Consider the following 115,343-nt stretch of genomic DNA (forward strand, 5'->3'; position numbering starts at 1 on the left):
AAAGGAAAAATAAAGTTACAGTTCCTAATGCTCCAGCGCCAATAGAAGTTAAAGTTACAGTTGCACCAAGTAATATTCCAATAGCAATAGTCAGCATATTTTGAGTTGTGCTTTCGCTATGGAATTTATCTCCAGCGTGTTTCTGAGAATATTTTAAAATTTTGTTTTTGAATATAATAGCGATTGAGGTAAACAATAAAGCCCACCCTAAACTATATTTAATAACACGATTTATGGTTTCAATATCAGTTTTAATACTGTGTAAGATCCATAAAGTTATCAAAGAGGCAGGCACACTGCCAAGAGTAAGCCAACCCGTAATTTTCCAGTTGATGTTTCCTTTTTTATTGTGTACAAATACGCCTCCAGCTTTGGTAAAGGCTGCGTAAAGTAAATCGGTTCCTACTGCGGTTGTTGGAGAAATGCCAAAATACAATAAAATAGGAGTCATTAAAGAACCGCCTCCAACACCTGTTAATCCTACAATAAAACCAACTGCTAACCCCGCAATTACAAGACCAATCTGAAAATCCATAAAAAAAGTTTGGCGCTAAAATAATAACAATTTTATAATTATCCTATAGATTTGGTAGAGATTAAATGTGTATTTTTACAAATCACAAAATTAAAGTACGCTGTTAAACTCTGATGAAGACGCGTATAATTTGTTAAATAAATTATTAATCTTTTATTAAAATTCTTTTATCATGTTTTTAGAGCAATAGCTTTTACAAAAAAGTAAATATATTGTTTTGATATTTCAAAATATATAGTACTTTTGCAAAGTAATCTACTAAGCCGATAGGGTAATGGATTTTTTTAAGAAAAAAACACATTCTTAAATTATGGAAAATGAACTTAAATTAAACAATATAGAGATAAAGTCAAATACTTTATCAAAGGAAAATTTATGGGTTGTGATACCTGTTGTTTTGTTAGTAGGTCTTTTATCTGTATTAATATATAATCATCACGCTGAATTTTCCTGGGACGGATTTGTAGCAGGATTCAATCAGGAATTTTTAGTGTTTTTTGCTATTGGAGTTTTTGCTCAACTAGTTGATGGAACATTAGGAATGGGTTACGGAGCAACTTCAACTTCATTTTTGTTGGCTTATGGAGTGCCGCCAGTTGTGAGTAGTACAGCGGTTCACGTTTCAGAAATGTTTACAACTGGAGCGTCTGCACTTTCGCATCACCGTTTCGGAAATATCAATAAAAAATTGGTCAAACATTTATTGATTCCTGGGGTTTTAGGTTCAATAACAGGAGCTTATTTATTGTCTGATGTAATTAATGGCGATATAATCAAACCCTTTATTGCGGTTTATATGATTATTCTGGCGATAGTTATTATCAAGAAAGCATTGAAAAAAAGCATCGTAAAAAAGAAAACCAAAAAATTAAGTGCTTTAGCAGTTTTTGGCGGATTTATGGATTCTGTTGGAGGTGGAGGCTGGGGACCGATTGTAACTTCAACTTTATTAGGAAGAGGAAGAAATCCGAGATATACAATCGGATCTGTAAATGCAGCTGAGTTTGCGATTTCATTTGCAAGTGGTATAACCTTCATGCTTTTCGGAGGAATCATTGGCTGGCAAGTTATTATAGGATTGATTTTAGGAGGAGTTATTTCAGCGCCATTAGCAGCATATTTGGTAAACAAAATCAAAAGAAAACCAATGATGGTTGCGGTTGGAGTGCTAATTATATTATTGAGTTTAAAAACATTATCTAAATTATTGTAATTCTTTAGATACGGAGAAAGAGATTATGAGTGCGATTATTGTACAAGAATTATTAGAGAAAACTGCAGCTTTTTCGCTTGACGAAACCTTAGTTTATTTAACAAAAGAATTTCCGGGAAAAGTTATTTTTTCAACTTCTTTCGGTCAAGAAGATCAGGTAATTACGGATTTTATTGCGAAGAGCAATACGGATATTACCGTTTTTACTTTAGATACCGGAAGATTATTTCAGGAAACTTACGATGTTTTTCATAAAACATTAAAAAAATACAAAAGACCAATCGAAGTTTTTTTTCCAGAAGCTGCTTCGGTGGAAAATCTTCTGAAAACAAAAGGCCCAAACAGTTTTTACGATTCGGTTGAAAACAGAAAAGAATGTTGTTTTATTCGAAAAGTGGTTCCGTTACGAAAAGCTTTGGCAGGAAACTCAGTTTGGATTACAGGTTTAAGAGCAGAACAATCAGAAAACAGACAGGATTTACATCTGTTTGAATATGATGGAAACTTCGAAATCATAAAATTCAATCCGTTATTAAAATGGACTTTAGAAGAAGTTGAAACGTATCTATCTGAAAACAATGTTCCTCAAAATGCATTGCACAAACAAGGTTTCGTAAGTATTGGATGCGCACCTTGTACAAGAGCCATTTTTCCAGGCGAAGATATCAGAGCCGGAAGATGGTGGTGGGAATCAAGCCATAAAGAGTGCGGGCTTCACAGTGCCAAAAAAGAATAAAGAAGCAAGAGGCAAGAAAATAGAATAAAGAATATAGATTTAAAGTTCCGAAGGAACGATTCATATTGTAGCGCCGTCCCGAGGCTTCGGGATTAATCCGGGGAGATGTGGATAAAAAAAATAGATTTTTATCCGTTGAAGAGAGAATAAAGAGAATAGAATGAAAAGTTGAAATTTTTAGATGAGGTAACAGACCTGAAATCTAAAACTTGAAACTAAAAAATATCAAACAAAAAAACAATGAGTTCAGTATTAAAAACAAACGCTTTAGAGAGTGAAGCGATATACATTTTCAGAGAAGTAATTTCACAGTTTGACAAACCGGTTTTACTTTTCTCAGGAGGAAAAGATTCTATCACATTAGTGCGCTTAGCGCAAAAAGCATTTTTTCCTGCTAAGATTCCGTTTCCTCTATTGCACGTTGATACGGGACACAATTTCCCTGAAACCATTGCTTTCAGAGATAAATTGGTAGAAGAATTAGGTTTAGAGTTGATCGTTCGTAATGTTCAGGATGCTATTGATGAAGGAAAAGTGGTTGAAGAAACTGGTAAATACTCAAGTAGAAACAGCTTGCAAACGACAACACTTTTGGATGCAATTGAAGAATTTAAGTTTGATGCTTGTATTGGAGGCGCACGTCGTGATGAAGAAAAAGCAAGAGCTAAAGAACGTATTTTCTCTGTTCGTGATGATTTCGGACAATGGGACGAAAAAAATCAAAGACCTGAGTTGTTTGATATTTTGAATGGAAAAATTGAAAATGGACAAAACGTTCGTGTTTTCCCAATTTCAAACTGGACAGAATTAGATGTTTGGAGTTATATCGAAAAAGAACACATCGAGATTCCATCAATCTATTTTTCACATAAAAGAAAAGTTTTTTTGAGAGACGGTTTAATCTGGTCACATTCTCCTTTTGTGTACCAAGAAGAAGACGAACAAATCGAAGAACGAATTGTTCGCTTCAGAACCGTTGGAGATATGAGTTGTACAGCAGCAGTTGAATCTTACGCAGCAACAATTGAAGAAGTTGTAGGCGAAATTAGAGAATCAACTATTTCTGAAAGAGGAGCCAGAATCGATGATAAACGTTCTGAAGCTGCAATGGAAAAGAGAAAACAACAAGGATACTTTTAATTCAATTAAAAATTTAGAATTAAAAATTAAAAGTTAGAATCAAGAAAACAAAAACATACAGATTTATAAGTTTCGAGAGAACATGAAACTTGAAACTTTAAACCTGAAACAATATATAAGATGGACGTTTTAAAAATAGCAACAGCAGGAAGTGTAGATGACGGAAAAAGTACTTTGATCGGAAGATTATTGTACGATACAAAATCATTGACGACTGACAAAATAGAAGCAATCGAAAAAAGCAGTAAACAAAAAGGATATGATTATCTTGATTTTTCTCTGGCAACTGATGGTTTAGTAGCAGAAAGAGAACAAGGAATCACGATTGATGTTGCACACATTTATTTTTCGACTGCAAAGAAAAGTTACATTATTGCCGATACTCCGGGTCACGTAGAATATACAAGAAACATGGTTACAGGAGCTTCGACTTCTCAGGTTTCTATTATTTTAATTGATGCCAGAAAAGGCGTAATCGAGCAAACGTACCGTCACTTTTTTATCAATAATTTATTGCGAGTAAAAGAAGTAATTGTTGCGATTAATAAAATGGATTTAGTTGATTATTCTGAAGAAGTTTTCAATAAAATCAAAGCTGATTTTCAGGCATTAAATGCAAAAAGTACTTTCAAGGAACAAAACGTAAGTTATATTCCGTTAAGTGCAATCAACGGCGGAAATGTTGTTGACAAATCTGAAAATATGCCTTGGTATGATGGACAAACGGTTTTAGAACATTTAGAAGGATTACATGCTTCTGATGTTTTTGAAGCAGGAAAAGCACGTTTCCCAGTTCAAACCGTAATTCGTCCAAAAACAGAAGAATACCACGATTTTAGAGGTTATGCTGGAAAATTATACGGAAACTCAATCAAAGTTGGAGATGCTGTAACGGTTCTTCCTTCTTTAACAGAATCAAAAGTATCAAAAATTCACTTTTTCGATAAAACATTTGACGAAGCCGTTGCAGGTTCGTCAATCACAATCGAATTAGAAAATGATATCAATGTAACGAGAGGTGATATGATTGTAAAATCATCAGAACTTCCAAAAATTGAAAAAGAAATCACAACAACAGTTTGTTGGATGGACAGCAAGAAATTGGTTGCAGGAACAAAATACATTGTACAGCACAATACAAATTCAGTTTTAGCAAAAGTAGAAAGTATCAAAAATACCATCTCAACAGACTATTCTGGAACAAAAGAAGCTTCACAATTAGCAATCAACGAAATCGGAGAAGTAAGCATCAAATTAAGCAAGCCTTTATATTTTGACGCTTACAACGAAAACAAATCAAACGGAGCTTTTATCTTAATTGATACAGCAACAAACACAACAGCAGGAGTAGGATTCATCAGATAGTTGATGGTTTTTAGTTGATAGTTGATGGTTTTTTAGAGCCAACAACCAACAACAAGCAACCGACAACCAAAAACTCAAAAGAGAAATGGAAAGTTTTAGAACAGAAATAGAAAATCCGGTAGTTCAGAAGGAGATTATCGAATTAGAAAAAAAGATTCATTTATTCCGTGGAGGAAAAATTGATGATGAGCGTTTTCGTAGTCTTCGTTTAGCGCGTGGAATCTACGGGCAGCGTCAGGAAGGTGTTCAAATGATTCGTATCAAATTGCCTTATGGTAAAGTTACCAGCGAGCAATTAGTGCGTATCACACAAGTTTCTGATGAATATTCTACGGGGCGTTTGCACATTACGACACGTCAGGATATCCAGATTCACTATGTGAGCTTAGACAGAACACCAGAACTTTGGGCAGATTTGGCTAAAGACGATATCACGCTTCGTGAAGCTTGTGGAAACACAGTAAGAAATATAACAGGAAGCGAGTTGGCTGGAGTTGACGTAAACGAACCATTTGATGTTTCGCCTTATGCACACGGACTTTTTCAATATTTGTTAAGAAACCCAATCTGTCAGGAAATGGGACGTAAATTCAAAATTTCGTTCTCGTCTTCAGATGAAGATACGGCGTTAAGTTATTTACACGATTTAGGATTTATTCCGAAAATTAAAGACGGACAAAAAGGTTTCAAAATCATGTTTGGTGGAGGTTTAGGATCTCAACCAGCACATGCGGAATTACTTTCAGAATTCGTTCCGGTAAATGAAATCATTCCAACAGCAGAAGGAATCATCCGTATTTTCGATAGATACGGAGAACGTGCAAAAAGAATGAAAGCACGTATGAAATTCTTAATCAAAGAAATGGGGAAAGATGCTTTCCTTGATTTGGTTGAAAAAGAGAAAAAAGCCATCGCTTTTGAAACATACGAAATTGATACAACTGCTTTTGACGGACCAATTCCAGAACCATTATTAGAAGTTCCGCAAGTTACAATCGAAGATACTGCAGCTTATGAAGCTTGGAAAAAATCGAATGTAATCAAACAGAAACAAGACGGTTATTATGCTATCGGGATCAAAGTTTTATTAGGTGATTTTTATACTGATAAAGCTCGATTATTAGCCGATTTAATTAAAAATTACGGAGCAAATGAATTACGTTTTTCATTGCGTCAAAATATTGTAATACGTCACATAAAAGAAGAGAATTTACCTTTCTTTTATCAAGAATTAGCGAAGTTGGATTTTGTTCAATTAGGATATAATTCAGTTGGAGATATTACGGCATGTCCAGGTACAGATACTTGTAATTTAGGAATTGCAAGCAGTACAGGTATTGCAGAAGAATTAGAAAGAGTTTTAACGGCAGAATATCCTCAGTATTTAAACAACCGCGAAATCGAAATTAAAATTTCAGGTTGTATGAATGCCTGCGGACAGCACAATATGTCTGCAATTGGATTTCAAGGTATGTCTATCAACTCAGGAAAACTAGTTGCTCCAGCATTGCAGGTTTTATTAGGTGGAGGAAGATTAGGAAACGGAGCGGGACGTTTTGCTGATAAAGTAATTAAAATTCCAAGCCGTAGAGGACCAGATGCTTTGCGTACCATCTTAAATGATTTTGATGCGAATGCAAACGGAGAAAAATTCCTAAACTATTACGATCTGAAAGGAGAAAAATATTTCTACGAAATCTTAAAACCTTTCGCAGATGTAACCAATTTAACAGAAGCTGATTTTGTAGATTGGGGTAATGCTGACAATTATGTAAAAGCAGTTGGAGTTGGAGAATGCGCGGGAGTTGTGATTGATTTAGTAGCGACATTATTGTTTGAGGCAAAAGAAAAATTGTTTTTAGCTCAAGAATCTTTCGATGAGAAAAAATGGTCAGATGCTATTTACCATGCTTACGCAGGATTTGTAAATGGAGCAAAAGCATTGTTATTGTCAGAAAACCAAAAAACAAATCACCACGCAGGAATTGTAGATTTGTTTGATACTGTTTTTGTTGAAAATAATAAAATTGAATTAAACTCAACTTTTAAAGACTTGGTTTACCAAATCAATAAAAATGAACCATCAGAAGCTTTCGCTAAAGATTATATTGCTCAGGCAGTAGTTTTCTTTGATAAAATCGAAACTTTCAGAGCTCAGGAATTAGAAAATGCTTAATATAAAACCCAAAATAACTTTAGTCGGTGCAGGTCCGGGCGATCCTGATTTACTTACGCTGAAAGCTGTAAAGGCATTGGCTGAAGCTAATGTGGTTTTGTACGACGCTTTGGCCAATGAAGAAATTCTAGATTATGCGCCTAAAAATGCTATTCGAATTTTTGTTGGAAAGAGAATCGGAAATCATGCTTACACGCAAGATCAAATCAATCAATTGATTGTGGATAATGCTTTAACTTACGGACACGTAGTTCGATTAAAAGGTGGAGATCCGTTTATTTTTGGAAGAGGAAGCGAAGAAGTGGAATTTGCAGAAAGTTTCGGAATTGAAACGATTGTAGTTCCTGGAATTTCATCAGTAGTTGCCGTTCCTGCAAGTCAGGGAATTTCGATTACAAAAAGAGGCGTTTCAGAAAGCTTTTGGGCGATTACTGGAACAACATCCGATAGAAAATTATCTTCAGATATAGCTTTGGCCGCGCAATCTTCTGCAACGGTTGTAATCTTGATGGGAATGCACAAATTGCCTCAAATAATCGATTTGTTTCAAAAGGAGGATAAAGGAAATTTACCCGTTGCCATCATTCAAAATGGAACAACAGCAGAAGAAAAAGTAGGAGTTGGAACAGTAGATTCAATTTTAGAAGTTGTAAAACAAAAAGAATTAGGTTCTCCAGCCATTATTGTTCTTGGAGAAGTTGTAAGAGAAAGCAATAAATTAAAAGGATTTTACGAAGAATTTCTATCGAAAGAAGTTTCAAGATAAAGTTCCAAAGGAACGATTCGTATTGTAGGGTCGGGTTTTAACCCGATGTACGTATAGGAATGACGTTGGATTTAACCGTTCCGAAGGAACGACTCATATTGTAGCGCTGGATTTTAATCCAAAGAATCAAAAGATTGGAAAACATAGCCCAAGGTTTCAACCCTGGGAACGCATAGTATATAAAATCGGATTTTAATCTGATGAATATTGTAACGTCAGAATTCATTAATTTCGACGAAACAAAAAATTAAAATGGAACAGAACGAATTATACCCAATATTTTTAAAACTTCACAATCTGAATGTTTTAATTGTGGGCGGAGGAAATGTTGGATTAGAAAAACTTTCTTTTTTGCTAAAGTCAAGTCCAAATGCAAATGTCGAGGTTGTGGCGCCGGATTTTCATTTGAATATTAAAGTTTTAGCCGAAAAACATCCTTCAGTTAAATTGACGGAAAAGAAGTTTAAAAAGAAAATGCTCAAAAAACGTCACATGGTAATTGCCTGTACAGACGATTTGAAAGTAAATAAAAAAGTATACGATTTAGCAAGAAAGCGTTATCTGATTTGCAATATAGCAGATACACCAGATTTATGTGATTATTATTTAGGCGGAATCGTAACAAAAGGAAATGTAAAAATTGCCATTTCAACCAACGGAAAATCACCAACAACAGCCAAAAGGCTTCGGGAGTTTTTTGAAGAAGTAATTCCTGAGGATATCAACCAAATGGTTGAGAATCTTAACGAATATCGAAAAACCTTAAAAGGCAATTTTGAAGAAAAGGTTAAACGAATGAATGAGATAACCGATTCATTGAAAAATAAAGAGTAAAAAAGTTTCGTAAAAGAAATAAATGACAAAAATCATTGAAAGTACAAGGATTTATTTGTTTCTTTGCGTTATTAAGAATGATTATAAACAACACCATAATGATTAAAACAGATATACTTATAATTGGAGCAGGACCAACAGGTTTATTTGCCGTATTCGAGGCAGGATTATTAAAATTGAAATGCCACATCTTAGATGCTTTACCACAGCCAGGCGGACAGCTTTCAGAATTATATCCAAAAAAGCCAATTTATGATATTCCTGGATTTCCAGAAGTTTTAGCCGGAGACCTTGTAGACGGACTAATGGAGCAAATTAAACAATTTGAGCCAGGTTTTACTTTAGGAGAGCGTGCAGAAACTATCGATAAACAAGAAGACGGAACATTCATTGTAACTTCAAATAAAGGAACTAAATTTCACGCGCCAGTTATTGCAATCGCTGGAGGTTTAGGAAGTTTTGAGCCTCGTAAACCACTTATAGAAGATATCGAGTTTTATGAAGATAAAGGAGTAAAATATTTCATCAAAAATCCTGAGAAATTCAGAGATAAAAGAGTTGTAATTGCAGGAGGAGGAGATTCAGCATTAGACTGGTCAATTTTTTTAGCAAACGTAGCTTCAGAAGTAACTTTAATTCACAGAAGAAACGAATTTAGAGGTGCTTTAGATTCTGTAGAAAAAGTACAGGAATTAAAATCAGCTGGAAAAATCAAATTAGTTACTCCAGCAGAGGTTATAGGAATCAACGGTGCTGAACACGTTGAATCATTAGATATCGAAGAAAACGGAGCACACCGTAAAATCGAATGTGACTATTTCATTCCACTTTTCGGATTAACACCAAAATTAGGTCCAATTGGAGATTGGGGACTAGAAATCGAGAAAAACGCGATTAAAGTAAACAATGCATTAGATTACCAAACTAACATTCCGGGAATCTTTGCTATTGGAGATATCAATACTTACCCAGGAAAATTAAAATTAATCCTTTGCGGTTTCCACGAAGCGACTTTAATGTGCCAAGCTGCATACGGAATCATCAATCCAGGTAAAAAATACGTATTGAAATATACAACAGTTTCAGGAGTAGACGGTTTCGACGGAACTCGTAAAGAAGCGCCAAAAGCGGTTGTGAAAGCGATTGTTTAAGTTGCTAAGATTCTTAGTTTCTAAGACACTAAGATTTTATATATGAAGCTCAAACTTTAAAAAAGTTTGAGCTTTTTTTTATAAAACATATTCAAACATAGCCAGTGGTTTCAACCACTGGAACACAACGTATAGACACAACGCACAATCAATTTACATGATAACAAAACAAAACGGATTATCACAATACGTTTCCCGTGGTTGAAACCACGGGCTATATTAGAAAAACAGGTTTAGCTTTTTTATTATCCCAGAGGGATGACATATTTATAGAAAAGAAATTATTCGTTTGGGCAAGAGCTCCAGCGGAGCGAAATATATTTCGCTCCGCTGGAGCTCTTGTGTTGTGCTTGTCTTTTTTCTATAAATATTATGCTCCTCTGGAGCTAAATCACGTAAAAGATAAAACCTTAGAATCTTAGCATCTTAGTCCCTCAGAACCTTAGAAAAAAAACATTTGCAAATCGAAACCCTATTTCATACCTTTGCACTGTTCTTAAAATTATTGTCAGTTATCACGAAAGGCGGAGGGATAGACCCGATGAAACCTTAGCAACCCTTTATCATAAAGAAGGTGCTAAATTCTACTTTTATACAATATTTTTAGTATTCAAGATAGATAACACAAATACAAACTCGTATTTCTCAAAACTTTTCCAGACAACATACAATATACTGAAACAGATTCTGTATCAGGAGCGAATCATTGGCGCATTTTTGCAGTCAGTAGTTCCCGCTTTTCGTTGCAATCATTTTGCTTTTTAAAGAAAAAAGCAAAATAATTTCCACTTCAATCGGGGCTAATGAGCCAGCAATAGCGCACTTTTGGAATTAATGTGAATAAAAATGCGTATCCTAACAGGTTTTCAAAACCTGTTAGGTATGTTTTAAATAATAGAATAAAAAAGCTTGGCGCCTTAGCGTCTTTGCGGCAAAACGACATGGCAATAACAATTCAAGAAGCAATAAAAAAAAATATCCTAATCCTTGACGGAGCAATGGGAACAATGTTGCAACGCTATAATTTCTCAGAAGAAGATTTCAGAGGAGAGCGTTTCAAAGATTTTCCGCATCCTTTAAAAGGAAACAACGATTTACTATCCTTAACACAACCGCAAGCGATCCGCGATGTTCATGCTGCTTATTACGAAGCTGGTGCAGATATCGTAGAAACCAATACATTCTCAGGAACGACAATCGGTATGGCCGATTATCACATGGAAGATTTGGTTTACGAGTTAAATTATGAATCGGCAAAAATTGCAAGACAAGTAGCCGATGAGTTTACTGCAAAAAATCCAGAAAAACCACGTTTCGTAGCAGGTTCAATCGGACCGACAAACAGAACGGCAAGTATGTCACCAGACGTAAATGATCCAGGTTACAGAGCCGTTACGTTTGACGATTTGCGAATTGCGTACAAACAACAAGCAGAGGCTTTAATGGATGGTGGTTGCGATTTGCTTTTAGTAGAAACAATTTTCGATACACTAAATGCTAAAGCGGCACTTTTTGCAATTGAAGAAGTAAAAGAAGAACGAAATCTAGATATCCCAATCATGGTTTCAGGAACGATTACAGATGCCTCTGGAAGAACACTTTCAGGACAAACTGTAGAAGCATTTTTGATTTCAGTTTCGCATATTCCGTTATTAAGCGTAGGTTTCAATTGCGCCCTTGGTGCCGATTTGTTGAAACCGTATTTAAAAACATTAGCACATAATACAAGTTTTAATGTTTCAGCACATCCAAATGCAGGACTGCCAAATGCTTTCGGACAATATGATGAAACACCAGAACAGACACAAGCATTTATTAAAGAATATTTAGAAGACAATTTGATTAATATCATTGGAGGCTGTTGCGGAACAACTCCAGATCATATTCGATTGATGGCTGAGGTTGCGAAGGATTATAAACCTAGAGTTGCGCCGGTTTTTGAATAATTTAGAAAATTTTGTACAAATAAAAATTATGCTAAAAGCAAGTAAAATTCTTTTGATTTTTATTTTACTTAATTTTTGTTCTTGTGATAAATTAGATACAAGAGAACTTATTGTTAAAAATAGTTCTGATAAAATAATATATAGTATTCTATCCGAAAATGATAGTATGAATGATTCAGGCTTTTATTATGAATATCAAGATGATTTTAATGAAAGTAAAAGAGGAGATTATGATGCTCCATTTGTTTTCGAGGAAATTATGAGCGGAAAAATGATTACTAATAGCGATAGACCGAGATATTGGAATAATTATTTTCAAAGATTAGAAGATAAAAAAGCAAGGCTATTTATAGTAGAAAAGGATAGTGTAGATAAATATGGATGGAAAACAATATTTGCCAACAATATTTACAGTAAAAAATATTTTATCACTCTTGAGAAATTGGATAGTCTTAACTGGCGAATTGAATATAAAGGAGATAATTGAGAAAATCAAAGAGAATGAATTTCTTATGAAACCGAGTTTGCGTGAGGGATAGAAGTGAAAAGCCCACAGCCTGACGAAGGAAGAGCGAGGACTTGTAACGGATAGCCCGGCCGAAGGACACGCCCAAAATAATAAACATAAATACCTACAAGGTTTTAAAAACCTCGGAGGAAAGAAAATAGAATAAAAAAAACTTAGAATCTAAGCATCTTAGAATCTTAGTAACTTAGAAAGAAATGACAGAAAAAAGAAGAGACCTTGTATTATCAGGATTAGAACCGTTGATTATTACGCCCGAAAGTGTTTTCGTGAATGTTGGTGAGCGTACGAATGTAACAGGTTCAAGAAAATTCTTGAGATTAATCAAGGAAGAGAAATATGACGAGGCGCTTGATATTGCAAGACAGCAGGTAGAAGGAGGAGCACAGATCATCGATATTAATATGGATGAAGGAATGCTTGACGGTGTTACTGCAATGACTAAATTTTTGAATTTAATCGCTGCAGAACCAGACATTTCAAGAGTGCCGATCATGATCGACAGTTCGAAATGGGAAATCATCGAAGCGGGTCTGAAAGTAGTACAAGGAAAAAGCGTTGTAAACTCGATTTCGTTAAAAGAAGGCGAAGAAGCATTTATTCATCATGCTCGATTAATCAAACGTTACGGTGCGGCGGCAATTATCATGGCTTTTGACGAAGTTGGTCAGGCGGATAATTACGATCGTAGAGTAGAGATTTGTCAGCGTTCGTATGATATTTTGGTAAACAAAGTTGGGTTTCCTCCACAGGATATTATTTTCGATTTGAATATTTTCCCAGTTGCAACGGGAATGGAAGAGCATAGATTGAACGCTTTGGACTTCTTTAGAGGTACAAAATGGGTTCGTGAAAACCTGCCTCACGCTCATATCAGCGGGGGAGTAAGTAACGTTTCGTTCTCTTTTAGAGGAAACGATACGGTTCGTGAAGCGATGCACTCGGTGTTTTTATATCACGCGATCAAGAACGGAATGACGATGGGAATCGTTAATCCTGAAATGTTGACGATTTACGATGATATTCCGAAAGACTTATTAGAACACGTTGAAGACGTAATTTTAGATAGACGCGACGATGCGACAGAACGACTTTTGGATTTTGCAGAAAATGTAAAAGGCGAAGCAAAAAGCGATGAAAAAGTTGTTCAAGAATGGCGTTTTGGAACCGTTCAGGAGCGTATTACGCATTCATTAGTAAAAGGAATTGATGCTTTTATTGAAGAAGATGTTGAAGAAGCACGTTTGGCTGCAACAAAACCAATCGAAGTTATCGAGATCAATTTGATGACGGGAATGAATGTCGTTGGAGATTTATTCGGAAGCGGAAAAATGTTCCTGCCTCAGGTGGTAAAATCGGCTCGTGTAATGAAAAAAGCGGTTGCATATTTACTGCCTTTTATCGAAGCGAGCAAACAAGCAGGAGACAAACAAGGAAACGGAAAAATCCTAATGGCAACCGTAAAAGGTGACGTTCACGATATAGGTAAAAACATCGTTTCGGTAGTTTTGGCTTGTAATAATTATGAGATTGTAGACTTAGGTGTAATGGTTCCTCCAGAGAAAATCATTGCAGCGGCAATCGAACATGAAGTTGATATTATTGGATTAAGCGGACTGATCACGCCTTCGCTTGACGAAATGGTGTATTTGGCCAAAGAATTAGACAAACAAAATATTAAAATCCCGATTATGATTGGCGGGGCAACAACTTCTCGTGCGCATACTGCCGTGAAAATTGCACCACAATATAGAGAAACTGTAATTCACGTAAACGATGCTTCGAGAGCCGTTACCGTTGCAGGAAATCTGTTAGATCATAACCGAAAAATATATGCGGCAGATATTCGTGCAGAATACGATTCGTTTAGAGAAACATTCTTAAATCGTTCAAGAGATAAAAACTTCCTGACGATTGAAGATGCGCGTAAAAACAAATTACCATTAGATTGGTCGGAATACACACCGACCAAACCAAAAGTAATTGGAGCACAAACCATCGAAATAGAATTGGATGTTTTGGTTCCATATATCGACTGGACGCCATTTTTTCAGACTTGGGAATTGTACGGTAAATATCCTGCGATTTTAACCGATGAGGTTGTGGGAGAACAAGCGACTTCTGTTTTTAACGATGCTCAGGCAATGTTAAAAGTGATTTTAGAAGAGAAAAAATTAAAAGCAAAAGGTATTTACGGAATTTTCCCTGCGAATCAGGTTGATGATGACGATATCGAATTGCGTGATGAAAACGGAAAAGTTTTGGAGAAATTCTTAACGCTTCGTCAGCAGTCACAAAAAACAAAAGGTGCTCCAAACATTGCTTTAGCCGATTTTATTCTGCCAAAAGAAAGCGGAATTGAAGATTATATGGGAGCTTTTTGTGTAACCACAGGTTTTGGTGTAGATGAATGGGCTGCGGAATACGAAAAAAATCTAGACGATTATAATTCGATTATGGTGAAGGCTCTTGCAGATCGTTTCGCTGAGGCTTTCGCCGAATATCTTCACGAGAGAGTTCGTAAAGATTTCTGGGGTTATGATGCAGAAGAATCTCTGACCAATGAAGAATTGATTAAAGAAAATTATAAAGGAATTCGTCCGGCGCCAGGTTATCCGGCTTGTCCTGATCACTTGGAAAAACCAACTATTTGGAAACTTTTAAATGTAGCCGAAGAAATTGGAGTTACCTTGACAGAAAGCATGGCAATGTGGCCAGCTTCTTCAGTTTCAGGATATTATTTTGGAAATCCAAAAAGCCGATATTTTGGACTCGGAAAAATAAAAGAAGATCAGGTAGTAGATTACGCCAAACGACGTAATGTTCCTACTGATTATGCCATGAAATGGTTAAATCCTAATATAGCAGACTAGAATAGTTGATGGTTGATGGTTTTTGGTTGATAGATTACTATAGAAGAACCAACAACTGTCAATCATCAACAAACAACTAATAAAAATGGAATACAGTAAATTGGAAGTTTGGATTGAAGCGCGGAAGTTGGTGAATTTATTGTATGACTCTTCTAAACTGTTTCCAAAGGAAGAATTATTTGGATTGACAAATCAGATGAGAAGAGTAGCAATCTCAATTCCTTCAAATATAGCGGAAGGTTGTGGGCGTCAAACATCAAAAGACACAATACACTTTCTTCATATTTCACGAGGATCATTATATGAATTAGAAACACAATATTATTTAGCATTGGATCAAAAATATATTGATGAGAGTACATTTAATATTGTATTGGCACAAATTCAAACTTGTAAAAAGTTATTAAACGGTTTTATTAACTACTATAAAAAATTAATGTAGTTGAAGTTGTAATTGTTGAGTTCATAAGAACCATCAACCATCAACCAAAAACTATCAACTAAAAAATAATGAAAGTAACAGAACATATAGAAAACGCCAAAGGAAAAACATTATTCTCATTTGAAATTATTCCGCCGCAGAAGGGGAAAAGCATTCAGGAATTATACGATAATATTGATCCGTTAATGGAGTTTAAACCACCGTTTATTGATGTAACTACTTCTCGTGAAGAGTATATTTATATTGATCGCGGTAATGGACTTTTGGATAAAAAACTGACTCGTATGCGTCCAGGAACCCTTGGAATTTGCGCTTCTATTAAACATAAATACAATGTAGATACCGTTCCGCATTTGCTTTGCGGTGGATTTACACAAGAAGAAACCGAATATATGTTGGTTGATTGCCAATATTTAGGAATCAACAATGTAATGGCACTTCGTGGTGATGCAATGAAAGACGAACAATCTTTTGTTCCTAAAGCGGGTGGAAATCATTATGCAATTGATTTGGTTCGCCAAATTAATGATCTAAATTGCGGAAAATATCTTCACGAGGTAATGGATGTTGACAATAAAGCTGACTTCTGTATTGGTGTTGCAGGTTATCCTGAAAAACATTTAGAATCACCATCCTTACAATCGGATTTAAAAAGATTAAAAGAAAAAGTAGACGCAGGAGCAGATTACGTGGTAACACAAATGTTTTTTGACAACTCGAAATATTTTGCCTTTGTAGAAAAAGCAAGAGAAATAGGCATCACAATTCCAATTATCCCTGGAATCAAACCAATTGCGGTTCAAAGACATTTACAGGTTTTACCACAGATTTTTAGAATCGATTTACCTGAAGATTTAATTGATGCGGTTGATAAATGCAAAAACAACGCTGAAATCAAACAAGTCGGAATCGAATGGGCGATTCAACAGTCATTAGAATTAAAAGCAGCGGGAGTTCCTTTTTTGCATTATTATTCAATGGGAAAATCGGAGAATATTCGTCAGATTGCAAGTCAGGTTTTTTAAGGGTTTTATCTTATTTCAGGTAATTTCATATAGTTTTGTCATTCCGAGGAACGAGGAATCTCCGCAAGTAGCTCCATCCAGTGAATCGCCAATCTTTGTCGAGTTTCTTGCGGAGATTCCTCGTTCCTAGGAATGACAAAAATGACATTGAATCCGTTAGTGAGGTTGCTTCGTTCCTCGCAATGACAAACGAGGCTTGGAATTTGGATTTTTTTAATTTGGAATTTAAACATAACCATCATGAAACAAGAAGAACTACAAGCCATAGCCTCTCAATTAAAAAATCCGTCGGGAGAAAAAGGAATCGAAATGGGCAATATGATGAACGAAACGAACATCAATATGACCAAACATTCGATTCAGAATCTAAATATTTCAAACGAAAATAGAATTCTAGAACTAGGCCACGGAAATGCTGGTCATGTTGAATTTTTGTTTGAACAAGTTGAAAAATTAAAATACTACGGACTGGAAATGTCGGAATTGATGTTTCAGGAAGCACGCCAAATTAATCGAAATTTCGTTTCTCAAAAACAAGCTTTCTTTTCACTTTATGATGGAAATACAATTCCGTTTGAAGATGAATTATTCGATAAAATTTTTACCGTAAATACCATTTATTTCTGGCAGAAACCTGAAGAATTACTTTTAGAAATCTACAGAGTTTTAAAACCAAATGGAAATTTCTGTCTAACATTTGCCGAAGAAGATTTCATGAAGAAACTTCCGTTTACGCAATTTGAGTTTGAGCTTTACAGCACAGAAAAAGCGCAGGAATTGATTAAGAAAACGCCTTTTAAAATCGTTTATACAGAAACTCAAACAGAAAAAGTAAAAAGTAAAACTGGCGAATTGGTTGATAGAGCTTTTACAACGATTGTTCTGGAGAAGTAGTTGAAATTTTTAAACACATAAAAACATAGATTTTTCTTAGTTTTAGTTTAGAAGAATTAAAAGAAAAATACATTTTTTACGCATAGCTATGTTTGTTTAAATAAGTGAAATGCCCTTATACACAAAGAGAACTATGTTTCTATGTGTTAAAAAATAAAGGTTGCTGAATTCTAAACCCTTGTATCATTATGGAAGTTAAGAAAATCAATTTTTTGCAGAATTACAGCAGTATACTTTTGCTTCTAGGCGGAATTATAATCGGAAGTATTTTTGGATTAGTTTTCGGAGAAAAAGTTTTAGTCATAAAACCACTTGGTGATATTTTCCTGAATTTACTTTTTACAGCCATTATTCCACTTATCTTTTTTACAATTGGTTCTTCAATTGCTAATTTGGAAAGAACAGAAAAACTAGGAAAGTTGTTTGTCATAATGATATTAGTCTTTCTGGCGACGATTCTTATTTCGGCGATTGTTATGATTTTTGCTGTTTATCTTTTTCCGATTCATCAAGATATAGCCATTACGAAAGTTCCGTTTGAAGAAGTCCAATCAGGATCTACTGGAGATCAAATTGCTAAACTGCTCACGGCAAATGATTTCTTCGAATTGCTTTCGCGAAAAAGCATGCTGGCGTTGATTATTTTTTCTTTTTTAATTGGATTTGCCACATTGCAATCTGGAGAAAAAGGAAATGCTTTCAAGAGTTTTCTAGATTCTGGAAATGAAGTAATGAAACAGCTTTTGAACATCATAATGAAATTTGCGCCAATTGGTTTAGGCGCTTACTTTGCATATCAGGTTGGAATTTTTGGACCGCAATTGTTTGGCGTTTATGCAAAACCTATGGCGGTTTACTATGCTGCTTGTATCTTTTATTTCTTTGTGTTTTTTAGTTTGTATGCACTTGTCGCTGGCGGAAAAAGAGCTTTTAAAGTTTTTTGGAGCAACAATATTACTCCATCGTTGACAGCTATTGGAACTTGCAGCAGCATTGCAACAATTCCGGCAAATTTAGATGCAGCACAAAAAATGGGAATTCCAGCACATGTACGTAATTTGGTTATTCCGCTTGGTGCGCCTTTGCACAAAGATGGTTCGAGTATGTCATCAATCTTAAAAATTACTTTTTTGTTTGCCATGTTTGGGAAAGATTTTACAGATCCAATGACCATTCTTTTAGCGTTGGGAATTACTGTAATAGTTTCGATTGTCGAAGGAGGAATTCCAAACGGAGGTTATATTGGAGAAATCTTAGCCATAACAGTTTACGGTTTTCCTATGGAACAAGCTTTGCCAGTCGCCATGATTTTAGGAACTCTAGTTGATCCGATTGCTACTCTGCTAAATGCAAACGGAGATGTAATTTGTTCGATGATGGTTTCACGATTTTCGGATAAAACTAAATGGTAGTTTAATAAAAGAATTTTAAAATTTCAAATCTGCGTTATCTGCATATTCTTACTGAAACTTAGCGAGTAGTTCATTTAATAAAAATTTTATAAAATCTGTTTTCATCTGAATCGATCAGCATGAAATCTAATATTCTATAGCATGAATTCAATATTACAACACGATCTAAACAATTTCCAAAATATTTTAGATAAAACACAACAGACAGGAATTGATTTTCTGAGTAACTTGGAAGATATTCCAACTTCAAATAAATATTCGATTGATCCTCAAAAAGAACTAAATGAACTTGGATTAGGTTCATTAGGAGCTTTAGAAGAATTCAATCAAAGATTAGCGCCTTTAATGGTTTCTTCACCTGGGCCTAGATACTGGGGATTTGTCACTGGGGGTTCTACTCCGGCATCTATAGTTGGAGATTGGTTGGCTGCGGTTTACGATCAAAATCCACAAGCTTTTAGCAGTCAGGGAGGTGTATCGGCTTTAATTGAGGCAGAAACCATCAATCTTTTATTAGAACTTCTAGAGTTGCCAGATCATTTTTCAGGCGGATTTGTTACGGGGGCAACGATGTCCAATTTTACCAATCTGGGTGTTGCAAGACAGTGGTTTGGAGCGCAGTTTGGAAAAGATTTTGCCAAACACGGAATTTCAGAAAAAATGAATATTCTAACTGCAACACCACATTCTTCTTCTGTAAAATCCCTCTCAATGCTTGGAGTTGGAAGCCAGAATTATACTTTAGTAAAAACTGTTGAAGGAAATAGAGAAGCGATTGATATTACTGATTTAGAAAATAATATTGCCAGTTTAAATGGGAAACCTTTCATTTTAATTTCTAGTGCGGGAACTGTAAATACTGCCGATTTTGATGATTTTGAAGCTATTTCTGAACTTAGAAAAAAATATAAATTTTGGTGGCATATTGACGCCGCATTTGGTGGATTTGCTGCTGTTTCAGAAAAATACAAACATCTTGTTGCGGGTTGGGAAGGAGCAGACAGTATCACAATTGATTGTCATAAATGGTTGAATGTACCTTACGAAAGCGCTTTCTATCTAATTAAAAAAGAGCACATTAATTTACAAATAGAAACATTCCAAAATTCTAATGCACCTTATCTAGGAAATCCACTGGAAAATTTTAATTATTTGAATGTTCTTCCTGAAAATTCACGCCGACTTCGTGCGCTGCCAGCTTGGTTTTCGCTGAAAGCATATGGAAAAGAAGGTTACAGATCTATAATTGAAAATAGTACTTCGCTTGCGTTGCATTTTGCTAATGCTTTAATCGAACAGGAATATTTTGAGTTGCTTGCTCCAATTCGTTTAAACAATGTTTGTTTTACTTTAAAAGGAAATGAAAATCAAGATAAAGTATCTCAATTTTTAACGAAGTTGAACGATAGTGGAAAAGTATTTATGACGCCAACCATCTATCAAAACCGAAAAGGAATCAGAGCTTCTTTTGTCAATTGGCGAACGACAGAAGAAGATGTAAGAATTGTAATTCAGGAAATGATTGAAGTTTTTCAGGAAATATAATGATCTAAAAACAGAAGAGCCTGTTTGAAGGAACAGGCTCTTAACTAACACAAAAAAAAACAAAAAACTAGGTATTTAAAGAACGAATTTTAAATGCGGTATGTAAATGCAATTGTCGCAATACGATTGTCTAGATCATATCTTTTGTCTATTCCCGTTTGCGCAACGACAGATTTAATGTAGAAGTTATTGGTATTAAAAACATCGGTAAAATTCAATTTGATGTTTCCCTTTTTAGCTAAAATTTGTTTTGAAACACCGATACTGAAATCAAAGAAACCGTCTCTTTGGTAAACGCCAAGATTAGATTTAGATTGATATTGAGCATTTCCTTCCGCTTTCCAAGTTTCGCTTATCGTAAACGAGTTTTGAACGCTTAAATTCAAAGTCATAATCGGATCTATGGTATTGCTGTTTAAAACATTCCCCATAAATTTATTTTCAAAAACATTGAATAAGGTATTAAAAGACCACCATTTATAAAATTCTACTGTATTAGTAATGTTGATGCCATAATTGTATGATTTGTCAACATTTATTTGTGTGGTAACCGTTGTATTCGTGTCTGGATTGTAATTGTAAACTTCTGTAAAAACATCTTTTGTGCTGTTGAAATAAACAGAAGCCATAAAATTACTTTTCCATGCGTAACCAATTTCCATTGCATGCGTAATCTCCGGAATCAAGTTCGGATTTCCCTGCGAATAATTGAATGAATCATCATAAAAACGGAATGGATTCAAGTCAAACTGGCTCGGTCTATTGATTCTTTTACTGTAAGAAGCGTGCGCAGAATGGTTATTTGTGAATTCGTATTTTAAAGAAAGACTGGGAAACCATTTTAAATAGTCATCTTTATGTTCTTCATTTAAGGTTTTTTGATCAATATTGATAGCGGTATATTCTGATCTTAAACCAACTTGAACGTTCAATTTTTCCAGTTGATATTTATAATTCACATAAGCGGCATAAATCTGTTCGTTGTATTCAAAATGATTGGTCGAATTAAAATCTATTAACCATTGATTATTTTCATAGTATTCGTAAACAGAAGGATTATCATTATTTTTAATGCTGGCTTTTAAACCATATTCTAGAGATTGTTTTTCCTTAAACGGATTTACAAAATCTACTTTACCAGTAAATACTTTTAACTGAGACGGAATATAACCACGACGGTCATTTACAACAGTTGCATTTGCAGTATTATCTGCACTTTGAAATTGATTCGATCTGAATTTAGATGTTTCATACTCAAAATCGAAAGCCATATTTTTTCCTTCGTTATTAAACTTATGCAATCCAGAAAATGCATACGTATAATCGTTCCATTTTTCTTTACTATCGTTATAAGTCGCAGCATCAAAAATGGGCTGATTGGCTGTGTTTACAACTTTATTTGTTCCATCGGCCATATTTTGGTATCGGCCAATTTTGGCATCAACATAAAATTCTAAACTTGTTTTTGGCGACACTTCATATTGCGTTCCAATTTTGAAATTATTTGATGTTAAAGGTTCGTCAGTAATAGAAGTCTGATGATTTTTAGATGCAATTTCCTGACGTGTCTGATCCGTATATTGAACTTGATTGAATTCTTTTTTCTCTTCTTCACCACGAAATGTGTAGCTGTAGTTTCCAAAAAGACCCCATTTGTCTTTGTTGTAATTTAAATTGAAACCAGAATTGGTTCTGTTTTTTCGGCCTCTTCCATAACTTGCAAAAGCAGTTCCTTTTAAGCCAGAAGCGTTTGGTTTTTTAAGGATAATATTGATAATTCCAGCTTTACCTGCCGCATCATATTTAGAAGAAGGATTCGTAATCACTTCAATTTGTTTGATGTTTGATGATGTTGTAGCTTTTAAATAATTAGCCAATTCTTTCTGAGAAAGCTGTGTCAATTTTCCGTTTATCATAACAGCAACACCTTGCTGGCCGCGAATGGACAAATCGCCGTCTTGAGATACGACAACGCCTGGTGCACGCGATAAAACATCAAGTGCAGTTCCGCCTTCAGAAACGATGCTGTTTTCTACATTAAAAACAAGACGATCCGATTTTTGAGTGTAAAGTACTTTCTTTTTGCTAATCACAATTTCATCTAAAGCTGTTATCGTTTCTACAATACTATCTGTTTCTTTTTCTGTTTGAGAAAATCCATACACCGAAAAAGTAAGCATTATGGAGGTTATAATATTTTTCATGTTGTTTTTATTTGGCAGAATCTAAATCATAATTTTTTCGGATCAGAATTTATTGCAGTACAATTTGTTCTAACTTGTCTGAAAACCTTTTTCGAAGATTTAGGGTCTGATTTAAAACAACAGAAATAATTTTTTTGAGGGTCTGGAGTATAGGTAACATACCGTGGCATTTAAAATTTGATTTGCCAAAGATAACACTATTTATAACAAGTCTAAATAAAAATAAAACTTTTTTATAGAAAATGCCTTAATTTGTTGATTTTTAGAGAAAAGAATTAAATTGAAAATAAAAAAAGCGGTTTGTTTTATTTAAAACAAACCGCTTTTTAACTGAAAACTGTTACTGAAAACTAAAAACTTACTTTGTAATTTCTCTAAAAACAGCTTCTAGATTTTTATTTTTCTGGTTCAATTGTAGTGTTTTTAAACCATTTTCGTTGGCAAAGTCAAAAATAGCAGGACGCATATCTTTTTCGGTAACAAAAGTCAGCTCCCAAGTCATGTCATGTGTATTTTTGTACGAAGAAATGTTTTCTAATTTTGCTAAAAGCTGTTCTTCTACTTTGTAATCAAACTCTACTTCAATAACTTGCTCTTTATTTGCGGTAACCAAATGATCTAATTTATTGTCGGCAACAATCTGTCCTTTGTCAATAATTATGACACGATCGCAAATGGCTTCAACCTCCTGCATGATGTGTGTGGATAAAAAAACTGTTTTATCTTTTCCTGCATTTTTAATCACATTACGAATTTCCATTAACTGATTCGGATCCAGACCTGTAGTTGGTTCATCTAAAATTAAGACATCTGGATTGTGCAATAAAGCGTTTGCCAATCCAACACGCTGGCGGTATCCTTTAGACAGCTGGCCAATTTTTTTATGGCTTTCAGGTGTCAGTCCTGTCAGCTCAATTACTTCTTCAATTCTAGATTTTGGCACGTTGTAAACATCTGCATTAAATGCCAAATATTCACGAACATACAAATCCAAATATAACGGATTATGCTCTGGTAAATAACCAATCGAACGCTGCACTTCTTTTGCATTCGTCATGACATCGTGACTGTTTACAAGGGCTGAGCCTTCATCTGCCAATAAATAGGTAGTCAAAATTTTCATTAAGGTAGATTTTCCAGCTCCATTTGGACCTAAAAATCCAACAATTTCTCCTTTCTGAATTGAGAAAGAAATTGAATTTAATGCTTTTTGCGTTCCGTAACTTTTTGATATGTTGTTTACTTCTATCGACATGGACTTTTTATTTGCTACAAAAGTAACGAGAAATAGTTTCGATTGCTACAATTTGTCTTTTAAAGTATTTATAAAAAAAATCGAAACGCCCAGAATTCACGGCATTGTTGTTGTTAAAGAAATGCTAAAATTAAAATAAACCCAAATCATGAAAAATTTTTTAGTGGTAGCTGCCCTAGCTATCTGCAGTTTTGCAAACGCGCAAAAAGGAACAATCTTAGTTGGAGGTAACATCGGATATACTTCTGATAAAACAGAATTTCAAGCTGGCGAAAGAACAGTAAACGAATTTAGTTTTTCTCCAAAAGTTGGTTACCAATTTCACGAAAACTGGACAGTTGGAGGTGAATTTACTGTTAGTTCTTATAATGACGATAACGGTATTACTGAAGAAAAAAACAATGCATTTAAATTAGGAGCTTTTGTTCGTTACACAATGCCATTAAGCCAAACTTTTTCTGTTTTTGCAGATATGGGTGCTGGTTTTCAAAATGCTAAATTTAAAGAATACGGTCCAGGAAATTCGTATGCAAAAACTAAAGCAGACGGAATGTATGTTGGCGTTACTCCGGCTCTTTTCATTAACATGAAAAAAGGTTTTGGTCTTAACTTTAGCATTGGAGGTTTAGGATACGAAACATTAAGTTACGATAACAATGGTGCAGATGTTAGTAGTTTTTACTTCAATTTCGGGCAAACATTCAACATCGGGATATCTAAAAACTTTTAATCTTAAGTTTTATATATTCAATTTCAGGAAGCACTCCAATTCGGGGTGCTTTTTTATTTTGTGAGAATCAGATTATATTTTTTTATGAATTTAAAGTATTGTAAATCAGTTTGTTTTGTGTTTTTTCTTGGAATGATTAAAAATAATGGCATTGTTGTTGTTAAATATGTATGAATTTAAATACAAATCAATTATGAAAAAAATGTTACTTATTCTTGCATTGGCTCTGTGCAGTTATGCAAATGCTCAAAAGGGATCTATTTTAGTTATGGGAAGTGTTTCATTCGATTCTCAGAAAAATTCAGATTCAAGATTGAATTTAGAAAGCAAACAAACCGGTTTTGCTATTCAACCAAAAATTGGATATCAATTTCACGAAAACTGGACAGCAGGTGTTGAAGGTAATTTTAGAAGTATTAATCAGAACTTTTTGGAAGAAAGCAAATACAAAGACAGAGTTTATGGATTTGGAGGATTTTTGCGTTACACACGACCTTTAAGTTCTATCTTTTCGGCTTACGCAGATTTTGGTGTTGGTTACCAAAATAGAAAAGAAACCAATACAATCTCAACAGGTCAATTTTATAATGATAGTGATGGAATTTATGCTAGTATAACACCGGCAATTTTTATTAATATTTCAAAAGGTTTTGGTCTGAATTTTAATATTGGTGGAATAAATTATACCGCTTTAAATAATGACACTACTTCTGGAAGTAGCTATAAATCGAAAGCATTTGGGTTTAATTTAGGTCAGTCATTTGCTATTGGTATTTCTAAAAACTTCTAATTTTTAGATTTTTAATATATATAAAGCACTTCAATTTGAAGTGCTTTTTTTTTGACTAAAGTTCTTATGAAAACTAAAAGTTCTGGTTTAGCCCCGATAGGAGCGGCATCCTTTTGTGTCTCGTTTTTTTCTAACGAGACAAAAAAGATATAGCGGATAGCGGGACAAAACGTCTATGAAATTGAAAATCTTCTGCTCCTAAAAAAAAACAATGCCAACTTGAAATCGTGAACATTCGATTGTTGCGATGTTTTGGATGATGTCATTTTCACAGATTAAAATGATTTTTTATACTTGATGTTTTAATTTTTTTGCCACGAATTTCACGAATTTCCACCAATTACTGTAAGCACTAATAATTTGTGTTAATTCGTGAAATTCGTGGCAAACAAAAAATCTAATCTTTTAAATCAAATTAATCTGTGGCATATTTTATCCTAAAATAAAGCGTATTTTTGAAATCTTAAATTACCAATTTAGATCAGCAATCTAAATCTTTAATCAACAATCTAAAATCAAATGAACTGGGAACAACTTTTATCATTAAAACGTCAAGGAGATACAAGCAAAAGATTACGCGTAGAACAAGATGATACACGTTTAGGTTTTGAGGTAGATTATGACCGAATTATTTTTTCTGCCGCTTTTAGAAGTTTACAAGATAAAACACAAGTTATTCCGCTTTCTAAAACAGATTTCGTTCATACACGTTTAACGCATAGTTTAGAAGTTTCGGTTGTTGGACGTTCGCTAGGACGTTTGGTTGGGAAAAGAATAATTGAGAAATATCCCTATTTAAAAGAAATTCACGGTTATCACATGAATGATTTTGGTGCTATTGTAGCGGCAGCTTCGTTAGCACATGATATCGGAAATCCACCTTTCGGACATTCTGGTGAAAAAGCAATTGGAGAATATTTTTCTATTGGAAAAGGGCAACAATTTAGAAGTCAATTAACCGATAAACAATGGCAAGATTTAATTGATTTTGAAGGAAATGCAAATGGATTTTCCGTATTAACAGCAAGCCGTCCGGGAATCGAAGGCGGACTTCGTATTTCGTACGCTACTTTGGGAGCTTTTATGAAATATCCAAAAGAAAGCCTTCCGAAAAAGCCAACCAATAATATTGCCGATAAAAAATATGGTTTTTTTCAGTCCGATAAATTATTTTTTGAAGAAGTAGCCAAAGATATGGGAATGATTGCCAATAAATCTGGTGATGATATTGGTTTTGAAAGACATCCTTTAGCTTATCTTGTAGAAGCTGCAGATGATATTTGCTACACAATTATCGATTTTGAAGACGGTATAAATTTAGGTTTAGTTTCAGAAGATTATGCTTTAGAATATCTAATTAAACTGGTAAAAGACAATATTGGTGTAGCAAAATATAAAACATTAGAAACGAAAGAAGATAGAATTAGCTATTTGCGCGCACTTGCAATTGGTTCTTTAATCAATGATGCAGTCGATGTTTTTATTGAAAATGAAGAAGCTATTCTTGCTGGAAATTTTCCGTATGCATTAACCGATAAAAGTAAATACAAAGCGCAGATGAATGATATCATCAAGCTAAGCGTTGAGAAAATCTACCAAAGCCGTGAAGTGATTGAGAAAGAAATAGTCGGGTATCAAATCATTCAAACATTATTAGATAAATTCATAACAGCATTCAATAATAAATACGAAGGAACTGCTTCTAATTATGATAAATTGATTTTGAAAATGCTGCCAGAAAAACATCATTTAGACAAAGGAAATTTATATGAAAGATTATTGCATATCTGCCATTATGTTTCACTTCTAACAGATGGAAATGCACTTGAATTATACGAAACAATTCAAGGACAGAAAAAGCGTTAAACTCATTGAGGTATAAATAAAAAAAAGCTTCTTTTAGAATAATCTGAAAGAAGCTTTTTTTATTTCTTATTTGAAGGCGTAAACTAAACCAACTCCGAGAACTTGTCTTAATTGCATTCTTGGTCCGTCATTTACTTGAGTTTTCGTTCCAGTAGTCGGATCAACAACATCTTTTTTAGTCTTGATATCGTCATCATAAATTAGATGAACTCCGATATTGGCTTTTACATAAGCATTTACTACAAGGTCTAATCGAGTGTCATAATCGATATCGACATTTCCAAATTTGTTTAAATAATCAGTATATAAGCTTAATCTGTTTTCGTAAAAAACGTTTTTGTAGATTTCATTTTTCATGTAAGCTGTAAAAAGTATACCAAATTCGGCTTTTACTTTCTGACCTTCTTCAATTAATATTTGCTGTGTAGGATCTAGCGGATCTGGCGCATAAATCGCCTTCTTAACCCCGAAAGAACCCTGATTAGCAAGATATTGATCTAATACTAAAGTTGTTTTTAATGTAATAGGAGAGAAATAGAAAACCCTGTTTTTAGCTTTATTGGCATTCTCGGCTCCAGCTCCCAGAAAGATATAAGCTGGTGCAAAAGGTTTAGAGATTGCAACATCTCTGTTTGGGTAATTATAACCGTTTGTAAACTGCGTATTGAAATTTAATTTTGAAGAATAATACCAGTTTGATGCTGTATCTTTTCTAAACCCGTAAGTCGAGTTAAACTGGAGAGCGTCGTCTGTCTTTCTCAGCTCAGTTCCGTCTTGCTTGTTTAGACCATATTTTACAATAAGCTCGTTAACCCATTTATGATTTTTCTTAGCATACGTTCTTCCAAATTCACCTTTAAATAAACCAGAAATAGAACTTGTTCCCCCGGCACTCCAATTCACAAATGCGATTTCAGAAATATCAAAACCTAATTGATTCTTTTTTGACCAATTGGAAGGCGGTTTAGGCGCTTGATTTGGACTTAAAGTGGTTTGTATAATTTGGGCAAAAATAGTAGATGTACTTAGCAGTAAAAATAGTAAAAGGGTTGAACGTAATAATTTCATTTGGTAATTGTTTTGGTGTCGCAAAATACTTATTTTGAATCGTTAGAAAAAAGTTTTACTAGACTTTTAACGTCAATATTACATAATTGTTGTAGCTGTTCTACTGTTCCATGTTCAATAAATTCGTCTGGAACACCTAAAATTTCAATATTGTTTTTGAAATTATTAGATGCTGCAAACTCTAAAACAGCACTTCCAAAACCACCTTTTTTAACACCATCTTCAATTGTTATTATTCTTTCAAAGTTGGTAAAAATATGGTTTAGTGTATTGATGTCTAATGGTTTAATAAAGCTAAAGTTATAATGTGCAATTTCGTTAGAATTGGTTGATTCTTTAAGAGCTGCTATAACATTATTTCCAATCGTTCCGGCCGACAGAACAGCAATTTTCGTACCATCTTTTAAACATTTTGCAGAACCGATTTCAGTTTTTTCATAATGTCCGAAATTTGCTACTTCCCAATTTGAAACAACGCCACGTCCTCTAGGATAACGAATCGCAATTGGATGCTCTAATCCTAATTGGGCGGTGTACAAAATGTTTTGAAGTTCAATTTCGTTAAGCGGTGCATAAATCATCATATTTGGAATCGAACGAAGATAAGCGATGTCAAAAACACCGTGATGCGTTGCGCCATCTTCGCCAACTAATCCTGCGCGGTCCAAACAAAAAATTACAGGTAAATTTTGCAATGCCACGTCATGAATAACCTGATCGTAGGCACGCTGTAAAAAAGTCGAATAAATATTGCAATACACAATCATGCCTTGAGTCGCCATTCCTGCGGCTAGCGTTACGGCATGCTGTTCGGCAATTCCCACATCAAAAGCGCGATCGGGGAGTTCATCCATCATAAATTTTAAAGAACTTCCAGAAGGCATTGCAGGCGTAATTCCGATTATTTTTTCATTCTTTTTGGCCAAATCTAAAATCGTTAAACCAAAAACATCCTGATATTTAGGCGGAAGATTTTCTTCAGATTTTAAATGAATTTCTCCAGTTGAAGCATCAAATTTTCCAGGCGCATGATATTTCACCTGATTTTCTTCTGCCTGTTGCAGACCTTTTCCTTTTGTAGTAACAATATGAAGGAATTTTGGACCTCTTATCTTTTTTAAACGATTTAATTCTTTGATTAATTTAGGAAGATCATGACCGTCAATAGGTCCAGAATAATCAAAATTCAAAGATTTAATCATGTTATTCTGTCTCGGATTTTTTCCGTTTTTAACCGAAGTAAGGTATTTTTTTAAAGCACCTACACTCGGATCGATTCCGATTGCATTGTCATTCAAAATAACTAAAATATTGGCATCGGTAACTCCGGCGTGATTTAAACCTTCAAAAGCCATTCCGCTCGCAATAGAAGCATCGCCAATTACGGCAATATGTTCTTTTTCGAAATCGCCTTTTAATTTAGAAGCAATCGCCATTCCTAAAGCGGCAGAAATAGAAGTAGAAGAATGCCCAACGCCAAAAGTATCGTATACACTTTCGCTTCTTTTAGGGAAACCAGAAATGCCGTTTATTTGACGGTTCGTATCGAAGTTTTCTCTTCTTTCAGTCAGGATTTTATGACCGTAAGCTTGGTGGCCAACATCCCAAACCAATAAATCTTCTGGAGTATTAAAAATATAATGCAGAGCAATAGTAAGTTCTATAACGCCGAGACTCGCACCCAAATGCCCTTCTTTTACGGAAACCACATCAATAATAAACTGACGTAATTCCTGAGCAACTTGAGTAAGCTGTTCTTCGCTTAAAAGACGTAAATCGGCAGGGTTATATATTTTTGAGAGTAAATCGCTTTTCATTATTAAGGTAAAAAGCAAATTTACGGTTTTAAATTTAAATTTTATTATTGAAGTCTATTGTAATACAATTGGTAAAGAATATAGTCTTCGAGCTTTTTTACCATTAATTTCTCCTGGTTGCCATTTCGGACATAAACTAAAAACCCTAGCAATTTCTTTCTCAGTAACATCATCAATAGCTGGTTCAGATCGGAGGTAAGTGACAGATCCATTTCTTTCTACTACAAAAGAGAGTCGGATTTTTAGATTTGCACTTTCTGAATTTTCGGTTTTTTTAAATTCTTTTTCGATAAAGTTGTAGAATTGTTCAATTCCGCCAGGAAATTCTGCGTTTGTTTCAATAGCAATTCCCCCATTATAAACAACATCTTCATTCTGAGAATCATTTTTCTTCTCTGATTTTGTTGAAGAGGGCTTAGAAGAATTTTTGTTTTTTGTTTTTTGATCTTCTAAAATTACTTCACCACTGATTCTATTTGTATTTTTTTCAGAATTTGTAATGTTATCATGCTCTTTGGAAGGCGGAGGTGGCGGAGGCGGAACATCACACGTAGAATCATTTTTGTGAATTTTAGCTTTTCCAATAGGACTATCAATTTTGGGCGGATCATCTGTAATTTCAACTTTTTCAATCTTTTGTTTAGTTCCATCTTTTCTTTGGCAACTAAACAGCGTTGTCCCCATTGCTACAAACAAAGCCAGCAAGAATATTTTTCGATAATGAGTTTGTGAATACAAAACGCGATTAGGAATTTGAATGGTAATGGTGTCTAATTGTGATTTTTTGAATCTTCCACAGATTTTTTCATTTTTATTTTGAATAAAAAAGTGCTGAATTTCTTCTGGAAGCATCGACGTAAAATCAATAACCGTTTTAGAACAGCTCAAACAAAAACGGCCATTTTCATTTGGCTTCATTGTGTTCCAGTCTTCGTGGCAAGGTTCGGGAATACTGATTTTATGCTTTTTCATTTATTTAATTCTAATAGGTAAAACATAAGTTGATCTGACAATACGGTTTTTCAGTTTTCCGGGAATCCAATTTGGAGCTATTTTTAAAACTCTAATAGCTTCTTCTCCTATTTCTTTCGGCGTATTTTTAACGATGTTGAAATTACTCAGACTACCATCTTTTTCGATAACAAATATAATAAAACCTCTCCCTCTAAATTCTTCTGCTGTCTTTGGAGTAAGATAATTTTGGGTAAAAAAAGCATTAAACTTTTTCATTCCATTTTCTGGAACAGGTGGAACATCTAAATCTGTTGAATGGTATATAATGTCATACCTGAAATTTCCTGTTTCAATAGGATTCGGAGGTAGCAAGGCGCCTACTACAAATCTTTCTTCAGGTTGTTTATATTTTGTTTTTTTAGATTCGATCTGATGGCCGTAACATGAAGGCGGAACTTCATCTTCATCTTGATCTGCATTGTCTACAATTTCAATTTTATCAATCTTGGTTTTGTTTCCCCCTTTATCTGAGCAACTAAACAAAGTCGATCCCATAGCAATAAATAAAGCCAACAAAAACATTTTATGATAATTGGTTTGAGTATATATAACCCGACTTGGAATTTGAATTGTAATGGTGTCTAATTGCGATTTTCTAAACCTCCCGCAAATTTGCTCATTTTGATTTTGAATGAAAAAATGCTGAATTTCTTCCGGCAACATTGAAGAAAAATCTATAACTGTTTTAGAACAACTCATACAAAAACGACCATTATCCTTAGGAGTCATTTTGTCCCAGTTTTCTCGGCAAGGTTCCGGAATAATCAATTTGTATTTTTGTTCCATATTCAAATTTCAAAATTTAAATGTAATAAAAAATACATTCTAAAATCCTATTTTTGCAACTATGATAAATCCTTTCACAGACGAGTATTTTATGAAAAAAGCTTTGCAGGAGGCTGAAATGGCTTTTGAAAAAGGCGAAATTCCTGTTGGAGCTGTAATTGTCGTTGCAGATAAAGTAATTGCAAGAAGTCATAATTTAACCGAGTTGCTAAATGATGTTACCGCTCATGCAGAGATGCAGTCGATAACTGCAGCCGCCAATTTCTTGGGCGGAAAATATTTAAAAGATTGTACACTTTATGTAACGCTCGAACCTTGTCAAATGTGCGCAGGCGCTTTGTATTGGAGTCAAATTTCTAAAATCGTTTTTGGCGCACGCGACGAACAACGTGGTTTTTTAAATATGGGAACAAAATTGCACCCGAAAACTACTGTGATCTCTGGTGTAATGGCAAATGAAGCGGCAGATTTAATGAAACGTTTTTTTATTGAAAGACGTAAATAAGTTTCCAAAACTCCCTTATAGTAATTTGTTAGCTTGAACAAACGTTAAATAATAAAATTAAAGAATTTTCTTCTTAAATAAGCCAAAAAATAATTTACTTTTATCTTGATTTAATTTGTATTTTGCTGTAAGGCTTTTGACAGCAAAACGTATTAATTTTTCATTTGTTAACCAATTAACTCTAGATAAAGTGAAAGTAAAAGGTTTAGTTCTCGTATTTTTTGTGTTTTTTATTTTTCAATCCTGCGGCAGAAAATCAGCAGCAGATTTCAACTCCGATTTTTCATTATTTAAAGATTACATAACCAGTTTTACTGGCGGAATCGTTTCTTCGGATTCAGATATTCGCGTGGTTTTGGCTTTCGATAAAAACGATTGGAAACCCAATCAGGAATTAGACAATGATTTGTTTGATATTTCGCCAAGCGTGAGCGGAAAAGTAGTTGCACTTTCTACTAATACAATCGCTTTTATTCCAGAGAAAAAACTAAAACCAGGTACAGAATATCAGGTTACTTTAAACTTAGATAAACTGACTGCAATTCCGAAAGAAAAAGAAAAGGAATTGTCTAAATTTAATTTTACAGTTAAAACCGTAAAACAGGATTTTACCATAAATACGGCCGATATACAATCGTATAGCAAAGAATGTCAATATTTGAACTGCGTTTTAAAAACGGCAGATAATATTGATTTGGAAACCGCAAAAAAGCTTGTTGAAGCCAAACACAATGGAAATAATCTTAAAATTAAATTTGAGAAAACAAACGGTCCTGCAAAAGAATTTCGTTTTATAATTGATAGCATTCAGCGTCAGTCAGAAGCAACAAATTTGGAAATTATTTATGACGGAAGCGATTTTGATATTGATCAAAAAGGACAAATTGATTTTCCTGTTACAAGTATTAATGAATTCAAAATTATTAAAGTTGAAGTTCCAGATGGAAACAATCAACAGGTTTTAATCAATTTTTCTGAGCCTTTAGAAAAAGGTCAGGATTTTGCCGGATTGGTTTCTATTCAGAATACCAATAATTTGAAGTTTTCAACCCAAGGGAATTTATTGAAAGTATATTTTACAAATCAGAATGCGACCAAAAAAGAAGATTCTGCACCCGCTGTAGTTGAAGAACCTGTTGCTGTTGCTGTAGATTCTGCTGCGGTTGTAGTCGATTCATCGGCAGTTGCAGTTGATACAACAGCCGTAGAAAATATAGTTGCAGTTGTTCCAGATGAAGAACCTGAACAAGTAATAACCGGTGAATTGCTACTGGAAGTTTTTCAGGGAATTGAAAGCCAATACGGTAAAAAATTAGAAGCAAATTATTCAGAAAAAATTTCTTTTGATCAAATAAAACCAAGCGTTCGTTTTATTAAAAATGGTACAATCCTGCCAAGTTCAAATAACCTAAAACTAAATTTTGAAGCTGTAAATTTAAGTGCCGTTGATGTAAAAGTGTATAAAATTTATAAAAACAATATTTTACAGTTTCTTCAATATAATGAATTAAATGGAGGACAAAACCTCAAAAAAGTTGCGCAGCCAATAGCCAAAACTACTTTAAATTTGAGAGAAAGTACGCTTGTAAATCTAACAAAATGGAATACTTATGCTTTAGATTTATCTAAAATTATTAAACCTGAACCTGGAGCGATTTATAGAGTTGAATTTGAATATAAAAAGAAATATTCACTTTACAAATGTGAAACATCAGATGATAATGAAACCGAAAGTGAGGAAGAAGAGGTTGATGAAAATGATGTAAACTACAGTGGTAACTCTTATGATGATTATTATTACGATGATTATGAGTGGAGAGAAAGCCAAGATCCGTGTTCGGGTTCGTATTATTATAATGCAAAAATTGCCACTAATATTTTAGCTACAGATTTGGGTGTCATTGCAAAAAGAGGAGAAAACAAATCGTATCTATTTGCGGTAAACAATATTGTTACAACAGAACCTGTTTCGAATGCTAGAGTAGATTTGTATAATTTTCAACAGCAAAAATTAGCGACACAAGCCACAAGCAGTGAGGGAATTGCCTCTTTTCAATTGGATAAGTTTGCTTATTTTGCGATTGTTACTCTGGGAGATCAGTCTACTTATGTGAAATTGGATGACGGACTTTCATTGTCTGTAAGTAATTTTGATGTTGCTGGTGAGACTTTGCAAAAAGGTCTGAAAGGATTTATTTATGGAGAAAGAGGCGTTTGGCGCCCTGGAGATAATCTGTATTTATCATTTATTTTGAATGATGCGGCAAATAAACTTCCGAAATCGCATCCTATAAAATTTAGGTTGAATGATCCGAATGGTAAGACAGTTTATCAAACAGTTCAAAAAACGAATGATTTAAACCATTATGCTTTTACAGTGCCAACTAATCCAGATGCACCAACAGGAAATTGGGAAGCAATGGTAAGCGTTGGTGGGGCTAAGTTTTATAAAAGCATTAAAATTGAAACAATTAAGCCAAATCGTTTAAAAATCAAAAATACGTTTAGCAGGAAAACGCTATCAGCATCTTATCCAAATACAGACAATCTTGAAGTAACATGGCTACATGGTGCGATTGCTAAAAATTTGAATGTAGAAATGCAGGCTAAATTCTCTCAGCAAGCCACCACTTTTAAAGGTTATGAAAAATTTACTTTTGATGATGTGGTGCGCCAATTTAGTACAGAAGAAATTAATATATTCTCAGGTAAATTAAATGAAAATGGAAAAGCTTCGGTAAACATTCAGCCAAGATTACAAGGTCAGGCGCCAGGAATGCTTCGCGCTTCATTCATTACAAAAGTATATGAAGAGGGTGGAGATTTTAGCACTGATGTTATGTCAACAACATATTCTCCTTATAAAACGTATGTTGGACTTAAAACACCTGAATTGAACAAGTATAGTATGCTTGAAACCAGAACCAATAATCGTTTTGAAGTCATAACTGTTGATGAAAATGGCAGACCAAAAGCAGTTCGAAATCTTGAAGTAAGAATTTATAAAGTAGACTGGAGATGGTGGTGGGATTCGTCAAGTGATAATTTGTCGAATTATAATTCATCGAATGCAACAACGTCTTATAAATCATTAATGATTAATACTGATGCAAGCGGAAGAGGAAGTTTCCAATTTGCTTTGACCGATGAAGAATGGGGGCGTTATTTGGTTCGTGTTGAAGATCCGCAAGATGGTCACGCAACTTCTTTAACGGTAAATATCGACTGGCCAATCTGGTCCGGAAAAACGCGTAATAGAGATGCTTCTACGGCCAATATGTTAGTGTTTTCTACCGATAAGAAAAACTATGCTGTTGGAGAAAAAGCGCAAATTTCTTTCCCGTCAAGCGAAGGAGGAAGAGCGTTAATTTCAATTGAAAACGGATCTAGAGTAGTAAAAACGATTTGGGCAGAAACTAAAAAGGGAGAAACAAAAGTTGAGGTTCCAATTACTGGTGAAATGGCACCAAACGTATATTTTAATATTACTTTGTTACAACCTCATGCTTCGACCAAAAACGATTCGCCAATTCGTATGTACGGAATTGTTCCTATTGAAGTCGTGGATAAAAATACTATTCTGGCACCGACTCTTAATATGCCAGATGTGCTAAAACCTGAGCAAGCGTTTACTGTTAAAGTAGGCGAAAAATCAGGAAAAGAAATGACGTATACAATCGCAGTTGTAGATGAGGGACTTTTAGATTTAACACGTTTTAAAACACCAAACGCTTGGGATAGTTTCTATGTTCGTGAAGCTTTAGGCGTAAAAACTTGGGATATTTATGATGATGTAATTGGAGCTTATGGAGGAAAAATAAATCAAATTTTTAGTATTGGTGGAGATCAGGATTTAGGTGGCGGAAAAGCTAAAAAGGCCAATCGTTTTAAACCTGTTGTATTGTATTACGGGCCATTTAAATTAGGAAAAGGGGAAACGAAATCACATCAATTAAAATTGCCAAAATATATTGGTTCGGTAAGAACTATGGTTGTGGCTGGAGATGCGAATACGAGTGCTTACGGAAGTGTCGAAAAAGCAACACCAGTCAAAAGTCCGTTGATGGTTTTGGCATCTTTGCCAAGAAAAATTTCGCCTTCAGAAAAAGTAACACTTCCAGTAACGGTTTTTGCAACTGAAAATAAAATTAAAAATGTTTCGATTCAGGTAAAAACCAGCAACGGATTGAAAGTTATGGGAAGTGCAGTCCAAAGATTGAATTTTGCGCAGCCCGATGAAAAAATGGCTTATTTTAATTTGGTTGTGGGCGCTGCAACAGGAATTGCAAAAGTTCAGGTAATCGCAACATCTGGAAGTGAGAAATCAGTTTATGATGTTGAAATTGATATGACAAATCCAAACCCGGTTACGAGTACTTTCACAGATGTGGTTTTAACGCCAAATAGTTCTAAAACAATTTCGTGGAAAACATTTGGTATTGCCGGAAGTAACAAAGCAAGATTGGAAGTTTCGTCGATGCCATCAATGAATCTGAACGGAAGATTACAATTCTTAATTCAATATCCGCATGGTTGTGTCGAGCAAACCACATCATCTGTTTTTCCTCAATTGTATTTAGGAGATGTAGCTGATATTGATAGTAAACGAAAAGATCTGATCCAGAAAAATATTGTAGCCGGAATTGCAAGATTAGGAAATTTCCAATTGTCAAATGGTGGAATGCCTTATTGGCAAGGAAATGCAATTGCAGACGATTGGGGAACCTCTTACGCTGGACATTTCTTAATTGAAGCAGAGAAAAAAGGATATGTTTTACCAATTAATTTCAAATCGAAATGGCTTTCTTATCAGCAGAAAGAAGCGAAACAATGGCGTTTTGAACCAAAATATGGAAATGATTTAGCACAGGCTTATCGTCTGTATACATTAGCTTTATCTGGAAATGCCGATTTATCAGCTATGAATAGATTGCGCGAAACAAAAGGTATTTCTAATGAAAGTATGCTTCGTTTGGCAGCGGCTTATGTTTTAGCGGGACAAAAATCTGCTGGGCAAAGTTTGTTCTTGAAAACTAGCATTGATGGAAGCTCAGATGGTTATAGCTATTACTATTATGGCTCAAGTGAAAGAAACAGAGCAATGGCGTTAGAGACCATGTTACTTTTAGATCAGAAGCAAAAAGCATTTGTGACAGCAACTAAATTAGCTAAAGAAATGTCTGCAAATCAATGGATGAGTACGCAGACAACAGCTTACTGTTTATATGCGATGTCTAAATTTGCTGTTAGCAACGGTCCAAAAGGAATCAATATTCAGTTTAGTAAAAACGGAAAAGGTGAGACAATAAACACAAGTAAATCGGTTGCAGATCGTAGTTTGTCTGTTGCTTCTGGATCAAATAGTATTACACTGAAAAACAATAAAGCCAATACGGTTTATGTTCGAGTATTGAATACTGGAATATTACCAATTGGAGAAGAAAATGCAATTCAGAGCGATGTTACAGCTTCTATTGTTTTCAAAAATAGAAAAGGAAGTATAATCAATGTTTCAAGGATCAATCAAGGAACCGAATTTGTTGCTGAAGTTACCATTAAAAACCAAAGAGGAGAAAGTATTCAAAATGTGGCGTTATCTCAAATTTTACCTTCTGGTTTTGAAATTGTAAATACACGTTTTACCGATTACGGAGACGCTGTAAACAACATTGCTGATTATATTGATATCCGTGATGATAGAACGAATTTCTATTTTGGAATGAAAGCAAGAGAAACAAAAGTTTTCCGAATTCTGCTAAATGCATCGTACTTAGGAAATTATTATTTACCAGGATTACAATGCGAAGCGATGTACGACAATACATTCCTGGCAAGAACAAAAGGTTTCTGGGTTGAGGTGGTAAAATAAAGTTTCACGCAGATTTAGCAGATTTAAGCAGATCAAAAAAGAAAATCTGCCAAATCTGCGTGCAAAAAAAACTTTGAGGTAAAATAATTAGGATTGAAAAATAAATTAAAAGCGCTTTTCCAACGTATCATAAATTGGATAAAAAGAAACAAAATAAAATCAGCAATTGCATTTATGCTCTTGCTGATTTACTATTTTTCGATACCTCGAACGTTATTCAAAGAACCCTATTCAACAGTTATAGAAAGCAAAGAGGGAGAATTACTTGGAGCAAAAATTGCTCGAGACGGACAATGGCGATTTCCTGCGCAGGACAGCGTTCCGTACAAGTTCAAAAAATGTATCGTTTATTTTGAAGATGAATATTTCTATAAACATCCCGGCTTCAATCCCGGAGCGATGATTAATGCTTTCAAACAGAATAAAAAAGCTGGAAAAGTTGTCAGAGGAGGAAGTACATTGACACAGCAAGTAATCAGACTTTCCCGAAAAGGGAAAAACAGAACTTACTTCGAAAAAATAATAGAAATTATTTTGGCTACGAGATTAGAATTAGGTTATTCTAAAAACGAAATTCTCGAAATGTACGCTGCTCATGCGCCATTTGGAGGAAATGTGGTGGGGTTGGAAATGGCTTCTTGGCGTTATTTTGGAGTGCAGTCCAATCAATTATCTTGGGCAGAAAATGCTGTTTTGGCCGTTTTACCAAATGCGCCAAGTTTAATTTATCCAGGAAAAAATCAGATAAAATTACGAAACAAACGAAACCGACTTTTGTTAAAGCTGCATCAAGAAGGTATAATTGACAAACATACGTACGAACTTTCAATAGAAGAGCCTTTGCCTCAAAAACCGTATGATCTTCCTCAAATTGCACCGCATTTACTGCAGAGAGTAGCCAAAAATGAAGAAGGAACACGTGTAAAAACTACGATTAATTATGCTTTGCAAAACCGTGTAAATCAAATTGCAAGATATTATTACAATCAGTACAAACAGAATGAAGTTCATAATCTGGCAATTTTGGTAATTGATGTCCAGAACAGAAATATAATGAGTTATGTTGGAAATGCTCCAACGGATAAAGACCATCAAAAAGATGTTGATATCATTGATGCTCCTCGAAGTACAGGAAGTATTTTAAAGCCGCTTTTATACGGTGCAATGTTAGATGACGGCGAATTGTTACCCAACACTTTAGTGGCTGATATTCCGACGCAAATTTCGGGCTATACGCCTCAAAATTTTAATTTAACATTTGATGGTGCTGTTCCTGCGCATCGTGCATTATCGCGTTCATTGAATATTCCCGCTGTTTTGATGCTTCAGGAATTTACCGTAAATAAATTTTACGAAGAACTTCAAAAATTCAAATTGAAGAATATTAATAAAACACCCGATCATTATGGTTTGTCACTTATTTTGGGCGGAGCCGAAAGTAATCTGTGGGATTTGTGCCGAACGTATGCAAATCTTTCGTCAACATTAAATTATTATTCTAAAAATCAAGGAAAATATCGAACAAATGAGTTTACAGAACTAAATTATAAAGACGGTTTTAAACCCGATTTTGGTTCAGAAACTAATCAGAAGAACATTCTAGGCGCAGGATCAATTTGGTTGACTTATAACGCAATGGAAGAGGTGAACAGGCCCGAAGGAGACGAAGCTTGGAAATTTTATGATAGTTCGTTAAAAATTGCATGGAAAACGGGAACAAGTTTTGGAAATCGTGATGCATGGGCAATTGGAACAAATTCAAGATATGTGGTAGGAATTTGGGTTGGAAATGCAACTGGTGAAGGACGACCGACTTTAACGGGAGTTACAAGTGCTGCACCAATTTTATTTGACGTTTTTAATTTATTGCCAAGACAAAGATGGTTTGAAACGCCGTATAAAGATTTAGCAGAAGTTGAAGTTTGTCGTTTGAGCGGCTATTTAGCAAAAGATAATTGCCCAAAAATAAAACAATGGGTTTCCAAAAAAGGAAAATCAACGAAAGTTTGCCCGTATCATAGAACTATTCACTTAGATAAAACAGAACAATTTCAGGTAAACAGCAGTTGTGAAAGTGTCGAAAATATTGTCACTAAAAATTGGTTTGTATTGCCTCCTGTAATGGCATGGTATTACAAAAGTCAACACATTGAATATTTGCCTTTACCTCCATTTAAAGAAGGATGCGAAGGAACACAAGCCACAACAATGGATTTTATTTATCCAAAAGCGAACAGTAAAATTTATCTAACGAAGGATTTTAATAGCAAGGTACAGCCAGTAATTCTTAAAGTGGCTTATTCTGAAAGAGATAAAGAGCTTTTTTGGTATGTTGATGATGTATATAAAGCCACGACAAAGACTTTTCATGAATTACCTATTACGCCAACTACAGGAATACATTATATTACTGTTGTAGATGCATCTGGAAATGAAATAAGACGTAAGATAGAAATTGTTAGAGAATGATAACCGATTGTCAGGCTGAGCGTAGTCGAAGCCCACGTGTCAATTGGAGTGAACTTCGACTACGCTCAGGGTGATATTAGTATTCAAATTACTTTTTAAATATAGTTTTTGAACATAAATTTCCGCCACGAATTACACCAATTGACACAAATTAATTCGTGCAAATTCGTGTAATTCGTGGCGAAAAAAAAGACACAAAAAAACCGCCAATCTCACGAAAGGCGGTTTTGTTTTTTTATTCTGAAATAACATTTCCTTTTTTATCATAGAAATGGTATTCTAAGTACGTGTAAGCGTCACGAGGTATGATTTTCACCCATTTCTTATGTTCAAAAAACCATTTTGAACGTAATGATGGAAAACCTTTGCTGAGGTATGCAGCCACAAACGGATGTGTATTAAGCACAACTTTATTGTGGGTTTTTAAAAGTCTTTCTAAATCAGAGGTGATCTTGTCAATTATTAATATTGGTGCTTCAATTTCACCATTAACTTTATTTGGATCTTCTTCTCTAGTTTTTATATTAACTTCTGGTCTTACTCGCTGTCTGGTAATCTGGACTAAACCAAACTTACTCGGCGGTAATATTTTATGCTTTGCTTTATCGTCGCTCATTTCTTCTCGCAAGAAGTCGAACAAAACTTTCCTGTTTTCAGGATTAGACATATCGATAAAATCAACCACTATAATTCCGCCCATATCTCGAAGACGTAACTGTCTTGCGATTTCTGCTGCGGCAATCATATTTACTTCCATGGCCGTATCTTCCTGGTTGGTTGCTTTGTTTGAACGGTTACCGCTGTTTACGTCTATAACGTGCAGCGCTTCAGTATGTTCAATGATAAGATAAGCACCTTTACTCATGGAAACAGTTCTTCCAAATGAAGTTTTGATTTGTCTCTCTATATTGTATTTCTCGAAAATGGGGGTGTCATTTGATTGATAAAACTTAACAATCGATTGTTTCGAAGGTGCAATTTCTTGCAGATATTCCTTCGTTTGGTGGAACAACTCTTCATCATCTATTTGAATACCGCTGAAGGTATCATTGAATACATCTCTTAATATTGAAGAAGCTCTATTAAGCTCTCCTAATACTTTTGATGGATGATGAGCAGTTGGTAATTTTTTACACATTGCAGACCATCTGCCAAGCAGGTTCTGCAAATCTTTTTCTAATTCGGCTACGTTTTTGCCTTCGGCTACTGTGCGAACAATAACACCAAATCCTTTAGGTTTGATCGATAGAACAAGTTTTTTTAGACGATCCTTTTCTTTTTTGTCTTCTATTTTTTGAGAAATAGAAACACGATCAGAAAAAGGAACTAGAACGATAAATCTTCCGGCAAGAGAAAGCTCAGCACTTATTCTTGGACCTTTGGTCGATATAGGTTCTTTAACTACTTGAACTAAAACAGATTGATTGGCACTTAAAATATCAGTAATGATGCCATCTTTGTCAATCTCTTTTTCAAACTGAAAGGTTTTTAGGGAGAAATCTTTTAATTTACCTGCGCTTACAAGTTTTATGAATTTCAGCTGAGAAGCTAAGTTTGGACCTAGATCATGATAATGTAAAAAGGCATCTTTTTCGAAGCCTACGTTTACAAAAGCAGCATTAAGTCCCGCAACTGGTTTTCTGATTTTGGCAATAAAAATATCACCAACCTGAAAGTTGCTTTTCTCTTCTTCTTTGTGTAATTCAATTAGTTTTCCATCTTTTAATAAGGCAAAATCTACGGCTTCAGAACTAGATCTAATGATTAATTCTTTATTCACACTGTAAATTTTTATCCGTGAATAGGTTGTCGGTTGTCTGTTGATAGTTGTTTGGTGTACAAAACCAAAAACCAAAAACCAAAAATCATCAACTTCTACAAGGATGGATTAAACAATATTTTTAACAGGTATTAACCCGGAGGGAAAATTTAAATTTCAATTTTTAAATTCCAAATTCCAATCGAAATCAGTGTTGATTTCTTAATTTTTGGATTTTGGATTTTCTTTTTTGGAATTTTTGAAATTTCCCAAATTTCAATGAACTTTTAAAAAGAAAAAAGTAGTTTAAAACTACTTTTTCTTTTTGTGACGGTTAGCTCTCGCTCTTTTTTTACGTTTGTGAGTCGCTACCTTATGTCTCTTTCTTTTTTTACCACTTGGCATATCGTGTCTGATTTATGTTAATTAATATTATTTTGCTTCGTTGTTTGTCTTAACTCCTTCTACAAAAACTTTTGCAGGTTTAAACGCAGGAATGTTGTGTGCTGGAATCTTAATTGTAGTGTTTTTAGAAATGTTTCTTCCAGTCTTTTCAGCTCTAGTTTTTACGATAAAACTACCAAAACCTCTAAGGTAAACATTGTCTCCAGTTTCTAAAGAAGTTTTAACTTCTTCCATAAAAGTTTCAACTGTTGCTTGAACGTCTCCTTTTTCAAGACCTAGTTTCTCTGAAATTTTCGCTACGATGTCTGCTTTCGTCATTTTCTTTCCTATTTTATTTTATAAATGGTGTACTATTTTTTTGAGTTTGCAAATATAGGAATTAAAAAAATAATTAATCAAGCTAATTCGTTAAATTTTAATTACATAAACATTTACTTTTGTATTCTAAGTATTTTGCAATGGATTTTCATAACATATTGATAAAATGGTATTTACGAAACAAGCGTGATTTACCGTGGCGAAAAACGGTCGATCCGTACCAGATTTGGCTCTCAGAAATTATGCTTCAACAGACAAGAGTTGCGCAAGGAATGCCTTATTTTTTCTCTTTTACTAAGGAATTTCCTACTGTAAAACATTTGGCAGACGCCTCAGAAGAGAAGGTTTTGAAACTTTGGCAGGGTTTAGGCTATTATTCAAGAGCCCGTAATCTTCATAAAACAGCTCAATATATCAGTAATGATTTGAATGGAGTTTTTCCTGATTCGTACAAAGAACTTTTGAAACTTAAGGGAGTGGGTGACTATACAGCGGCGGCAATTGCTTCTTTTTCTTATAATGAATCGGTTCCAGTTGTAGACGGAAATGTATTCCGTGTCTTATCTCGTTATTTTGATATTGAGTCAGATATTGCGCTTCCGGCAACTAAAAAAGAATTTGCTGCTTTGGCACAAGAATTAATGCCAAAAGATAATCCTGCGATTTTTAATCAGGCCATAATGGAATTTGGCGCCTTGCAGTGTGTGCCCAAAAGTCCAGATTGTTCTGTCTGTGATTTTAACGCAAGCTGTGCCGCATTGCAAAAAGGAAAAGTGAATATGCTTCCTGTAAAATCTAAAAAGGTAAAAGTGACCAATCGTTTTTTTAATTATCTGATTTTGGAAGATGTTTTAGGAAATACAGTACTTCAAAAAAGAACGGCAAAAGGAATTTGGCATAATTTATATGAATTTCCTCTTTTAGAAACAGAATCAATAGTTGATTTTGATTTGGTTGCAAAAAAGGCAAAAGAAGAATTTTTCCCTTCTTATACTATTATAGGTATAGAAGATTTTAATAAATCGACTGTAGTACATAAACTTTCGCACCAGCATCTTCATATACAGTTCTGGAAAATTAAGGTCAAAGAAAAAATTGAAAATGGAATTGATGCCGAAAAATTAAAAACTTTTCCTTTCCCGATTGTGATTTATAATTTTATAGAAAAGCAAGAAATAAATTGCTAAAAAAATGTATCTTTGGTAGAAATACCACCTAAACTATGAACGGAACATTAAATAAAGTGATGCTTATTGGCCATTTAGGAGATGATGTAAAGATGCATTATTTTGATGGAGGAAACTGTATCGGACGCTTTCAGCTGGCAACTAATGAAGTTTATATAAATAAAACAACCAACGAAAAGATTACTTCAACAGAATGGCATAATTTGGTTGTTCGCAATAAAGCGGCAGAAATCTGCGAAAAATATCTTTCTAAAGGAGATAAAATATATGTGGAAGGAAGAATAAAATCTCGTCAATGGCAGGCTGAAGATGGTACAACGAAATATACTACAGAAATTCAAGTTACAGAGTTTACTTTCCTGACTACCAAAAAAGAAACTGCACATACAAAACAAAATCAAGATACAGAGTCAGTAAAAAACACTAACTTTGATGCTGCAAATGAAGGGCTTCCTATTAATGATTTGCCTTTCTAAGATGTTTAACTAATTTTATGCAATTTGGACCCGGAGCCCAGTTTACTTTTTACTACAAATTTTGACGGTAATCTTATAATTGGTTTCGTCGCAATCTTCATTTTGTTATTTCTTTCAGCGATAGTTTCTGGTGCTGAAGTTGCTCTTTTTTCTTTATCACAAAAAGATATAGAGGACACTTTAAACGAAAATCTTGCTAAAGGCAGAATTATTTCCAATTTATTAGATAAACCCAAAAAACTTCTAGCCACTTTGCTGGTTGCTAATAATTTTTTCAACATTGGTGTTGTTATTTTGTTTGCTTACATGGGGCCCAATATTTTTGCTAATGTTAGTTCTGCGGCTCTCAAATTTACGTTTGAAGTAATTTTAGTTACTTTTTTAATTTTGTTATTTGGCGAAGTACTTCCAAAAGTTTATGCAAACCGTAACAGTGTCCGTTTTGCAAAGGGAGTTGCTTATCCGCTGGCGTTTTTAGATAAAGTGCTTTCGCCAATAAGCTTGCCAATGAGGGCGCTTACTATATATTTGCAACATAAATTAGGAAAACAAAAGAATAACTTTTCAATCAATCAGCTGTCGCAGGCTTTGGAATTAACTGATTCTGAAGGGACTTCTACTGAAGAACAAAAAATTCTGGAAGGAATTGTTTCTTTTGGAAATACAGATACAAAACAGGTAATGAGCCCAAGAATTGATATTTTTGCATTAGAAATATCAGAAACGTTTGCGGAAATTTATCCCAAAATAATTGAAACTGGATTTTCTCGAATTCCAGTTTATCGCGATAATATTGATCAGATTGAAGGCGTGCTTTTCGTAAAAGATTTATTGCCTCATATTGATAAAGAAGAATTTGATTGGGCATCTTTAATTAGAGAAGTTTTCTTTGTTCCTGAAAATAAGAAATTAGACAATCTGTTAAAAGATTTTCAGAGTTTGAAAAGTCATTTGGCAATTGTTGTAGATGAATATGGGGGAACTTCAGGATTGGTTTCTTTGGAAGATGTAATTGAAGAGATAGTAGGAGATATTAGCGATGAGTTTGATGATGAAAATCTGAACTTTTCACAGATTGATGAGAATAATTTTCTTTTTGAAGGAAAAATAAATCTAAAAGATTTTTACAGAATTGTAGATGTTGATGAAGATACTTTCGAATCTAACAAAGGAGAAGCAGAAACATTGGCTGGATTTATTCTAGAAATTTTAGGAAATTTTCCGAAAAAAGATCAAAAAGTACCTTTTGAAAACTGTATTTTCACCATTGAAACAGTTGACAAAAAGCGAGTAAAACAAATAAAAGTAACCATAAATTAAAATGTTAAACAGAATACTTTCAATAACTGCAATTTTGCTTGCACTAACAGTTATAAGCTGTAAAAACGATGTTTTGCCAAAACCGGCAAGTTTTCTTCGGTTGGATTATCCAGAAGCAAAATATGTAAATTTTGAAAACAATTGTCCCTTTGCTTTCGAAATTAATGAAGATGCAATTATTAAAGGAGAAAAAGAATGTGGTTTTGCGATTACGTATCCTAAAATGAAAGCTACAATTTACTTGACTTATAAACCTGTAAATAATAACATTGATAAGTTATTGAGAGATGCTCAAAAGCTGACTTATGAACATGTAATTAAAGCAGATGATATTTTAGAACAACCGTATTTAAACCCGCAAAAAAAGGTTTACGGAATGTTTTATCAAGTAGACGGAAACGCGGCAACAAATTCGCAGTTTTACGTTACTGACAGTACAAAACACTTTTTGATAGGTTCTGTGTATTTTTATGCAAAACCTAACTTTGATTCTATTATGCCTGCAGCAAGTTATGTTAAAAATGATATGCAGCGTTTGATGGAGACATTGAAATGGAAATAAAAGAAATAAAAAAAGGATTCAATTTGAATCCTTTTTTTATTGTTTAATCTCAAGTTAAGATTTAAAATTCGAAACTTTATATGTTTTTCCATCTCCCGTTTCTTGGACAACTTTTGTTAAAGATTCTGGGTTTTGGATGGTTTTGTCAAAACTTACTGTGGCCGTTTTTTTATCAAAATCTACAGTTGCTTTATCAACTCCGTCAAGATTGGCTAATTCTTCTTCGATTGTTTTTGCACATCCAACAGCGCAAGTCATTCCCTCTATTTGAAAGCTTGCTGTTTGAAGATTTTCAGCAGCGATTGTTTTGTGTTCTTTTGGAGCACTTTTTTCTGCATTTACAACTTGAAGGCTTTTGTCTTCTTCTTTTTTACATCCAACAAATACTAAACCAGCGATTGTGGCAGAGATTAAGATTTTTGAAATTTTCATTATATATGAATTTTAGATTGCGAATTACTTTCTTGCAAAATTAGTAAAAAGAGAGCGGTCAGTTCGTAAAATAATTACAAATTTGCAGTAAAGTACGATTTATGGAAACAAAACAGTTAAAGTGGATATATCTAGCTATTCTTTCTCTTATTTGGGGAAGTTCCTTTATTCTTATAAAAAAAGGATTAGTAGGTTTGACTGCTATTCAGGTCGGATCATTTCGAATTATTTTTGCTGCATTGTTTTTGTTAATTGTAGGATTCAAAAGCCTTCGAAAAATTTCGCGTCGTCAATGGAAATTTGTTGCAATAACTTCATTTTTTGGAACTTTTATGCCGGCTTATCTTTTTGCGATAGCAGAGACGCAAGTTGATAGTTCAATTGTAGCAATTTTAAACTCGCTCACGCCATTAAATACATTGGTTTTAGGAATTGTAGCTTTTGGGATTCAGTTTCAAAAACGCCAAGTATTTGGTGTTTTTGTTGGTTTGATTGGCTGTTTGCTTTTGGTTTTAAGTGGCGATTCAGCTTCTGGAAGTCAAAATTATATCTATGTTCTTTTGGTTGTAATTGCAACGCTTAGTTATGCAATCAATGTCAATCTGATTAAAAAATATTTACACGATTTAAATTCGCTTAGCATTACAACAGGAAATTTTGCGGTTTTGTTTTTGCCTGCTTTAATTATTTTAAGTACGACAAATATTAGTCAAACTTTTCATTTTCAAGAAACACAGCATTCGATATTATTTGTAATGATTTTGGGAGTTTTAGGAACGGGAATTGCAAATGTCGTTTTCTTTAAATTAATTCAAATGTCTTCTCCTGTATTTGCAACATCTGTAACCTATTTAATTCCTATCGTCGCATTCTTTTGGGGATTATTAGATAATGAAATGCTATCGCCAATTCAATCTGTGGGCGCTTTTATTATTTTAATAGGAGTTTATTTGTCTGCAAAGAAATAAGGCTTAATGCTTGTCACCCTGAGCGAAGTCGAAGGGCGCGCTAATTGGAACGGAACTTCGACTTCGCTCAGTCTGACAAAATTTAATAGATATAAAAAAAGCTTTGTCAAAGTTTTAAACTTTGACAAAGCTCTTAAAATCTTAGAACCTCAGTACCTTAGTATATTTGCATCTTTTAAAGAAAATCTTTCTCAGAAACTCCTTCATTAATTTTGATATCAGACATTTTAATATCCAATTCGAAACCAACATTCTGAACTAAATTAAAAGGAACTTTAATGCCTTTTACTTCTTTGTAATCTCCAAAATTAGTTATTTGTGTTGCAGATTTTCCGCCTTGTTCGCGAACTTTAGATTCTGCTGTTTTTAAACCAGATTTAACGTCGTAATAATAAGTGGTTTTACCGTCTTTAATTACATAAGCATCACTTCCGTTAATTGGTTCAATTCCTTCTACTTTCAGATCAGTTCTTTTAACAAGCTGTAATTCCTCAAAAGGAGCTGCGTTTGCTTTCATTTCGGCCAAATCGGCACCTTCAAGGTTTTTTCTTTGTCCTTGTTGCTCTACATAAGCGCCTTTTTCATTTACAACTTGTTTCATTAAATTCATAGTTCCCATAGAAAGAGAAACCATCATTTTCCCTTTTGAATCTAATTTAGATGTAAAAGTCAATGGGGTAGGAGCTTGCGGAATAGTTGTTGAACCTTCCATGTAAAGTGTTTTAACAGCAGTAACCGCTTTTTCTCCACCAATTGCTTTGATGTAATTTTCAAAAACCGTTTTTGCGGTAATCTCTTTTGGAGCTTCTTTTTTTGTAGAAGGTTTTTCAACTGGATTTCCGAATTTGTCGAAATAAGAAATTGGGATTTGAAGTTTTTCTAAACTAGTAAGAACATCAGAGCCTTTTCCAACAATTACAATTCTCATATTGTCTAACAAGAAATACTTGTTGGCAACACGGTAAATATCGTCGGCAGTAACATTATTAATAGTCTGAATGTATTTTTCGTAGAAGTCAGCCGGAAGTTTTTCCGTTTCAATGTTTAAGGCATAACGAGCCACAGCTTGAGGCTTTTCAACCTGCATTACAAATCTTCCGATATAACCTGCTTTTACATTTCGTAAAACTTCAGGATCAACTCTTTCTGTACGAATGCGTTTGATTTCCTTTATAAATTGAACAACAGCACTATCTGTAACCGTATTTCTAACGGCAGAAGAGGCTTTAAATTTGGTTACGTATTTTCCGCTTCCAATGCTTGAGTTTGCGCCATAAGTCCAAGCGTGCTGCTCGCGTAAATTCATGTTTAAGTAACTATTGAAATCTCCACCCAAAATCTGATTTGCAATTACGGCAGGAAAAAAATCAGGATCGCTCATTTTTAAATTAACCGTATTTACTAGTGAGATTTCAGATTGAACTGCATTTGGAACGTCTACAAAATCGATCTGTAACTTAGAAACATTTGTAGGATCAGGATAGGTGTTTTTTGGAGCAACTTGTTTTTTCCATCCGTTGAATAATTTTTCAACAGCGTTTTTTACTTCCTTAAATTTAACATCGCCAATAACTACTAAATAAGCATTTTCTGGAACAAAATATGTTTTGTAATTGTTTTGAACGTCTTCTAATGTTACGTTTTTTACAGTTTCTTCCGAAAGATATTCTCCCGTTGGATGGTTTTTTCCAAAAGCTAAAACATCTACGACTCTGTTTGAGATAGCTGGAACGCTTTTTTCGTCGGCTTTAAGGCCTTCTAAAAGTTTTGCTTTCTCTTTGTCAAATTCTGTTTGACTAAAATTTGGCTGTAAAGCTCCTTCGGCTAAAAGTTCTAAAACACGTCCAGAATATTTTGATAATGCACTTGCATAGGCACCTTGCGAAGTAAAGTTGATGTTAGCTCCGTAGAAATCAATTTCTTCATTAAAGGCTTCTTTGGTTGTTTTTTTGCTTCCGTTTCCGATTAAGCTGCTTGTTAATTCGTCAACCCCTTTTTTATTGCCCTCGGTAAATGGCGCATTGTCTAAAGTAAGGGTAAAGCTTACTCTAGGTAATTTATGGTTTTCAACAACTAAAACCTTCATTCCATTGGATAAAACAAAAGTCTGCGGTTTTTTGATGTTGACTACTGGGGCGTTTCCTGGTTTGGGTTGTGGACGATCTTGTGCTTGCATGATACCAGTTACGAATAAAAGGATTAAAAAAGTATATATTGTTTTCATGATTCGATATTCTTAGTTTTGAGATTTAGGCGTAGGAATGTAATCTAAAATTAAGCGTTGATTCGGATTTAAATATTTCTTGGCAACTTCTCTAATTTCTTCTCTCGTAATAGAATGATAAATATCTATCTCAGTATTGATTAAGTTAACGTCGCCATAAAGTAAATAATAAGAAGCAAGATTTTCAGCAATTCCTTCTACACTTGAATTGGCATTTACATAATTATTATCGAATTTGTTTTGTAGTTTTTCATAATCTTTTTCAGAAATTAAGTCGGTTTGAATTTTTACAATCTCTTCGTCCATTTCTTTTAAGATATCGGCAGTTGTGTTCGGTGCCATTGGCAAACCATATAATATATAGGTTCCGTAATCTTCTTGGCTAAAACCTACCGCGCCGATCTGCAATGCCATTTTTTTATCGTCAACAATCTTTTTGTAAAGTTTAGAACTTTTGCCATCGCTTAAATAAGAAGAAATCAAATCTAAAACTCTAGCATCTCTAGTTTTCATAGAAGGTGTTCTGTACGAAGCCACAACCATCGGGATTTGAATATTTGGATCTTCATAAGTAGCTTTAATAGGCTGTGTAATTGGATCTTCTGTAAAGGTTTGTTTTTTAACTTCTTCACCTTTAGGAATTGGTCCAAAATATTTCTGAATCCATTCTTTAGTTTTAGTTTTTTCAAAATCTCCTGCAACAACCAAAACGGCATTGTTTGGAGTATAGAATTTTTTATTGAAAGCTTGAAATTCTTCTAAAGTTGCAGCATCCAAATCTTTCATTGAACCAATTGTAGTCCATCTATAAGGATGTTTTTTGAACATATTCTTTTTAACCTCTGAAAGAATGTTTCCGTAAGGCTGATTGTCATAACGCATTCTTTTCTCCTCCTTAACAACTTCGTTTTGAGTGTCAACACCAATTTTATTAATAATAGGATGCATTAATCTTTCCGATTCCATCCATAAACCAAGTTCTAAGCTGTTAGAAGGAAAAACTTCGTAATAATATGTTCTGTCATCAGAAGTGTTGGCATTATTTACTCCTCCATTAGCGGTAACGATTTTCATCCATTCTCCGCGTTTGATGTTTTGAGTTCCTTCGAATAATAGATGCTCAAAAAAGTGAGCAAATCCAGTTCTGTCAGGGCGTTCGTCTTTTGAACCAACATGGTACATTACAGATGTAATAACAACTGGAGCAGAAGGATCATTGTGCAGAATGACATGTAGGCCGTTGTCTAAATTGTATTCTTCAAAAGCTACTTTTTGAGCATGAGCTACTCCGCCAAGCATTAATGCAGCACTTAACATCATTATTGATTTTTTCATAAAGATTAATAATTTTATATATCAAACAAGAGTAGGTAGACCAGAGTTGATTTTAGTTACATCAAAAATAGTTTTTTTTAATTATCAATTACAGTTTGTTTGTAATTAGATAGTATTTTAACAATCTTTTACTTTAAATAAAATGAATTTTGACTGTAAAAGTGCTTGATATACAGTGTTTTTTGCGAATCAAATATTTTTGCTTTTAAGGATTGCACAGTAAATTTTTAGTTGTATATTTGCAACCTTAAAAATCAATAAATCAATTTGGTATGTATGCAATCGTAGAGATAGCAGGGCAACAATTTAAAGTAAGCAAAGACTTAAAGGTTTATGTTCACCGTTTAGCTAATGAAGAAGGTTCAAAAGTTTCTTTTGACAAAGTTCTTTTATTAGATGATAACGGAAATGTAACTTTAGGCGCCCCAGCTATAGAAGGTGCTTCAGTAGAAGCTAAAGTGTTACAACACTTAAAAGGTGATAAAGTTATCGTTTTCAAAAAGAAAAGAAGAAAAGGATACAAAAAAAGAAATGGTCACAGACAATATCTTACACAAATTGTAATTGAAGGTATTACTGCAGCAGGAGGAACTAAAAAAGCAGCGGCTAAAAAAGCAGTTGTAGCAGAAGAAGCAGCTACTGAAGAAGTAGAAGCTCCAAAAGCAAAAAAAGCAGCTCCAAAAGCAAAAAAAGAAGCTACTAAAGAATAATAACAATATTTAAACTCATACGTCATGGCTCACAAGAAAGGTGTCGGTAGTTCGAAGAATGGTAGAGAATCAGAATCAAAACGTTTAGGCGTTAAGATTTATGGTGGACAAGCTGCTATTGCTGGGAACATCATCGTTAGACAAAGAGGTTCAAAACACAATCCAGGTGAAAATGTTTACATTAGTAAAGATCACACACTACACGCAAGAGTAGCTGGAGTTGTTAAGTTCCAAAAGAAAAGAGATAACAAATCTTATGTATCTATTATTCCTTTCGAGGCTTAATAATTTAAGATTATTTTTTATAAAAAACCCGTTCAGAAATGATCGGGTTTTTTGTTTTTATCATTGCGAGTAATGAAAGCCACAGTTTTGTCATCCCGAGGAACGAGGGATCTTCGTAAGTAACTCCACAAAGATTGGTCATTGCGAGGAACGAAGCAATCTCAAGTGCTAAATCAATTGCGCGTCATTGTTAGTGCGGTTGCTTCGTTCCTCGCAATGAAAAGATTGCGAAAAAAACCTTTGTCAAAGTTTAAAACTTTGACAAAGGTTGATCAGTTTTGTCCAAATTTGGAATTTTGAGTTTTTAAAGATTTGGAATTTAAAATTTTTATTCCTCAGTATCTTCAGTTTCTTTCAAATCCTCAGTCTTGCGACCAACTTTTACTTTAGGATTATCTTGAGTTCCTGTAACAGTTAATGGAATTCCGAAAAGACCAAAAGGAGGAAGTCCTAAACGCATTTTTAAGTTCAGTTTTCCGTCTAAGCTTGTTGTTCCTTCAATTCTTGGTCTAAAGCCAGCAAATTTAAATTTAAAACGGTCTACAGTTATGATGTTGTTTTTAACTGTAGTTTTAATGTCTACTTTAGAAAGATCTGGATTTTTCATTTTTTCAGAACTGGTCTGTTTGCTTACAGCATTAAACATTTTCAGTCCGCGGACTTTTACATCTTTGACAGAAAGGGTTCCTCCTCCCACAAGTGAAGGATAAACTGGTTCCATTTTCGAGTTTAAGCGTCCTTTCAGTTTATAATCTAAAGAAACAATTCCCTGAGCTTTTTCTGCTGCACTTGCCATTTTTCTGAAAACTTCAATTTCATTGTAAGCTCTTTTAATATCAAAATCAGAAGCTTTTATGGCATAGTCAAAATTGGCTTTTTTAGTCGTTACTGCTTGGTAGTTAGCGTTCATGTCGACTTTGCATCCAATTAAATCAAAACCAGTGTTTTGCATCGTCAGTTTTCCTTTGTTCATCTTTAAATTTCCAACAGCGCTATTTAAAGTCAGTTTATCAAAATTGACTTTCTGAACATTTGCTAATAGTTGTAAGTCTAAGTTTGTTGGAATTACGATTACTCCCGTTTCGTTTGTTCCTGTTTCTTTTTTAGGAGCAGGATTTTGATTTTGAGTTACAGGTGTACTTTCTGGAGCGTTAGACATAAATTCGTCGATATTGATATATCTTGAAGTTACTTTAAAACTACCTCTTAAAACGCCCGTATTGGTTGTTACGTAATTAATGACATTCTGCAGATAACCATTCATTTTAAAATCTGACTGTCCGTAGGCCGCTAGGAAATTATTGAACGACATTTTATCCTGATTGATTTTAAAAATTCCTTCTTTAATCACAAACTTCTTTGGAAGAAATTCAGAAGCAATTCCGATATTTCTCAATTCAAGAGTTCCTTTATTGTGCAATTTGCTGTAATTTCCTTTTTCAGCATCACTTTGTTTTCCTTTCAGAACCAAATCGGCTTTTACAAAACCATCTAAATCAAGTCCTTTTTGAGAGAATACTTTATAGATTTTATTGACGTCTAATTCGCCTTTTGCCTTTACATCATAAGTTAAATCGTCAAAATTGCTAAGATCAGCTTCAACAAAAACCGGTTTTCCTTCAAAAGTAAATTGAGTTGGTTTTAGATTTACTTTCAAATCCTGAAAAGTTCCTTTTTGATTTTCAATTTTAGATTTGATAGTAATATTGGTAATCGGATTTGGATAATACGGCGTTTTCAAATAACCATTTTCCAAATTGATTGTACCATACGTTACAGGAAAACGTTTGTTTTTTTGGTCGAATACTCCGTTGGTTTTTATATCGCTAACTAAATTTCCTTTAAGCTTTATGTCTGGAATTCCAAGAGCATTAATCAATTTTTCAAGATCAATTTTAGCTTTAAAATCTCCATTAATATTAGGAGTGTTTACGCCTTCAACAATAAACTTCGATTTCAAATAATCTTGATTAATGTTTAATGATAAATTTTTAGTGGCAACCATCACTAAATCTGGATTTAGAGACGGAACTTTAGTTTTAATGTCTAAATTTAAGTTAGAAACAGGAAATGCACTTTTGTTATAATTGACAAATCCGTCGTTTATTTTTATATCCAAATTCAAGTCTGGCGCTATATTTTGTGATGTAATATATTTGCCTTTCAAAGTAAAAAGAAGGTTGGTATTTCCTTTTAATTCGGTTTGAGAGAGCCAAGTAATGTATTTTGGAGGAAAAGCGGTAAAAACGTCGTACAGCTTGCTGTTATCCGATTTAATAACAAAATCCATATTGTAACCGTCTTTTAAGATGTCAAATTTTCCTTTAAAATCGACTAAAAGCTGATTGATTTTTAAATTGTTCTGCTGGAAAAAGAATGAAAGCGAGTTGATGTTTACTTTCGTAATCAAATCGGCGTCAATCTTTTTATTCATTAAATACGGTTCGTCTTCATAGACAATATTTAATTTTTCAATTTTAGCTTTCGAGTATAGATCGAAAACGGCTTTGTTTAAATCTCCTTTTCCTAAATAATTAAATCCAAAAGCATCAAAATGAACTTTTGTCGACTTATCATCATAAATAATTTTACTGTTTAAAATTTCAATTCGTTCCAGTTTTAAAGCGGTATCGCTGCTGTCTTTCGATTTAGAAGCTTGTTCCTGTGATTTGTAAATGTTATAATTGGCCTCTCCATTCGGATTTACTTTTACATTGATGAAAGAATCAGACAAATAAATCTGATCGATTTTTACCGATTTGCTAAAGATTAAACTCGCTACATTTATACCAAAAGAAACCTCTTTTGCAGTAATGAATTTTTCATTTTTATACGGTGCAGAACCATTAAGACTCAAATTGTCTAAGGTTAAGGTCAGTGATGGAAAATGACGAAAAAACGAAACGGAAACATCAGAATAATTTAATTCTGCACTCAGTCTTTCGTTAGCGGTTTTTTTGATCTGTTCTTTAATCTGATCTTCAAAAACGATAGGCGTTAAAAATAATAATCCTAAAATAACAGCGAAAGTTATTCCGAAATACTTCGCAATCTTAAATACGATTGATCTGGATTTACTTTTTTGCATAACGAATTGTAATATTAAAGTATATAAATAAAGTCAAAAAAAACGAGTGTAATTTATCCGTGTACGGTTTCACTTTTACCATAATTGGTAATAATAGAACCCTCATATTCAATCCATTCTTTCCATCGTTTATCAATGTCAATATTGTCTTGGTATTTTCTGGCAAATCCTAAAAATGTGGTGTAATGTCCAGCTTCAGAAATCATCAAATCGCGATAAAATTTAGCTAATTCTGGATCTTGAATGTTTTCAGAAAGTACTTTAAAACGCTCACAGCTTCGAGCTTCAATCATAGCAGAAAATAATAAACGGTCGGAAAGGGCGTCTCTTCTGCTTCCGTCTTTTTTCATAAATTTAAAAAGCTCATTTACATAATGGTCTTTTCGCTCGCGTCCTAAAGTAAGTCCGCGTTGTTTTATAATATCGTGAACCATTTGAAAATGTTCGAGTTCTTCTCTGGCAATAACAAGCATTTCTGTTACAAGTTCTTCTATTTCAGAATTGTAAGTTACAATGCTAATAGCGTTTGAAGCTGCTTTTTGTTCGCACCAAGCGTGATCTGTTAAAATTTCTTCGATATTTGACTCAACGATATTTACCCAGCGAGGGTCTGTAGCTAATTTTAATCCCAACATAATTTCCCAGCATTTAGTTCCTGCAAAATTAGTGTTTTTTATTGCTAAAAATCAGTAAATATCGTGCGATTGCGCTCAAAAAAGTATTATTTTGTAAGTTGAAACCAATTACCATGAATCAGCTAAAAAAACTTTTAATTATTGGATTTGTCTGGCCTGAGCCAAATTCCTCAGCAGCGGGCGGAAGAATGATGCAGTTGATTTCTATTTTCAAAGAAAATGGATTCGAAATTACATTTGCAAGCGCCGCGCAAGACAGTGATTTTATGGTTGATTTAGCGGCATCTGGAGTGCAAAAAGTTGGCATAGAACTCAATTCTTCGAGTTTTGATGATTTTATAAAAGAATTAAATCCAGATTTTGTCTTGTTTGATCGATTTATGATTGAAGAACAATTTGGATGGAGAGTTATCGAAAATTGTCCAAAAGCAATTAGGATTTTAGATACCGAAGATTTGCATTGTTTGAGAACCGCAAGGCAAAAAGCTTTCAAAGAAAACCGAAATTTTGAATTTTTGGATTTGTTATCAGAAGATGTAGCAAAAAGAGAAATTGCTAGTATTTTAAGGTGTGATTTATCTCTGATTATTTCTCAATTTGAAATGAAAATTCTAAAAGATGTTTTTAGAATTGACGAGGAATTATTGTTCTATCTTCCCTTTTTGGTTGATAAAATGGAAGAAGATGATCTGTTAAAATTACCATTTTTTGAAGATCGAAAGAACTTTGTTTTTATTGGAAATTTTCTTCACGAGCCGAATTGGAATACTGTTCAGCATTTAAAAGAATCGATTTGGCCTTTTCTTAAAAAAGAATTTCCAGAAGCAATTTTAGAAGTCTATGGAGCTTATCCATCACAAAAAGTATTGCAATTGCATCAGCCTAAAAATGGTTTTTTTATTATGGGAAGAGCAGATGATGCTAATGAAATAGTGAAAAAAGCAAGAATTGTTCTGGCGCCAATTCGTTTTGGTGCGGGTTTAAAAGGGAAATTATTAGAAGCCATGCAATGTGGAACACCAAGTGTGACAACTTCTGTAGGCTCGGAAGCTATGCATTTAGATTTGCCTTGGAATGGTTTTATTGAAGATAATCCCGAAGCTTTCGCAAAAAAAGCAATTGCACTTTATCAAGATGAGAACCTTTGGAAAGAATCTCAAAAAAACGGAATTAAGATCATTAATGAATGTTACCAAAAAAGCGATTATTCAAATGAACTTCTTTCAGTGGTAAATTCGCTTTTAAAAGATTCTGAAAGTCATCGTCTTCATAATTTTATGGGAAATTTATTGCAGCATCACGCGTATAAAAGCACTATGTATATGTCTAAATGGATTGAAGCGAAGAATAAATAGTCTCAGTTTTCAATCTCAGTTTTCAGACCTATAATTACTGAAAACTGTGACTGAAAACTGAAAACTCTAAACTAAGCTTCCATTTTTCCAAATCCAACAGTCTCACGATAAATTTGCGGCGAAACATCAGCATTGGTTTTAAAGAAACGACTGAAATAATGTTCGTCGTCATAACCTAGTTCGTAAGCGATTTCTTTGACGGTTTTGTTAGTCATGTACAATTCTCTTTTGGCTTCAATTATAATTCTTTCCGAAATTAAATCTGTTAAGGTTTTGTTGAAATAATTCTTAGATATTTTAGCCAATGCTTTTGGAGAAATATTTAGTAATTCAGCATAATTTCCGGCTGAATGTTTGGTTTTGAAATTCAGTTCAATGGCATCTTTCAAGTTTTGAAGAATGACAGGTTCTTTAGAATCTGGAACCGATTTCATTTCTTCTAATTGTTCTGTTTTTAATCTTGAAGCGGTAATCAGAAAAATCTTCAAATAAGAAATAAGTAATTCATATTGTGCCAATTCAGCATTTTCAATTTCAGCTTTCATTTGGTCAATCACCATTTTAAATGTCTGTGACGCTTGTTCTGTCACCTGAACATACGGAGGCTGATAGATATTGTTGAATAAAACTCCATTACACGAAACCTCTTTTTGATGCATATGGATGCAATAAAAATCAGAATGAAAATGAATGGCAATACCTTCAATTGGTTCGCTTACGCAAAGCATGAAAGGTTGGTAAGGAGAAAAGGCGAGAAGTGAATTTTCTTCAAAATGATGTTCTGCAAAATCTGCTTTTACTTTGCCTTTTCCTTTAGTGACCCAAATTAAGGAATAATAATTGTTTCGCTGTAAATGATCAAAATAGCTGTTGTCTTCAAAAGGAAGAATTTTGAAAGCCAGATTTCCATTCTGCGGATTTATTAAAGTAAAAACATTTTGAGAGCTCATATTCTGTTTCATTTTTTAAAAATATAAAGATAGTCATGAAACAAATTCACAACTATCTCTATTGCATGTTTTTTGTTGTTTGTATTAGTTGTGCAATTCTAAGTTAGAAACTGCTGGAAAATCAATTTCTGTATTTGCTACGTTATTAAAGTAATTGGTTAGAACATTTAGAGCTACATGTGCAATAGTTTCGGCAATTTCAGCATCAGAAACTCCTGCATTTTTCGCTTTGTTTACATCTTCATCATTTACTAAACCACCTTTGCTGATTAAGATTTTAGCCAATTGTAGAATCGCTTCTGTTTTAGTGTCAGTTGAATTTCCTGTTCTTGCCGCATGTAAAACTGCTGGATCTGCTTTTACCAATTTTTCTCCAATAAAAGTGTGAGCTGCTAAACAGTAATCACAAGAGTTGCTTTCTGAAACTGCCAATGCAATTAATTCACCTGTTTTTGCACTTAATTTTCCGTGGCTCAATGCGCCGCTTAAGTTTAGATATCCTTCCAAAACTGCAGGAGAATTTCCCATTGTTCTCATCATGTTTGGAACAACGCCTAATTTTGCTTGTACAGCGTTGAATAAATCTTTAGTTTTTCCTGTAACTTCTTCTGGGTTTAATGCTGTTAATCGTGCCATCTTATTTAATTTTTAAAGTTGTTATTTGTTGTTGTCTTTTGACATTACAAAGTTGCGACGATTGCAGATTTTAAAACATGGAGAATGTACGCTATGTGATGGATAATTTTCCCTCTCAATTTTTTCAGGAGCTAATCCAGCTTTCCGCTTCAAGTCCTCGCTCAAAAGCCTGTTTTTCTAAACCATAAAACGAGCTTCCGTTGGTCGCTGTTTTCTGGCAAGAAAAATAAGGCTTTTGAGCTCCGGGCTTTCCACTTCAATCTGGGCTAGGACAATCGTTTTCATAAGAATGTTTCGTTTATTTTGTCAAAAATGATAGATTTTACAGGTAGTTAACTTTGTCAAAGTTTTAAACTTTGACAAAGTTCGCGATAAAGCTCTTCAGCAATCTTGTCATTTCGACTAAGGAGAAATCTTCGTAAGAAGTTCGACAAAGATTATGAATGTTTTGTATGGCTTTACCATCCAGTTTGTCATTTCGACTGAAAGGAGAAATCACCGCGGGATTCGACAAAGATTGGATTATCAGTGTGGAGTTACTTGCGAAGATTTCTCGTTCCTCGAAATGACAAGATTGTGTTGATAGTTTTGCGGAATTTCTAGTGCGATTTCTCGTTCCTCGAAATGACAAATATTGCGCAAAAAAAACAGGTTTTCCTTAAGGAAAACCTGTCATAAACTATATTCTTAAATATTTTATTTCAAAACACCTTCAACTGCTTGAATAGTCGTAGCATGATAACCAGATTTTGCTTTCTCAAAAACCTGTTTTGCCCAAACTTTTCCTTCAGGAGTTTTAACCATTTCTTTGTAAAGCATCATTACAGAACCCGTTCTGCTGATTCCAATTAAAAATTGCTCAATTGCAGGATTGGCAGCTTTGTATTGATGACGAATTGCCTGAACAAACCATTGACGTTTAATGATAAAATTCCCGCCCTTTGTAAAGTTAAATTCTTTATCAATTGCTTCCATTTCTTTTACAGTAATATCAGTTGGAAGATGATCTATAAAGTGCTGTTTTTCTGCCGTAGTTGTGATTTTTTTACTTAAACCTGTTACGCCAGTTTCTCTCCAGCTTTTTTGAATGCCATCTATAGCATCAAATTCCGCTGAACTTACTGGAAGAATATTTGATGGAATTCCAGGTTTGTAAATCCAGTCTTCTAATTTGATTTTAGCTGCTAAAGCTTTGTCACCTTTGATAAGATTTTCATTGATATACTTAACGAAATCTTCTGTCGTAATTGACTTGAAGGCATGAGAATCAAAATAGTTTTTGATAAACGGATCGAATTTCGCGCGGCCAACAGCATTTTCAATAACTCTTAAAAAAGCATAACCTTTAACATAAGGAATCATGCTGATTCCATCGTCCGGATTTCTTCCGGTCAAGCTAACTTTTAATCTTGTGTCTGGACTTGTGTCTCCGTATTCTGCTACATTATCAACTAATTCTTTATTAGTGATCACATTTTGCATGTCAAATTCTTTCTTTCCAAAGATTGCCTCGCCAATTCTATGTTCAACATAAGTTGTAAAACCTTCATTCAGCCAAATGTCATCCCATGTAGCGTTTGTAACTAAATTTCCGCTCCAGCTGTGACCAAGTTCGTGTGCTAACAAGCTTGTTAATGAACGGTCTCCAGCGATTACTCCCGGAGTTAAGAAAGTCAAGTTGGGATTTTCCATTCCGCCGTAAGGAAAGCTTGGAGGTAAAACCAGAACATCATAACGACCCCATCTGTAAGGTCCGTATAATTTTTCGGCAGCATTTACCATTTTTCCAAGTTCAGCAAATTCATAAGCTGATTTTTTCAGTATAGAGGGTTCTGCATAAACACCAGTTCTGTTGTCGATTGCTTGAAATTCAATATCTCCAACGGCAATTGCCATTAAATAAGACGGAATTGCTTTGTCTTGTTTGAAGGTGTAAACTCCACTATCATTTTTCTTTTGCGGATTTACAGCGCTCATAACGGCTAATAAATCTTTAGGAACCGTAACTTTTGCATTATAAGTAAAACGAATTCCAGGAGAGTCTTGACACGGAATCCAAGTGCGAGACCAAATGCTTTCTCCTTGAGAGAATAAAAACGGTTTCTTTTTGTCTGCCGTTTGTTCTGGTTTAAGCCATTGCAATGAAACTGCATCTTTAGTTGTGCTGTAGTAAATATTTACTTTGGTAGTATTAGGTTCGATAGTTATATGAAGTGGTTTTCCGTGAAATTCAACATCTTTTCCCAGTTCAAATTTGGTTTCTTTCTCATCATCGCCTAAAGTTACTTTAGTAATATTTAAAGTGTTTTCATCGAAAATAATTTCGTTTCCTTTGCTGATGTTATCAATTGTCCAAGACGCTTTACCAGAAATTGTTTGTGTTTCAAAATCAACTTTTATATCCAAGTCAAGATGTTTTGCAACAGCAAGTTCTGGTTTAGAGTAGCTATGTTCGTCTGTAACAGCTGTTAGTTTTTCTGTTTGCTCTTTTTTCTGGCAGGCAATTACTGTCAGAAATAAAGCTAAAAGAATTAGTTTCTTCATTTTATAAGGTTTTGAATTTGAGGATGAAAATTAAACAAAAAATCCCGTCCCGAAACTTCGGGACGGGATTTAATTATAAAATTAACAACGATTACGCCAACATTGTAACTGGGCTTTCGATGTATTGTTTTAATGTTTGTAAGAACTGAGCGCCAGTTGCACCGTCAATTGTTCTGTGGTCACAAGCTAATGATAACATCATTGTGTTTCCAACTACGATTTGACCGTTTTTAACTACTGGTTTCTCAACAATTGCACCTACAGAAAGGATTGCAGAGTTTGGCTGGTTGATAATTGAATTGAATTCAGTAATACCAAACATTCCAAGGTTAGATACTGTAAAAGTACTTCCTTCCATTTCTTGTGGTCCCAATTTTTTGTTTTTAGCTCTTCCAGCAAGATCTCTTACTGAACCGCCAATTTGAGATAAACTCATAGCATCTGTAAATTTCAATACAGGAACAACCAATCCGTCTTCAACAGCTACAGCAACACCAATATTTACGTGGTGGTTGATGATGATAGCATCTTCTTTCCACTGAGAGTTGATTTTTGGATGTTTTTTCAATGCTAAAGCACAAGCTTTAATTACCATATCGTTGAAAGATACTTTTGTATCAGGAACGCTGTTGATAGCAGCTCTTGCTTGCATAGCTTCGTCCATACTAACTTCAATCACTAAGTTGTAGTGAGGTGCAGTAAATAAAGATTCTGCCAAACGTTTAGCAATGATTTTACGCATTTGAGAGTTTTTGATCTCTTCTGTGTAAACTTCACCAGCAGGAACAAATACTTTTGGAGCAGCAGGAGCAGAAGCTTCTTGTTTTGCAGCAGGTGCAGAAGCAGCAGCTTGTCCTTGTGCAGCAGGAGTAAAGTTTTCGATATCGCTTTTCACAATACGTCCGTTTTCTCCAGATCCTTTAACCTGGTTTAAAGAAATTCCTTTGTCAGAAGCGATTTTTTTAGCTAATGGTGAAGCTAAAATTCTTCCGTTTGAAGTTTCAGCAGTAGCTTCAGGAGCTTTTTCGGCAGCAGGTGCAGCTTTTGTTTCTTCAGAAGCAGGTCCCGAAGCTTCGGCAGCAGGTGCAGCACCTCCGGCAGTATAGTTTTCAGCAATTCCAGCAATATCAGTTCCTGCAGGTCCGATGATAGCTAATAAGCTGTCAACAGGAGCAGTGCTTCCTTCTTGAATTCCGATATATAATAATGTTCCAGCATTGAAAGACTCAAACTCCATAGTCGCTTTGTCTGTTTCAATTTCTGCTAAAATATCACCTTCAGCTACAGTATCGCCTACTTTTTTCAACCAAGTAGCTACTGTACCTTCCGTCATTGTATCACTCAGACGTGGCATAGTTACAACTACAACACCTTTTGGTAATTCAGTTGCAGCTTTTGCAGGAGCAGCAGTTTCAGTTTTTGCTTCGGCAGCAGGAGCATCCGCTTTTGGTTCCGAAGCTTCGGAACTAGCAGCAGGAGCATCACCACCAGCTAAAAGAGCAGAAATATCTTCTCCTTCTTTACCAATGATTGCTAATAATGAATCAACTGGAGCAGTTTCTCCAGCTTGTATTCCGATATGTAAAAGAGTTCCTTCGTTAAAAGATTCGAACTCCATAGTTGCTTTGTCTGTTTCAATTTCAGCTAAGATATCTCCTTCGCTAATTTTGTCGCCTACTTTTTTTAACCAAGTCGCTACCGTTCCTTCAGTCATAGTATCGCTCAAACGAGGCATTGTTACTTTAATCGCCATGATATTATAATTTATGAGGTGTAAATGGATAGTCTTCTTGTGCGTATACTACATCGTATAATTGTTGTAAGTCTGGATATGGAGATTCTTCAGCGAATTTCTGACATTCCTCAACTAAGTCTTTAACTCTTTGGTCAATTACTTCAATTTCTTCTGCTGTAGCATATTTTTGATCCATAATTACATCAAGAACTTGTGTAATTGGGTCAATTTTTTTGTACTCTTCAACCTCTTCTTTAGAACGGTATAATTGAGCATCAGACATAGAGTGTCCTCTGTAACGGTACGTTTTCATTTCAAGGAAAGTTGGTCCGTCTCCGCGACGCGCTCTTTCGATAGCTTCGTGCATTGCTTCTGCAACTTTTACAGGGTTCATTCCATCAACTGGTCCGCAAGGCATTTCGTAACCTAAACCTAATTTCCAGATGTCAGTGTGGTTTGCAGTTCTTTCTACAGAAGTTCCCATTGCATAGCCGTTGTTTTCAACGATAAATACAACTGGAAGTTTCCACAACATAGCCATGTTGAAAGCTTCGTGAAGAGAACCTTGTCTAGCAGCACCATCACCAAAGTAAGTCATAGTAACGCCACCAGTGTTAAAATATTTATCTGCGAAAGCTAAACCAGCTCCCACAGGAATTTGTCCACCTACGATTCCGTGTCCTCCGTAAAAACGGTGTTCTTTAGAGAAAATGTGCATAGAACCTCCCATACCTTTAGAAGTTCCTGTTGCTTTTCCTAAAAGTTCTGCCATTACATTTCTAGGATCAACTCCCATACCAATTGGCTGAACGTGGTTTCTGTAAGCAGTAATCATTTTATCTTTGGTCAAATCCATAGCGTGCAGTGCGCCAGCTAATACAGCTTCTTGACCATTATATAGGTGTAGAAAACCTCTAACTTTTTGTTGAATGTATAATGCTGCAAGTTTGTCTTCAAACTTTCTCCAAAGTAGCATGTCTTCATACCACTTTAAATATACCTCTTTTGTAACTTCTTTCATCTGAATTCTTTCTTTTGCTAAAGTTGTTTGTGTTATCGATTATTGTGCCTGTAACGCAAAATAGTTTCCTCCCACAAATTTGCGCCCGAAAGGTCGGGATGCAAAAATAAGACATTACATTTAAGAACTAAAATTTAATGACTACTTTTTGGCTTTTTTTTACAAGAACTTTTTATCGAACATCAAAGGGAGTAAATTTTTTAATGAAGAAGATTTATAAATCTCTCCAATTTCACCCATAAAATAGATTTCAATTGGTGTATCTTGTTTTATCTCGTACTCTGCAATCGATTGTCGACAAGATCCGCAAGGTGGAATCGGAGCGGCGGTTTGATTCGTGTCTGAAGCAGCGGTAATAGCCATTTTTAGAATTTTTGCCTCTGGATATGCGCTTCCAGCATAGAAAATTGCTGTTCGTTCTGCACAAAGTCCAGATGGATAAGCTGCATTTTCCTGATTAGAACCTAAAATAACTTTTCCGTTATCTAAAAGTAAAGCCGCACCAACTCTGAATTTTGAATAAGGAGCGTACGCTTTTTTTCTAACTTCAACCGCTTGATTCATTAAGTCTTGAATTTCGGTTGAAAGTTCACTTAAGTTATCGTAAATCGTAAATGAAGTTGTTATGTTTATTTCTTTCATCTGTTTTTATGGGAAAAAAAATCCAAATTCCTGAAATGCCGGAATTTGGATTGATTTATTTTTATTTTAATGTAAACTCTTTAATAGTTATCGTATTTGTCTCCAAAGTTAAACGTTAAAGAGAAACGAAGTGTGTTTTCTAAAGGATTTTTTATTTTCGAAGCTGAGAACAAATAGGATACATCTATTTTCATGATGTTGTATTTAAATCCTGCTCCCAATGAGAAAAACTGTTTTGCTCCTTTTTCTGGGCTTTCGTGGTAATAACCTAAACGCATTGCAAACGAGTCTTGGTACATATATTCGGCTCCGAGACTATAAGTTACCTCTTTCATTTCTTCTTTAAATCCGCCTGGCGCATCGCCAAATGACTTAAAGATTCCTTCAAACCAACCAATATCATTGTATTTTTGGTAGCCATTATTGGTCGCTTGCGCTTGTGAAATGTCTTCAGGATCATCAAAGTCACCATCGCCATTTCCGTCAACTGGAGTTCCAATGCCTGGAGGCGTTGGTACTAAAAGTTTTGTAAGTTCGGCACTTACGGTAAGTTTGTTATATTCGTCAAAAATGAAATCAAATCCTCCACCAACTCTTAAGTTAGCCGGTAAGAAGTTAGAGCTAATGTCATCATTGTCGTAGCTAATTTTTGGGCCTAAATTTTGAAAGTTAACCCCGGCTCTCCATCTACCATTAAAATCTTGATAAGCAATTTCTTCAGATTGGTAAAAAGCAGCAACATCGACTGCAAAAGATTTTGCAGCTCTTGCATCAACTTCTTCAGATGCTACCTTTAAATTTGAATTGATAAAACGGGCTCCAACCGCCATCGAGAATTTTTCGCTCAATTTTAATGAGTAAGATCCGTCTAATGCGAATTCATTTGGACTAACTTCACGTACTGCTTCATTTGGATCTCCTGTATATCTTAATTCGATTCCTCCAAATCCGAAATAGCGAAAACTTGTGGCAAAAGCACTTTTTTCGTTGATTTTGTTGTAATAAGTTAATTGGCCTAAAGAAATATCATTGGCAAGATCGGTCAGGTAAGGAGTGTAACTAATAGAAAGACCTTGTGCGTCTTCTGAAAAGGCATATTTTGCAGGATTCCACTGTTGCGAGAAAACGTCGGCAGAAGTTGCGACTCCTTGATCTGCTAAACCTGCTGCTCTAGCATCTGCTGCTACCATTAAAAAGGGAACTCCAGTAACGATGGGTCTTGATTCTTGAGCTTTTGAGCTGCAAAAAATAAAAAAACAGATTAATAAAAGTGATATTTTTTTCATTGGTGGGACTAATTGTTTTTGGTGGTGCAAATATATATAATATTATAGGATGACAAGCTTTTCGTATTTTTCTGCTTTTTTATTTGTTAAATTTGATTTTACAGTAAGTTTGTAAATGTATACTCCTTTTCCGATTCTGTCTCCAAAATCGTCTTTTCCATCCCATGTTATATCTCGCGATAAAAATCCTTCTGTTGTTATGGTTTGATTTTTTGTCCAAACTACTTTTCCTGTAATAGTCATTACCTGCACCTGTACATCTAAAGGTTCGTAAGGTCTATTGTGTGAAAACCAAAATTGAGTGTAAGTTGAAAAAGGATTTGGATAATTAAGAACGTGCGACAGTGTTAATGAGTCGTCTCCTACTACTGTAAACTGAATTTCGCTTGTGACAGGGTTATTATAAACATCCCAAGCGGTAAAGCTTATAGTGTGTAATCCTGGAGTTAAATTTCTAAGCGGAAAACGTAAATTTCCGTTGGTGTAATCGTCTAATTTTGTCTGATAATAATCATTCAAAATATAAGGATTGCTTACATCTCCATCTAAAATTGCTACAATATCATGCCCGATTCCACTTGCTGTATTGATCCCGTTTTCGTCTTCTAAGAAGGCTAAAAGAAAAGGAGATTCGTTGGTGATGCCTCCAGATACAAAAGTTTCGTCGTTCATATATAACTTAACTTTTGGGCTAATATTGTCCTGAGGTGCATTTTCGTTAATTCCGCCAATTTTAATGACGTTATTATAGCCAGTTTGATTTTCTAATGATTCATTTTTTTTAGAATAAAAACTGATTCTGCCGTTGTCGACAGGAATTCTAATATCTCTTGGCACGACAAAGCTAAATTCAAATTGTCCGTTGGTTATAGAAGCATTTCCTCTAAAAATAGTTTCTCCTAAAGTTTTAAACTGCATAACTGGACTGTTGCCGTCATTGTTTAAGGTAGAAGCTGTAATCATTTTATCAAAGATAGCTGTAGCTAATTCTCCGTTGTAATTACTTAGAAGAACGTTGTTTTCATCTGTTATTTCTCCTGAAATTTTAATTTTTGAAAGTGATTTAAAATCTGGAATTGGCTGTGAAATCGCAATATCATTTACTTTTGTTAAATTAATTTTTGGTTTAGGAATGGCAAGCATTAAAGCTGGATCTCCCAAATAGAAAATTACATTACTTGAAGAACTTGGATTTTCGTTTTTTGAAATTCGCAGTGTTTCAGCAATTGTATTGTATTGATTTGATCCGTAAGACAATAAGTTTTTGCTTAAACTGTCGTTGAAATTTTCTGCGTTAAACTGTCCGATGGATCGAATTGTGGTCAGCATAGAAATAGCACCTCCTTTTGGATTCCAAAAAGTATACTCACCGGCTGTTGGTCGTGTTGGGTCGTCAAAACGAGAAAATTCACAAGTTATCGTTATAAAAAGAGGATATTTATATTGATTATTTAAATTCTGGCCGTCTGATTTTTCCCAAATTCTCTCGCTTGCCAAGCCATCTTCACCTCCGTGGCCTAAATAGTTAAAAACTAAAGCGCCTTTTTCGAAAGCATCAAAAATATCTGTTCTTGCTTTAGGGTAGCGAGAACCTCCAGCCGAAGCTTCTTGAGTGTAAGCATCTAAGAGTATTTTATCGATATTAAAAAATGGCTTTTCTGTAGCAATCACATCTGCTAAGGCATTTTGACGAGATTGCAAAGTGGCGTCTGAACTTTGGTCAGAATCGTCGCTTATTAGAATAAAATTATTTCTCCAGTTTCCGTGAGATTTAATATCGTGATATTCCAGTACTTTGTTTACCATTTCACTCGCCTGCGCATTGTCTGAGACTAGCATTCTTCCTACGGCTATATCAATTCCTCCGAAAAAAGAAATTATATTTCCTTCATCGGCATCCATTAATCCAAAAAAATCATCAGATGCAAAAGAAGATTCCCCAACTGTATTGCTATTTAAGGAATGGTAAATAGGAACAATATTAGTGTTGTTAGAAATTCGGTCTTTATAGTCGTAAGAAGCATCTCCAAAAAGATTGACATATTTAATTCTTTTGTCAGGAGAAGATGCATTGTCGTAAATATATTTAATGCAATTTCTTATAGCGCTAATGTCTTGTTTGCCCGAAGAGAATTCTTGATAGATATTTTCGAGGGCAATTACTTTTACAATTAAATTAGAATTAGTACGGTGAAAAGTGGCTAGTTTTTCTGCTTGCGAGCTTAATGATCTTGGAGTTATAATGACATAATCGACATCTTGAAAACTGTTTTGATTGTTTTTAAGCAAAGTGCCTTTAAGGTTTTGATTTGCAATTTTTGATTGGCTTTCTTTTAAAGGAGTGTAATAATCTGTTCCATCAATTGCAATATATTTTCTGATTTCGCCAAGAGCTGCTTTAAAACTAAAAGAGGCTTGGGCCGAATTCTCTATTTTTGATACATTATATAGGTCTGTAATATCCCAGACTTGTGAGATAGCAGCAGCGTTTCCAATAGTATAGTTTGCAATGCCGATTGTTGAGCCAGCTAAGTCGTATTGAAATTTAAATTGTTTCCCTGTGCCTAAGAGTTTTCGCTTTGCGATTAAGTTAATGTAATCAAGGTAGCCTTTGGATCCTGGAACACCATTATTGTTGTAGTTAAGTTTGATTTTGATGTTGTCAGTGCCGTTGAAAGTAGTGTTGGCAGGTAGTTTTCCGTTGTAATATTTAGTGTCAGAGTTTGTGATTAAAGAATTAAAAGAAATGTTTCCGATATTTTGACCATTTGACGAAACGGTAAAAGAAGTGGGAGTGTAGGCTGCAGAAGCCGCATTTATTTCGATTTTAACAGGAACAGAAGTTTCTAGATTTGGAAAACTAAAAGAAAATTCTTGTTCTTGATTGATGTCAAATGATTCTCCTAGCCATTGTCTTCCTAAGTGCGCGATGTTTGTCAGGTCAGTTTCATGCGATTGATAGTCATCAAACGTATTAAGTTCTAAGGTTGTGTTTCCAGTTGGCTGAATTAAGTTTGAAATTCGCTTTCCTTCGTTTCCTACACTTGTAATGTAGTAATAAGATTTAGTGCTGTAAAGATTGATATTGGTCTGACTTTCGGTATTCCAATTGTCAACTCCTTCGGCATAAAAAAGGATAAAATCTTCATTGTTGAAAACACCATCATTTTCACCTGAAATTAGAATAGCATTTTCTATTAAATCTTCAGGATAATAAATATTATTTGCCAAAGGAAGCATTCGTCCGCCGTTTCCATAGATTTTAATTCTTCTAGGGTCAACTTTAGAAGGGTCAAAACCAAGACTTTGTAAGAAAGATCTGGAAATTTTATATACTCCTGATTTTTCGACATAAAAGCGATACCAATCTCCAGAAGCTAATACAGAATTTGAAATCACAGCGCTTTTTTGAGTAATTGTCGTATTGTTTGATTTTGAAGTTGAGCCATTGGAAGAGTAGGAGAAAGATTTTATTCTTTTGAAACCATTTCCATCTTTAATAATGGGCGAAAGAATTAAAAAAGCTTGTTGATTTCCGCGTGAAGTAACTACTTTTAGTGACTCATTTGGCTTTTCGGGAATGTTATTTTGAATTAAATCGCCAAGATCAGCTGCAGAAATTTGCTCATACGAGAGGTTTGATATTTGTATTGAATTAGCGTTAGAAAACAAAGATTGATTCAAATTAAGCATTAAGGTTGTGCTTTTCTTAGTGGTATCAAAGCGAAAACTGTTGCCGGAAAAATAAGGAATAACAAGTTTTTGTTCTCCGTAGTTCATCTCTTTTTTACCTTGCCAATCTATTGTGAAGTTCCCATTTACCTGAGAAAGACAGATAATTGGGAGCAAAAAAAGATATATTTGTAGCGCTCGTTTCATGCCTCAAAAATACGGGTTTAAATTAAAAATATTTTAGTAAGTAAAAATATAGTATTTCATGTTATAGTAATAATAAAAAGTATATTTTTGCGTTCGTAACTATAGGTTATTTTCTGGTAAAAAAACAGTGAAATAAAATTATTAGAACGGATGTTGCTAATTAAATGTTAATTATTATATTGCAGCACCTAAATTTATCACCTAAGAATGAGTATGAAAGTAAACAAAATTGTAGCCTTGCAATTAATGATGTCAATGGTATTGATGTTGGGCACGGCTAGTTGTAGCAAAAAATCGAGTTCCACTCACGCTTCGAGAGCAACTGGCTGGGATGTAGATAGTCAGAATGGAACTGCTGCTAGAAATGCAGGTAAAAAACAACAGGCTGGTCCTGGTTTGGTTTTTGTTGAAGGAGGTACGTTTACTATGGGTAAAGTACAGGATGATGTTATGCACGATTGGAATAACACACCAACCCAACAACACGTTCAGTCATTCTATATGGATGAAACCGAAGTTACAAACGGTATGTACTTAGAATACCTAGAGTGGTTGAAAAAAGTTTTTCCACCAACAGAAGAAAATTACAAGAATATTTACGAAGGAGCATCGCCAGATACCCTTGTTTGGAGAAATCGTTTAGGATACAACGAAACGATGACTAATAACTATTTAAGACACCCATCTTATGCGAACTACCCAGTAGTTGGTGTTAACTGGATTCAAGCAGTTGAATTTAGTAAATGGAGAACAGACCGTGTTAACGAAGCTGTTTTAGAAAAAAATGGTTACCTTAAAAAAGGAGCTAAAACAAATGAAGTTGGTGCAGATAACGCATTCAACACAGAAGGTTACTTAATGTCTCCAAGCACAGCACGTGGAGGTAGCGAAGAAATCGTGTTAAAGAAAAACCCAACAGGAAGAAGACCTAAAGCAGGTAAAGATGGTGTAGTGCCAGAAGAGAAAAATGTTTACGCACAACGTTCTTCAGGAATCATCTTGCCAGAATACAGACTTCCTACTGAAGCAGAATGGGAATATGCCGCTGCTGCTGATGTTGGACAAAGAGAATACAATATCTATAAAGGGCAAAAGAAATATCCTTGGTCTGGAGATTATACACGTTCTTCAAAACGTAAAAATAAAGGAGATCAATTGGCTAACTTTAAACAAGGAAACGGTGATTACGGTGGAATTGCAGGATGGTCAGATGACGGAGCAGATATTACAAATTCTGTAAAAAGCTATGCTCCTAATGATTTCGGATTGTACGATATGGCAGGTAACGTAGCAGAATGGGTTGCCGATGTTTACAGACCTATTATTGATAATGAAGCGAATGATTTTAACTACTATAGAGGAAATCAATATGCTAAAAACAAAATTGGTAAAGACGGTAAAGTAGAAATTGTTACAACTTCTACAATTAAGTATGATACTTTAAGCAACGGTAAAGTTATTGCAAGAAACCTTCCAGGAGAAATTGCTCAAGTACCAGTTGATGATCAAGAAACATATTTGAGAACAAATTTCAGTACAAGCAACAATATCAACTACAGAGATGGTGATAAACAATCTTCTAGATATTTTGATTTTGGAGATTCAGAGTCTGGAGCAAAAGCAGATCAAGCAATGTACAACTCACCTAAACATAATGTTACAACAGATAGTTTAGGTAAAATGATCAGAAAGTATGATAACTCTAGTAAACGTACTACTTTAATCGATGATAAAGTAAGAGTTTATAAAGGAGGTTCTTGGAGAGATAGAGCTTATTGGTTAGATCCAGCTCAAAGAAGATATTTCCCTCAAGACATGGCAACTGATTACATTGGATTTAGATGTGCAATGTCTAGAGTAGGTTCAAAAGCTGAAAAAAGAAAATCACCTAGAAACTAATTTTTAGAAATTCTATATAAAAAATTCCAAATTCCAAGAGCTGAATATTCAGTCTGGAATTTGGAATTTTTTTATTGTTTTTTTCTACTTTTATACTCTATTAAAAAATTTATAAATGAATATTCAAGACATTCATAACTTGTTTTTACAATGCGGTTCTCTTTCTATTGATACCAGAAAGATTGAGAAGAATTCAATGTTTTTTGCAATTAAAGGAGAAAATTTTGATGCCAATACATTTGCCAAAGAAGCTTTAGATTTAGGAGCTTTATTTGTTGTAATAGACAACGAATCTTATTTTGTTGATGAAAGAACTATCGTGGTTAAAAATAGTTTGGAAACGCTTCAGGAATTGGCAAAATTCCATCGTTCTTATTTGGGACTTCCCATTGTGGCATTAACTGGAAGCAATGGAAAAACAACTACCAAAGAATTAATCAATGTTGTATTGTCTAAAAAGTTTAAAACCAAAGCTACAATTGGAAATTTAAACAATCATATCGGCGTACCGTTGACTTTACTTTCTTTTACCAAAGAAACTGAGGTTGGAATTGTTGAAATGGGTGCTAATCATCAAAAAGAAATTGAATTCCTTTGTCAGATTGCACAACCAGATTTTGGTTATATTACCAACTTTGGAAAGGCACATTTAGAAGGTTTTGGAGGTGTAGAAGGTGTTATTGCTGGAAAAAGCGAAATGTATCAATATCTTTCGGCAAATCATAAAACAGTTTTTATAAATCTAGAAGATCCTATTCAAGTTGAGAAATCTAAAGGAATTAAATCTTTTACATTCGGTGTTAAAAATCAAAATGCAGATTTAAATATTCAGCAGATTGAAGCGAATCCGTTTGTAATTATAAATTATAATGACTTTCAAATAGAATCTCATTTAATAGGTCTTTATAATTCAAATAATATTAATGCAGCTGTTGCTATTGGTAAATACTTTGAGGTTCAAGAAGCTGATATAAAGAGCGCTATTGAAAATTATATTCCAGCGAATAACAGATCTCAGATGATGCAAAAAGGCTCGAATGAGATTATTTTAGATGCTTATAATGCAAATCCTAGCAGTATGGCGGTTGCGATTACTAATTTCCTTCAATTAGATAAAAAGAACAAGATTATGATTTTGGGCGATATGTTCGAATTAGGTGATGAAAGTCTATACGAACATAAAGTTATTGTCGATTCATTAGCAGATCAAAAACAAGCACTATGTTTTTTAATCGGGAAAGCATTTTTTGCGAATCAAGTCTCCAATGAAAATATCCAATTTTTCGAAACATTTGATTTGTTTGCAGAGTACCTTAAGACTTTTAATTTTAATTCCAATACCATATTGATTAAAGGCTCTAGAGGAATGGCGTTAGAGCGTTCTTTAGAGTATATTTCATAAATCAAAAGCCATTCTACTGAATGGCTTTTTTTATTTGTTAGATAGTCATTAAGAAACCAATTAAATTTTCTTTTTTATTCAAACCTAATTTTTTTCTTAGACGGTAACGCGCGAGCTCCACACCGCCAGTCGAAATGTTCATAATCTCGGCAATTTCCTTAGTAGACATGTTCATCAATAAGTAAGTTGATAAATCTAACTCTCGTGGCGAAATGGTAGGGTATTGTCCTTTTAATCGTTTTAAGAACTCGAAATGAACATTCTTAATGTGTTTTTCAAGATCTTTCCAGCTTTTGTCGGTATTAACTTCCTTTACAATGCTTTTATGTAATTTGCTGAATTCCGATTTTGTATTATCATCTAAAATATTGGTGTCAATATCTTTTAATTTATGTATAATTCCATTCAAAACTTTATTCTTTTTTACAACTTGCAAAGAATTGTTTACCAGTTCTTTATCTTTTGCTAAGATTTTAATTTGAAGTTTGTCATTTTTTAGTTTTTCAATTTCTTTCTCCAAATCGTGCTGCTCATGTCTAATTTTTGATTCTCTTTCAAGATATAGCCTTCTTTGTTCGATTGTTTCATAATATCTGTTTTTTCGAATTTTTAGTTTTATTCTTATAGATATCAGATACGCTCCCAACAATACAAGTATTAGATAAAATAAATAAGCGAGAAAATGTCTGTACCAAGGCGGAGATACTGTGAACTCTACTTCAGTAATGTTTGATTCTATGCCGTAACTATTTCTAGCCTTTAGTTTCATCACATAATTTCCTTCTCTAAGATTGGTATATTCTTTTATCGCAGTTTGTGACCAGCCGCGCCAATTCTCTTCAAAAGGTTCTAGTTTGTACGAATACATCACATTTTCTTGATTTTCATAGGTTGGTGATGCAAACGTAAATTTGACACGATTGTATTTGTACGGAATGGTGTAGGAATCTACTTTTTTAGGCAGATTTCCTGTTAGAATAGTATCACCAGGGAACGAAAAACTCTCGATAAAAGCTTTAGGTTTCGTCATGAAAGTATTTGGAATAGTAGAATTGTAATGTGTTAAACGATCTGTTAATCCGATAAAGATGTTTTCAGGGTCGATTGCATTTACAGAGATATAATTGTTTACCAGGTTTCCAGTTAAATTGGAAAATATAGCTTGTTTTTTGGTGTAAGTTCCGTTTTTATTTTTAGCTAAAACTCCTAAAGATTCATTAAAAGCATACCATAAACTGCCTGACGGATCTTCAATTAAGGTATTAATGGTTGGAATTCCCTCAAACAATTTTGTGATCTTTTTGTCTTCAAAAAATGTTTCTTGTTCGACAGAATATCTAAAAAAATGATTTTGAACTTGAAAATATACCTTGTTATTTATAGATTGTAAGCTATTGATTCCTTTGAATTTATCTGAGATGTTTATATGTTTTTTTATAAAATCAAAACGTAATAAATCTTCCGATAATTTTACTTGATATAAAAAAGGATTTTTCTTTAGCCATAGATAGTTTTCATCTATTTCTACAGAAAAATTATTAGTAGTTTCATCAAAACCTTTTACTTGATGTAAGTAATCATAGCCAGTTGCCGATTTTTTAAATACTGAAAATCCGTTATAGCTTTCCCCTATAATATAGTTTTCGTGATCAGGAATTTTCTTGAAACCAAAGTATCCTTTTGTGTCTAAAATTTTCGAAACTTGATTGTTATTTATGACTAATGCTCCACTATTACTGGCGCAAATCAAAACATCATTTAAGACTTGAATATTCCACACTTGTGAAATTGTCCCTTCTACTCTTGAAAAAGGGCTGTCTTTAAAAGATTGTCCCCAAGGATGATAAAATAATCCTTGATTGGTGGCTACGTATAGATTGCCATTATGAGTTGTTGAAGCATAAACTGTTCCGATATTATAACTGTAATCGAAATAAGAAAAAGGCGAATTTTCATTTATAAAAGTGATACCGTTGTCAAGTCCGAGCCAAATATTGTTTTTGTTGTCAATAAATGAGGCTAGTATGGTGTTGTTTTGGATGCCCTTTTGTCTATTTAAATGCTGAATTATTTTTCCGTTTAAATCGCATATTATGGCGCCATCTAGAACAGAATTTAAAATTATAAATTTGTTTTTGATAATCGATCCGCCAAGAGATGTATTTTTTCTAATAAAATCATTGGCTTCTGTTTGCCATGGTTTTATAACGCCGTTTTCGGCAACAAAAAGCCCTTTTTCTAAAGTCGCATACAATAATCTATTGTTAGGCAAAGGAAAAATAGACCAGATTTCTTTGTCGTTAAAAATAGTAGTTCCTTTTATTGCAGTAAGTTTTCTGTTTCTATATTCGAGTAAACCCAGAGTTTTATCCTGGAAATAAAGGCGATTATTTACTAAAAATGAAAATTGAAACTTATGAGGAGCTGTTAAAGTGGTTACTTTTTCGTTTTTTAGAAAAAAGACTTTACTGAAAGATTGGAAAATTATTTCTCCATTAAAAATGTGAATTCTCCAGATAAGATTAATGTTCTCTTTTTCTATTGGGCTTAGCAGATTGTATAAGGAATGGTATTTTAGAATTCCTTTTTCGTTGGTTTTGAAATATCCAAATTCATTGTTTCCGCCTACAAATATTCTTCCTAAAGCATCAATTTTTAAACTTCTAATTTCTGATTTATTTGGTAGTGAATATTTATGCCAATTCGAACCATCAAATTGTATTAAACCATTGTTATTAGCAAAATAAATGTTTCCATTTTTATCTTGATCAATACTCCAGTTTTGAGTTCCACCTTTATATTCTGATCTCTTGTAATTTTTTATATCTGGAATACCAATATTTTTTACTTGACTAAATCCTTTTATTTGTAGGAAAAATACGAATAGTAATGTAAAAGTTCTAACTATGAATTTCATAAAATTTTAAATGTATTTTTAGTAAAAATGCTGTATTCTCTATTTAAATTGTTGATTTTTCAATCGCTTTAAAAGTGTTTTTTTAAATTATTTTTAATTTACAACGTTTTAGTTAGTGTTAAACTAATGTAATATACGTTTTTTTTAATTAACATTTTTATAACAAAATTTTATCAATGCTAAAATACAGTAAATTAATTAATTAAAAAAAAAATGTTGTGTTTTTGTAGGGTCTTAAAAATTAGTTTGAAGTGTTTTTGTAAAGAATTTTAATTCTAGATAGTTAAAATTTAACATTATAATTGCATTAAATTACTAATTAATTAACCAAAATTTTTAGAAAAATGAAATTGACAAAATTACTTATTTTTTGTGTTTCGTCTTTACTGTTTTCAGTTGCCACATTTGCTCAGGATGTGACGGTAACTGGAATCGTTAGCGACGAAAGTGGGTTACCCGTCCCAGGGGCAACAATTTTAGTTAAAGGAACCAATAAAGCTACCGCTTCTGACTTTGATGGGAAGTTTCAGATCAATGCCCCTTCAAACGGTACCTTGGTTATTAGTTTCGTTGGTTTTAATACACTAAATGAAGCTGTTAACGGAAGAACAAAAATGAGCGTTGTTCTAAGCACGGCCTCCCAGAATTTGAATGAAGTTGTTGTAGTAGGGTATGGTACTCAGAAAAAAGGCCTTATTACTGGTGCTTCTACAAATCTTAAGGGAGAAACAATTAAGGAGTTGAATACTGGATCTGCTATGGAAGCACTTCAAGGTATTGCTCCTGGTATAAGTATTACTAGAACAAATGGTTCACCTGGTGCTGGAACTAAGGTAACTATTCGTGGATTAGGTACAAATGGAAATTCAAATCCGTTGTATATCGTTGATGGAGTTTCTGTTGGTAATATTGATTATTTAAGCCCTTCAGATATTGAATCTATTGATATCTTAAAGGATGCGGCTTCTGCGGCAATCTACGGATCTAGAGCTGCTAATGGAGTTGTACTGGTTACGACAATTAAAGGAAAAAAAGGAAGAGCTGCCAGAATTACTTATGACAGTTACTATGGTATTCAGAATACCTACAAAAACTTAGATCCTTTGAATGCTCAGGAATACATGTACATTATTGATGAAGGAAGAGTAAATGATGGAATGCCTCGTCAGGATTGGAAAACGGTTTTAGCTAATAATTCATGGCTAAATACGCAATATCCTGGTGCTGGTACACAATTAGGAAATGAAGTTTGGCAAAACTTGCAAAATGGATGGACTGGAACAAATTGGGTTAATGAAATGAGCAAAAAAGATGCTCCTATTATGAACCATTCCCTTAACATTACAGGTGGAAGCGAAGATATCACTTACTCATTTGGGGTTTCTTATTTTGATCAAACAGGTATTATTGGAGGTGATATAGTTGATGCTAGCTTTAAAAGGCTGACGACAAGATTAAATACTCAAATGGTATTGAAGAAAAATGAAAGCCATGCTATTATTACTGTTGGAGAGAATGTTACTTACACAAATTCTGAAAACAGAGGAGTTTCTAATGGTAATATCTATGGAAATGACTTGCATAATGCATTAACTGCAAATCCGTTACAGCCAGCTTATTGGCAAACTTCGATTGATAGAAACATCGATAAATTTGGTTTTACTCCAACTTTAGATGGAATTTCAACAGGACAAACAAATCCATTAGCGATAATGTATTACAGAAGTAATTACAATTATCCAACGGATAATAGAATAATTGGAAATGCTTTTTTAGAAGTTGAACCAATAAAAGATTTGAAATTTAGAACGGTTTATGGAATTGACTCTTGGTTTGGTTATGGCAGATCTATGAGCCCAACATATGGTTTAGGAGTACTTTACACAAAGCTTAATAATGGTGCTTCTCAGTATTCTTATATTGGAGCAAACTCTACTTGGACCAATACGGTTTCGTATAAAAAACAATTTGGAAACCATAATATTTCTGCTGTAGTAGGAACTGAGTTAGTTCAGTATTTAGTAAATAATAACGTTAGCGGTTCAAGAAACAATTTGAATTTTGGTGAAGATCCAAAATATGCATACTTGAATAACACAACGCCAAAGACATTTAATGATCTTAGTACAAGCGGAATGGATACGGCAGCTGGCGGAGGTGGAATTATGTCTTATTTTGCTAGAGCTCAATATGACTATAAAGAAAAATACCTTCTTTCTGCCACATTACGTTCTGACGGTTCTTCTAATTTCGCAGATGGCAAAAGATGGGGTTATTTCCCTTCTGTTTCTGCAGGTTGGGTAGTTACAAAAGAAGATTTCATGAGTAACACTGGTAAATGGCTTAATTCATTAAAATTAAGAGGAAGCTGGGGACAAAATGGTAATCAGGATATTCCTAATTTCTATTATTCTTCAAATATTGCTTACGTTTTCCCTGGATACTTTTTTGGAGATACAAAACCGGTTTCAGGAACAACGGCTTATCCAGCTAGAGTTACTAATCCAGATTTGACTTGGGAAACATCAGAGCAGTTAGATTTTGGTCTTGATGCAAGTTTATTTGATTCAAAGTTGAACATTACTTTAGACTGGTACAACAAAACAACTAAAGATTGGTTGGTTTTGGCTGCCGGAAGAGGAACAGACGGAGCTGCGCCTGCTTATATTAATGGTGGAGATATTGAAAACAAAGGTTTTGAGTTTTCTGTAAACTGGAGTGATAAAATTGGAGGACTTAAATACGGTGTAACTGTAAGTGGAGCTTTCAATAAAAATAAAGTAACTAGAATTGCAAATGCTGACGGAATTTTACATGGTCCATCTAACGTATTATCACAGGGAACTGGAGAAATTTCTAGAGGTATGGTAGGTCTTCCATTGGGTTATTTCTATGGATTTAGAACTGCAGGTATCTTACAAAATCAAAAAGAAGTTGATGAATATGTTGGTCCAAACGGACAGCCTTATTTTGCTGATCAACGCCCTGGAGATGTTCGTTTTGTAGATCAGAATAATGATGGTGTTATTGACGAAGCTGATAAAGGTTATATTGGAAATCCAAATCCTGATTATGAATTGGGTATTCAATTGAATTTTGAATATAAAAATGTTTACTTAAACACTACTATGGCAGGTAAATTCGGTATGCAAGTTATGCAATCATACAGATCTTTTGCCGATAGCCCTGCTCAGAACTACACTTCTGATGTGTTTAACCGTTGGCATGGAGAAGGAACATCTGATAAAATGCCTAGACTTGGTGCATCTTCAAACAGAAATACGCAACTTGTATCAGATATTTTTATGCAGAATGCTGATTATTTAAGAATAAACAACTTAACAGTAGGTTATAACTTCAGCGAAGTATTGAAAGACTTCAAATTTATCTCAAATCTTAAATTTTATGTTGCTGTAAATAACCTTTACACATTTACTAAATATGATGGAATGGATCCAGAAGTTCGTTGGTCAGGAGATAACACAAATACTCCATGGGCTTCAGGAATTGATTTAGGTTTGTATCCACAAGCTAGAACGGTGATGTTTGGTTTAAGTGCAGATTTTTAATATAAATACAATTACAATGAAAAAAATAAAATATTTATTAGCAATTTCGTCTGTACTTATCGTATCAAGCTGTAATGACTATCTTGATACCGATAATTTGACAGAAAAGAGTTTGATTACTTTTTATAAGACACCTAAAGATATCGAAGAAGCAACTGCGGGAGTTTATAATGCTATTTATACGAATAATGTACATAGTGAAGAACAGATTGCTGCAAACCTGATGGATAATATGATGTTAGGTGGAGGAGGTCCTGATGATAAAACAGCTAAATGGGTTGATAATTTTGAAGATCCAGTAGATGATACTTATTTAGATTTATGGGTTCAATCTTACAGAGGTATTGCAAGAACAAATGCTATTATCGAAAAGACACCTTTGGCAGATTTTTCAACTTATTTTAATACTCCAGCTGAAGCAGACCAATTTAAACAACAAGCAATTGGGGAAGCTTATTTCATGAGAGCATTTTTCTATTTCAGGTTAGCTAAATTCTTCGGAGGAGTTCCGTTAATTACAAGTATCGATGGAAAAAAAGACGGACCAAGAAATACTTATAGCGAAACATTTGGTCAGATTGCATCAGATTTAAAAAAGGCAATTGAAACAATGCCAGCAACTCCATTTCCAAGTATTCCAACGTCAAGATACGGACATGCAAACAAATGGGTTGCAGAGGCTTATTTAGGTCGTGTATTTTTGTTTTATACAGGTTATATGACAAACATTGAGAAAAAAGCTACTGAAGAATTGCCTCTTGCAGAAGGAGGAGTTCTAAATGCAACTCAAGTAGCAAGTTATTTAACTGATTGTATGAGTAATAGTGGTCATGCACTTGTTTCAGATTTTAGAAATCTTTGGCCTTATTCTTATGTTAATAAAGCTTCTGGAAATAACGTTTTACCATGGGCAGCTACTGAAGGTTTATCTTGGGTTGGCCAAGACGGTGCAGCGCCTACTTTTGGTACAGGTAATTTAGAAACTATGTTTGTACAGCGTTTTTCTTTCGGAGATTGGAATTGGTCAAACGGTAACATTTATACTAATAGGTTATGTCTGTTTTCTGCTTTGCGTGGTAATTCATTAGTACCATTTGGAGAAGGATGGGGATGGTGTACTGTAAACCCTAGTTTATACAGTAACTGGTCAGAACTTGATCCAAGAAAGAGAGGTTCAATTCTTGAAGTTGGAAAAGCAGACGTTGGAACAGCTGGTTATGCGGGTGATAAAGGAGACCATGAGACAGGATATTTTAATAAAAAATATATTTCATTGCAATATCCTAACGCTGGTGGATCAACTCAAGGTATGTTTATTCAATTGTATAACTGGTCAAATGGTGATATGCAATTAATGCATGCGCAAGATTTTATTTACCTGCGTTATGCAGATGTATTATTAATGCATTCTGAAATTACTAAGACGGCAGCAGGTTTAAATGCAGTTAGAGCTAGAGCAAAATTAGGACCAGTTGGATATTCTTTAGAAGCAATCAAAGATGAGCGTTTACATGAATTTGCTTTTGAAGGGTTGCATTGGTTCGATCTAATTCGTTGGGGAGATGTTGATAATGCATTTAATAGCACAATTCCAGTTAGAAATTCTGGTACTGCAGCAAATTACAATGTAAAATACAGACCAGAAACGAAAGGTTTGGTTTCTCTTCCTGAAACGGAACTTAGATTATCTAATGGAGTTTATACACAAAATCCAGGTTGGTAAAATTTAACAATATTAAATAGATAAATATGAAAATCAATAAAATAATATATCTTCTATTGGCTATTTTCATGTTGACTTTTTCAGCATGTGATCCAATAGTTGATGAAAAGCATTTAGAGAATTCTACTGATGTTGCTGGAGTTGAATTAGTTGCAACTCAAAGTACTCCAGGAGGAAATAAAATCACTCTTAGTATGGATACTCCAGGAGTTACTGGATATTGGGATTATGGATTGGACAAAGCGTTGACAAATGAAGTAACTTTTGTTTATCCAATTCCAGGCAAGGCTACCTTTACGTTTATTGGAACTTTAGGCGCCGAGTTTTTTACCAAAACCATAGATGTTCAAATCAATCAATTAGATACGCCTTTAGATCAGGATTGGTACGATTTAGTAGGAACTAATACTGTAGCTGGCAAAACTTGGGTTTTTGACGGTGAACAGGGATCTGGAAGATTCTGGTGGTTTATGTCTCCAAATGGAAGTGCCGAAAGCGCTATGACAGCTTGGTGGAATGCCGGTGATTGCTGTGCGCCAAGTGATGCAAAAGGTAAAATGCATTTTGATCTGAATGGAGCTGCTAACTACAATCATTATGAAACAGCAACCGCTACGCCAAAGAAAGGAACTTTTAAATTGGATATTAAAAATAAACAATTGACAATTTTCAATTCAACAATGTTAGGATCTGCGGCTGGTAACAAAGATGGTGTTTATACCATAGTTAGCCTAGAGCCGAATAAAATGGTATTGTACTTAAATAATAGTGAAACGTACGGAACAGGTTGGACATTTGTTTTCGTGCCTCAAACATAATTTCATGTTAGTTATTTTCGAAAAAGGAAGATTAAAAAATTCCTTTTTCGAATTTTCAAACACTTTTTATTTCATTCAATTGTAATGAAGTATCAATACGATTTAAACTATGGTTAGTTTAAGTTAAGTTTATTGCCTGGATAGCCCATAATTTCGATTATGGGCTATTGTTTTATATATATGTTATAAATATGCTTTTTAGGCAGTTCTGGTCTAAATTCAAATAACTTATTTGTTTAATGACTCACTGAATATCCAGTAATTTCAGCCTTTTGTTTAAAGTTTTGAAATACGTCCTCCTATTTACCTCTTTTACAGCTGATTCTTACCGCTAAAACAAGGTTTTATATCATATTTAAGATAAGATTCTTATTCTTACCAAATACTCAATTCTCAGAGCTCATTCTTTACTTTTAAAAGCCTTTATAGTCTGTTTTAGGGTATAATTAGGCAATTTAGCTCTAGACGGTTTATAATTGCCAAAAAAGGAGATTACGATTAAACTCTAAGGTTTAAAATATCTCGTAGAAGGAATGCTGTTATGCTAAGAAATCATAAAAACGGCAGTTTTTTTATCTTTTTAAAAGATTCAAATTCTTAAGTATTTTACTTGTTTCTTTTTATTATGTAAGTTAATTCTCTTAAAAATATATTAAATAAGTATTTTCTTTCAAGTTGATAGATTGAGAATTATGTAAAAAAAAATGTATAAAAATATCATATTCTTTGTTTTGTACTTATTATCTATTTTTTACGTAAAGTTGCTGTAAGTGTTTATAAAATAAGTGTTTATGGTGTGTTTAAGGCACTATCACGTTGTAGTATATGCTGTTTTTAATAAATTACAAGCTTAATAAATTGATGTAGTGTTTATTTTTATAATTAACTTTTATTTAGTACTACTATTTGTTTTTTTAAATATTTTAAAATCAATATTTTATGTATTTTTTGATGTGTTTTTATAATATTAAAATTTTAATTTTGATGTGTTTTTGTAATGATTTTTAAATGCGAAAAGTAAAAATTTAGTTTTAGTATTGCATCAAATTACTAATTAATTAACCAAAATTTTTAGAAAAATGAAATTAACAAAATTACTTGTTTTTAGTATTTCATCTTTATTATTCTCGGTTATAGCTGTGGCTCAGGATGTCACAGTAAATGGAATAATCAATGATGAAAGTGGAATGCCTGTTCCAGGTGCAACAGTTTTATTAAAAGGTACTACAAAGTCAACTGCTTCTGATTTCGATGGCAAATTTCAGATTCAAGTACCTTCAAATGGAACTTTAACAATTACGTTTATCGGTTATACCACAGTAACCGAAGCTGTAAACGGAAGAACTAAAATCTCAATTCAATTAAAACCAGAATCACAATCTTTAAACGAAGTTGTAGTTGTTGGATATGGTACTCAAAAGAAATCTGTTGTTACTGGAGCAATTTCTAGTGTAAAAGCATCAGATTTAGAAGATTTACCAATTACAAGGGTAGAACAATCTCTTCAAGGTAGAGTTTCTGGGGTTACTATTGCTGCAAATGCAGGACAACCAGGATCTTCTTCTACAATTAGAGTTAGGGGTATTACTTCTTTTGGAAATAACGAACCATTATGGGTTGTTGACGGTGTAATTGTTGACTCTGGTGGAATTGGTTTTTTAAATCAATCAGATATTGCCTCTATGGAGGTTTTAAAAGATGCTGCGTCTCAAGCAATCTACGGAGCTAGAGCAGCAGCGGGGGTTATTCTTATTACTACTAAAAAAGGTAGAGCTGGTAAAATGAGTGTAAATTACAATGGTTACACTGGTTTTTCTGAAGCAGCGAGAAAACTTGATTTATTAAACGCTACAGAATATGCGACTTTAATGAATGAAAGATATGCAAACGGTTACACTCCAGATCCAAGCAAACCGTATACGCTTCCTTACCAAAATCCATCTTCTTATGGCGTAGGTACTAATTGGCAAGATCAAATTTTTAACAATCACGCGCAAAGAACTGGACATGAGTTAAGTTTGTCTGGAGGAAATGATGTTTCTACATTCTACGTTTCTTTAGGATTATTAGATCAAGAAGGTATCGTTGCTACGCAAATTTCTAACTATAACAGAAAAAACATTCGTTTAAACTCTACTCATAAAATCGTAAAAGGATTAACTTTCGGTCAGACTTTAGGTTATTCTCATGAGAAAAATGTGGGTATCGGAAATACTAATAATGAATATGGAGGACCTTTAAGTTCTGCTATCAATTTAGATCCAATTACACCTGCTATTGTTACTGATCCAACCGTTGCAAATCAATCGCCATATACACTTCCTTATGTGGTAAGAGATGCAAATGGAAATCCTTACGGGATCTCTTCAAAAGTAACTCAAGAGATGAGCAACCCATTAGCTTATATTCAGACAAGACTAGGAAATTATGGATGGTCTGATAATTTCGTTGGAAATGCATATTTAGAATTAGAAGCTATTAAAGGCTTAAAATTTAGAACTACTTTAGGTGGTAAGTTGGCTTACTGGGGATCTGAAAGTTTTACTCCAGTATTTTATTTCAACTCTTCAACTATTAATCCAAACAATAGTTTAACTAGAAATTCAAATAGAGGTTTTGGTTGGAATGTTGAAAATACACTTTCATATACAAAACAAATCGGAGATCATAACTTTTCTATTTTAGTTGGACAAGGTGCTTATGTTGACAATATTACCTCTGGATCTACTGTAACTTACAAAAACCTTCCAGCAACTACTTTTGACGAAGCAACTTTTAATTCAGGTGCTGTAACGGATGATATCACTGCTTCAGCTTCTAACGGATATGAGCATAAAGTAACTTCATTGTTTTCTAGATTAAACTATGATTACAAAGAAAAATATCTACTTACAGGTATTGTTCGTCGTGATGGTTCTTCTCGTTTTGGTCAAAACAACAAATACGGAGTTTTCCCATCGTTCTCTTTAGGTTGGGTACCGACTAAAGAAAATTTCTGGCCAGAAAACAAAGTGGTAACACAATTGAAATTTAGAGGAGGTTATGGTGTAACAGGTAGTGATGCTATCGGAGATTTCAAATTCTTATCTACTATTGGATCTGGAAGAAACTATACAATCGGAAATCAAGGTTCTGTTGTAATTGGTAATAGTCCAAATGCACCTTCTAACCCAGATTTGAAATGGGAAGAAACTAGACAAGCTAACGTTGCATTTGATGTTACATTCTTTAATGATTTGTCTTTAACTACAGATTTTTATGTTAAAAAGTCAATTGGTATCTTACAAGATATTGATTTACCTGGTCACGTTGGTAGTGCAGGAAGACCTTCTGCAAATATCGCAGACATGCAAAATAAAGGTATCGATGTAGAATTGTCTTACCGTAAAAAAATTGGTCAAGTAAATTTAAATCTTAGTGGAAACATTTCTTACTTAGAAAATGAGGTAACAAACTTAGGAAGAGGTATTCAGTTTATTTCTGGAGATGCTTCTTTCCAAAATATGGGGGCAGTTACTAGAACACAAGTTGGACAATCTTATAACTCTTTTTACGGATATACAACACAAGGTGTTTTTCAAAATCAAGCAGAAATTAATTCTTATACAAATGCAGCTGGAGGTTTAATCCAGCCAAATGCAAGACCTGGTGATTTCAGATGGAAAGACAATAATGGAGATGGTAAAATTGATGATGATGATAAGACTTTCTTAGGAAGCCCACTTCCAAAATATACTTATGGTTTCACAATTAATTTAGATTACAAAAACTTTGATTTATTAATCTTTACTCAAGGTGCAATCGGAAACAAAATTTTCCAAGGATTACGTCGTCTAGATATTACAGATGCTAACTATCAAACTTCTGCTTTAGGACGTTGGACAGGTGAAGGATCTACTAATTCTTATCCAATTTTATCTTCTGTAGATAATAACAAAAACTTCTCTAATCCGTCAGATTTTTATTTAGAAGATGGAGATTACTGGAGAATCAAAACTGTTCAAATTGGATATAGCTTACCAAGCGATGTTATTTCAAAAGGAGGTCTTTCTAAAGTAAGACTTTATATGACAGGAGAAAATTTATTAACATTTACAAGATATTCTGGTTATGATCCAGAAATTGGAGGAGGAGTTTTTGGTATTGATAAAGGATATTATCCACAAGCTAGAACAGTAATGTTAGGGGTTAATTTACAATTTTAAAATTAAGAATCATGAAAATTAAAAATATTAGATATTCATTCGTCGCAGCAGGATTATTGCTTCTTGGCTCTTCTTGCGGTGAGGACTTTTTAACAGTAGATCCAAAAGGACTTCCATTAGAGGCAAATTACTACAAAGATGAAAAAGAGGCTTTTTCAGGTTTAGTTGCCGTTTATGACATTATGGGGAAACAATCTAAAGGTTTTGAAAACATGATCTGTATGATGAATGCAGGTTCAGATGATTTCTTAGCTGGAGGTGGAGGACCTGGAGACGGAGCTGGAATCCATGCTTTTGATAATTATACGATTGATAAAATTAATATGCCTAGAAGTTTCTGGGGAGATTTCTTTCAAGGTATCGCCAGAGCAAATATCTTATTGTCAAGATTGCCAGGTGTAAAAATGGATGAAGCAAAAAAAGTTCGTTTTGCAGCAGAAGCTAAAGCAATGCGCGGGTATTACTATTTTGAATTAGTAAGAACTTTTAGAAACTTGCCTTTAATTACAACACCACTTTCACCAGCTGAAACTTACACAATCACGCAATCTAAGCCAGAGGAAATTTATGCTCAAATTGAGAAAGATTTAATGGAAGCAAAAGCGGTTCTGCCAAATACAGTTGATGTTGCAACAGAAGGAGGACGTTTTTCTAAAGGAGCTGTACAAGCATTACTTGGTAAAGTTTATTTATACGAAGGAAAAAATTCTCTTGCAGCTGCCGAATTTGCAGACGTAAACGGTACTCCAGGAGGAACTAGTATGTACGGATATAAACTGCTTAGCAATTTTGCAGATTTATGGGTTATCAGTAACAAATTCAACTCAGAAGCAATTATCGAAATTATGCATACTGATAAAAGTAATGCAGACTGGGGATTCTGGGGTGGAGGAAACGATGAAGGAAATTCTGTTAACATCATGGTTGGTCCAAGAGGATATACCAAAAAAACAGGAGCAGCTGTAGATTACGTCTCAGGATGGAGTTTTAATCCAGTAACGCCAAGTTTATATAATGCCTTAAAAGGTGATCCTCGTTTTGATGCTACAATTGTAGACTTACTTGCTTTAAAAGCTGCAGGTGTTGCTGATTATGCGCCTGGAGATCAAGATACAGGATATTTCTTGAAGAAATTTATGCCTTTAAACGGTGATACTTCTCAAGGTGGTGGAGCAGCGGCTTTAAATTATAAGCAAGATACTTATGCTATTCGTTTAGCTGATACTTATTTAATGGAAGCGGAAGCTTTAGGTGGAACTGGAGTTAGAGCGCAAGCTTTATTAGATGCTGTAAGAGCTAGAGTTGGATTGACTTCTGTGCCAGTTTCATTAGATGCTATTGCTAACGAAAGAAGATTAGAATTGGCTGGAGAAGGACACCGTTGGTTTGACTTAGTTAGAACTGGAAAAGCGGCTTCTGTACTTGCTTCTAGCGGATTTGTGGCGGGTAAAAATGAAATTTGGCCAATTCCACAAAAAGATTTAGAAAACACAAAGCTAGTTCAAAATCCTAATTACTAATCAGTTAATACAATATCATATGAAAATAAATTTAATGAAAAAACAAGGGTTTTTAGCATTGTTTTTTATGACAGCAGTATTAAGTGTTACTAGTTGTCAGCCAGACGATTCCATTGATAATAATGGATTAACCGCAGGAACTGTTGATGCATCGTTTACAATTACTCCTGTTGAAGGAAAAGTAAATACTTATAAGTTAGTGGCTCAGCCAAAAGGAGTTTTAAAATCTATTTGGGATAAAGGAGCAGGTGCTTATGCAGGAAAAATGGAAGAAGAAATTTCTCTTCCAGATGCGGGTACTTACACAATTGTACATACTGCAATTGGAGCAGGAGGAGCTACGGCTTCAGCTTCAAAAGATGTTGTGGTTGCGACTTCAGATCCGTTAAAAGGAAATTTAGTTCAAGGTGGTTCTTTTGCAACTGCTGCAGATCAAGCAAAATGGACAGTTTTAAATCTTAGTCCAACTGGTTCAGCTTTTTGGTCTTATGCCAATAATAGCGCAACACTTCATTCTCCAGGAGGATGGGCTCAAGAAGGAATTTATCAAGCAATCGACGTTGTAAAAGATAAAGAGTATACAATAGATATGAAAGTGTCTTCTCCAAGTGGTTCTGATGAAACTTGGTTTGAAGTTTATGCCGGAAAATCATTTCCTGCTTCGGGTGTTGAATACAAAGACAACAAAGTTATGGGATTAAGCACTTGGGATGGCTGCGCAAAAGCAGGTTTCTCTGGAATGCTTTCTGTTGTTGGATGTGTTAAAAACGACAAAACTGGAACGGTTTCAAACGTAGTTAAATTCACAGAAACAGGAAAAATCTATTTACTAATCCGTTGCGGAGGTAACAAGTTTACAAAAGATGGAATTACAGTTTCAAAAATTGAGTTCCGAGGAAAATAAAGAGTTAAGTTAAGTTTAAGTTTAAGTTTGGTTGTAAATAGCCCATAATCATTATGAGTATGGGCTATTTTTTAAATTCTTTAAAAGGTGAAAAAACCAGTTTTTAGATTTCTCCAAAACTTCAATTAAAACAATAATAATTGGAAGCGAATGAAAAAAAATAGTCTAAAGATTTTGTGCCTTTTGTTTTCCGTTGCAGCTATTGCACAACAGCCAAAAGCAAAAAAGGAATTTACAACTAGTGGAAAAAAAATAACCGTTTACACCACAGCAGAAAACTCAAAGCTGAGATTAACTTCTACAGATAATCTGACTTTTTCTGCATCAAAACAACCTCTAGAAACTGAATTTTCGGTTTTTGTAGAACCAGCAAAAAAGTTTCAGACTTTTATGGGAATTGGAGGCGCCATTACAGATGCAAGTGCCGAAATATTTGCTAAACTTTCAAAAGAAAAACAAGCAGAATTTTTAAATGCTTATTACGATCAGCAAAAAGGAATTGGCTATTCTTTGCTAAGAACAACGATTCAGAGTTCTGATTTTAGCAGTGGAAGCTATTCTTATATCGAAGAAGGCGATAAAGATCTGAAAACTTTTTCTATTGATCATGACAGGCAATATCGTATTCCTTTAATTAAACAAGCTATTCAAAAGGCAGGCGGGAAATTGACAACATATGTTGCACCTTGGTCGCCAAATGCTTTTATGAAAAGTAACAAAAATGTATTAAAAGGAGGAACTTTACTTCCTGAATACTATCAAACTTGGGCAAATTTCTATGCAAAGTTTATAAAAGCCTACGAAAAAGAAGGAATCCCGATTTGGGGAACTTCTACACAAAATGAACCAATGGCAACTCAAACTTGGGAATCTTGTATTTATACAGCTGAAGCTGAAAGAGATTTTATCAAAAATTATCTTGGACCAACTTTGAAAAAAGAAAACTTAGGAGATAAAAAAATCATTGTTTGGGATCATAACCGTGATTTAATGAATTATCGCGCCAACGTAATTTATTCTGATCCAGAAGCAGCAAAATATGTTTGGGGAATGGGATTTCACTGGTACGAAACCTGGTCTGGCGGAGCACCAATGTTTGATAATGTTGCAAAGGTAAATGAAGCTTATCCAGACAAAAAACTAATGTTTACAGAAGGATGTGTCGAGAAATTTAATGCAGCAAAATATCAATTTTGGGGAAATGCAGAACGTTACGGAATCAATATGATTCATGATTTTAACAACGGAACTGTAGCTTGGACAGATTGGAACATTCTTTTGGATCAAAACGGAGGACCTAATCACGTTGGGAATTTCTGTTTTGCACCAATTCATGCCGATACAACAACAGGTGAATTAATCTACACGCCATCTTTTTATTACATCGGACATTTTTCTAAGTTCATTCGTTTAAATGCTGTTCGAGTGAGTACTGCAGTTAGCAGAAGCACTTTATTAAGCACATCATTCTTAAATACTGACGGTACAATGGCAACTATTGTTATGAACCAATCAGCAAATGAACTTACTTATAATTTGATTATTGGAGCCGAAAAATCGGTAGTTAAAATTCCAGCACATGCGATACAAACGCTTGTTTATTAATATTTTGTAGTAAAGCAATGAAGGAGACTAATGCTGAATCATCCAATTAGTCTTCTCTTGCTTTTAATTTAAAACTGTTTTTTAAAACAACATGAAAATAACAACTCAAATATTTTTATCAGCCTTTATCTTAATGCTATTAAGCTGTTTTTCGACAAAACTAACAGCTCAAAATAACAATGCTTCTTCGCTAAAAAACAATAAAATAAAGGTTTTTACTACTGCCGAAAATACTAATTTGAAATTGTCATTATCAAATGATTTTATTTCAAATAACAACACACAACAAAAAGCTACAGTATCGATTATTGTAAATACTGAAAAAACAGACCAAACATTTATCGGAATTGGAGGCGCCATTACAGACGCAAGCGCAGAAGTATTTGCCAAATTATCTCCAAAAAAACAGCAAGAATTTCTAGATGCGTATTACGATAAAAACAAAGGAATTGGTTATTCTTTAGCGAGAACAAACATTCACAGCTGCGATTTTAGCAGTGACAGTTATACTTACATAACAGAAGGAGATAAAGAGTTAAAGACTTTTAATATAGATCACGATCGGAAATATAGAATTCCGTTAATCAAAAAAGCAATTAAAACTGCCGGCGGAAAACTAACCTTATTTGCCAGTCCATGGAGTCCCCCAGCTTTCATGAAAGACAATAATGATATTTTGCACGGCGGCGTTTTATTGCCAGAGTTTGCTCCAGCTTGGGCATTGTATTATGCTAAATTTATTAAAGCATACGAAAAAGAAGGAATTCCGATTTGGGGATTGACCGTTCAAAATGAGCCAATGGCAAAACAAAGCTGGGAATCTTGTATTTACACGCCAGAAGCAGAAAGAGACTTTCTTAAAAATCATCTGGGACCAACTTTAGAAAAAGAAGGATTGGCTTCTAAAAATGTTATTATTTGGGATCATAATAGAGGCGACATGTTAGAGAAACGTGCCAATCTTGTTTTCTCAGATCCTGAAGTTTCAAAATATGCTTGGGGAATTGGTTTTCACTGGTACGAAACTTGGAATGGTGGTCCGCCACAATTCGAATCTGTTGGAAAAGTGCATGAAAAGTTTCCAAACAAAAATTTAATTTTTACTGAAGGATGTGTTGAAAGATTTAATCCAACAAAATATCAATTCTGGGGAAATGCAGAACGTTACGGAATTAATATAATAAACGATTTTAATAACGGAACTGTAGCTTGGACAGACTGGAATATTCTTTTAGATCAAAACGGAGGACCTAATCATGTTGGTAATTTCTGTTTTGCACCAATTCATGCTGACACTACAAAAGACGAACTGATTTTTACACCGATGTATTATTATATTGGACATTTCTCAAAATTCATCAGACCTAATGCTAAAAGAATTATCGAAACAGTAAATGATAAATCTTTATTAAGCACCTCTTTCATCAACTCAGACGGACAATTGATTACAGTAGTTATGAATCAATCTGAAAAACAGATTGTTTATTCTTTAGAAAATCAAAAATCAAAAAATACAATTACTATTCCGGCACATGCGATACAAACTATTGTGTATTAATTGCGCAACTAACTAAAAAACCACTAAAAATGAAATTGACTTTAAACAATACCATAAAAGCATTTTTCTTTATGGCAGCCGTAATGGCTCAGGTAAAATGTTCTTCATCAAATGATGCTGTAGAAAATCCACCAGTCGTAAACCCGCCAGTTGTAAATCCGCCTTCAACAACCAATGATGTTGATTTCTGGCTTACAAAAGGCGATCAAAGCGTTTTATTGACAAAACAAATCGGAGTTTTAGGATTTGGAACTACTGTAAATTCGAACACAAACATAGAAGTGAATGCTTCTCAAAAATACCAGACCATAGACGGTTTTGGATATACTTTAACGGGAGGAAGTGTAGAAGTAATCAATCAATTAAATGCTACAAGAAGAACGGCTCTTTTGCAGGAACTTTTTGGTACTGGAGAAAATTCAATCGGAGTAAGTTATTTAAGAATTAGTGTTGGAGCTTCAGATCTTGATGCAGCGCCTTTTACTTATAATGATCTTGCAACAGGAGAAACAGATTTGAACCTAGCTAAATTTAGTTTAGAAAAAAATAAAGATCTAATTGCGATGTTAAAAGAAATCATAGCAATTAATCCTAAAATTTTAATCTTAGCAACTCCTTGGACAGCGCCAGTTTGGATGAAAGATGTAGCTAGTTTTAAAGGAGGAAAATTGAAAGCGGAATATTATAATGTGTACGCTAAATATCTTGTAAAATACATTCAGGAAATGAAAGCTGCCGGAATTACAATTGATGCTCTAACTCCTCAAAACGAACCTTTGCATGATGGAAATAATCCAAGTATGTATATGTCTGCGGCAGATCAGGCAAGTTTTATTAAAAACAGTCTTGGGCCAGCATTTAAAGCTGCAAATCTAAGTGTGAAAATCATTGCTTACGATCACAATTGCGATAATCCAAATTATCCTAAAGCAGTTTTGGCAGATGTTGATGCATATCCTTTTGTTGACGGATCGGCTTTCCATTTATATGCAGGAGATATTAGCGCATTGACAAATGTTTACAATGCATATCCTTCTAAAAATGTATATTTTACAGAACAGTGGACTTCGTCTGAAGGTCAATTTGCTGGTGATTTAAAATGGCATGTTAGAAATGTAATTATCGGTTCTACTAGAAATTACAGTAAAAATGCTTTAGAATGGAACGTAGCAAATAATGCTAATTTTGGACCTCATACGGATGGTGGCTGTACAATGTGTAAAGGCGCAATCACAATAACATCAACAGATAGTTATATGCGTAATGTAGCGTATTACATTATTGCTCATGCATCAAAATTTGTTCCGATGGGATCGGTTAGAATTCAAAGTAATTCTGGAGGAGATTTACAAAATGTAGCTTTTATTACACCTTCAGGTTCTAAAGTTTTAATTGTTGAAAATGACGGAACTTCAACGCAAAGTTTCAATATTAAATACGATGGAAAATGGGTTGCGACTTCTTTAGCAGCAGGTTCAGTAGGAACTTATACTTGGAAATAAATTTCATAAGGAAGAACTAATATAATTAAAGCCGTAATTAAACAATACGGCTTTAATTTGGAACTATTTTGATTTTGTTCTCAACAAAAACGAAAAATAAAATAAAATTATCTATATTGATAATCAGTTTACTAACTCAACCACTTAAACTAATAAACGATGAAAATGATTAATCTTGTAAATAGAGCGGGTGTCTTTACGCTTATCCTATTATTTGTTTTTCAATCTTGTAGCAGCAGCAATGATACCGGTGATGATACTCCCGTAAATCCTGCGCCAACAAATCTAACTATTCAAGTTGATGTTATTGGAAAAACGGCAGAAAACCCAAACGGAGATGGAAGCGGAAAAATAAAACTTACGCTAAATGCCACAAATGCACTATCGTATAAAGTGCTAATTAATAACGAACTTAAAGAAATTACAACTGGAGAATTAACATATGAGTTTACAGCTTCTGGAACTAATAATTATCCAATTTCTGTTTCGGCATATAACGGAACGAAATTTATAAACACTTCAACTACTGTAAATGTTTTTGTAGCAAGAAAAATTATCTGGGCTGATGAATTTAATGTTGACGGAGCTCCAGATACTTCTAAATGGGGTTACAACACAGGAACTGGTGATGGCTGGGGGAATAATGAATTACAATATTATACTACTCGTTCTGAAAATGTAAAAATCGAAGGAGGCCTTTTAAAAATTACAGCCATCAGAGAAGATTATATGGGAAGTAAATATACTTCAACTAGAATGCTGACAAAAGGTAAATTTTCATTTAAATATGGAAGAGCCGAAGTTCGCGCAAAACTGCCAGCTGGAGGCGGAACATGGCCAGCATTCTGGCTTTTAGGCGATAATATTGATACAGTTCCATGGCCAGGCTGTGGAGAAATAGATATTTTAGAATCTGTTGGAAATAATCCAAATGTGATTCATTCTTCATTGCATTCACCTGGACGTTCTGGAAATACGCCAGATACAAAAACGACGACAGCTCCAAATTCGACTACAGAATTTCATATTTACGCAGCTGAATGGAGTGCAGAAAGTATCAAATTCTTTGTAGATGACAATTTGTTTTACACTTATAAAAATTCAAGTACAACTCCTTTTAATGCCAATTTCTTTGTTATCATAAATTTTGCAATGGGAGGAAATTTTGGAGGAGCAGTCGATCCAAACTTCAAAAGTGCGACTTACGAAGTTGATTATGTAAGAGTCTATAATTAACAACCTGTTTGTTGTGATTAAAAAATAAACACATAGAAACATAGTTATTTCTTTATCTGAAATAGAAAACAAAAAGAAACTAGTTTCTAACACATAGTTTGCTATGTTTATTAATGCAAATGAAATGCCTTTCTGAAGTTGCAAAGACTATGTTTCTATGTGTTAAAAATAATCACATCAATTGATTAATTAACATAAGTTTTAAGTTAAAATTTTTCTGTAAAGTCTAGGAAAAACTAGCTTTACAGATTAAAATTTTTTAACATGAAAAAGATAAACAAACTTGTTTTAGCATTCCTATTTCTTTTAGCCGGAAATTTATTTTATGGTCAAAACCTAAAAATTATGACCTATAATATTCGTCTAGATGTAGCATCTGATGGAGAAAATGCATGGCCAAAACGAAAAGATTATTTTAATGCGCAAATAGGTTTTTACAGTCCAGATATTTTCGGAGTTCAAGAAGCAACACCAAATCAAGTAACAGATATTGCATCGGCTCAGCCAAAGTATAATAGATTCGGAATCGGAAGAGAAGAAAACGGATTGGGAGAAGCTTGCACGATTTATTACAAAAAAGATCGTTTTAAAGTAGAACAATCCAATACTTTTTGGTTGTCAGAAACGCCAAATGTAGTTTCAAGAGGTTGGGATGCCGCCTGCAACAGAGTTTGTACTTACGGACTTTTTAAAGATTTAAAAACAAAAAAAACGTTTTGGGTTTTTAATCTTCATTTAGATCATATGGGAGAAGTAGCTCGAGTAAAAGGTGTTCAGCTCGCTCTTTCAAAAATAAAAGAACTGAATTCTAAAAATTATCCTGCTTTTTTAATGGGAGATTTTAACTCAGAACCAGACACAAAACAGATTGCCGAAATCAAAAAAGTAATGGATGATACTAAAGAGGTTTCTAAAGAAAAACCTTTTGGACCATCAGGAACTTTTAATGATTTCAAACATAATGAACCCGTAACATTATTATTAGATTACATTTTTGTATCCAAAAATAGCGGACTCACAATTCAAAAACACGCAGTGCTAAGTGATTCTAAAGATTTAAAATATCCTTCGGATCATTTGCCTGTTTTAATAGAAATAGATTAAATGAAAAACTTCAACAAAAAACTTCAAATCCTAGTTTTACTGCCTCTTATCGCAATGCAATTAAACTGCGGATCTTCAAAAAACGCAGTTGCTAATTTAGGAAAAGTTGAATCTTGGATTACTACAACAGACGAAACTTCAAAACTTAAAAAACAACCTGATTTGACTTTTAGTTCAGAAACAAATTCAAATCAGACTATTGAGGTAAATCCGTTAGAGAAATTTCAAACCATAGAAGGTTTCGGATTTTCGTTAACTGGAGGAAGCGCTCAAGCAATTATAAAACTGGACAAATCAAAAAGAGAAGCATTGCTTCAGGAATTATTTTCAAGAAAAAATGATGCAATTGGTTTAAGTTATATAAGAATAAGTATCGGAGCATCTGATTTGAATGAAAAAGTTTTTTCGTATGATGATTTACCAGAAGGACAAACAGATATGAATTTGGAACACTTTAATCTTGGTCCAGATTTAAATGATGTGATTCCGGTTTTAAAAGAAATTTTAGCTATAAATCCTAAGATTAAAATAATGGGTTCTCCGTGGTCACCACCAGTTTGGATGAAAGACAACGGAAGTTCAAAAGGCGGAAGCTTACAGCCAAAATATTATAAAGTGTATGCGCAATATTTTGTAAAATACATTCAAGAAATGAAATCTCACGGAATTGCAATCGATGCGATTACTCCACAAAATGAACCTTTACATCCAGGAAACAACCCAAGTTTATTAATGTTGGCAGAACAGCAGGCAGATTTTATCGGAAATCATTTAGGTCCCGCTTTCGCGAAAGCAAAAATCAAAACCAAAATCATTGTTTACGATCATAACTGTAATAAGCCAGAATATCCTTTGACGATTTTAAAAGATCCAATAGCAAATCCTTATGTTGCGGGCTCGGCTTTTCACTTGTACGAAGGAGATATTAGTGCTTTAACTACAGTTCATAATGCTTTTCCGAATAAAGATTTGTATTTTACCGAACAATATACAGGAACAGGAACTAATTTTGAAACCGATCTGAAATGGAGTGTAAAAAATGTAGTAATTGGTTCGATGAGAAATTGGAGTAAAAATGCACTTTCGTGGGGATTAGCTAATGATGAAAATTACAAACCTTTCACGCCAGGTGGATGTTCAACTTGTAAAGGTGCTTTGATGATTGATCAAAATCAGAACATTAAAAGAGAAGTAGGGTATTATATTGTCGGGCACGCTTCTAAATTTGTTCCAGAAGGTTCTGTAAGAATTGGAAGTAATATTGCAGGAGATTTATACAATGTGGCTTTTAAAACTCCATCAGGACAAACCGTTTTAATTGTGGAAAATGATGGAGCTTCTTCAGCAACATTTAATATTAAATACAATCAAAAACAAACCACAACCTCACTAAACGCAGGTGCAGTAGCTACTTACGTTTGGTAAAAAATTAAACTTATGAAGAAAGTAACCACGATTACGCTGTTTATGCTTTCGCTTTTTGCGTCGGCACAACAGCAATCAATAGATCAGAAAGTAAATGATCTATTGAAGAAAATGACAATTGAAGAAAAAATAGGTCAGTTAAATCAGTACACTGGCGATAATCAGGCAACGGGGCCAATTACAATTAATCCGAACAAACAAAACGAGATTAAACAAGGTTTAATTGGTTCGATGCTAAATGTTATCGGAACAAAATATACTAGAGGATATCAAGAATTGGCCATGCAGTCAAGACTTAAAATTCCGTTGTTGTTTGGACAAGATGTAATTCACGGTTACAAAACAACTTTCCCTCTTCCGTTAGCAGAAGCGGCAAGCTGGGATTTAGAAGCAATTGAGTTAGCGGCAAGAGTTGCAGCTACTGAAGCTTCGGCAAGTGGTATTCACTGGACGTTTGCGCCAATGGTAGATATCGGTCGTGATCCTCGTTGGGGACGTGTAATGGAAGGAGCTGGTGAAGATACTTACTTGGGTTCTAAAATTGCTTATGCAAGAGTAAAAGGATTTCAGGGAAATAAATTAGGCGATTTAAACTCTGTTATGGCCTGCGTAAAACACTTCGCTGCTTATGGAGCTGGTGTTGGAGGTAGAGATTACAACTCTGTAGATATGAGCGAAAGAATGCTTCTAGAAACATATTTACCGCCATTTAAAGCGGCAGTAGACGCTGGTGCTGCAACATTTATGAATTCTTTTAATGATATCAACGGAATTCCTGCAACTGGGAATGCGCATTTGCAAAGAGATATTTTAAAAGGAAAATGGAACTTTCAAGGTTTTGTAGTTTCAGATTGGGGATCAATAGGAGAAATGGTAGCACATGGATATTCTAAAGATCTTAAAGAAGCTGCTTATGCCGCTATTACGGCAGGAAGTGATATGGATATGGAAAGTAATGCGTACCGTAAACATTTAGCAGAGTTAGTTAAAGAAGGAAGAGTTTCTATTGATTTGGTTGATGACGCTGTAAGACGTATTCTTCGCAAGAAATTCGAATTAGGTTTATTTGACGATCCTTATAGATATTCGGATGAAAAACGTGCAGAAAAAGCATTAAATAATCCAGAGCACAGAAAAGCTGCACTTGAAGTGGCGCAAAAAAGTATCGTTTTATTAAAGAATGAAAACCAGACTTTACCGATTTCTAAAAGCACAAAAACAATTGCTTTTATTGGTCCAATGGTAAAAGAATACAAAGAAAACATGGGATTCTGGTCTGTTGAACTTCCAGAAGTGGATTACAATAAATGGATCGTTTCGCAATGGGACGGTGTGCAAAATAAGGTGGGTAAAAACACTAAATTATTGTTCGCAAAAGGATGTGAAATAGAAGGCACAAACAAAGATGGTTTCGCAGAAGCAGTTGCAACAGCAAAACAAGCAGACGTTGTTATTTTGAGTATTGGTGAAAGACGCGATATGAGTGGCGAGGCAAAAAGCCGTAGCGACCTTCATTTGCCTGGTGTTCAGGAAGATTTAGTAAAAGCGATTCAAGCTACAGGAAAACCAGTTGTGGTTTTAGTTAACGCAGGAAGACCTCTTGTTTTCAATTGGACAGCAGATAATGTTCCAGCAATTCTTTATACTTGGTGGTTAGGAACTGAAGCAGGAAATGCAATTGCTAATGTTTTATTTGGAGATTACAATCCGTCTGGAAAACTGCCAATGACTTTCCCAAGAGAAGTAGGGCAGGTGCCTATTTATTACAATCATTTTAGCACAGGAAGACCAGCAAAAGATGAAAATTCAACCAACTATGTTTCAGCTTATATTGACTTAAAAAACTCTCCGAAATATCCTTTTGGATACGGGTTAAGCTACACCACTTTTGATTATTCTGGATTGAAATTATCTTCAACAAAAATAAAAAGCAATGAAACCATTAAAGTTTCTTTTCAATTGAAAAACAGCGGAAAAGTTGCAGGCGATGAAGTAGTTCAGTTGTATCTGAAAGATAAATTCGGATCTGTTGTAAGACCAGTTTTAGAATTGAAAGATTTCCAAAAAGTCAAATTAAATGCAGGAGAATCTAAAACAATAGAATTTACAATCGACAAAGAAAAACTTTCTTTCTACAATAACAAATTAGAATGGGGAACTGAGCCAGGAGATTTTGAAGTTATGATTGGAACTTCTTCCGCAGATATTAAACTAAGATCAGATTTTGAATTAGTAGCAAATTAAAAAAAAGGGACTTTTAAAGTCCCTTTTTTTATACCGTTATTTAGACAAAAAAAAGCCTCATTAAAAATGAGGCAGCATTATAAATTATTAACAGGGTAACAGGTTATTTTAAAACAGTATTTACAAAATCCATAGCACCAATTCCTTTATAAGAGGCATACAGGGCTTTATCAAAAGCTTCTTGTTTTGCCTTTTTATTTTTGGCGTCAGTTTCAACAAACATTTCGTTGAAAATTCTCTCTTGTTCGGCGCTATATTTTAAAGAAGCTTCCAAAAGATACGTTTTAGATACAAATCCGAAAGAAGTCCAGATTCTAGTTCTAATTTTTTTGTTGATGTTTTTTAATGAATTGGTAATCATAACTACTACATTTTTACTTTCTACACTCACTTTGAAGAAAAATGGGGACAGCTTGTATTATTTTTCTTTATTTTTAATTAAAATCTAACAATTAAAATCATTAATGTGTTATTATGACGCAATGTAATTATTTTTTTTAAATTTGACTTTAAATTTTAGTTAAATTGTGATTTGCACACTTCTATATTTTTTTGAAAAATAGCACGAATTTGTAAAAATGAAGTAAATTGCTCAGTTATTAAGAAAGATTTATACTCAATTGAATGTTAAAAGACATTATAGATAACAATGAAAATTACCAGCCTGGACTTTCAATAGATTGTGTGATTTTTGGTTTTCATGACAATCAGCTTAAAGTTTTATTGATAAAAGTAGAAAGAGCAAATAAATGGTCTTTACCCGGCGGATTTATTCCGGTTGATCAAGATATAGATACGGCCGCCATTACGGTATTAAATAGTAGAACTGGAGTTGAAGGTATATTCTTAAGGCAATTTGCGACCTTTGGGAAAGTAAATCGTAACCATCAGCATTTTGATAAAAAAACGTTGGAATATCTTCAAATTGAAGAAGAAAAAGGAAAATGGTTAATGCGTCGTTTTGTGACAATTGGCTATTATGCATTGGTTGATTTTTCTAAAATTTTGCCAAATCCAACAGGGAGAATGGAAATTGTAGAATGGATTGATCATAAAGAGGTTCCAGAACTTATTTTAGATCATCGTGAAATTTTAGACAAAGCTCTAGACACTTTGAGAATAGAATTGAATTTAATGCCAATTGGATATAATTTGCTTCCAGAAAAATTTACAATTCCAGAACTGCAAAAATTATATGAAACCATTTTGGACAAAAAACTCGACAGAAGAAACTTTCTCAGAAAAATAACAAATATTGGAATTCTTACTAAGCTTGACGAAAAGAAAAGCAACGTTGCGCACAAAGCTCCAAATCTGTATTCTTTTGATAAAGAAAAATACGACGAGGTTCTGAAGAATGGATTAAATCAAGGTTGGTAATTAAAGTTTAACTTTAAAATTGAGATTATGGTTGCTATTGAAGATTTTAGAAAAATTGCTTTATCGTTTCCAAATGCAACCGAAGAACCTCATTTTGAGAAAACCTCTTTTCGAATCAAAAAGAAGATTTTTGCCACTTTTGATGAAAAAAATAATCAAGCCGTTTTAAAATTAAACGAAATAGATCAATCCGTTTTTTGCTCGTCAAGCGACAAGATTTTCTATCCAATTCCGAACAAATGGGGCAAACAAGGATGGACAATTGTCGAACTGTCTAGAGCAAGACCCGAAATGTTTGAAGACGCCTTAATTCGTTCTTAAAATGTTGCCTCAAAAAAGAAGTAAATTTCTATCTTACAATAGTTCTAAAAGTCAAATTAACCCTCGGTTTTTGAGTAGTTTTTGTTGGAGGAAGTCGATGCAGCCAATGCGTTTGGGTTTCCTCTTTCATTACCAATAAACTGCCGTGTTCTAAAATTAAAGAAACCGTTTCTTTAGATTCTTTATGTTTGAAAGCAAACTTACGCTCGGCGCCAAAACTTACAGATCCAATTGCACCATTTTTCTTCAAATCTTTTTCGGCGTCGCTATGCCATGCCATTCCTTCTTCGCCAGAATGATATAAATTCAACAGACAAGAATTAAAAGTTTCGCCTGTTTTTTCTTCAATGATTTTCTTTAATTCTAAAAGTTCTTTTGTCCAAGGCAAAGCTTTTTTTGTCGTATTTGAATAAGTGTACTCAAATTCCTGATCGCCATACCAAGCTACTTTTCGTTTAGTTAAAATCAATTTTCCAAAAATAATCGCTTCGTCATTTTTCCATTCAATTGTATTTAATAAAATATCGCGATAGAAATCTGACTCTTCTCTCGAAAATAATTTTCCATAATAATTCACAGTTCCATCTTTCGGAAGCAAATTAGTATTTTCGTCTGTTTGCGGATTAAATAAGTCCATTTTTCCAGTTTTGATATTCGGTTTTCATACAATGTCCGCAAGGTCTAAAGCCGTTTTTTTGGGCTTCCATTTCGGAAGAAAAGAAAACCCGATTTTCTCGTTTCATTCTTTTTCCCGAAGAACATTTTAAAGTTCCGTAGATTTTTAGTTTTTGGTTTCCACCGAAACAAATCTCCGCATTTTTAATTTTATTTCGAAGTTCTGAATCTGAAATTTCTATATGTTTTACCATTTATTTTTTAGTTGCAGAGGTTCAAAGTAACAAAGAGACAAAGGTTCTCAATCTTTGTACCTTTGAACTTTTGTCTCTTTGTCACTTAATTTAACGCATCATGAAAAATAATACCTAATGTATATCTTTCTCCCGAATGAACTTCGCTTACGCCGTGTTTCATATTGACACGATAATATCCTTTCGTTCCTTTCACAGGTCTGAAATTGGTTGTAAAAACCAAAATATCTCCTTTCTTTGGCTTCAAAACAATAGCTTTTGATTGTGCTCTTGGAGTTTGTTGTGTTAAAACAAATTCTCCTCCAGTAAAATCTTCATCTGGTTCATTAAGAAAAAGGACAATTTGAATTGGGAAATAAACATCGCCATACAAATCTTGATGTAAAGTATTGAAACCGCTTTCGCCATATTTTAAAATTAAAACTGTCGCTTTCAATTGATTATTGTCATGACATTGTTTTAATAATTCTGAATGTGTTTCTGGAAAAATGGTATTTATATTCAAAACTTTCATCCAAGAATTGGCAATCGGAGCGAGTTTTGGATAAATTGAAGTTCTAAGATTTTGAATCAAATCAGGTAGAGGATAATTGAAATATTTGTATTCGCCTAAACCAAATCGATATCGTTCCATTACAACCGTTTTTCGATATAAATTCGGATTATCATAGTCGAATTTTAAGTCTTCGCATTGTTCGTTATTCAAGACATTCGGAATAATAGCAAAGCCATTTTCGTGCATAGATTCGGTGATGCTTTCCCAATTTTGAGAAGCAATTATTGTTTGTGTATTTTGCATGAGTATTTTAGATTAAGATTTTTTTCCCCACGAATTACGCGAATTACACAAATTTTCCTTGTTGTTGATAAAAATTAATTCGTGCCAATTGGTGTAATTCGTGGCGATAAAATAATACATTAGACGCACTGCGGTGCGTCTCTACAGATATGCTGTATGTAATTTTAAATTGTTGAATTTACCTGCGCGCCTTCCCAGCCAATAATTGCCGTTTTTCGGGTATTTCCCCACATGTAACCGCCGAAAATTCCTGAAGATTGAATTACGCGATGGCAAGGAATAAGAAATGCAACTGGATTACTTCCAATTGCGGTTCCAACCGCGCGAGATGCATTTGGTTTTTGAATTTGATTTGCAATAGTTCCGTAGGTATAAAGTTGTCCCATAGGAATTTTTAAAAGTGTTTCCCAAACCTTTAACTGAAAATCAGTTCCTTTTAAATGCAGTTTTATTTCAGATAATTTGCTCCAATCATTTTGGAAAATGAAAAGTGCATTTTGCTGCGTTAAATCTAATTTTTTAGAAAAAGTTGCATTCGGAAATTTATTTTTTAAATCATGAAATCCGATCGCTTCATCTTCGGCGAAAGCCATAAAACAAACGCCTTTTTGAGTCGAAGCCACAATTATATTCCCAAACGGACTTTCAGCAAAACTGTAATTTATGTCTAGATTTTTACCTCCATTTTTATATTCTGCGGGCGTCATTCCTTCAATGTTTACAAATAAATCATGGAGACGGCTTGTTCCTGAAAGTCCAGTTTCGTAAGCTGTTTCAGAAATGGTGGCTTGGTTTTCTTTCAGTAATTTTTTGGCATGTTCCAAGCTGGTATACTGCAAAAATTTCTTCGGACTCGTTCCCGCCCAATCGCTGAAAAGTCTCTGAAAGTGAAACGGACTCAAATGTACTTTTTCCGCCACTTCATCAAGATTGGGCTGCTCCTTAAAATTGGCTTTGATATAATCGATGGCATCTGCAATACGATTATAATTAATGTTTTCCTGTGTATTCATCTTCATACAATTTTATAAGACAAAGATCGATTGGTTTTTGCAGGTATAAAATCTGAAACTTGCTGAGTTTTTTTTAACCGCAAAGAGCGCTAAATTTTTTAATCTCACAAAGACGCAGAGTCGCAAAGTTTTTTTCAAAGTATATCATTCTGAGCGAAGTCGAAGAACCGTAAAGTAACTCTACAATGATAAGCAAAATTAAAAAGTAAAATTTCAAGTTTTTGCGAGATTTATAAAGTTACTTATAATTCTTTTGCATTTTATAATTGATAATTTCAACTCCTTTTACAATGTTTTTTTGTTCTGCTTTTACAAAGAATGCGTTCTTTTCAAAAAATCCTTTTGCGGTTATACTTACATCCGAAGTTATAATTTTTGAATCCTGATTTTTAGCTTCAATTTCTAATTCGTTAAAAATCTTTTGAGCAATTCCTTGTCGTTGAAAATCTTTGTGAATGAAAAATAAATCAATATAATTGTTGTTTTTCAAAGTTCCGTAGCCAACGATCTGTTCTTCTATTATGGCGAGCAAAACAAATTGTTTTTCGATAACATCAACCCAGCGTTCTGTGATTTTTACTCCAGAAACCCAGGCATTAATTTGATCAGGATTATAGTCGTTTTTACAAACAGATTGAATAGTCTGGACAAACAATTCCTGTATTTCATTTAAATCTAAAATGGTAGCTTTTCTAAAATGCATTTTTTAGTTTTAAAATTAATGTGCTGCAGTTTTAGAAAAAACATTTATAACAACAACTCCAATTATAATCAATGCTAAACCAATAATCGCTGGTAAATCAGGAATTTCTTTGAAGAAAATAGCGCCAATAATTGTGATTAAAACAATTCCGACTCCAGACCAAATGGCGTAGGCAAAACCAACAGGAATTGTTCTAATAGCAAAACTCAAACAATAAAATGCCCCACAATAACCAATAACAGTTATAATGCTCGGAATTAGTTTGGTAAATTCTTCCGATTTTTTTAATGCTGAGGTCGCAATAATTTAGAAGATAATGGCAGTAAATAAAAATAAAAAATTCTTCATGTTTCCTTTTTTACAAAGTTAAGCTTTGTACGAAACGAAGAGGGATTATTTAAGATTATCTTTTCTTGCAGAAACGCTGATCAATTTATAGCCGTTTTCGGTTCTTAAAAACTGAAAATGATCTTGTCCTCTGTCCATTTTATTTTTAGGATTGATTACTATACTTTTAACAGGATAAAGCCATTCTTTAGATTCGTTGCAATTGTTGAAATAGATGTCGTATTCTTCTGTTTCAAAAATAAACTGATTTAATCCGTCAGAGGAAACAAAATAATCTGTTTTTGGATTTTTAAGTTCCTCAAGTTTTAATTTTAGATAAGTATAATTTTGACTGATAAATTTAGTTTTGGGTGAATTTATCCAGCCGTCAGGCTCTTTCCAATAGGTGATTTTATCAAAAGAATGTTTTTCTAAATTTGCTTTAGATAAATCTTTAACTAAGGTGTTTTTAAGCCAAAATTTAAATTCCTTATCAAAGTTTATAAATGAATAGTATTGTCCGTCGGCTCCGAGGAAATTATCTCTCGTTTCGTCTTTATTTGGCTCTTTTGATTTTTCTAAAGAATAAAAGTTTAAATCGTCGTTGTAAGGAAAGTTTTCAATTAATATCTTATTGTTAATGTCAATTAAGAATTCTTTTCCTCCTTTCCAGAAAAAATGTTCGCCATCCATTACTTTTGAAGCATCTTTTAATCCTATAAACATTCCGTTTTTGACTTTTGTTAGATTGCTGTATTCTGCAGGGATTATAATTTTTCCTTCGCTATTAAAGATTCCCATTTTATCCGTTTTATGATCTGTAAATCGTATAAAACCCTCATTTTCACAATCTGGTCCGTTGTCAAAAACAAATAAACTGTCACGGCCAATTATTTTTCCACTTTTGGTTAAATAATAGCTTTTCCATTTTCCATTTTCTTCTTCGGAAACAGCAATGATATTTTCAAATTTTCGAGCGATTGTAAAACCTGTAAATTTCGGTTCGATTTTGATAACGCCGTTTTTATCTCTAAATCCAATTTTAGTGGTGTCTTTGTTCCAAAATGAAAGCCATGCATCATTGGTTTGTGCAAATACTGAAGAGCTTATAATTAGGAATATATATAGTATAATAATCTTTTTCATAAAATTTATTTATCTGATATGAATTTCTAATTCTTTGTTTTTTGCGTCATTAAAGCAATCTATACACAACATTTTAAAATCGGCTTTAGCTTGAAAAACTTCGGTCCATTCTTCATCATTATCTAAAAGATATTGTTCACATTCTCCACACCACGCAATTTGCGGAAGATCTTCTTCAGCTTCCGAATAGAAAAAACCAACTTTTTCTTCCGAATCTATTGCCATTGCGATGTGAATACAGCTGAAAGTCATTTCTTTTGAGCCGTGGATGTCGCATATAATTTTTTCGATCATTTTTGGAATTTTAAGCTTTAACTTCAAATTTAAAGTTATAAAATAAAAAACCTGTAAATGTCTTGTTAAATTAAGAGTCTTGGTCAACGTGAGCGTGAGGGATAGGAGCTGGCTACCGAAGTAGCGCGGATAGCCCGACAGCAATCCAATAAAAGGGCGTATAAGCGTCTAGTGATTTTGCCCTTTTATTGGGTTGGTGGCACGCCCGAATTATTTTTGTTTCAAGTTTCCGTTGAACTTAAAAATTTGAATTTAAAAAAGAAAACCCGACAAATTTTTAAAATCTGTCGGGTTTGAATATGTATTTAGATAATCTAATCCCGATAGCTATCGGGACTAAAATTGATTTAGTATCTGTAGTATTCTGGTTTGAATGGACCTTGAACTTCAACACCAATGTAAGCAGCTTGATCGTCACGTAAAACTTCAAGTTCAACGCCTAATTTAGCCAAGTGTAAAGCAGCAACTTTTTCATCTAAATGTTTTGGTAACATGTAAACTTCATTTTTGTAAGCCGCGCTGTTGTTCCATAATTCGATTTGAGCTAAAGTTTGGTTTGTAAATGAGTTACTCATTACAAAACTTGGGTGACCTGTAGCACAACCAAGGTTTACTAAACGACCTTCAGCCAAGATGATGATATCTTTACCGTTGATGTTATATTTGTCAACCTGAGGTTTGATTTCGATTTTAGATGCACCGTGGTTTTTGTTTAACCAAGCCATATCAATTTCGTTATCGAAGTGTCCGATGTTACAAACAACAGTTTTGTCTTTCATTTGTTCGAAGTGCTCTCCAAGAACGATATCTTTGTTTCCTGTAGTAGTAATAATGATGTCAGCATTAGCAATTACAGTGTTTAATTTTTTAACTTCATAACCGTCCATTGCAGCTTGTAAAGCACAAATTGGATCGATTTCAGTAACTGTTACAATAGAACCAGCACCTCTAAAAGAAGCAGCAGTTCCTTTTCCAACATCTCCGTATCCACAAACGATAACTCTTTTTCCAGCTAACATTAAGTCAGTTGCACGACGTACAGCATCTACAGCAGATTCTTTACATCCGTATTTGTTATCAAATTTAGATTTAGTAACAGAGTCGTTAATGTTGATTGCAGGCATTGGAAGAGTTCCAGCTTTTACTCTTTCGTAAAGTCTGTGAACACCAGTTGTAGTTTCTTCAGAAAGACCTTTAATTCCAGCTACCAATTCTGGGTAACGATCGATAACCATGTTAGTTAAATCTCCACCATCATCCAAAATCATGTTCAATGGTTTTCTGTCTTCACCAAAGAATAAAGTTTGCTCAATACACCAGTCAAATGATTCTTCGTCTAGACCTTTCCAAGCATAAACTGAGATTCCAGCAGCAGCAATAGCAGCAGCAGCCTGATCTTGAGTAGAGAAAATGTTACAAGAAGACCAAGTAACTTCTGCACCAAGAGCAATTAAAGTTTCGATCAAAACAGCAGTTTGAATCGTCATGTGTAAGCATCCAGCGATACGAGCACCTTTTAATGGTTGTTCGTCTTTGTACTCAGCGCGAAGTGCCATTAAACCTGGCATTTCAGCTTCAGCTAGTTCAATTTCTTTTCTTCCCCAAGCAGCCAGAGAAATGTCTTTTACTTTGAAAGCCACATAAGGCGTAGTCGTTGTACTCATTTATAGTATATTTGTATAATTGTAATTTTTTTGCAAATTTAAGGAATAGCTTTTGAATTTTACTAATTTCTGTAAGATTTGTGAAATCTTTAATTTCTTAATCTTTAGAACATTAGTTTATAAAACGATTTAAACCATATAAGTTATATAAGTTCATTTAAAAAAGGATTCTTTGTAATGTGCTTTGTTTCGAATTGCTTAAATTTACTTAATACATTTTTTTGAACCAGAAGTTATATTTTCTGATATCACTTATATGGTTTGAAAACTCATAATTTACAACTCATAATTTATAATTTAAAAAATGCCTCTATTTCAAACCATACAGTTTAACGAAACGACTAAAATCTTAATTTGGGAAATTACAGAATCTTTTGATGAATTGTATAGTCGCGTTACTTTGAAAGAAAAGACACAGCGTAGACTTGACGGAATGAAATCACAGATGCATCAACGTGCTTTTTTGAGTGTTAGAATGCTGATTCAGGAAATGGGTTTTACTGATAAAGATTTGCATTATGACGAATTCGGCAAACCGTATTTCGATTGTCATAATTATATTTCAATTACGCATTCTTACCATTTTGCGGCAATAATTATAAGCCATGAAACGGTTGGAATTGATATGGAATTGCAACGTGATAAAATTCAGAGAATTGCAGATAAATTTACCGATTTTGAATGCAGTTATTTACAACCAGAATTTACAGAAGAATATATAAAAAAACTTACCGTTATCTGGGGAGCTAAGGAAGCAATCTTTAAAATAAGAAATGAAAAAGGAATAAGCTTTAAAGATCATATCAATGTGAGCAACTTTTCTTTGAGCGAAACCCAAACGCAGGCAAGTCTTCATTTTGATGATTTGATAAAGAATTTTGATGTACATTATCAGGAAATTCAATCTGATAATTTTGACGGAAAATTTACTTTGGTTTATGCTTTTGAGAAGTAGTTTTTAGTTGACAGTTTCAGTTTTCAGTCATAGCGTAATTTTGTCATTTCTCGTTCCTCGAAATGAGATACTTGTTTGTAATTATTGACAAAGTTTTAAATCTCACTCTCTTTTTGTCGATGCTGAAACATACTCATAAACAAAAAAGTACTCATTTTGCGAGCACGACGTTTTAAAGTTTCGGCATTCTCGCCTTCAAAATATTCTTCAATGGTTTGAAACCAATGATTTAACCAGATTCCGAACTCATTTGCCGTTATTTTTTCGTCAAAATGTGCGTCAACTTCATTGTGTACCGCATGTGGATTTCCTTTGTATTTGCGAACGCCAAATAAATTAGTTTCCCAAAAATCAGTTAGCTTTTCTAGATGCGCATCCCAATCAGAAATCATTTCATTAAAATAAAAGCCGATTTCTTCATCGGCTCTTATTTTATCGTAAAACCGATGGACTAAAAAGCCTACATCAGTTCTATTTTCTATTTGCTTTTTCACAGAATAAGTGTGTTTAAAAGAATAAATACTACACTTAAAATTGAACTTAAAATTAAAAGGTTAAAAACTACCTTGTGTTTCATTTGTGCCAAAATTGAAGTGTTTACAAAGATACAAGCTAAAACAATAATAGCTAATTGAAGCATTTGTGGAATTGATGTACCATTTGATAAAACGTACATTGCAGCAGCGCCGCCTAAACAGCTTTGCCCAATAACTGCCATTGCAGCAGAACCCATATAATTTCTATTGAAAATGTCGAATGTTGTTTGGTATAGTGTCATGATATTCAGATTTTTATATGACAAAGATACGCCCGCAATACAACTGCATTTTATGATTAAAATCATAAAACAAGAACTTTTTTATCTGTATACTTTTCGATTAATTATCTTCAATTCGCCTTTTTTCTCTAATGCTTTTATGGTTCTAATAACCGTTTCTACGCGTAAACCTGTTAAATCTCCAATTTGCTGTCTAGTAAAATTAATAAGGAAACCATTTTTGTCTTTTTGAAAATTAAAATACACAATTCCGTGATCAATTAGTTTTAATACGCGATGTTCAGGCTCTTGTGTAGATATTTCCGCTGCCATAACCGATTTGTAGTACAATCGTTGCGCTAGATTTTCAATAATTTTAATGCTGACTTTAGGATTTTCTTCTAAAAGTTTCATGAAGTTTTTTTTAGGAAGAATAAAAATCACAGCATTTTCTACCGCAATGGCATTGGCAGGATATTTTTGATTTAGAAATAGAGGCGGTTCACCAAAAGATTGTCCACTGTAAAATATTCCTTGAATAAATTCACGTCCATCATCATTATAATTACTCATTTTGATTTCACCAGAAACAATTTGATAATAGCTTAAGGGCAGATTCCCTTCTTCAAAAATAAGATCATTTTTGTCGAACGACTTTTTAATCGCACCATATTTCTCTATTAATTCGACTGTAATCATAATGTATCATTTACGTTATCAAAAAAGCGTCAGACAAATATAATTTATTCAAAATAGTTTTACGAGATTAAAAAACTTTTACTTTTACACCCAAGATGCAAGAACAAATACTCACAATTCGGCAACAGATTTTGGAGGCTAAAAGTAGTGGTCAGAAATTATTGGCAGTACTTTTGGATCCAGATAAAATTGTATTAGAAAATTTAGGTCATTTAATTGAAAAAATCAATCAATCGCCTGCAACTCATATTTTTGTTGGCGGAAGTATTATTCAAAATAATATCTTAGAAGAACTGATTTTGACATTAAAGCAAAAGACAGATTTACCAGTTATTTTGTTTCCCGGAGATCCTTCGCAAATTTCAGCAAAAGCTGATGGTATTTTGTTTTTATCTTTATTATCAGGACGAAATCCAGATTATTTAATAGAATATCAAGTTCAAGCCGCTCCAATTCTTAAAAAGACAAATTTAGAAGTCATCTCAACTGGTTATATTTTGATCGAAAGCGGAAACGAAACGGCTGTTGCACGCGTAAGCAAAACAAAACCATTAAGCCGTGAAAATCTTGATTTGGTTCTAGCAACCGCCTTGGCTGGAGAAATGTTAGGAAATCAATTGATTTATTTAGAAGCCGGAAGTGGAGCGAAACAGCCTGTTCCAAAAGAAATGATTGAGTTAATTGCTCAAAATGTCAGAATTCCGGTAATTGTTGGAGGAGGAATTGTAGATTTGCACGGAATTCAAAAAGCGTATTCTGCCGGTGCAGATTTGGTTGTTATTGGAACTGCTTTCGAAAATAACAGTCATTTTTTTGATTTATAAATAAAATTTAATCGCCTTTTAAATACCACAAAAATGATAGATTTTTTTCTAGACAGTTACAAAAACGCACCGTTATGGCATATTGCTTTAGAGTTTTTAGTCTTTGTTTTTGGAATTTTAAGCGTTTGGTTTGCTAAAAAAGAAAATATCTGGGTGTACCCAACAGGATTGATTGCGACAGTTATATCGGTATATCTATTATATGTTGCAGGCTACATAGGAGACATGATTATAAATGGATATTTTTCGATAATGAGCATTTATGGTTGGTATGTTTGGTCAAAAGGAGGATCTGTTGAAGATAATCTTCCAATTACTCGCACAACTTTTAATGAAAAAATAATTGGAATCTTACTGTTTATTGTAACCGTTTTTGTAGTTTTCGGGATTTATAAATATTTTGATTACGAAATTCATCAAGACAACTATGTTGATATGATTTCATCAGGAATATTTTTCGCAGGAATGTGGTATATGGCCAGAAAAAAAATAGAAAACTGGACACTTTGGATTATTGGTGATATTATTGTTGTGCCTCTCTATGCTTATCGTGGGCTGGGGATGCTGTCACTTCAATATTTAATTTTTACAATTTTGGCTATTTCAGCTTATTTAGAATGGAGAAAAATCTTAGACAGCAAAAAACAACAATAATAAAAATTGCTTTATTTGGTCCTGAGAGTACAGGTAAAACTACATTGGCAAAACAGTTAGCAGATTACTACGAAACCGAATGGGTTCCCGAGTTTGCGCGCGATTATCTGCAAATAAAATGGGAAGAAAATAAGCATATCTGTGTGGCTGATGATATGATGCCAATTGCTTACGGACAAACGGCTTTAGAAAATGAACGTCTTGCTAAAGCAAATAAATACTTGTTTTCTGATACCAATTTAATGGTAACTAAGGTTTTCTCTGAAATGTATTACGGTTTTTGTGATCCGCTTTTGAATGATGCGGCGCTTCAGCATGAATACGATTTATTCTTTTTGACTGATATTGATGTGCCTTGGGAGAAAGACGACATACGCGATACTCCAGAAGGAAGAGAAACTGTTTTTTCTGTTTTTAAACAAACTTTGATTGATACAAAAAAGCCTTTTATAACTTTATCTGGTGACAAAAAAACGCGTCTAGCCGAAGCATTAAAGATTGTAGATAATTTGACGATTGCCTTAGAAAAAGGTTTTTCGTCTGCTGAATTCGTTCAGATTTATGAAAGAGGAATTCCTTTTGAAAATATTCTATCTCAACTTAAAATTTTCAAAAAAGGTATTGCCAAAAGTAATTTAATTAGTCCTGCCATTATCGATAATGGAATTCTAAATTTGAATCAAGTAGATTTTGAGACAAAAGCTTCTTTTTTTGATCATGAAAAGGAGAATCTGAAAATTAAAAAGTTTGTTCCTGCCTCAGGTGCAGCTTCTAGAATGTTTAAGTTTTTGACTGCTTTTTTAAATGATTTTGATATTCAAAAAGAAACTATCAACTCTTACATTAATAGAAAAAATGATAAAGAGCTCGCTATTTTTATTGTTGGAATGGAAAAGTTTCCTTTTTTCAAGGCAGTAGATAAAAAACTAAGAGAAATTTATCCTGATTTTGAAGCTTTAGAAAGAGATTATAAAAATTACTATTTTGTAAAATTATTACTGTCTCCTGATTATTTTGATTTTGCGAATAAGCCTAAAGCTGTTTTGCCTTTCCATTGGTACGATACACATATTGCCAATCCGATTGAAGAGCACTTGAATGAGTGTGTACATTATGCCTCTTCAAAAAATGTTTCCAATTTGCATTTTACTGTTTCCGACATTCATCAAGATTTATTTTATGAAGGGATTAATGAAGTTATCGAAAAAATTGAAAAACCATCAGGAATAAAGATCAACATATCCTATTCGTATCAAAATAAAAGTACAGATTCTATTACGATTGATGAAAATGATAAACTAGTAAAAGACAAGCTAGATAATTTAATTTTTAGACCAGGAGGACACGGAGCTCTTATCGAAAATCTAAATAATCTTGATGCAGATATTATTTTTATAAAAAATATAGACAATGTTATTCAAAATCATATTGATAAAATTACGTTGTATAAAAAAGCATTGGCAGGTATTTTAATTGAAATACAGCAAAAGGTTTTTTCTTATTTGAAAAGGATTGATCAAAATGAAATTCAAGAAAATAATTTAGAAGAAATCTTACTGTTTTTACAGGAAAAATTAAATATTGAATTAAGTGATGATTTTAATAAGTTTACTTTCGAGAATAAGATAGTCAATATTAAAGAACTTTTAAATCGTCCAATTCGTGTTTGCGGGATGGTTAAAAATGAAGGAGAACCTGGAGGAGGACCATTTTGGATCATGAATGACAGAGGCGAAACTTCGCTTCAAATTGTTGAAACTTCTCAAGTTGATTTACAAGACAAAAAACAACTCGAAATTTTAGCCGAAGCAACACATTTTAATCCAGTAGATTTGGTTTGCGGGATTAAAAATTATAAAGATGAAAAGTTTGATTTGCTCCAATATGTAGATCAAAAAGCCGGTTTTATTGTAGAGAAAAGCGTTGACGGAAAAACAGTTAGAAGTTACGAATTACCTGGTCTTTGGAACGGATCTATGGCAAATTGGCTTACTATCTTTGTTGCTGTTCCTTTAATTACTTTTAATCCGGTAAAAACGGTAAACGATTTATTAAAAGCAGCGCATCAGCCACAATAAGATGGAATTAGATAAAATCATATCAGAATTAAATTTTAAAGCCGTTCGCAGTAGTGGTGCAGGCGGACAAAACGTAAATAAAGTTTCGTCTAAAATAGTTTTGAATTTCGATTTAGATGCTTCTCAAGCTTTATCTGATGAAGAAAAATTACTTTTAAAAGAGAACCTATCGACAAGATTAACTTCTGAAAATATCCTAATTTTAAATTGCGATGAAGACCGGAGTCAGCTTAAAAACAAAGAGATTGTTATCAAAAGATTTTTAGAAATCATTAAAAAAGGATTGTACGTTCCGAAAGTTAGAAAAGCTACAAAAATTCCAAAATCTGTTATCAAGAAAAGAATTAAGGATAAAAAGAATATTTCTGACCTTAAACAATCACGTAAGAAACCAAACTTAGATTAAATCTTAAAATTTATTAATTCCAAATTTCAATAGAAAGCAATAATTAGTTTTTGGAATTTGGAATTTCTTTTTTGGAGATTTAAACATTTTAACATTACATTTGCACTGTCTCAAAGGGG

88 protein-coding genes and 1 riboswitch (1 of these 89 only partly in view) are annotated in these 115,343 nt (G+C 33.9%); of the genes, 52 read left to right on the top strand and 36 right to left on the bottom strand.

Annotated elements, in window-relative coordinates; genetic code table 11:
* Positions 1-535, bottom strand: the 5' portion of a protein-coding gene (locus LL966_RS15730) for a sulfite exporter TauE/SafE family protein (protein ID WP_229354569.1). The gene continues 248 nt to the left of window position 1, outside the view; 535 of the gene's 783 nt are visible here — the first part of the coding sequence; the start codon lies at positions 533-535; the stop codon falls past the left edge of the window.
* Between the two features lie 310 nt (positions 536-845).
* On the opposite strand from LL966_RS15730, the gene LL966_RS15735 reads away from it, so the two are divergent.
* The 16 genes from LL966_RS15735 (at position 846) to LL966_RS15810 (ending at position 20,579) form a co-directional block, all read left to right on the top strand.
* Complete coding sequence (locus LL966_RS15735) at positions 846-1,748, top strand: sulfite exporter TauE/SafE family protein (RefSeq protein WP_229354571.1); 903 nt, start codon at positions 846-848, stop codon at positions 1,746-1,748.
* A 25-nt stretch (positions 1,749-1,773) separates the two neighbouring features.
* On the top strand, positions 1,774-2,484 hold the full coding sequence (locus LL966_RS15740) for a phosphoadenylyl-sulfate reductase (RefSeq protein WP_229354572.1): 711 nt from the start codon (positions 1,774-1,776) through the stop codon (positions 2,482-2,484).
* A 240-nt stretch (positions 2,485-2,724) separates the two neighbouring features.
* A complete protein-coding gene (cysD, locus tag LL966_RS15745) occupies positions 2,725-3,624 on the top strand; it encodes a sulfate adenylyltransferase subunit CysD (protein ID WP_035645595.1) in 900 nt (299 codons plus the stop codon).
* 120 nt (positions 3,625-3,744) lie between these two features.
* A complete protein-coding gene (locus LL966_RS15750) occupies positions 3,745-4,989 on the top strand; it encodes a sulfate adenylyltransferase subunit 1 (protein ID WP_229354573.1) in 1,245 nt (414 codons plus the stop codon).
* 85 nt (positions 4,990-5,074) lie between these two features.
* On the top strand, positions 5,075-7,165 hold the full coding sequence (locus LL966_RS15755; RefSeq protein ID WP_229354574.1) for a HEPN domain-containing protein: 2,091 nt from the start codon (positions 5,075-5,077) through the stop codon (positions 7,163-7,165).
* Positions 7,158-7,931: a uroporphyrinogen-III C-methyltransferase gene (gene cobA, locus LL966_RS15760; RefSeq protein ID WP_229354575.1), complete on the top strand. Its 774-nt coding sequence runs from the start codon at positions 7,158-7,160 to the stop codon at positions 7,929-7,931. Before LL966_RS15755 ends, cobA begins: the two co-directional genes overlap by 8 nt.
* Before the next feature lie 252 nt (positions 7,932-8,183).
* Positions 8,184-8,765 carry a precorrin-2 dehydrogenase/sirohydrochlorin ferrochelatase family protein gene (locus tag LL966_RS15765; protein ID WP_229354576.1) on the top strand — a complete coding sequence of 194 codons (582 nt, stop codon included), beginning with the start codon at positions 8,184-8,186 and terminating at the stop codon, positions 8,763-8,765.
* Positions 8,766-8,863: 98 nt separating this feature from the next.
* Complete coding sequence (locus LL966_RS15770; protein WP_229354578.1) at positions 8,864-9,916, top strand: NAD(P)/FAD-dependent oxidoreductase; 1,053 nt, start codon at positions 8,864-8,866, stop codon at positions 9,914-9,916.
* A gap of 509 nt (positions 9,917-10,425) precedes the next feature.
* A riboswitch (SAM riboswitch) is annotated at positions 10,426-10,542 on the top strand.
* A gap of 315 nt (positions 10,543-10,857) precedes the next feature.
* A complete protein-coding gene (locus LL966_RS15775) occupies positions 10,858-11,862 on the top strand; it encodes a homocysteine S-methyltransferase family protein (protein WP_229354580.1) in 1,005 nt (334 codons plus the stop codon).
* 28 nt (positions 11,863-11,890) lie between these two features.
* Positions 11,891-12,349 carry a hypothetical protein gene (locus LL966_RS15780; RefSeq protein WP_229354582.1) on the top strand — a complete coding sequence of 153 codons (459 nt, stop codon included), beginning with the start codon at positions 11,891-11,893 and terminating at the stop codon, positions 12,347-12,349.
* Positions 12,350-12,585: 236 nt separating this feature from the next.
* Complete coding sequence (metH, locus tag LL966_RS15785; RefSeq protein ID WP_229354584.1) at positions 12,586-15,261, top strand: methionine synthase; 2,676 nt, start codon at positions 12,586-12,588, stop codon at positions 15,259-15,261.
* An 85-nt stretch (positions 15,262-15,346) separates the two neighbouring features.
* Complete coding sequence (locus tag LL966_RS15790) at positions 15,347-15,703, top strand: four helix bundle protein (protein WP_229354585.1); 357 nt, start codon at positions 15,347-15,349, stop codon at positions 15,701-15,703.
* A gap of 68 nt (positions 15,704-15,771) precedes the next feature.
* The gene (gene metF, locus LL966_RS15795) at positions 15,772-16,728 is read left to right on the top strand and encodes a methylenetetrahydrofolate reductase [NAD(P)H] (RefSeq protein WP_229354587.1); all 957 of its coding nucleotides are present in this window, start codon (positions 15,772-15,774) and stop codon (positions 16,726-16,728) included.
* A 240-nt stretch (positions 16,729-16,968) separates the two neighbouring features.
* On the top strand, positions 16,969-17,622 hold the full coding sequence (locus LL966_RS15800; RefSeq protein ID WP_229354589.1) for a class I SAM-dependent methyltransferase: 654 nt from the start codon (positions 16,969-16,971) through the stop codon (positions 17,620-17,622).
* A gap of 188 nt (positions 17,623-17,810) precedes the next feature.
* Entirely contained in the window at positions 17,811-19,034 is a 1,224-nt protein-coding gene (locus LL966_RS15805) for a dicarboxylate/amino acid:cation symporter (protein ID WP_229354590.1), read from the top strand.
* Positions 19,035-19,175: 141 nt separating this feature from the next.
* A complete protein-coding gene (locus tag LL966_RS15810; RefSeq protein WP_229354591.1) occupies positions 19,176-20,579 on the top strand; it encodes a pyridoxal phosphate-dependent decarboxylase family protein in 1,404 nt (467 codons plus the stop codon).
* Between the two features lie 89 nt (positions 20,580-20,668).
* Here the strand turns inward: LL966_RS15810 and LL966_RS15815 are convergent, their stop codons facing one another.
* Both LL966_RS15815 and gldA read right to left on the bottom strand, forming a co-directional pair.
* Positions 20,669-22,783 (bottom strand): TonB-dependent receptor domain-containing protein, encoded by a 2,115-nt coding sequence (locus LL966_RS15815; protein ID WP_229354592.1) that lies wholly within the window; start codon positions 22,781-22,783, stop codon positions 20,669-20,671.
* A gap of 358 nt (positions 22,784-23,141) precedes the next feature.
* Positions 23,142-24,038: a gliding motility-associated ABC transporter ATP-binding subunit GldA gene (gene gldA / locus LL966_RS15820; RefSeq protein WP_229354593.1), complete on the bottom strand. Its 897-nt coding sequence runs from the start codon at positions 24,036-24,038 to the stop codon at positions 23,142-23,144.
* Positions 24,039-24,186: 148 nt separating this feature from the next.
* On the opposite strand from gldA, the gene LL966_RS15825 reads away from it, so the two are divergent.
* From LL966_RS15825 to LL966_RS15835, 3 genes are all read left to right on the top strand, one after another.
* A complete protein-coding gene (locus tag LL966_RS15825; protein ID WP_229354594.1) occupies positions 24,187-24,768 on the top strand; it encodes an outer membrane beta-barrel protein in 582 nt (193 codons plus the stop codon).
* A 193-nt stretch (positions 24,769-24,961) separates the two neighbouring features.
* Complete coding sequence (locus LL966_RS15830; RefSeq protein WP_229354595.1) at positions 24,962-25,558, top strand: outer membrane beta-barrel protein; 597 nt, start codon at positions 24,962-24,964, stop codon at positions 25,556-25,558.
* Positions 25,559-26,077: 519 nt separating this feature from the next.
* A complete protein-coding gene (locus LL966_RS15835) occupies positions 26,078-27,424 on the top strand; it encodes a deoxyguanosinetriphosphate triphosphohydrolase (protein WP_229354596.1) in 1,347 nt (448 codons plus the stop codon).
* 66 nt (positions 27,425-27,490) lie between these two features.
* Here the strand turns inward: LL966_RS15835 and LL966_RS15840 are convergent, their stop codons facing one another.
* Genes LL966_RS15840 through LL966_RS15855 form a run of 4 tightly spaced genes read right to left on the bottom strand, consistent with a single transcriptional unit; the run spans position 27,491 to position 32,109 of the window.
* Complete coding sequence (locus LL966_RS15840; protein ID WP_229354598.1) at positions 27,491-28,492, bottom strand: DUF3078 domain-containing protein; 1,002 nt, start codon at positions 28,490-28,492, stop codon at positions 27,491-27,493.
* 29 nt (positions 28,493-28,521) lie between these two features.
* On the bottom strand, positions 28,522-30,309 hold the full coding sequence (locus tag LL966_RS15845; RefSeq protein ID WP_229354600.1) for a 1-deoxy-D-xylulose-5-phosphate synthase: 1,788 nt from the start codon (positions 30,307-30,309) through the stop codon (positions 28,522-28,524).
* A 54-nt stretch (positions 30,310-30,363) separates the two neighbouring features.
* Positions 30,364-31,281, bottom strand: coding sequence for a hypothetical protein (locus LL966_RS15850; RefSeq protein ID WP_229354601.1), 918 nt, complete (start codon positions 31,279-31,281; stop codon positions 30,364-30,366).
* On the bottom strand, positions 31,282-32,109 hold the full coding sequence (locus LL966_RS15855; protein ID WP_229354602.1) for an energy transducer TonB: 828 nt from the start codon (positions 32,107-32,109) through the stop codon (positions 31,282-31,284).
* A gap of 61 nt (positions 32,110-32,170) precedes the next feature.
* On the opposite strand from LL966_RS15855, the gene LL966_RS15860 reads away from it, so the two are divergent.
* The 3 genes from LL966_RS15860 to pbpC all read left to right on the top strand — a co-directional run bounded on the left by LL966_RS15860 (position 32,171) and on the right by pbpC (position 40,952).
* Entirely contained in the window at positions 32,171-32,614 is a 444-nt protein-coding gene (locus LL966_RS15860) for a nucleoside deaminase (protein WP_229354604.1), read from the top strand.
* 190 nt (positions 32,615-32,804) lie between these two features.
* Positions 32,805-38,483 carry an alpha-2-macroglobulin family protein gene (locus LL966_RS15865; protein ID WP_229354606.1) on the top strand — a complete coding sequence of 1,893 codons (5,679 nt, stop codon included), beginning with the start codon at positions 32,805-32,807 and terminating at the stop codon, positions 38,481-38,483.
* A 93-nt stretch (positions 38,484-38,576) separates the two neighbouring features.
* A complete protein-coding gene (gene pbpC, locus LL966_RS15870; protein ID WP_229354607.1) occupies positions 38,577-40,952 on the top strand; it encodes a penicillin-binding protein 1C in 2,376 nt (791 codons plus the stop codon).
* 235 nt (positions 40,953-41,187) lie between these two features.
* Here the strand turns inward: pbpC and LL966_RS15875 are convergent, their stop codons facing one another.
* Both LL966_RS15875 and LL966_RS15880 read right to left on the bottom strand, forming a co-directional pair.
* Positions 41,188-42,732 (bottom strand): Rne/Rng family ribonuclease, encoded by a 1,545-nt coding sequence (locus LL966_RS15875; RefSeq protein WP_229354609.1) that lies wholly within the window; start codon positions 42,730-42,732, stop codon positions 41,188-41,190.
* Positions 42,733-43,143: 411 nt separating this feature from the next.
* The gene (locus LL966_RS15880) at positions 43,144-43,434 is read right to left on the bottom strand and encodes an HU family DNA-binding protein (RefSeq protein ID WP_007805026.1); all 291 of its coding nucleotides are present in this window, start codon (positions 43,432-43,434) and stop codon (positions 43,144-43,146) included.
* 140 nt (positions 43,435-43,574) lie between these two features.
* Here LL966_RS15880 and mutY point away from each other — a divergent pair, with 140 nt between their 5' ends.
* Genes mutY through gldD form a run of 4 tightly spaced genes read left to right on the top strand, consistent with a single transcriptional unit; the run spans position 43,575 to position 46,979 of the window.
* On the top strand, positions 43,575-44,621 hold the full coding sequence (gene mutY, locus LL966_RS15885; RefSeq protein ID WP_229354610.1) for an A/G-specific adenine glycosylase: 1,047 nt from the start codon (positions 43,575-43,577) through the stop codon (positions 44,619-44,621).
* A gap of 35 nt (positions 44,622-44,656) precedes the next feature.
* The gene (locus tag LL966_RS15890; protein WP_229354612.1) at positions 44,657-45,097 is read left to right on the top strand and encodes a single-stranded DNA-binding protein; all 441 of its coding nucleotides are present in this window, start codon (positions 44,657-44,659) and stop codon (positions 45,095-45,097) included.
* Positions 45,098-45,121: 24 nt separating this feature from the next.
* Positions 45,122-46,417, top strand: coding sequence for a gliding motility-associated protein GldE (locus LL966_RS15895; RefSeq protein WP_229354614.1), 1,296 nt, complete (start codon positions 45,122-45,124; stop codon positions 46,415-46,417).
* Position 46,418: 1 nt separating this feature from the next.
* Positions 46,419-46,979: a gliding motility lipoprotein GldD gene (gldD, locus tag LL966_RS15900; RefSeq protein WP_229354617.1), complete on the top strand. Its 561-nt coding sequence runs from the start codon at positions 46,419-46,421 to the stop codon at positions 46,977-46,979.
* Positions 46,980-47,033: 54 nt separating this feature from the next.
* Here the strand turns inward: gldD and LL966_RS15905 are convergent, their stop codons facing one another.
* The gene (locus tag LL966_RS15905) at positions 47,034-47,411 is read right to left on the bottom strand and encodes a heavy-metal-associated domain-containing protein (protein ID WP_229354618.1); all 378 of its coding nucleotides are present in this window, start codon (positions 47,409-47,411) and stop codon (positions 47,034-47,036) included.
* 101 nt (positions 47,412-47,512) lie between these two features.
* Here LL966_RS15905 and LL966_RS15910 point away from each other — a divergent pair, with 101 nt between their 5' ends.
* Positions 47,513-48,379, top strand: coding sequence for a DMT family transporter (locus LL966_RS15910; protein ID WP_229354619.1), 867 nt, complete (start codon positions 47,513-47,515; stop codon positions 48,377-48,379).
* 175 nt (positions 48,380-48,554) lie between these two features.
* On the opposite strand, the gene LL966_RS15915 is transcribed toward LL966_RS15910, so the two are convergent.
* The gene (locus LL966_RS15915) at positions 48,555-50,603 is read right to left on the bottom strand and encodes a M16 family metallopeptidase (RefSeq protein ID WP_229354620.1); all 2,049 of its coding nucleotides are present in this window, start codon (positions 50,601-50,603) and stop codon (positions 48,555-48,557) included.
* A 12-nt stretch (positions 50,604-50,615) separates the two neighbouring features.
* Positions 50,616-51,938 (bottom strand): M16 family metallopeptidase, encoded by a 1,323-nt coding sequence (locus LL966_RS15920; protein WP_229354621.1) that lies wholly within the window; start codon positions 51,936-51,938, stop codon positions 50,616-50,618.
* 272 nt (positions 51,939-52,210) lie between these two features.
* Here LL966_RS15920 and rplU point away from each other — a divergent pair, with 272 nt between their 5' ends.
* A complete protein-coding gene (rplU, locus tag LL966_RS15925) occupies positions 52,211-52,648 on the top strand; it encodes a 50S ribosomal protein L21 (RefSeq protein ID WP_073412831.1) in 438 nt (145 codons plus the stop codon).
* A 24-nt stretch (positions 52,649-52,672) separates the two neighbouring features.
* Entirely contained in the window at positions 52,673-52,933 is a 261-nt protein-coding gene (gene rpmA, locus LL966_RS15930) for a 50S ribosomal protein L27 (RefSeq protein ID WP_012023622.1), read from the top strand.
* A gap of 328 nt (positions 52,934-53,261) precedes the next feature.
* Here rpmA and LL966_RS15935 read toward each other — a convergent pair whose 3' ends face one another.
* Together LL966_RS15935 and miaE are read right to left on the bottom strand one after the other, a co-directional pair.
* The gene (locus LL966_RS15935; protein WP_229354622.1) at positions 53,262-56,021 is read right to left on the bottom strand and encodes an AsmA-like C-terminal region-containing protein; all 2,760 of its coding nucleotides are present in this window, start codon (positions 56,019-56,021) and stop codon (positions 53,262-53,264) included.
* 53 nt (positions 56,022-56,074) lie between these two features.
* Positions 56,075-56,656, bottom strand: a complete 582-nt coding sequence (gene miaE, locus LL966_RS15940; protein ID WP_109191696.1) for a tRNA-(ms[2]io[6]A)-hydroxylase — start codon at positions 56,654-56,656, stop codon at positions 56,075-56,077.
* Between the two features lie 113 nt (positions 56,657-56,769).
* Here miaE and LL966_RS15945 point away from each other — a divergent pair, with 113 nt between their 5' ends.
* Positions 56,770-58,011 (top strand): glycosyltransferase family 4 protein, encoded by a 1,242-nt coding sequence (locus LL966_RS15945; RefSeq protein ID WP_229354623.1) that lies wholly within the window; start codon positions 56,770-56,772, stop codon positions 58,009-58,011.
* A gap of 71 nt (positions 58,012-58,082) precedes the next feature.
* Here the strand turns inward: LL966_RS15945 and LL966_RS15950 are convergent, their stop codons facing one another.
* From LL966_RS15950 to porU, 8 genes are all read right to left on the bottom strand, one after another.
* Positions 58,083-58,973 carry a helix-turn-helix domain-containing protein gene (locus LL966_RS15950; RefSeq protein ID WP_229354624.1) on the bottom strand — a complete coding sequence of 297 codons (891 nt, stop codon included), beginning with the start codon at positions 58,971-58,973 and terminating at the stop codon, positions 58,083-58,085.
* A 72-nt stretch (positions 58,974-59,045) separates the two neighbouring features.
* The gene (locus LL966_RS15955) at positions 59,046-59,597 is read right to left on the bottom strand and encodes a carboxymuconolactone decarboxylase family protein (protein WP_229354626.1); all 552 of its coding nucleotides are present in this window, start codon (positions 59,595-59,597) and stop codon (positions 59,046-59,048) included.
* A 696-nt stretch (positions 59,598-60,293) separates the two neighbouring features.
* Complete coding sequence (locus LL966_RS15960; RefSeq protein WP_229354628.1) at positions 60,294-62,141, bottom strand: hydrolase/aminopeptidase; 1,848 nt, start codon at positions 62,139-62,141, stop codon at positions 60,294-60,296.
* Positions 62,142-62,232: 91 nt separating this feature from the next.
* On the bottom strand, positions 62,233-63,894 hold the full coding sequence (locus LL966_RS15965; protein ID WP_229354629.1) for a pyruvate dehydrogenase complex dihydrolipoamide acetyltransferase: 1,662 nt from the start codon (positions 63,892-63,894) through the stop codon (positions 62,233-62,235).
* Between the two features lie 4 nt (positions 63,895-63,898).
* Positions 63,899-64,897 carry a pyruvate dehydrogenase (acetyl-transferring) E1 component subunit alpha gene (gene pdhA, locus LL966_RS15970; protein ID WP_223707312.1) on the bottom strand — a complete coding sequence of 333 codons (999 nt, stop codon included), beginning with the start codon at positions 64,895-64,897 and terminating at the stop codon, positions 63,899-63,901.
* Between the two features lie 159 nt (positions 64,898-65,056).
* Positions 65,057-65,539, bottom strand: a complete 483-nt coding sequence (gene cdd / locus LL966_RS15975) for a cytidine deaminase (RefSeq protein ID WP_229354630.1) — start codon at positions 65,537-65,539, stop codon at positions 65,057-65,059.
* A gap of 80 nt (positions 65,540-65,619) precedes the next feature.
* A complete protein-coding gene (gene porV / locus LL966_RS15980; RefSeq protein WP_229354631.1) occupies positions 65,620-66,825 on the bottom strand; it encodes a type IX secretion system outer membrane channel protein PorV in 1,206 nt (401 codons plus the stop codon).
* Positions 66,826-66,867: 42 nt separating this feature from the next.
* Entirely contained in the window at positions 66,868-70,704 is a 3,837-nt protein-coding gene (porU, locus tag LL966_RS15985) for a type IX secretion system sortase PorU (RefSeq protein WP_229354632.1), read from the bottom strand.
* Between the two features lie 213 nt (positions 70,705-70,917).
* On the opposite strand from porU, the gene gldJ reads away from it, so the two are divergent.
* Entirely contained in the window at positions 70,918-72,603 is a 1,686-nt protein-coding gene (gene gldJ / locus LL966_RS15990) for a gliding motility lipoprotein GldJ (RefSeq protein ID WP_229354785.1), read from the top strand.
* Positions 72,604-72,718: 115 nt separating this feature from the next.
* Positions 72,719-74,005, top strand: coding sequence for a UDP-N-acetylmuramoyl-tripeptide--D-alanyl-D-alanine ligase (locus LL966_RS15995; protein ID WP_229354633.1), 1,287 nt, complete (start codon positions 72,719-72,721; stop codon positions 74,003-74,005).
* 37 nt (positions 74,006-74,042) lie between these two features.
* On the opposite strand, the gene LL966_RS16000 is transcribed toward LL966_RS15995, so the two are convergent.
* On the bottom strand, positions 74,043-76,922 hold the full coding sequence (locus LL966_RS16000; RefSeq protein WP_229354634.1) for a triple tyrosine motif-containing protein: 2,880 nt from the start codon (positions 76,920-76,922) through the stop codon (positions 74,043-74,045).
* Positions 76,923-77,266: 344 nt separating this feature from the next.
* Here LL966_RS16000 and LL966_RS16005 point away from each other — a divergent pair, with 344 nt between their 5' ends.
* From LL966_RS16005 to LL966_RS16065, 13 genes are all read left to right on the top strand, one after another.
* The gene (locus LL966_RS16005) at positions 77,267-80,491 is read left to right on the top strand and encodes a SusC/RagA family TonB-linked outer membrane protein (protein WP_229354635.1); all 3,225 of its coding nucleotides are present in this window, start codon (positions 77,267-77,269) and stop codon (positions 80,489-80,491) included.
* A 16-nt stretch (positions 80,492-80,507) separates the two neighbouring features.
* Complete coding sequence (locus tag LL966_RS16010; protein WP_229354637.1) at positions 80,508-82,214, top strand: RagB/SusD family nutrient uptake outer membrane protein; 1,707 nt, start codon at positions 80,508-80,510, stop codon at positions 82,212-82,214.
* Positions 82,215-82,240: 26 nt separating this feature from the next.
* On the top strand, positions 82,241-83,032 hold the full coding sequence (locus LL966_RS16015) for a hypothetical protein (protein WP_229354640.1): 792 nt from the start codon (positions 82,241-82,243) through the stop codon (positions 83,030-83,032).
* Between the two features lie 1,079 nt (positions 83,033-84,111).
* Complete coding sequence (locus LL966_RS16020; protein WP_229354641.1) at positions 84,112-87,237, top strand: SusC/RagA family TonB-linked outer membrane protein; 3,126 nt, start codon at positions 84,112-84,114, stop codon at positions 87,235-87,237.
* A gap of 11 nt (positions 87,238-87,248) precedes the next feature.
* Complete coding sequence (locus tag LL966_RS16025) at positions 87,249-88,757, top strand: RagB/SusD family nutrient uptake outer membrane protein (RefSeq protein WP_229354642.1); 1,509 nt, start codon at positions 87,249-87,251, stop codon at positions 88,755-88,757.
* A 19-nt stretch (positions 88,758-88,776) separates the two neighbouring features.
* Positions 88,777-89,661 (top strand): hypothetical protein, encoded by an 885-nt coding sequence (locus tag LL966_RS16030; protein WP_229354643.1) that lies wholly within the window; start codon positions 88,777-88,779, stop codon positions 89,659-89,661.
* Between the two features lie 150 nt (positions 89,662-89,811).
* Positions 89,812-91,266 (top strand): glycoside hydrolase family 30 protein, encoded by a 1,455-nt coding sequence (locus LL966_RS16035; protein WP_229354644.1) that lies wholly within the window; start codon positions 89,812-89,814, stop codon positions 91,264-91,266.
* Positions 91,267-91,357: 91 nt separating this feature from the next.
* Positions 91,358-92,824, top strand: a complete 1,467-nt coding sequence (locus tag LL966_RS16040) for a glycoside hydrolase family 30 protein (RefSeq protein ID WP_229354646.1) — start codon at positions 91,358-91,360, stop codon at positions 92,822-92,824.
* Between the two features lie 29 nt (positions 92,825-92,853).
* Positions 92,854-94,326, top strand: a complete 1,473-nt coding sequence (locus tag LL966_RS16045) for a glycoside hydrolase family 30 protein (RefSeq protein ID WP_229354648.1) — start codon at positions 92,854-92,856, stop codon at positions 94,324-94,326.
* 159 nt (positions 94,327-94,485) lie between these two features.
* A complete protein-coding gene (locus LL966_RS16050; RefSeq protein ID WP_229354651.1) occupies positions 94,486-95,562 on the top strand; it encodes a glycoside hydrolase family 16 protein in 1,077 nt (358 codons plus the stop codon).
* 264 nt (positions 95,563-95,826) lie between these two features.
* The gene (locus LL966_RS16055) at positions 95,827-96,666 is read left to right on the top strand and encodes an endonuclease/exonuclease/phosphatase family protein (RefSeq protein ID WP_229354653.1); all 840 of its coding nucleotides are present in this window, start codon (positions 95,827-95,829) and stop codon (positions 96,664-96,666) included.
* On the top strand, positions 96,667-98,091 hold the full coding sequence (locus LL966_RS16060) for a glycoside hydrolase family 30 protein (RefSeq protein ID WP_229354655.1): 1,425 nt from the start codon (positions 96,667-96,669) through the stop codon (positions 98,089-98,091).
* 12 nt (positions 98,092-98,103) lie between these two features.
* On the top strand, positions 98,104-100,335 hold the full coding sequence (locus LL966_RS16065; protein ID WP_229354657.1) for a glycoside hydrolase family 3 N-terminal domain-containing protein: 2,232 nt from the start codon (positions 98,104-98,106) through the stop codon (positions 100,333-100,335).
* A 103-nt stretch (positions 100,336-100,438) separates the two neighbouring features.
* On the opposite strand, the gene LL966_RS16070 is transcribed toward LL966_RS16065, so the two are convergent.
* Positions 100,439-100,696: a hypothetical protein gene (locus LL966_RS16070; protein WP_229354659.1), complete on the bottom strand. Its 258-nt coding sequence runs from the start codon at positions 100,694-100,696 to the stop codon at positions 100,439-100,441.
* 263 nt (positions 100,697-100,959) lie between these two features.
* Between LL966_RS16070 and LL966_RS16075 the strand changes: the two genes are divergently transcribed.
* Positions 100,960-101,715 carry an NUDIX hydrolase gene (locus tag LL966_RS16075; protein WP_229354661.1) on the top strand — a complete coding sequence of 252 codons (756 nt, stop codon included), beginning with the start codon at positions 100,960-100,962 and terminating at the stop codon, positions 101,713-101,715.
* 27 nt (positions 101,716-101,742) lie between these two features.
* Complete coding sequence (locus LL966_RS16080) at positions 101,743-102,036, top strand: MmcQ/YjbR family DNA-binding protein (RefSeq protein WP_229354663.1); 294 nt, start codon at positions 101,743-101,745, stop codon at positions 102,034-102,036.
* A gap of 28 nt (positions 102,037-102,064) precedes the next feature.
* Here the strand turns inward: LL966_RS16080 and LL966_RS16085 are convergent, their stop codons facing one another.
* The 9 genes from LL966_RS16085 to ahcY all read right to left on the bottom strand — a co-directional run bounded on the left by LL966_RS16085 (position 102,065) and on the right by ahcY (position 108,851).
* Positions 102,065-102,673, bottom strand: a complete 609-nt coding sequence (locus tag LL966_RS16085) for an alpha-ketoglutarate-dependent dioxygenase AlkB family protein (protein ID WP_229354665.1) — start codon at positions 102,671-102,673, stop codon at positions 102,065-102,067.
* Positions 102,660-102,905, bottom strand: coding sequence for an Ada metal-binding domain-containing protein (locus LL966_RS16090; protein WP_229354668.1), 246 nt, complete (start codon positions 102,903-102,905; stop codon positions 102,660-102,662). The genes LL966_RS16085 and LL966_RS16090 overlap by 14 nt, the downstream gene beginning before the upstream one ends.
* Positions 102,906-102,990: 85 nt before the next feature.
* Complete coding sequence (locus LL966_RS16095; protein ID WP_229354670.1) at positions 102,991-103,704, bottom strand: 2OG-Fe(II) oxygenase; 714 nt, start codon at positions 103,702-103,704, stop codon at positions 102,991-102,993.
* Positions 103,705-103,868: 164 nt separating this feature from the next.
* Complete coding sequence (locus LL966_RS16100) at positions 103,869-104,717, bottom strand: bifunctional helix-turn-helix domain-containing protein/methylated-DNA--[protein]-cysteine S-methyltransferase (protein ID WP_229354672.1); 849 nt, start codon at positions 104,715-104,717, stop codon at positions 103,869-103,871.
* Positions 104,718-104,955: 238 nt separating this feature from the next.
* Positions 104,956-105,420: a GNAT family N-acetyltransferase gene (locus tag LL966_RS16105; RefSeq protein ID WP_229354674.1), complete on the bottom strand. Its 465-nt coding sequence runs from the start codon at positions 105,418-105,420 to the stop codon at positions 104,956-104,958.
* A gap of 15 nt (positions 105,421-105,435) precedes the next feature.
* Positions 105,436-105,726 carry a DMT family transporter gene (locus tag LL966_RS16110; protein ID WP_229354786.1) on the bottom strand — a complete coding sequence of 97 codons (291 nt, stop codon included), beginning with the start codon at positions 105,724-105,726 and terminating at the stop codon, positions 105,436-105,438.
* 87 nt (positions 105,727-105,813) lie between these two features.
* Positions 105,814-106,893, bottom strand: coding sequence for a hypothetical protein (locus tag LL966_RS16115; RefSeq protein ID WP_229354676.1), 1,080 nt, complete (start codon positions 106,891-106,893; stop codon positions 105,814-105,816).
* A 9-nt stretch (positions 106,894-106,902) separates the two neighbouring features.
* A complete protein-coding gene (locus tag LL966_RS16120; protein WP_229354678.1) occupies positions 106,903-107,187 on the bottom strand; it encodes a hypothetical protein in 285 nt (94 codons plus the stop codon).
* Between the two features lie 347 nt (positions 107,188-107,534).
* Positions 107,535-108,851 carry an adenosylhomocysteinase gene (gene ahcY / locus LL966_RS16125; protein WP_229354680.1) on the bottom strand — a complete coding sequence of 439 codons (1,317 nt, stop codon included), beginning with the start codon at positions 108,849-108,851 and terminating at the stop codon, positions 107,535-107,537.
* 304 nt (positions 108,852-109,155) lie between these two features.
* On the opposite strand from ahcY, the gene LL966_RS16130 reads away from it, so the two are divergent.
* Positions 109,156-109,806, top strand: a complete 651-nt coding sequence (locus LL966_RS16130; protein ID WP_229354682.1) for a 4'-phosphopantetheinyl transferase family protein — start codon at positions 109,156-109,158, stop codon at positions 109,804-109,806.
* Positions 109,807-109,901: 95 nt separating this feature from the next.
* Here LL966_RS16130 and LL966_RS16135 read toward each other — a convergent pair whose 3' ends face one another.
* The 3 genes from LL966_RS16135 to LL966_RS16145 all read right to left on the bottom strand — a co-directional run bounded on the left by LL966_RS16135 (position 109,902) and on the right by LL966_RS16145 (position 111,262).
* On the bottom strand, positions 109,902-110,300 hold the full coding sequence (locus LL966_RS16135; protein WP_229354684.1) for a group III truncated hemoglobin: 399 nt from the start codon (positions 110,298-110,300) through the stop codon (positions 109,902-109,904).
* Positions 110,297-110,584 (bottom strand): hypothetical protein, encoded by a 288-nt coding sequence (locus LL966_RS16140; protein ID WP_229354686.1) that lies wholly within the window; start codon positions 110,582-110,584, stop codon positions 110,297-110,299. The genes LL966_RS16135 and LL966_RS16140 overlap by 4 nt, the downstream gene beginning before the upstream one ends.
* An 81-nt stretch (positions 110,585-110,665) precedes the next feature.
* Positions 110,666-111,262 (bottom strand): Crp/Fnr family transcriptional regulator, encoded by a 597-nt coding sequence (locus tag LL966_RS16145; protein WP_229354687.1) that lies wholly within the window; start codon positions 111,260-111,262, stop codon positions 110,666-110,668.
* Positions 111,263-111,357: 95 nt separating this feature from the next.
* Between LL966_RS16145 and LL966_RS16150 the strand changes: the two genes are divergently transcribed.
* The 4 genes from LL966_RS16150 to arfB are packed head-to-tail and all read left to right on the top strand — an operon-like array spanning position 111,358 to position 115,224.
* On the top strand, positions 111,358-112,086 hold the full coding sequence (locus tag LL966_RS16150) for a geranylgeranylglyceryl/heptaprenylglyceryl phosphate synthase (RefSeq protein WP_229354688.1): 729 nt from the start codon (positions 111,358-111,360) through the stop codon (positions 112,084-112,086).
* Positions 112,087-112,119: 33 nt separating this feature from the next.
* Positions 112,120-112,740 (top strand): nicotinamide riboside transporter PnuC, encoded by a 621-nt coding sequence (pnuC, locus tag LL966_RS16155; RefSeq protein ID WP_229354689.1) that lies wholly within the window; start codon positions 112,120-112,122, stop codon positions 112,738-112,740.
* Positions 112,704-114,818 carry a DUF4301 family protein gene (locus LL966_RS16160; protein ID WP_229354690.1) on the top strand — a complete coding sequence of 705 codons (2,115 nt, stop codon included), beginning with the start codon at positions 112,704-112,706 and terminating at the stop codon, positions 114,816-114,818. Before pnuC ends, LL966_RS16160 begins: the two co-directional genes overlap by 37 nt.
* A gap of 1 nt (position 114,819) precedes the next feature.
* Positions 114,820-115,224 (top strand): alternative ribosome rescue aminoacyl-tRNA hydrolase ArfB, encoded by a 405-nt coding sequence (gene arfB / locus LL966_RS16165; RefSeq protein ID WP_229354691.1) that lies wholly within the window; start codon positions 114,820-114,822, stop codon positions 115,222-115,224.
* The last annotated feature ends 119 nt before the right edge of the window (positions 115,225-115,343 follow it).

The organism is Flavobacterium chungbukense (assembly GCF_020805785.1).
Lineage (GTDB): Bacteria > Bacteroidota > Bacteroidia > Flavobacteriales > Flavobacteriaceae > Flavobacterium > Flavobacterium chungbukense.

What these genes read in the sequence shown, in the direction of transcription:
- LL966_RS15735 (WP_229354571.1), top strand. Translation starts at nt 846, where the DNA reads ATGGAAAATGAACTTAAATTAAACAATATAGAGATAAAGTCAAATACT.
- LL966_RS15740 (WP_229354572.1), top strand. Translation starts at nt 1,774, where the DNA reads ATGAGTGCGATTATTGTACAAGAATTATTAGAGAAAACTGCAGCTTTT.
- cysD (WP_035645595.1), top strand. Translation starts at nt 2,725, where the DNA reads ATGAGTTCAGTATTAAAAACAAACGCTTTAGAGAGTGAAGCGATATAC.
- LL966_RS15750 (WP_229354573.1), top strand. Translation starts at nt 3,745, where the DNA reads ATGGACGTTTTAAAAATAGCAACAGCAGGAAGTGTAGATGACGGAAAA.
- LL966_RS15755 (WP_229354574.1), top strand. Translation starts at nt 5,075, where the DNA reads ATGGAAAGTTTTAGAACAGAAATAGAAAATCCGGTAGTTCAGAAGGAG.
- cobA (WP_229354575.1), top strand. Translation starts at nt 7,158, where the DNA reads ATGCTTAATATAAAACCCAAAATAACTTTAGTCGGTGCAGGTCCGGGC.
- LL966_RS15765 (WP_229354576.1), top strand. Translation starts at nt 8,184, where the DNA reads ATGGAACAGAACGAATTATACCCAATATTTTTAAAACTTCACAATCTG.
- LL966_RS15770 (WP_229354578.1), top strand. Translation starts at nt 8,864, where the DNA reads ATGATTAAAACAGATATACTTATAATTGGAGCAGGACCAACAGGTTTA.
- LL966_RS15775 (WP_229354580.1), top strand. Translation starts at nt 10,858, where the DNA reads ATGGCAATAACAATTCAAGAAGCAATAAAAAAAAATATCCTAATCCTT.
- LL966_RS15780 (WP_229354582.1), top strand. Translation starts at nt 11,891, where the DNA reads ATGCTAAAAGCAAGTAAAATTCTTTTGATTTTTATTTTACTTAATTTT.
- metH (WP_229354584.1), top strand. Translation starts at nt 12,586, where the DNA reads ATGACAGAAAAAAGAAGAGACCTTGTATTATCAGGATTAGAACCGTTG.
- LL966_RS15790 (WP_229354585.1), top strand. Translation starts at nt 15,347, where the DNA reads ATGGAATACAGTAAATTGGAAGTTTGGATTGAAGCGCGGAAGTTGGTG.
- metF (WP_229354587.1), top strand. Translation starts at nt 15,772, where the DNA reads ATGAAAGTAACAGAACATATAGAAAACGCCAAAGGAAAAACATTATTC.
- LL966_RS15800 (WP_229354589.1), top strand. Translation starts at nt 16,969, where the DNA reads ATGAAACAAGAAGAACTACAAGCCATAGCCTCTCAATTAAAAAATCCG.
- LL966_RS15805 (WP_229354590.1), top strand. Translation starts at nt 17,811, where the DNA reads ATGGAAGTTAAGAAAATCAATTTTTTGCAGAATTACAGCAGTATACTT.
- LL966_RS15810 (WP_229354591.1), top strand. Translation starts at nt 19,176, where the DNA reads ATGAATTCAATATTACAACACGATCTAAACAATTTCCAAAATATTTTA.
- LL966_RS15815 (WP_229354592.1), bottom strand. Translation starts at nt 22,783, where the DNA reads ATGAAAAATATTATAACCTCCATAATGCTTACTTTTTCGGTGTATGGA.
- gldA (WP_229354593.1), bottom strand. Translation starts at nt 24,038, where the DNA reads ATGTCGATAGAAGTAAACAACATATCAAAAAGTTACGGAACGCAAAAA.
- LL966_RS15825 (WP_229354594.1), top strand. Translation starts at nt 24,187, where the DNA reads ATGAAAAATTTTTTAGTGGTAGCTGCCCTAGCTATCTGCAGTTTTGCA.
- LL966_RS15830 (WP_229354595.1), top strand. Translation starts at nt 24,962, where the DNA reads ATGAAAAAAATGTTACTTATTCTTGCATTGGCTCTGTGCAGTTATGCA.
- LL966_RS15835 (WP_229354596.1), top strand. Translation starts at nt 26,078, where the DNA reads ATGAACTGGGAACAACTTTTATCATTAAAACGTCAAGGAGATACAAGC.
- LL966_RS15840 (WP_229354598.1), bottom strand. Translation starts at nt 28,492, where the DNA reads ATGAAATTATTACGTTCAACCCTTTTACTATTTTTACTGCTAAGTACA.
- LL966_RS15845 (WP_229354600.1), bottom strand. Translation starts at nt 30,309, where the DNA reads ATGAAAAGCGATTTACTCTCAAAAATATATAACCCTGCCGATTTACGT.
- LL966_RS15850 (WP_229354601.1), bottom strand. Translation starts at nt 31,281, where the DNA reads ATGAAAAAGCATAAAATCAGTATTCCCGAACCTTGCCACGAAGACTGG.
- LL966_RS15855 (WP_229354602.1), bottom strand. Translation starts at nt 32,109, where the DNA reads ATGGAACAAAAATACAAATTGATTATTCCGGAACCTTGCCGAGAAAAC.
- LL966_RS15860 (WP_229354604.1), top strand. Translation starts at nt 32,171, where the DNA reads ATGATAAATCCTTTCACAGACGAGTATTTTATGAAAAAAGCTTTGCAG.
- LL966_RS15880 (WP_007805026.1), bottom strand. Translation starts at nt 43,434, where the DNA reads ATGACGAAAGCAGACATCGTAGCGAAAATTTCAGAGAAACTAGGTCTT.
- mutY (WP_229354610.1), top strand. Translation starts at nt 43,575, where the DNA reads ATGGATTTTCATAACATATTGATAAAATGGTATTTACGAAACAAGCGT.
- LL966_RS15890 (WP_229354612.1), top strand. Translation starts at nt 44,657, where the DNA reads ATGAACGGAACATTAAATAAAGTGATGCTTATTGGCCATTTAGGAGAT.
- gldD (WP_229354617.1), top strand. Translation starts at nt 46,419, where the DNA reads ATGTTAAACAGAATACTTTCAATAACTGCAATTTTGCTTGCACTAACA.
- LL966_RS15905 (WP_229354618.1), bottom strand. Translation starts at nt 47,411, where the DNA reads ATGAAAATTTCAAAAATCTTAATCTCTGCCACAATCGCTGGTTTAGTA.
- LL966_RS15910 (WP_229354619.1), top strand. Translation starts at nt 47,513, where the DNA reads ATGGAAACAAAACAGTTAAAGTGGATATATCTAGCTATTCTTTCTCTT.
- LL966_RS15915 (WP_229354620.1), bottom strand. Translation starts at nt 50,603, where the DNA reads ATGAAAACAATATATACTTTTTTAATCCTTTTATTCGTAACTGGTATC.
- LL966_RS15920 (WP_229354621.1), bottom strand. Translation starts at nt 51,938, where the DNA reads ATGAAAAAATCAATAATGATGTTAAGTGCTGCATTAATGCTTGGCGGA.
- rplU (WP_073412831.1), top strand. Translation starts at nt 52,211, where the DNA reads ATGTATGCAATCGTAGAGATAGCAGGGCAACAATTTAAAGTAAGCAAA.
- rpmA (WP_012023622.1), top strand. Translation starts at nt 52,673, where the DNA reads ATGGCTCACAAGAAAGGTGTCGGTAGTTCGAAGAATGGTAGAGAATCA.
- LL966_RS15935 (WP_229354622.1), bottom strand. Translation starts at nt 56,021, where the DNA reads ATGCAAAAAAGTAAATCCAGATCAATCGTATTTAAGATTGCGAAGTAT.
- miaE (WP_109191696.1), bottom strand. Translation starts at nt 56,656, where the DNA reads ATGTTGGGATTAAAATTAGCTACAGACCCTCGCTGGGTAAATATCGTT.
- LL966_RS15945 (WP_229354623.1), top strand. Translation starts at nt 56,770, where the DNA reads ATGAATCAGCTAAAAAAACTTTTAATTATTGGATTTGTCTGGCCTGAG.
- LL966_RS15950 (WP_229354624.1), bottom strand. Translation starts at nt 58,973, where the DNA reads ATGAAACAGAATATGAGCTCTCAAAATGTTTTTACTTTAATAAATCCG.
- LL966_RS15955 (WP_229354626.1), bottom strand. Translation starts at nt 59,597, where the DNA reads ATGGCACGATTAACAGCATTAAACCCAGAAGAAGTTACAGGAAAAACT.
- LL966_RS15960 (WP_229354628.1), bottom strand. Translation starts at nt 62,141, where the DNA reads ATGAAGAAACTAATTCTTTTAGCTTTATTTCTGACAGTAATTGCCTGC.
- LL966_RS15965 (WP_229354629.1), bottom strand. Translation starts at nt 63,894, where the DNA reads ATGGCGATTAAAGTAACAATGCCTCGTTTGAGCGATACTATGACTGAA.
- pdhA (WP_223707312.1), bottom strand. Translation starts at nt 64,897, where the DNA reads ATGAAAGAAGTTACAAAAGAGGTATATTTAAAGTGGTATGAAGACATG.
- cdd (WP_229354630.1), bottom strand. Translation starts at nt 65,539, where the DNA reads ATGAAAGAAATAAACATAACAACTTCATTTACGATTTACGATAACTTA.
- porV (WP_229354631.1), bottom strand. Translation starts at nt 66,825, where the DNA reads ATGAAAAAAATATCACTTTTATTAATCTGTTTTTTTATTTTTTGCAGC.
- porU (WP_229354632.1), bottom strand. Translation starts at nt 70,704, where the DNA reads ATGAAACGAGCGCTACAAATATATCTTTTTTTGCTCCCAATTATCTGT.
- gldJ (WP_229354785.1), top strand. Translation starts at nt 70,918, where the DNA reads ATGAAAGTAAACAAAATTGTAGCCTTGCAATTAATGATGTCAATGGTA.
- LL966_RS15995 (WP_229354633.1), top strand. Translation starts at nt 72,719, where the DNA reads ATGAATATTCAAGACATTCATAACTTGTTTTTACAATGCGGTTCTCTT.
- LL966_RS16000 (WP_229354634.1), bottom strand. Translation starts at nt 76,922, where the DNA reads ATGAAATTCATAGTTAGAACTTTTACATTACTATTCGTATTTTTCCTA.
- LL966_RS16005 (WP_229354635.1), top strand. Translation starts at nt 77,267, where the DNA reads ATGAAATTGACAAAATTACTTATTTTTTGTGTTTCGTCTTTACTGTTT.
- LL966_RS16010 (WP_229354637.1), top strand. Translation starts at nt 80,508, where the DNA reads ATGAAAAAAATAAAATATTTATTAGCAATTTCGTCTGTACTTATCGTA.
- LL966_RS16015 (WP_229354640.1), top strand. Translation starts at nt 82,241, where the DNA reads ATGAAAATCAATAAAATAATATATCTTCTATTGGCTATTTTCATGTTG.
- LL966_RS16020 (WP_229354641.1), top strand. Translation starts at nt 84,112, where the DNA reads ATGAAATTAACAAAATTACTTGTTTTTAGTATTTCATCTTTATTATTC.
- LL966_RS16025 (WP_229354642.1), top strand. Translation starts at nt 87,249, where the DNA reads ATGAAAATTAAAAATATTAGATATTCATTCGTCGCAGCAGGATTATTG.
- LL966_RS16030 (WP_229354643.1), top strand. Translation starts at nt 88,777, where the DNA reads ATGAAAATAAATTTAATGAAAAAACAAGGGTTTTTAGCATTGTTTTTT.
- LL966_RS16035 (WP_229354644.1), top strand. Translation starts at nt 89,812, where the DNA reads ATGAAAAAAAATAGTCTAAAGATTTTGTGCCTTTTGTTTTCCGTTGCA.
- LL966_RS16040 (WP_229354646.1), top strand. Translation starts at nt 91,358, where the DNA reads ATGAAAATAACAACTCAAATATTTTTATCAGCCTTTATCTTAATGCTA.
- LL966_RS16045 (WP_229354648.1), top strand. Translation starts at nt 92,854, where the DNA reads ATGAAATTGACTTTAAACAATACCATAAAAGCATTTTTCTTTATGGCA.
- LL966_RS16050 (WP_229354651.1), top strand. Translation starts at nt 94,486, where the DNA reads ATGAAAATGATTAATCTTGTAAATAGAGCGGGTGTCTTTACGCTTATC.
- LL966_RS16055 (WP_229354653.1), top strand. Translation starts at nt 95,827, where the DNA reads ATGAAAAAGATAAACAAACTTGTTTTAGCATTCCTATTTCTTTTAGCC.
- LL966_RS16060 (WP_229354655.1), top strand. Translation starts at nt 96,667, where the DNA reads ATGAAAAACTTCAACAAAAAACTTCAAATCCTAGTTTTACTGCCTCTT.
- LL966_RS16065 (WP_229354657.1), top strand. Translation starts at nt 98,104, where the DNA reads ATGAAGAAAGTAACCACGATTACGCTGTTTATGCTTTCGCTTTTTGCG.
- LL966_RS16070 (WP_229354659.1), bottom strand. Translation starts at nt 100,696, where the DNA reads ATGATTACCAATTCATTAAAAAACATCAACAAAAAAATTAGAACTAGA.
- LL966_RS16075 (WP_229354661.1), top strand. Translation starts at nt 100,960, where the DNA reads ATGTTAAAAGACATTATAGATAACAATGAAAATTACCAGCCTGGACTT.
- LL966_RS16080 (WP_229354663.1), top strand. Translation starts at nt 101,743, where the DNA reads ATGGTTGCTATTGAAGATTTTAGAAAAATTGCTTTATCGTTTCCAAAT.
- LL966_RS16085 (WP_229354665.1), bottom strand. Translation starts at nt 102,673, where the DNA reads ATGGACTTATTTAATCCGCAAACAGACGAAAATACTAATTTGCTTCCG.
- LL966_RS16090 (WP_229354668.1), bottom strand. Translation starts at nt 102,905, where the DNA reads ATGGTAAAACATATAGAAATTTCAGATTCAGAACTTCGAAATAAAATT.
- LL966_RS16095 (WP_229354670.1), bottom strand. Translation starts at nt 103,704, where the DNA reads ATGCAAAATACACAAACAATAATTGCTTCTCAAAATTGGGAAAGCATC.
- LL966_RS16100 (WP_229354672.1), bottom strand. Translation starts at nt 104,717, where the DNA reads ATGAATACACAGGAAAACATTAATTATAATCGTATTGCAGATGCCATC.
- LL966_RS16105 (WP_229354674.1), bottom strand. Translation starts at nt 105,420, where the DNA reads ATGCATTTTAGAAAAGCTACCATTTTAGATTTAAATGAAATACAGGAA.
- LL966_RS16115 (WP_229354676.1), bottom strand. Translation starts at nt 106,893, where the DNA reads ATGAAAAAGATTATTATACTATATATATTCCTAATTATAAGCTCTTCA.
- LL966_RS16120 (WP_229354678.1), bottom strand. Translation starts at nt 107,187, where the DNA reads ATGATCGAAAAAATTATATGCGACATCCACGGCTCAAAAGAAATGACT.
- ahcY (WP_229354680.1), bottom strand. Translation starts at nt 108,851, where the DNA reads ATGAGTACAACGACTACGCCTTATGTGGCTTTCAAAGTAAAAGACATT.
- LL966_RS16130 (WP_229354682.1), top strand. Translation starts at nt 109,156, where the DNA reads ATGCCTCTATTTCAAACCATACAGTTTAACGAAACGACTAAAATCTTA.
- LL966_RS16140 (WP_229354686.1), bottom strand. Translation starts at nt 110,584, where the DNA reads ATGACACTATACCAAACAACATTCGACATTTTCAATAGAAATTATATG.
- LL966_RS16145 (WP_229354687.1), bottom strand. Translation starts at nt 111,262, where the DNA reads ATGATTACAGTCGAATTAATAGAGAAATATGGTGCGATTAAAAAGTCG.
- LL966_RS16150 (WP_229354688.1), top strand. Translation starts at nt 111,358, where the DNA reads ATGCAAGAACAAATACTCACAATTCGGCAACAGATTTTGGAGGCTAAA.
- pnuC (WP_229354689.1), top strand. Translation starts at nt 112,120, where the DNA reads ATGATAGATTTTTTTCTAGACAGTTACAAAAACGCACCGTTATGGCAT.
- LL966_RS16160 (WP_229354690.1), top strand. Translation starts at nt 112,704, where the DNA reads ATGGAGAAAAATCTTAGACAGCAAAAAACAACAATAATAAAAATTGCT.
- arfB (WP_229354691.1), top strand. Translation starts at nt 114,820, where the DNA reads ATGGAATTAGATAAAATCATATCAGAATTAAATTTTAAAGCCGTTCGC.